This is a genomic window from Rickettsia peacockii str. Rustic (assembly GCF_000021525.1).
In the GTDB taxonomy this organism is placed as follows: domain Bacteria; phylum Pseudomonadota; class Alphaproteobacteria; order Rickettsiales; family Rickettsiaceae; genus Rickettsia; species Rickettsia rickettsii.
This window is the reverse complement of sequence record NC_012730.1, coordinates 57672-173014: the sequence shown is the minus strand read 5'-3', so window position 1 is coordinate 173014 and position 115343 is coordinate 57672. Positions and strand designations below refer to the sequence as shown.

Sequence of the window (115343 nt, the reverse complement as noted above, 5' to 3'; positions counted from 1 at the left end):
AACACGGCTTACGTTTTTTAACCCTTTTTTTACCGCATGGTACTCCTTTATGGTTAGCACCGTTGATTATAGTAATTGAACTATTTACATATTTAGCAAGACCGGTTAGTTTATCATTGCGACTTGCCGCTAATATGATGGCAGGACATGTTTTATTAAAAGTAATAGCCGGTTTTACCGTGTCATTAATGATTTACTTGAAATTTCTGCCAATCCCTATTATGGTGATACTAATTGGGTTTGAAATTTTTGTTGCAATACTTCAAGCTTATATTTTTACTATTTTATCTTGTATGTATCTTAATGATGCTATTAATTTACACTAGACTTTTTGCACAACTTGCTTCTAAAGGTAATTTGTACGTCAATCCGATGCTTGAATCCTCACGTACTTTTTTGTACTCTGCAGTTCTGTGCTTCGTGTTTCCTGCAAATTCCTCTTTATTAGCTTCGTTGTGCAAAAAGCCTATTATACAGATAATTAGATAAAATTTTTTGATTAATTAAAAGTGAGTTTTTTTATGGACATGGTTTCTTTAAAATTTATTGGTACAGGACTTATGGCTATCGGCATGTACGGTGCAGCTTTAGGCGTTAGTAATATATTTAGCTCTCTACTTAGTTCAATAGCACGAAACCCTTCGGCTACAGAAAACTTACAAAGAATGGCTCTGATCGGTGCAGGTCTTGCTGAAGCAATGGGACTTTTTTCCTTTGTAATTGCTATGTTACTTATTTTTTCTTAAAATTCATTTTTAAATAAGATGCCTCAATTTGATATTGCTACCTATTATTCACAAATTTTTTGGCTTATCGTTACTTTCGGCTTATTGTATATCTTTGTTTATAAATTTATAACTCCAAAAGCTGAAGAAATTTTTAATAATAGACAGACAAATATTCAAGATAATATTACGCAAGCCGATACATTGACCATAGAAGTAGAAAAGCTAAATAAATATTATAACGAGGAAATAGACAAAACAAATGCTGAAATAGATAGACTAAAAAAAGAAAAAATAGACTCTTTAGAATCAGAATTTTTAATTAAAAAAAAGAATCTAGAGCAAGATTTAAAAAACGCTATAAATCAAAACATTGAAGATATAAATTTAGCTGCTAAACAATTTAGAACTAATAAAAGCGCAGCAATCATAAAGCTTGCCGTTAATATTATTGAAAAAATAGCTGGCACTAAAGCAGATATGAATTTACTACAAAATATAAAAGTAAAATAATGAATTTCCTAGATGAGAGCTTCTGGCTTGCCGTTAGTTTTGTAATTTTTTTATATTTAGTTTATAGACCGGCAAAAAAAGCCATTTTAAATTCTTTAGATGCTAAGATTTTAGAAGTCCAAGAAAAAGTTCTACAAGCTGAAAAGTTAAAAGAAGATGCTGCTTTGCTCTTTAAACACACCAACGCACAAATAAAGAAATTAGAAACTTTACGCTCTCAACTGATAGAAGAAAGTAATGAAGTTACCAAGAAAATCATTCAAGAAAAAACTAAAGAAATTGAAGAATTTTTAGAGCATAAAAAATCTGATGCTATACAGTTAATGCAAAACCAAAAATCAACCGCAAGTAAAGAGCTACAAGATGAATTTTGTGATGAAGTGATAAAACTTGTATCCGAATATTTTCAATCAGTTAAGCTTTCAGAAAGCAACATTGCTAAAAATTTAATGGATAAATCTGATTTTCCTCAGGATGAGGGTAAAGCTACATAGCCACATTAACCACTAGCTAGCAATTTATTTAAAATTGCTTCATCATTAACACATACCCGTAATATTGAGCCATCAATAAAATATTCAGGATGTTCGTTTGTTATCTTATTTGTTAATTCAGGATAGACTCTAACAAATTCTTTTACACAAGTGAAGTTTTTGCTAGAGCTGTTAATCGCTCCTAAGCAAATCGCTTCAAAACATAACATTTTAGCTATTTCTATATTTTTAAGGTCAGATAAAACTCCTAGTTGTTTTGCTATAAATATCTATCACCTAAATAGACTTGCACCCCCAATTTCCTAAGATTGAGAACTTACTATTCCACTTATCTTTAGCAACATTAATATATATTTTATTTAAAACATTTTTTTGTATTTTTTGTTTAATTTCTAATGTAACTTCCTCAAAATCGCCTCTTTATAATATAAACTCCCTAGTTTCATTATTTTTTATAAATTCTGGTGCAATTTTTTTGAGATAAGTTTTTAGCCTTGTAGTGACCTAAACCTAAAGTTTGACGTACATTAAATAAGATTGTTTATAGAACTCTATAGCTTCGTATGTATTATCTAATTTTCATAAATCACTCCGATATTATTAAGAGAGCTAGCAATAAAAGAAGGATGAACTAATTCTTGATCGATTTTTAAAGCTTTCTTATAATATTTTAACGATTCTTCAAATTTACATAATATATATTCATTATAATAACCCATTTTTTGATATAAATTTGCCTTTCTACATTTATCCATTTCAATATCATCATTTAATATTTTTACTACATGGGGATAAAATATTTTAGAATTTTCCCAGTCTTCACTTGGAACATCTGTTAATATTGGAAATAAATCATCTAAGACTTCTGCTAGTCTTGTATAAATCTCTTTTTCATCTATCGCATGTTCTTTATTTTATTTATATATTGCTTTGTTATAAATTGCATTAATCTATGTAATTGTAAGCCGGCTTGTCTATTTTGATATGTTAGATTCATTATCGATAATGCTTCTAACCTTTTTATAGGTTCTTGTAGCTTTTCTTCATCTATTAAAAATAATTCTTCGAAAATCTCTATCTGATAAACTCAGGGTCTAAATCTGCAGAATATTGTAAAATATCTGCCAAGCTAAAGGTGATTTTTCTAATAATTGTAGTAATAAAACGGTTTCTATATGATCATCTTTGCTATTTTTAAAGTAATTAATGTACTCATTTACTTTAAGTAATTTATTTGCTTTTAAATATGCTACTGCTTTAGATAGCCTATAAGGTGATGCAGCATCGTTACTACCAAAGTCTTCTACTAATTTATCAATATCTTTCTTGTTTAATCTATTTTTTAGAGATTTCTTTAAATATAATATCGCTTCTTTTTTACTAAAAGACTCTACTAATATAATATTTTCTATATCATCACTTAAATTATTATTTTTAGTAGTAATTATCACTTGTGCCTTATCATTAAGTATATTAATTATACTGTTAAGATAAGGCTCTATATCTTTATGATCTTCAACATTATCAAAAATAAATAATATAGCTGAATTTAAATTAGCAATCCTCTCATGGACTAATCTTATTATGTTTTCTTCCTTTTCATCTATTACGTAAATAGTAAATTCTTTAGCAAGTTGTCTATATGCTTCAAGGACTTTGTCTGCAGAATCTACGTTAATAAAACGTACAATTTTCTTTTTCGCTTGTGTTTGTCTATCTCCATATTTTATAGCTAGAGTGGTTTTACCGGCTCCAGCGAAAGCACTAATTGTTACAAATCGTTTTTCGTTTAAAGTTTCTTCTATTTGTTGTAATATTTCATTATGGACAATCAAATTATAAGTTGATAAACTTACTTCAATTAACCTTAAAATTTGCTCTCTTAAGTCATCTACTTTAACTTTAGGTAAGTTTGTAAAGATATAATATTTGCCATATTGAGGTTCATATAGTTCTTTTATTACTTTTAACTATTGTTTTATTAAATTTGGTATTTCTTTTTTATCTATACTCAATTTGCTCAACTGTGCTAGATACCAATCACTACTGCCCTTATTATTTGTATTTGCTATATTCTACAGACAAATTTACTTCTTTTATACGATAATGACCTTTGTAAGAAAGTTCAAATGTTCCCTCAGGGGTTATGATCTCTTTTGATGGGCAACCTTGTGCGGCATTATTTTCTAAATGCTTATAAACATCTAAAAATTGTCCGGTTGCAATATTACCGCTTATAAGCTGATCGATTACCTCTAAGAAGCTTCCAAATGTCGTTGCTGTAGCATTTTTATATATTAGATTGCTTGCTAAAGGTAATAAATATCAAGCGCTTTATTAATATGCGGATTACAGACATTTACAAAATTTGGAGCTGATAAATAAGTTGTTATATTTAAAATTTTTATGTCAAAGGTAGTTTCATGGCTATACATACATCTGCGGCTAAAGATTTTCTGTAGCTAAACCCGGGCTATCGAATGTGATTGCCTTTGCTTTTGGATAATGAAAATCTCTATGAGCAAAATATAAACTCAGCTCTGCGAGCCATACACCTAAAGAATGACCTGTGAAAGATAAATTATAATTATTCTCTTCAACATATTTGGTAAATCTCCTTTGTAGCTTCATATGCGGCCGCTTGCTGGCCACTATCTGTCCACCTAAAATACTTTTAAAATGAGCTTTAAACGGTGAATTAGTTTTGAGCAAATCTAATTTTTCAAATGTAGTACCTCGATAGGTAAGTACAATTTGTTTTACTTTTTCATTTACACATGCTACTGCGTAATATCTACCTATTTCAGGCTCCAGTCTTTTAATTGTTCATTTCGGGTTTTGACCTTTTCATTATTTTCTTTTTCTACAGCAAACTCTACAATATCATTTTCCGTAGAATCCATATAAGCATGTAAACTAAATAACCCATGGACAAAGTCGGTAGGGTGGTGCTTTATAGTTTTGATTATTTAAGATCTTATATTATAGGAAAATATAGAATGGTGACCCCTACGGGACTCGAACCCGTGTTCCCACCGTGAAAGGGTGGTGTCCTAACCGCTAGACGAAGGGGCCTTAATTTTAAAGTAAGCAATATAGTTAGTCATACCGTGGCTATGACCACGGCATAACATTAAGTTAGAAGTTTTATATAACACCTTTGCAAATATTGCAAGTATAAAAATTATAGGTTTACCTTAAGCTTAACACTACCTTGATGACTTCTATAAAGTTTATTTAGATAATAATTATAATCCAACGAAATAGTAGTATTTTTGATATGTAATAGTTGAGATTATATCTTACATTTAGTAAAATAAATTAATTATTAAATGGAGATGAAAAATGAACTTAAATCAAAAAATAATAAAGCCAAAAATAGGGTTACTAGAACTAGCTAAGAGTCTTGGTAGCATATCATCAGCATGTAAAGCGATGGGCTATAGTAGAGATAGTTATTACAGATTTAAAGCACTGTATGAAACTGGTGGCGAAGAGGCATTATATGAAATTAGTCGAAGAAAGCCAATAATAGCGAATAGAGTTGATCCAGCGATAGAGAAAGCAGTAATGGATATGGCAATAGAATATCCAGCATATGGTCAGCTAAGAGTATCAAATGAGCTTAAGAAGAGCGGTATACTTGTATCGCCTGGAGGAGTGCGATCAATTTGGTTACGTAATGATTTAAACAATATCAGTAAAAGGCTTAAAGCATTAGAAGCAAAGATGGCTCAGGATGGTATTGTTCTTACTGAATCTCAATTACAAGTGCTAGAGGAGCGTCGTAATGAAAGAGAAGCTCATGGAGAAACTGAGACGCAGCATCCAGGTTATCTAGGATGTCAGGATACGTATTATGTAGGTAATTTCAAAGGTATAGGTAAGGTTTATTCTCAGGTATTTATTGATAGCTATACTAGGGTAGCTGATGCTAAACTATATACTGATAAAACAGCTTTAACTGCTGCTGATATGCTTAATGACCGCGTGTTACCATGGTACGAGACCCAAGGGATACCAATACTTCGTATTCTTACAGATCGTGGGTCAGAATATAAGGGAATATAGAGCATCATGCTTTTGAGTTGTTTCTAAGTATCGAAGGTATAGAGCATACTACAACTAAGGCATATTCTCCCCAAACAAATGGTATGTGTGAGCGTTTTAATAAAACCATGAAACAAGAATTCTTTGATACAGCTATGCGGAAAAAGATTTATACAGATCTTGATGATTTACAATTAGATCTTGATATTTGGTTAGAGCATTTCAATAATGAGCGACCACATTCAGGAAAATATTGTTATGGAAAAACTCCTATGCAAACTTTTAAGGATAGTAGAAAATTAGCTGTTGAAAAGAATAATGAAATCTTGTATCTTGAATACGTCTCTGACAGTCAAAATGTAACTGACAATCAGGTGCAAAATTTATAGTGTCTGTAAGATCAAATCTTGACTTCTACAAACCTGAAAAGCTTGATTTTATGCTGCGTCCACCGTTTGATTCATTCATAAAAGTGAAAGAAATTGAAGAATGGCGCACCCGAGAGGAGTCGAACCCCTAACCTTATGATCCGTAGTCATATACTCTATCCAATTGAGCTACGGGTGCCTAAGTTTGAAGTACTTATTTCTAAGCCTTATTTCTTGTTGCTAACATACGAAGAAGTATATATAAAAGCATAGCATTTGTCAAGAAACATAGAGTGTTCTTATGTTTCTCTGAATAATAAAATATAAAAAATTACAATTAATAGTTGAATTATCATATTATATATTGTATATAGAGGTTCATAAATTGATATGAGAAAAAAATGAATAAAATAAAATTAATCATAATTTACTTACTTTGGATTAATATGACTGCACAAGCAGACAATATATCAGAAAGTGCTAAAAAAAATTTAGCAGTAATTAACTCTTTAAATGTTGAGGAAAAGTGGTAGAAAGGTAATGTAATAAATTGTAAGTCGGGAGAAACTTTATTAGAGGAAACAGAAAAATATAATTCTCCTAAGTTAAAGCGTTTGACTCATTGTAGTTGTTTTGCGTATGCTGCTAGTGCAGCCTTGGGGCTTCCAAATCAGTCTCTACCATCCTGAAAGCGATAAAATTTTTATACCTTACTTTATCAAATAAGCAAGCTGAGTGGCTTGAAACAGACCGAATAAAGAACGGATGGCATGTTGTTAAAGCAGGAAATCGTGATGATAGTTTTATTCAAGCACAAAAATTTGCTAATCAAGGATATTTTGTTGTATCCGTATATAACAATGTTAATCCAAAAAGAGCAGGGCATATTGCCGTTGTAGTACCAAGTAGTAAGGATATAGAGAAAATAAAAAATGAAGGACCGGACACGGCTCAAGCCGGTAATATTAATTTTTCCTGTAGCTCTTTGAAAAAGGGTTTTAGGAATAAAAAAGATGCATTTAAAAACAACGAAATAAAATTTTATTATTATAAAATATAACAGATATCAGTAAGGTAACCGGACAGTTTTATTCTATGTCATTCCCGTGGGGCATTGCCTGTATGGATCGATTTCCTGTTGTCATACCGTGGCTTGACCACGGGATCCATAAATATGATAAAAAAAATACTAGTATTTTTAACTGGACCCAGCAGGTACAGGCTACGGGGTGACAATGGTGGAATCGATCTACGCAAGCAATGTCTTCCTGCAGCAGCGGGCATCCCCAGTGTTTTAAGTTATTTTTTTGGATACCGTGGTCAAACCACGGTATGACACAGTGGATTTTACTGATTCATGCAACAATGTCTTGCGGGAATGACGCCGATTTATGCAACAACGTCCCTGGTTTGCAGGAATGACATAATCAGCTTTTTTAGTTATTGGCTATTTTAGAGATTTATGCAACAGCATCTACCCATGAAATTTCTATGCTACCGACTAGATCCACTTGAGGAGTTTCGCTGTAGCTTGGTAAGTTATCATACACAAGATGAGCTAAGCCGGCTATTCGGTTTACTATCCCTGCTGTATTTTCATAAGCAAATTTTGCTGCTTCTATTCCTGTATAGTATTTTTTAATAACTCAAATGTGTTCTCCGGTGAATATGCAAGAGCTGTTCCAACACAAATCCCCATAGCAACTGTAGGATGAGCATAAAATCTCCATGCAGCCGTTGATATTGCTGCTTTTACAAATATTCGCATGATAATCTAATATATCAAGTATTGACAAAGTACTTACATTCTTTATAACATTGAAAATGTTTGTATTATGAGTATCAAACTAGATTCTTACGAACAAGATATTGAAGATAATTTTGAAAAGCAGCAAAAAATTGATGATAGAAGTGCAATAGCTTTGCTTCAAAAATTTGCAAAAGCACATCTTAGTAAAAAAAGATCTGTTACTATTAGGATTGCAGAACATGACATAGAAGCAATAAAAATTAAAGCTTCTACGCATGGTTTGCCTTATCAGACCTATCTTAATATGCTAATTCATTCAGACACTACTAAACTCTAAATATTATGACCAAGTATAGATATAATCATGAAAAGAACGTTAAGTTATTGAATGAGCGTGGTGGTATAGGCTTTGAAGAAATAATTCAGTCGATTGCTGACGGTAATTTATTAGATATTAAATTACATCATAATCAAGAGCAATATAAAGGTCAAAAAATTTTATATGTTCAAATGATTGCGCAAGTATATGCATACTTTATATAAAAGGTGATAAAGATGCTATTTTCCTTAACACTTTATTTCCTAGCAGAAAAGCAAAAAAGGAATTTTTAAAAGATAAGAAATAATATATGCGTTTTATAGAAGAATTTATAAATAAAGGATATTTCCATCAATGTACCGATTTGGATCGGTTAACTGCTATAACGAAAGAAACAAAAATAGCTGCGTATATAGGCTTTGACTGTACTGCTACATCACTCCACATCGGTAGTTTAATGCAGATAATGATTCTGCGATTGCTTCAGCAGCACGGGCATAAGCCTATTGTAATTATCGGCGGCGGTACGAGTAAAATCGGTGATCCTACTTGGAAAGACGAAGTGCGCAAAATTTTAAGCAAAGAAGATATAGCTAAAAATGCCGAAGGTATTAAAAAATCTTTGTCGAAGTTTATCAAATTCGGTGACGGTAAAAGTGATGCTATTATGCTGGATAACGCAGAGTGGTTAGATTCGTTCAATTATCTAGATTTTCTACGGGATTTCGGTAGCTATTTCTCGGTAAACCGTATGCTGACTATGGATTCGGTAAAACTAAGGCTTGAGCGTGAGCAGCATTTAAGCTTCTTAGAATTTAACTATATGTTATTGCAGGCCTATGATTTTTACTATTTAAGCAAGCATTACAATTGCAGCTTGCAGCTTGGCGGTAGTGATCAGTGGGGCAATATCGTAATGGGAGCGGATTTAATTCGTAAAATAAGCGGCAAAGAAGTATTCGGTATGACGACACCGCTACTTACGACTAGCTCCGGTGCTAAGATGGGCAAGACTGCTGCGGGAGCGGTATGGCTTAATGAAGATTTGCTAAGCCCGTATGATTATTACCAATATTGGCGTAACTGCGAAGATGCCGACATAGTTAGATTTGCCAAATTATATAGCGAGTTCACTCAAGAAGAGCTTAATAGGTTTGAGAGTTTAGCGGCAGAAGATATTAATGCAGCTAAAAAACAGCTTGCTTATGAGCTAACTAAGCTTTGTCACTCGGAGCAGGCAGCAAAATCAGCTCTAGAAACTGCAGTAAAGATATTTGAAGAAGGACAAATCGATGAGAATTTACCTACCGTTGTTTTAGAGCAGGAAGTATTACAAGCAGGTATTAGTGCATATGAATTATTTCATGAAGCAGGGCTTGCTACTTCTAAATCGGAAGCACGTAAGCTTATAAGAGGGAATGGTGCTAAGATAAATGATAGATTAGTCGCAGATGAAAATATGATAATTAACACTAATTTCTTACTCGATAAAAAAGTTATAAAGCTCTCTGCCGGTAAGAAAAGACATATATTGGTTAGGGTTTGAATATTTTTCTAGATTACCATGTTCCCTTCAGTTGCAGCATTATTGTATGGCTCAAATATATTATGTCTAATTGAAACTGTAACTTTCAATTAGACAAATTGTATATTTTCTATCTAATGGGCCCTTATAACATAAGTTAAATTCAAATTTAAACAGTAATGACTAAAATAAGGCTTGATGAATATTTGCTGCAAAAAGGTTTTGTAACAGATATTACCATAGCACGAAGTTTGATTATCCAAGGTAAAGTACATAATAAGCATGAGCAGTTAATTAAGCCTGGGATACAGGTTAATATAAATGACACCGACATTAAGGTAAAGCTACCGCAGCATAATTATGTTTCAAGAGGGGCATTAAAATTAATTGCCGCTTTGGATTATTTTAAAATTGATCCCGAAAATTTAGTTTGTATTGATATCGGTAGTAGCACCGGCGGTTTTACAGAAGTGTTACTTGAGCGTAAAGCAAAATTAATTTTTGCCGTAGATGTCGGTTATGGCGAACTTCATCCTAAATTACGCGATAATCCACACATTAAGGTGCTTGAGAAGACTAATGCACGATATTTAACCGATAAACAAATAATAACGAAGCCTGATTTAATTGTTTGCGATGCCAGCTTTATTAGTTTAACTACTATATTACCGACTGCACTAAATTTAGTTAAAGAAGATTGCATACTTATTGCTTTAATAAAACCGCAGTTTGAGGTCGAAAAGCATGAAGTAGAGCAGGGAGGAGTTATTAAAAATCCTCTCTTACATCAAAAAGTATGCGATAAAATCAAAGATTGGCTTGAGAAAGAGCATAATTTTAAAATATTCGGTATAATAGCAAGTCCAATACTAGGAGCTAAGGGGAATCAAGAGTTTTTAATATGCGGAAAAAGAAAAACGCTTATTTTTTGTAAAAGTTGAGATTATATCTTATATTTAGTAAAATAAATTAATTATTAAATGGAGATGAAAAATGAACTTAAATCAAAAAATAATAAAGCCAAAAATAGGGTTACTAGAACTAGCTAAGAGTCTTGGTAGCATATCATCAGCATGTAAAGCGATGGGCTATAGTAGAGATAGTTATTACAGATTTAAAGCACTGTATGAAACTGGTGGCGAAGAGGCATTATATGAAATTAGTCGAAGAAAGCCAATAATAGCGAATAGAGTTGATCCAGCGATAGAGAAAGCAGTAATGGATATGGCAATAGAATATCCAGCATATGGTCAGCTAAGAGTATCAAATGAGCTTAAGAAGAGCGGTATACTTGTATCGCCTGGAGGAGTGCGATCAATTTGGTTACGTAATGATTTAAACAATATCAGTAAAAGGCTTAAAGCATTAGAAGCAAAGATGGCTCAGGATGGTATTGTTCTTACTGAATCTCAATTACAAGTGCTAGAGGAGCGTCGTAATGAAAGAGAAGCTCATGGAGAAACTGAGACGCAGCATCCAGGTTATCTAGGATGTCAGGATACGTATTATGTAGGTAATTTCAAAGGTATAGGTAAGGTTTATTCTCAGGTATTTATTGATAGCTATACTAGGGTAGCTGATGCTAAACTATATACTGATAAAACAGCTTTAACTGCTGCTGATATGCTTAATGACCGCGTGTTACCATGGTACGAGACCCAAGGGATACCAATACTTCGTATTCTTACAGATCGTGGGTCAGAATATAAGGGGAATATAGAGCATCATGCTTTTGAGTTGTTTCTAAGTATCGAAGGTATAGAGCATACTACAACTAAGGCATATTCTCCCCAAACAAATGGTATGTGTGAGCGTTTTAATAAAACCATGAAACAAGAATTCTTTGATACAGCTATGCGGAAAAAGATTTATACAGATCTTGATGATTTACAATTAGATCTTGATATTTGGTTAGAGCATTTCAATAATGAGCGACCACATTCAGGAAAATATTGTTATGGAAAAACTCCTATGCAAACTTTTAAGGATAGTAAAAAATTAGCTGTTGAAAAGAATAATGAAATCTTGTATCTTGAATACGTCTCTGACAGTCAAAATGTAACTGACAATCAGGTGCAAAATTTATAGTGTCTGTAAGATCAAATCTTGACTTCTACAAATTAATCGTAACTTACAAAAAGTTAAAAAATTAGATACCGAAAAAATATATACAAGAAATTAGGGTAAATAACCGAATTACTTTGCTTGCTAAGCTCTATAAGCCGCAAAATAGTATACTACCCGGGGGTTATGATTTTGGTTTTTACGCTTATCTATCGGATATTGGAGCAAACGGCTATGCGATGTCTGAGCCGCAAATTATAGAACGTAATGAAACAAATTTTGATAGTTTTATTTATAGAGTGCGTTCCTATATTTATAATAATTTAATAGAAAAGATAAAGGGAATTTTGCAGCTGCAATATTACTTGGCAAGACAAAAGGTTTAAACAGGCAAATAATGCAGGATATGAGGCAAAACGGTATATCACACGTGCTTTGTGTTTCAGGATTGCATCTATCTTTAGTTGTGATGATTATTTTCCTTACTACAAGGTTTTTATTAAATCTTTCAAATTATTTGGCATATAATTTCAATATAAAATTAATCTCTGCTTATTGTTCGCTAATAGGAAGCTTTGGTTATTTAGAACTAAGCGGTATGCAAATAGCAGCGACTAGAGCTTTTATTACTGCTGCAATTTTTATTTACGGTATTATATTCATCGGACGCTCTTGCTTTCCCCTTCATTCACTTGCAATTGCGGCTTTTATAATATTATCGTTAAATCCCGAATATATTTTTCATCCAAGTTTCCAATTATCTTTTATCGCCGTATTATCGCTTGTTGCCGGTTATGAATTTTACTTAAAGAATTCATGGTTACTTGGAGAAAAGAAAGGCATTTTTGGAGCAGTAAAATTTTATACAGCCTCAAATATTTATTCAAGCTTCTTAGCAAGCATCATAACGGCACCTGTAGTAATTAATCAATTATTTATATTTGCTACTTACTCAGTACCAGCTAACCTCATTATCGTTCCGATAACGTCATTTTTTCTTATGCCTCTTGCTTTGTTATCTCTGCCTTTTACCATGATCGGGTTTGATAACTATATCCTAAAGCTTATGGGATTCTTTATTGATATAATAATAAAATCAGCCGCCTATTTTAATAGTTTACCGGCTGCTGTATAGTATTTCGGTTATATTACCAATTTCAGCATATTACTCTTTTTTATTCGGCTTTTTTGGCTTTGTATATGGAAAACTGCTTGGCGTTTGCTTGGTCTTGCAATCATGGCAATATCTTTTATATTTATGTCCTACTCCCCAAAGCCGGAATTAATATTTGATGCAAATCATATGGCGGTAGGCGTTAAAGATAGAGAAAATAAACTAGTAATACATGCTGATAAAATACCTGCTTTCAATAGAACTTACTGGGCTAATTGGTTTGGACAAAAAGATAGTATGGTGTTACCTTTAGAGAATAATATTTTTTAACCAACTACGGACAAAAAATTGTCATTAATAAAGATAATCATTGTGAGGAAGCCGAAATTCATATTAATCTCAATTATAAATCTAAATGCCGCGGGAGCTTAATAACGATTAATAAAGATTAAAAAAAAAGCCCTATTATACTTATCTTTTGCAATAAAAAGGAATGTACGTAAAATCTTAGTACCGGACTGTTCTTGTTCTATGTCATTCCCACTTGGCATTGTTGTGTGGATACTGAGTCGTTATTGCAAGCGACTGTAAGGAGCGTGGCAATCCAGAAAAATAATAAAAAAATGTTAAAAACTAGCATTTTTTACTGGATTGCTTCGTCAAAACTTACAGTTTTTCCTCGCAATGACGACTCAGTATCCACACAACAATGCCAAGTGGGAATGACATAAACGAGCCATATAACAAGGTCCAGTTTTTAGCTAGGATGACATCAAAGTCTTTTTAAAAACTATCCGATACTTTAGGTAAAATCAAATAATGCAAGTTACACACAAAATACTAAAAATCCCCTCAAAAGGATATAGAAAAATCTTGAGTCTCTTAAGTGAAAAAGGACAAGCAAGACTTATAGGCGGCTGCGTACGTGATGCGTTACTAGATCTCTTGCATAACAAAACTAATAAAGAGGAATTTGAAGGAGACATGGAACGCAGAATCGCAATGTACATAAACGTACGTGAGGATTCGAGTACCGGATCGACGTACAAATTACCTTTAGAAGCAAGTTATCCAAGAGATCGACTTGAGAAAGGTAGCCGCGATATAGATATAGCTACTAATTTGACACCTAGTGAAGTAACAAATATTTTATCTGGAGCTAAAATAAAAACTATTCCGACCGGTTTAAAATTCGGCACGATTACGGCTACTTTAAATAATGAAAAATTTGAGATCACGACTCTTAGGAAAGATATTGAATGTAACGGCAGACATGCCAAAGTAATATTCACCAACGATTTTGCCGAAGATGCCGCAAGACGAGATTTTACTATTAATGCTTTAAGCTATTGTCCCTTTAAGAACGAGATATATGATTATTTTGAAGGGTTTAAGGATTTGCAGCAGGAAAAGGTTGTATTTATAGGGGAAGCTCTAGATAGAATTAAAGAAGATTATTTGCGAATTCTACGCTTTTTTCGGTTTTCTAGCTATTATGCGAATCAGCTTGATGATGGCAGCTTTAAAGCATGTAAAGCTTTAAAAGACGGCTTAAAAACTTTATCACGAGAGCGAATTAAAAGCGAAATGGATAAAATTATTGTTTCAAAAAGAGCAGCACAAATTTTAAAAGCTATGTTTGAAATAGGAATATTAGAACTAATATTCTCTATCCAAAATTATGAAATAAAATTTTTTGAGCAGGCAAATGATTTTAAATTAGAATTAGTTACTCGATATGCACTCTTATTATATTGTCAAAAAGATTTAAATTTAAAGGTCTTTCTAGATTGGAAATTCTCAAAACATGAAGCAATGCAAATATTATCAATAACGAACTTTCTGAATGACGCTAAATTTAACATGAAAAAAATTTGGTTTGAAAAAAAGAATTATAAGGAATATTTATTAGCAGCTAGAATAATCGGTAAATTAAATCATTCACAAGTAAAAGAATTTATTCTTAAATATGATGCGTTATTACGTCCTAAATTCCAAGTAAACGGTAATGATTTGTTAAATATGAATATAGAAAAAAAAAGATAGGAACAAAACTAGAATATCTAAAAAATTTTTGGATAGAGCAGGATTTTAAACCTAGTAAATTAGAGTTGCTGGCGAAATTATGAGAGCTAGTACGTCAAACCGTCATTGCGAGGAAAAATTGAAAATTTTGACGAAGCAATCTCGTGCCAAAATCCTGAGATTGCCACGCTCCTTTCAGTCGCTAGCAATGACAATTTGGTATCAACGCAAGCAAACCTTCACAGAGATGACATACCTAGCATTACTATTCCTTACATTCCTCAGCCTTACTAGCTATGCTAAGCCTAAGATAGTTGTAAGTATTACGCCAATCGGCAGTATTGTTTCGATGCTTGTTAAGGATAAAGCGGATATCGAGAGCTTAGCTATTAGTAGTGACTGTCCACATCATTATAATTTAAAACCTAGTGATTTAGTAAAAGTCAAAAATTCTGATATAGCAATTTATATTAATGAACAATTTGACGGTTTTGCCGAGAAATTAATTGATAATCATAGCAAAAACATTATAAAAATCAGTGATATTAAATCTTTAACCACTATAAAAGATAATTGGCATATTTGGCTTGATCTTAATAATGCTGTGATTTTACTACAGGAATTTGCACAAATATTTAGTGAAAAATTTCCTGAACTACAAGAAGATATTAATAATAACCTTTCAACAGCACTTAAAAAATTAAATAAGCTACAAGAGATTAAAAATAATGAGCTTGCAACGATAAAAGACGTAATTTTATTAAGTGACAGTAGCGAGTATTTTTTTCTTAATACTAATATTAAAACTGCAAAATTATATAGCGAAAGTCAAAAAAGCCTCCGATATATAAGCAAGCTAGAAGATTTAATTAAAGAGTCTAATAACAAATGTCTTGTTTTAAGTAATGAACAAAATTCACGATTATACGACAAATTAAACGCTAAAATAATAATATTAAATAGCGAAAACTGGAATGTGCAGAATATAGGTTCCAACACTTTTCAGAATCAATATTTACAAATGATTTATCAAGTTAAAAAATGCATACACTAAATAGCGAAGAAAAGACAAAGAAGCTTGCAAAGCTTTTAGCACAAAGCTTAAAACCAAATGATATAGTTTTACTTAACGGTGACCTTGGAGCAGGTAAAACATTTTTTTGTCGTGAAATTATTAAATATTTTTGCGGTGAAAATACAAGCATTATAAGCCCTACTTTTAACTTACTGCAAACGTATAAAGCATCTAACTTCACTATATATCACTATGACCTGTATCGTCTTAAATCACCTGAAGAAATTTATGAACTTGGATTTGAAGAGGCATTAAACGGCAATTTTATTTTAATAGAATGGTCTGAAATTATTAAGCATTTACTTACTCCGCCTTTAATCGAAGTAAATCTAGAAGTATTAGATAATAATAAACGTTTATGTAGTATAATAACAAATCATAAAGAAAATTCACAAGAATCTTCCTTTATTTGTAATAGTTGAGATTATATCTTACATTTAGTAAAATAAATTAATTATTAAATGGAGATGAAAAATGAACTTAAATCAAAAAATAATAAAGCCAAAAATAGGGTTACTAGAACTAGCTAAGAGTCTTGGTAGCATATCATCAGCATATAAAGCGATGGGCTATAGTAGAGATAGTTATTACAGATTTAAAGCACTGTATGAAACTGGTGGCGAAGAGGCATTATATGAAATTAGTCGAAGAAAGCCAATAATAGCGAATAGAGTTGATCCAGCGATAGAGAAAGCAGTAATGGATATGGCAATAGAATATCCAGCATATGGTCAGCTAAGAGTATCAAATGAGCTTAAGAAGAGCGGTATACTTGTATCGCCTGGAGGAGTGCGATCAACTTGGTTACGTAATGATTTAAACAATATCAGTAAAAGGCTTAAAGCATTAGAAGCAAAGATGGCTCAGGATGGTATTGTTCTTACTGAATCTCAATTACAAGTGCTAGAGGAGCGTCGTAATGAAAGAGAAGCTCATGGAGAAACTGAGACGCAGCATCCAGGTTATCTAGGATGTCAGGATACGTATTATGTAGGTAATTTCAAAGGTATAGGTAAGGTTTATTCTCAGGTATTTATTGATAGCTATACTAGGGTAGCTGATGCTAAACTATATACTGATAAAACAGCTTTAACTGCTGCTGATATGCTTAATGACCGCGTGTTACCATGGTACGAGACCCAAGGGATACCAATACTTCGTATTCTTACAGATCGTGGGTCAGAATATAAGGGAATATAGAGCATCATGCTTTTGAGTTGTTTCTAAGTATCGAAGGTATAGAGCATACTACAACTAAGGCATATTCTCCCCAAACAAATGGTATGTGTGAGCGTTTTAATAAAACCATGAAACAAGAATTCTTTGATACAGCTATGCGGAAAAAGATTTATACAGATCTTGATGATTTACAATTAGATCTTGATATTTGGTTAGAGCATTTCAATAATGAGCGACCACATTCAGGAAAATATTGTTATGGAAAAACTCCTATGCAAACTTTTAAGGATAGTAGAAAATTAGCTGTTGAAAAGAATAATGAAATCTTGTATCTTGAATACGTCTCTGACAGTCAAAATTTAACTGACAATCAGGTGCAAAATTTATAGTGTCTGTAAGATCAAATCTTGACTTCTACAATATTATAACTTACTAATATTTTCCCTGCTTCTAATACTTCATTTTCAAAATCATCTTTATTGGAAAGAAGGAAATTATCTTCAAGAGGTTTATCTTTAAAATAAGGATGACTAAATGAATGATTAACCCATGTTATTTGTAAATAACCGTTTTCTTGTTGTTTTAATAACCATAAGAATTCTTCTGTATGCTTATTAATCCATAATCCTGAAACACATATAGCAATCGGAATAGGTTTATTTAGTTTGATCGATAATTCTACGAGCTTTTTAAAAAAATCTTCTTCAAAGCTTTTGGAAGAAGGACACATGTCAATTGTCAAGAACTGTCCTTTTACTTTATACATGCTACTCGTAGCACCGTAATTTTGTTGTATATAAGGTGTAGAGCTATATTTATTTAAAACTTTAATATACGGAGTTTTACTTAATTTTTTTAGAAGATTTTCTTTTTCTATTTTATTCGTAGGTAAAATTACCAGCTCTTGTAGGGCTATTTCAGTTTTAAAAGAATTCGGATCTACTAAAACGAAATATGATTTTTCATTATTTAAATAAGAACGAATAGCAATTCTTATTTTTTTATTTTCAGTAATTACAGGCAAAAATACCAGTTTATAATCAGTTATAATTACTGCTTTTTCACTTGCATAGCTTAAACTAAAAAACAATATTACAAAAATAAAACTTAAAATTCTTTTAATTTATTCGTCTCCATAACGCTCGTATAAAATTCCGCAATTTTCTCTTTTACAGCTAGAGGATCGTTCATTAAATTAACAGCACCTCTAAACTCTGCTGAATTCGGTAAACCGCTACTATACCAGCCAATATGCTTACGTGCAATAGGTACGCCCACAGATTCACCATAATAATCAAGTATTGCCTCATAATGCTCGGTTACGATATCTAGCTGCTCTGCTATAGAGGGAGCAGATTTTTCTTCACCTGTTTTAAGATAATGATCAATTTGTGAAATAAGCCAAGGTTTGCCATATGCTCCTCTACCGACCATAATACCGTCTGCACCGGATTTTTGTAGGGCTGCTTTTGCCTTAGCAAAATTAGTAATATCACCATTAGCAATAACCGGAATCTTTACCGATTCTTTAACTGATCGTATAAAATCCCAATCGGCATTACCGGAATAAAACTGGCATCTAGTTCTACCGTGAACGGTAATCATCTGAACACCTGAGCTTTCAGCAATTTTGGCTAAAGTCGGAGCGTTTTTCGTATTATCATCCCAACCCATACGCATTTTAACGGTTACCGGCAGCTTAACCGCTTCAACGGTAGCTTCAAAAATTTTAGCTGCCAGCTGCTCATCCCTCATTAGAGCCGAGCCTGAATAACCGCCTACTACTTTTTTCGCCGGACAGCCAAAATTAAGATCGATAATTTTTGCCCCCATACCCTCATTCATTTTAGCAGCTTCTGCTATCACATTCGGCTCACAGCCTGCTAGCTGTACGCAAGCACTTGTTGCATCATCACGCATAATGGCACTTTTTTTTAGTGACTGCCTAGATTCCACAATCATTGCTCTACTTGCTACCATTTCAGAAACTACAAGCCCTGCACCAAATCTTTTCACTAATCTTCTAAATTCCAAATCCGTAACACCCGACATTGGAGCTAGTATAATATTTGAAGAAAGCTCAATATTGCCGATTTTGATCATAAAAACCGTTATAAAAATAAACACTCATGATATCATAATTAAGTATTTTTGTCTAATATTACTAATTAAGAATAGACAAAAGCCGATTAATCTATTATAAGCTTAAGTTATATTGCCTTACACCCTAATAAATGAAAGAATAGTATAGACGAAGATCAACTTGGAAAAGATCAAGGAGTCTGTAAGCCGAAGAGCGGAGCGTATACTAATACGTGAGTATCCGAGGACTTACAAAGACGACGAAGCCAAATTTTCAAGTTCATCGAGTATATACGGCCACGTAGCTCAGTCGGTAGAGCAAAGGACTGAAAATCCTTGTGTCGTTGGTTCAATTCCAACCGTGGCCACCACTATTCCTTACTTTAAATCCCGTTATTTTATATCTTCAATTAAATTTCTATTGCATCTGTAAACTTATTTTTGTAATTTTAATTAACTTTAGGTTAATAAGGATAAATTATGTTTATACGTATAAAAAAATTTTTGGAATACATAAAGAATCAACACCTGAAGAATCAGATGAAATATTATATAATCAACTAATATCTTTACTAGAAAAATTAACGTGTGTAATACACGCAAAAGATGAAGATAAAAAAGAAGTTGAAAAATTAATTGATAAAATAAAAAATACTAATTTATTTAATCAATCCGATGAGGATGGTAATACAGTCTTAATTTTAGCTGCTGATGCAGGTTTAGAAGAAGGTTGTTTAAAACTTATTCCCAAGATGTCTGACGAGGCTATTAATACGATCGAGAATATACGTGGTCAGCCTGCATTAACAAAGGCTATGTGACGTGATTTAGATAATGTTTGTATAGAGCTTATTCCAAGAATGTTTGAGGAAAATATTAACTCTATTGATAAATTCGGAAGGACATTGTTAATGCTTGCATCCAAAAAAGGCATAATAGCAGTTTCTCTAGAGTTTATTAAGCTGCTGCCACCTGAGATGATTATTCGTGCTGATAATAATGGGAATATGGCTGCAAGCTACGCAGATACGGACAAAGCATTTGCCGAGGTAAAGGAATTATTGCAAGAAAAACAACAAAACTTATTAAAAAATTTAGCTTCATTTCTAAATAAAACTTTCTTATAACAATGGTTTAGATAATTTTTTTAAAATTGCATATGCTACAAAATTCTATAAAAAAGTGAAAGTAAATAAGGAACTATTAGCATCTTATTTACAAGAACAAAATAATAATCCTGAATCTATTATAATAACGATGAATAATTTTATGCAATTATTCCCATTTGCCATTGCAGGAGTATATACAACCGGAAATTCAATCGGATTCTAAACCCCCTTTTTTACATTTATCATGCTTACCAAATGAAGCAATATGTTGTATTATCTCCCACTTAGAAAATGAAAATGGGGGATAGATGTTGAGTTGTCTGGAAAAAGTAGCGCTACATAGAATTAATAAAAAGGGACAATTTTGCCTTCATCTTTAATTTTTATGATGCTTATAAATTTTGTTATACAAAAAAGTATTACTTAATATACTGTCGCTTAGTGGAGCAAATCGTCTATACTCTTCTGCTTTCAAAAATTGCTCTTTCATTTTATCAAGGATTCGCATCCTCACCTCTCAAAATAAAATTCAATTCTTGAAAGCATTTGAGTATACTTGCCTCCACCATTTAAATTCTGCTTATTTAATTACTCCCAGTTAATCAGTTAGTTAATCAGTTTTTTAAAGTAATTAATTTTAATATAACAAAAAGTAAATTTCATTACTTTTTAAAGCTCGTATGTTCAATACAAAATCATTCTTATCATAGATAAAAAATTTAACTAAGTTTAGAGATAATACAGTGCCAAGAATAATTGAACGAAATAAACCAAGCGATGCTTTTAAAAGTTGTTTATCGATTATAAGTATAATTTTCGGTATGGTAAATTGAATAAATTTCTAATTAATTTGTAGTAAGAATATTATGTGTAAAGTTTTTTAACTAAAATAAATTCTATTCTTAATTCCCTATTTATACCATTTGGATAAATTTCACGTAATAAGTCTTTGTCTTTAATAAAAAAATCTAGATATGGCTCAATAATAGCTATTTCTACTGTTTTAGTGTTCATAACGGCTTAGTTCTCATTAGTTAAACTTAAATGATTCAAGTTTGATCACCAAGAAGCTAAATACAATAAAATAATAGAGTTTAAATCACAAAAGGCTTTAATTGTAGCGGGGGAATGAATAGAACCATTAAAAAATGTAAAAAGTTCTATAGATGCTAGTGCAGAAATAGCAACAACTCTTTTAAACTCTTTAGATAGCAAAACAACAAAAAAATTGGGTATTCCACAAGTAACAAGCCTAAAACTTAATACACTAAAAACTTTATTTGATAATTATGAATATAAAAATATTCAAGAACATAAAGTACTGAAAGAAGCCTTAAGCAAATATCATGTTGCATTAAAAGCGAATAAAGAAATTAGCATTTTTATAAGCCCCAAAACTTATAGTACTCCTATTGTAAATAAAGAACCCAAAACTATTAATTTTATAAATATTTTTCTTCAACTTCAAGAGATGATCACTGCTATACATTGCAGTATAATGAATAACCATGTGGAAGTAGCAGAAAAATTATTTATAGATATATTGTCAAAAGCAAATATAGATTTAAATTTAATATATTCCCAATATGAATTTCAAATTCATAAAGCTTATACCAATACTTTATTTGAGTTAGTCAATCAGTTTATATCATGGAGTATGGAGATAAAATTATTAAAGATTTAACGCCTCATATAAGGCATTATTACAATATTACATATACGCTCTCTACCATATTAATTAATAATAATCACTTAGATGAAGCTAAAAAATTGCTTACGGCAGCACTTAGCAATATCACTATAGATGATCAAGTAAATGCCAAAGATATATAGGTTGGTGTCAGTATAACTTAGGGGTTGTTTATTATAAAACTGATCAGTTAGAACTTGCTATAAAATATTATAATAGTGCAATAGATAGGTTACCTGAAGAGGAAGAAATCATATATAATTTATGGACTCTCTATGGTTATCACTCTGATTCAAAAAATATAGAAAATTTACTAAATAAGATGCCTGAAGGTAGCCTTAAAGGTTTACTAAAATTAGATCGAGACTTAAATAATATCACCAATGAAAAATTAGAGACAATGAATTCTAAAAATTTATTACCTTACCACGTTCAAAGTTTTGCGCTTTATAAATATACTGCTAAATATAATGCTCTTTCAGATGAGAGATGAGAGAAAAATTGCACAAAAAATACGTTTAGCAAAGGATTTAAATACAATAATTTAAAAAACTGATGTCAATAATACTGATGAGTTACTTGTACTTTCGGTTGCCATTTATACAAAACAATTGGATATAGCACGTAATATATTAAATAACATTCCTAACAACGATATTGCTATTTATAAAAGTTTAAATTTATCTACTTTAGCAGCTTTTCCTGATCCAAATTCTATAATTTATAATGCACAAATACATTAAAAAAAGAAGAAATAACAGAAGTCCTTAATGCTGCCAACATCTCGCTAATGGCAGAAGATGCAAAAGAATTTGTTTCTAAAAATTCTCAAAACGTTTTACAAAATGTAGAGAAAGTTTTAGAAGATGCCCCTCAAAATGAAGAAACTTTAGAAATTGGAATAAATGCTGCTTTACTTAATAATGACATAAATAAAGCTAAGGAATATGCAAACCAATTAAGTAAGAAAAAACAAGAAGAAATTTTTACAAATGATTTTGGAGAGGTTAATGACGCAGAGGATTTAGATCAATTATTTAAGCAATATGATGCAAAAAAATTCATCAGTATTATCAGCTTTAAAAAAAACAACAGCTTCATATATTAAGTCATAAAATTACTCATTATATCACTTCATGGAATATTCCAGAGAAAGGGTATATTAAAAATACTGAAGCTACTTATATAGGTAAATATAAAGGTCAAGATTGTTATAGTATTATTGATGAAAAAATAAAGAAAGCTGTTGATTCTTTACTGCCACGCTTTGAGAAAGCTATGGAGAAAGGAATAATACATCATCCATATGGAATAAATGGAGTTAAATTTTTGAAGGAGAATGCTGTTGCAATAAAAATTAACGCCGGTAAACGTATATTAACGGATAAAATTTATGAAAACACAAGACACGAGTTATTAATAAATTTTGATTATGAGACTAACCCTAAAGAAGCTGAAGTATTTATTAACGGTCACCATTTGGAGATTTGCCCTACCGAAGGTTTATAAATTTTATCCTATCTAATTGATATTCTCTAACCTTCTTTGAACACTGAAAAGCCTCTACTTTATGCTGCGTTCGCCGTTTGATACCTTTGTAGCAATACCGAAAAATGGAGAATGGTGAGTGATAGAGGGATCGAACCTCTGACCTTTACGATGTCAACGTAACAGTTCATTTTTCTAGATATTACCCTAGCAATTTCATAAAAATAAAATGCAACACTATAGTGCTGTATCACGCCTAGTGAAAGCCTGATATTCATAGCTATATCTCTGATATGTGGAGGAATAATTTTCCTGTAGTTAACTTTGCATTACCTGTCAAATACTTATTCACATATACTAACAACTTATACTGCCAGGAGAATATATGGAGCATTAATATTATCCAACCATTATCTAATTTCAGTGATTATTCTTATATGATTTGCTATCATAGCCAAAGCATATTATAACTTTAGCTATCAATGCTCTTTAAGGTATTTATGTCAGTAAAATCTTTATTCTTTACTAGAGAAGCATTAAATAATATAAAAATCCCAACAGAAAAACAAAATATATATAGAGATACTAAAGAAAAAGGATTATTTTTAATAGTATCATACGGTGGCAGTAAGACATTTTACCTTGGTAAAAAAATTCAACAATTATACCACAAAATCAAGATAGGGCGTTTTCCAGAACTATCTATTACTGAAGCAAGAACAAGAGCATCTGAATTAAAGGGGGAGATTGCAAAAGGATATAATCCTGCCGAAGAAAGAGCCAGATTATCAAAAGAGCTTACCTTTAAGGATTTTTATGACAAATACCTTAATGAATATAGTAAAATTAATAATAAAAGATGGAAAGATTATGCCGCTTCTGTAGATAGATATGCAAAACATTTATATCCTAGAAAAATATCTACTATTCAAAAACAGATATTCAAGAGTTGTTTAATAATTTAACTAAAACTGGTAAATATGGAGCTAATAGATTTCTTGAGATATTAAGTTCTGTATTTAGCAAAGCAATAGAATGGGGATTGATTAAGGTGAATCCAGTTATTGGGATAAAGAAACATCAGGAACAATCTAGAGACCGTTATTTAACTAGAGAAGAAATACACAGTTTTTTACAGCAATAGCAGAAGAGAAAAACCAGGTAATGAAGGATTTTTTCTTAATAGCTTTGTATACATCAGTTCGTAAAGATAATTTACTTACTATGAAATGGGAGCAAGTAAGTTTTACTGACAAACAATTGTATCTTCCAGAAACTAAGCATGGTGATCCCCACCGTTTACCTTTATTAGATCAGGCAATAGAAATATTCAAAGCCAGGAAAGAGCAATCTAATAGCATTTGGGTATTTCCAAGTGAGAGTAGCAGTAGTGGTCACTGCAAGAACCAAAGAAAGCATGGAAGAGGATTTGTAAAAAAGCAGGAATAGAAAATTTAAGGATCCATGATTTAAGGAGAACAATACTAAGTTGGATGGCAATGACTGGAGCAAATCAATATGTAATAGGCCAGCTCCTAAATCATAGAGATCCAAGATCAACAGCAATTTATACTAGACTTGCCACTGATACTGCTCGAGAATATATGCAAAGAGCCATTAATGAAATGATCTCTACAGTTCAACAATAATAAACATAGTAAATTATATAGCTAGGAGGATACATATATGCCATATAAAACAATGATTGATAACTTAAAAGATAATCAAAGTTTATCTCTTAGTAATATAGGAGAAGGCGATGTTAAATCTCTAGCTCAAGCTCTAAAAGGTACTCAAATTACTAGACTTGATCTTAGTAATAATAACATAGGATGTAATGGTCTTAAGTATTTAACTCAAGTTTTGAGAGACACCCAAATTACCACACTTAATCTTACAAATAACAATATAATGGATGAAGGTGTAAAATATCTTACTGAATCTCTAAAAGAAACACAAATTACTGAACTTGATTTGAGTGAAAATAAAATTGGAAGCGATGCAGCGCAATACTTAAATAAGATGCTGAGTAATACTAAAATGAGGTCTCTTTATCTTGATATCCATTACACAGAAGATGGTGATGTTAATAAGTATATATCTCAAAGATCATATTGTGATATTAAGAATATTCATATTACTCTCCATAATAATAAAATAGGCATTAAGGGTGCTCAATATTTAAATAAAACCTTTCAAAATATTGCAATTGCTGAGCTTACACTTGATCGTCAAAACTTAGAAGCCGATGATGCTCAATATCTGGCTCAAGCTTTCAAAAATACTAAAATTAGTGAGCTTAAAATGTCTTACAATCATATTATGCAACTTAATGGTATTCAATATTTAGTTCAAGCATTGAAAGATAGTCAAATTGCCAAATTAAATGTACATGCAGAAAAAATAAGAACTACAGGTGCTCAATATTTAGCTGAATTTTTAAGAGCGGTTAAAGTTTTAGATCTTGATCTTGGTCTAAATTACATAGGAGATGAAGGTATGAAATATTTAGTACCAGTACTTAAAAATAGTGATATTATGTATATTGATCTTGCATGGAATGATATAGAAGCTGAAGGAGCTAGATATTTATCTGAAATCTTACAAAATTCTAAGATTCTTTTTATAGATTTGTGCAATAATAGTATAGGAGCTGATGGTGCTAGATATCTAGCAGATGGTTTGCCATATAGCCAAATCACTGGTATTCATCTTCATGGAAATATGATTGAATATTCAGGATATCAATATCTTATTGATGTTGTTGATAATACCAATATATCTTGGGTTAATTTACATGGTAATAATATAGAAGCAGGATTAGAAGAAGGAACCAAACTATGGCCTTATAGCATACCAAGAAATACTACTCCTGTTGAATGTAAAATACGTCATGTATTTAAAGAATTAGTATCACTAAATCCTATGAGTAATGAGTTTGAATTTATTGTACCTAGAAAAAATACATACCCTCCTGTTGATATTGCTCAATATGCTTTTTTGGTTAGAACTTTAAATGATAATCCAAATTCTAAGGTACATATTTTCGATATGATGTGTAAAAAGGATCATGGTAATGATTATGATTTTAATATAATGAACAAGATTAATGAGTTTATAGCAATAATGCCGAACAAATTTAATACATTTATTGATAGTAAATTACCGGATTTAGTAAAATCATTTGACAGTTATAACTATGTAAATCTTGTAAAGCAATTTGAAGATATGAAACTGTATGATATTGTTCAAAATCTATTATTACATAGGGTATTATATTATGTAGATGAAAACCAGGAAATTTTACATCCATATATTTACAAGATGTTAGATAAATATAGTATGCCTTTATATAATGAACAGCTTGAACCGAATAAAAAAGAAGAAATAATTGCTTATTATCAAAGTCATCAAGAAATTGATGGTGTACAGGAAATTATAGATTTGTTAGGATCAGAATCTTTTAAGTAAAATTAATAATAAACCTAATTTAAACTTACTTTATTGATAGAAAATTGAATTGGTACATTTTCATTATTTTCTATAAGGAAACGATAATATTGTTTTGCAAGATCCACAGCGTCATAACTACAGCAGGACTGAATAGCAAGTTTTAAACATTCTAGTTGTTTTAACTCTACATCATTTCTAAACATACACAACTCACCAATAATTTATTTCATTAATATTAGCAAAATTACTGCTAGTTATCAACAAATTCATGGATAGAGCTATAGATTCTATCTCCAGATATCCACAGTTTTAGATGAATTACAGTTTTTTTTATTATGGCTTAAAACTCCACTGGCAATGTAAAAATTAGGATGTTAATGTCATCACTAGAGAACTTATCTGTAATGGAAACATAATTTACTAATATGGATAATAATTGTGCTAATCAAAGATTATATTGGTCACTATCTACTTCCTTAAAATATATGGGACTGAGCTTAGATGAGTGGTTTGTTATCTTACTTGGTATAGTACCTGGGATAGTGTTACTAAATAGCGGACATGCTAAGCTTGGGGTAATATGCATTATTGGCGGTATTGTACTTTGCTATATATTTAAAAAGTTTAAGAAACTATCAGAATATTTTGTACTTAAGAGTTATTTAGTAGCTAAGAAATGGCTATATGCTCCTACTTCTTATCCTAATCTACTTGGTAAAAAGGTAGGTAAGTAATGGATCATTTATTTAAGCAAAGCTCTATTCAGCAGCTAGTTAAATATAATAAGAGCTTATTGCTTATCACATTGCTGCTTGCAGTTACAAGTCTGCTTAGAATGATGAAAACAGTTAGCACGGAAGAAAAATGGTTATTAATTCCGGCAATAGAGCCAGATCGTCGGATGATAGTATCATCCAAAAGCTATCATGAGACCTATCTTAAAGAATGGGCAGTTTTTGTAATGAAGGAATTATTTACTATTTCACCAGAAGAAGTAGAGAGGCAAATAGCAGATATGAAGGTGGTATCTAGTAATACAGAGCAGTTGGATAAGTTTTTTAAAGAACATTTAGATTTTGTTAAGGGCTCTAATATTTCATCAGTATTTTTTCCTAAAAAAGTAAAAGTCATTGAGGATGGAGTATTAATTAACGGCACATTTCGTTATTGGTTTTCCGAGAATAAGCATGTCGCAGCTGATAAAACTTATTTATTAACTTATAAGCGAGGAGCTAATCATTTGTTGTTACTTACTGGTATTAAGGAAGAAGAGGCAAATAAATAAGTAATGAAAAGTTTGAAGTCAGAATTGCAGATCTTAGTAGTTTTTGTTGGCATAATGCTTGCAAGCTTTAGTAGTAATGCTTATGGGATAAGCTATATGTTACATGCTGATTCTTTGTTAGAGCTGCAAATAGCTAAAGATGCTCCAACTAGGATTAATATCGAAGGAGAAAAGATTAATGATATCTTTATTCATCCGGAGGAAGCTGCAGAAGTAGTAGTACATGATTCAGGCTGTTTATTTATTTTGCCGCAGCAAGATCAAACTAAGCTTTACTTAACCCTAATTGGAGAAAATAGTACGATCCAAGATTTAATGCTGAATTTTACTAAAATCAAACCAACACCAATTAGACTTATTAAGTTTGATTTAGAACAAGAAGTAATAAAGTTAACTAATAACAAAGAAGAGAAGCATCATGAATGTAAAAAACAAAGATATAATAGAAAAAGAAAATAATAAACAGTATTTAAGAATAATATATCCTTTATTGCCGGTATTATTAATTTTTTGTGTAAATGTAATACTATCTGAAGTTGCTTTAGGAGAAACATTAGAAGGACAGTTAGACCGCATTGGTGGGCTCTCTACCGGTAAACTTAAAACTATCGGAATATCAGGGGCAACGATTTTATCCTCAATCTGGGCAGTAGTCAGAGGTAATTTAAGGCTTGCCAGAGCAATTGTAGCTATTGGTATTATTTTAGGATTTTATTTAGAGTGGGTCTCTGGCGGGATGAAAATCAGTTAGATAATTAAGATATTGATTAAAAGCAATGAATCAAGATTTCAATAAGCAGGAAGAATTACAAAGTAAAGTAGAGGATCATACATTATCATCTGCATTCAGCAAAAGATTATTAGGGCTTATAGAGATAATTAAAAATAGACCATTAGTGACGTTGGCTTGCATAGGCGTAATAATGGTTTTGGTGTTTTATGGATTGTCAGAAAATGAGGTCAAAACTTCCTTAGATTTACAAGAAGAGAGACAAGCAAGGGAAATATCAGGAATAGAAAAGGCCATAGATCCAAGGGCTAAATGGACTGCAGAAATATTAAATGAAGTTAAAAACATGCAGAACCATTTAGAGAAGCTAATAGAGAATAAATATTTAGAAACTAAAACTAACATTGATGATTTTAGTCAAAAGTTAGAATCATTAGAGAATCCTCGTGAAGAAACTATATTATATGATGGCAATGATTTTAACAATAATCAAAAGATAGAAGATTTATTAGATAATAACGTTGAGCAAAGCATTGCTGCTGCTCCTACTGCTCTAGTAAAAAGATTACTTGGTTATGTAAAAAGAGCTGACTTAGGAGTAAAAAAAGACGTTAAAGATTATATTACTACCGGCAGCTTTGCACGGGGGTTGCTGCTTACTGGAGTGGTGGTTGGAACTGGCACTAATAATGCAGCTTCGCCTGAGCCCATAATGATAAGGCTTGTTGATACAGCTATTTTTTCTAAAGGGTATAAAACGGAGCAAATCAAAGAAGCAATTTTAATTGGTTCTTGCACTGGGGATATTTCATCAGAGCGGGCTAAATGCCGGTTAGAAACAGTATCTTTACTAAATAGTCATGGCAAGATAATTGAAAAATCAGTAGAGGGGTGGTTAATAGGAGAGGATGGTAGACCCGGCATTAAAGGCATAGTAGTTGATAGATCATCAGATGTCGCAAGGATGGCGGTGCTTAACGGCGTACTTGGCGGGATAGCACAATTTTTTCAGAACCAGGCAACAAATAGCATATTTCCGGTGTCACCGATTACCGGGCAACAAAATGCCTTAAAAGTTCAGGATTCTCTTAAAGCTGGTGTTTATGCTGGCACCGGTAATGCTTTAGCAAAACTTGCTGATTTTGCAATTAAACGAGCAGAAAGCATGAGCCCAGTAATTGTTGTAGCTTCAGGTAGAGTAATAGATGTAGTATTCAGAAAAGGTTTTGATTTAAGAGAGGATAAAGAGGCTGCTAAAGTAGATAGATTACTACCACCAACTACTACTGATTATGCTCAAAATAGAATAAATTATAGTAATTATCAAAATTATTCTGGGAATAAAGTGACAAGTTTTACTAAGGCAAAAACTAAATTGCAAGAACGTTTTACTGCGGATAATGGAACTTATGAGATGACAGATATTGATTTGCAGTCAGAACAACAACATCTTGGTAATTTTTAATGAATAATAAAATAATTAATCTGCTTTTGTTATTAATGTTAAGCTTTAGCATTTCTGGTTGTAAATTGATGCCATATAGGAATGATTTTGATTGCCCGCTGCCCCAAGGACTAAAATGTAAATCATTATATGAAGTAAATAAAATGGCAGATCTTGATATGTTTAATCCAAATAATATGTAATAGTTGAGATTATATCTTATATTTAGTAAAATAAATTAATTATTAAATGGAGATGAAAAATGAACTTAAATCAAAAAATAATAAAGCCAAAAATAGGGTTACTAGAACTAGCTAAGAGTCTTGGTAGCATATCATCAGCATGTAAAGCGATGGGCTATAGTAGAGATAGTTATTACAGATTTAAAGCACTGTATGAAACTGGTGGCGAAGAGGCATTATATGAAATTAGTCGAAGAAAGCCAATAATAGCGAATAGAGTTGATCCAGCGATAAAGAAAGCAGTAATGGATATGGCAATAGAATATCCAGCATATGGTCAGCTAAGAGTATCAAATGAGCTTAAGAAGAGCGGTATACTTGTATCGCCTGGAGGAGTGCGATCAATTTGGTTACGTAATGATTTAAACAATATCAGTAAAAGGCTTAAAGCATTAGAAGCAAAGATGGCTCAGGATAGTATTGTTCTTACTGAATCTCAATTACAAGTGCTAGAGAAGCGTCGTAATGAAAGAGAAGCTCATGGAGAAACTGAGACGCAGCATCCAGGTTATCTAGGATGTCAGGATACGTATTATGTAGGTAATTTCAAAGGTATAGGTAAGGTTTATTCTCAGGTATTTATTGATAGCTATACTAGGGTAGCTGATGCTAAACTATATACTGATAAAACAGCTTTAACTGCTGCTGATATGCTTAATGACCGCGTGTTACCATGGTACGAGACCCAAGGGATACCAATACTTCGTATTCTTACAGATCGTGGGTCAGAATATAAGGGGAATATAGAGCATCATGCTTTTGAGTTGTTTCTAAGTATCGAAGGTATAGAGCATACTACAACTAAGGCATATTCTCCCCAAACAAATGGTATGTGTGAGCGTTTTAATAAAACCATGAAACAAGAATTCTTTGATACAGCTATGCGGAAAAAGATTTATACAGATCTTGATGATTTACAATTAGATCTTGATATTTGGTTAGAGCATTTCAATAATGAGCGACCACATTCAGGAAAATATTGTTATGGAAAAACTCCTATGCAAACTTTTAAGGATAGTAGAAAATTAGCTGTTGAAAAGAATAATGAAATCTTGTATCTTGAATACGTCTCTGACAGTCAAAATGTAACTGACAATCAGGTGCAAAATTTATAGTGTCTGTAAGATCAAATCTTGACTTCTACATAACTGAAGAAGTATTTAAAAAATTGCTAAAGCAATAAGAGATAATGTATGTCTAATATAGGTAATGTAGAAATTTTACAAATTATAGATTCTGTAGCTCGTGAGAAAGGAATATCAAAAGAAATTTTGATTTCAACGGTTGAACAAGCGGTACAAGCAGCAGGACGAAAAAAATACGGTAATGAATATAATATTAAAGCTCAGATAAATAGGAAAACCGGTGAGATAAATCTTTTAAGGATCTTAAAAATAGTAGAAGATGTAGAAGATTACTTAACGCAAATCTCACTTGAAGAAGCTTTAATAAAGAATCCGGAAGCTAAAATCGGTGATGAGATATATGAATATTTACCGCCGATTGATCATGCTAGAGTATCGGCTCAAACTGCAAAACAAGTTATAACTCAACGTGTTATAGAAGCTGAACGTGAAAAACAATATCATGACTTTAAAGATAGAAAAGGCGAAATTATAAATGGGATAGTTAAGAGAATAGAATACGGTGATATAATAGTTGACCTGAGTCGTGCTGAAGCAATAATAAAAAAAGATCAATTAATTAAGGGTGAGAATTTTAAACCTAATGATCGTATAAAAGCATATGTACAGGATGTAAGGCAAGAAACAAAAGGACCGCAGATTTTCTTGTCTAGAGTAGATAACCAGATGCTAGTTAAACTATTTAAGCTAGAAGTACCTGAAATTCTTGAATCTATTATTCAAATAAAATCAGTAGCACGTGATCCCGGTTCAAAAGCAAAAATAGCGGTATTTGCTTCGGATAGTAGTATAGATCCCGTAGGCTCATGCGTAGGTATTAGAGGTAATAGAGTAAAAGCCGTAACAAATGAATTAAACGGAGAGAAAATTGATATAGTATTATGGAGTAATGATCTTGCACAGTTTATAGTTAATGCTCTTGCACCGCTTGCACCTGGGGAAATCACAAAAATTTTGATTGATGAGGATAGGCATAAGGTAGAAGTAGTAGTTTCGCAAGAAAATCAAAGTATTGCAATAGGTAGAAGAGGGCAGAATGTTCGTTTAGCTTCTCAGCTTACAGGTTGGAATATCGATATAATGACCGAAGAGCAAGAATCCAAAAGAAGAAATGAAGAGTTCTTAACTTCTACGGCATTATTTATGGAAGCTTTAGATGTTGAAGAAGTTATAGGTCAGCTTTTATCGGTAACGGGATTTAATTCAGTAGAACAAATTGCTAGTAGTGAGATTAGTACTTTAACAAGAATTGAAGGCTTTGAGGAAGAACTTGCCGTAGAGATTAAAAATCGAGCTATTAATTACGTCGACCTTAAGAATGAAAAGATTATCAAAAAGCTAGAGGATCTAGGAGTTGAGCAAGAATTAATAGATATATTAGAATTATCGCTTGAATTAATATTACAATTTGCCGAATATGGTATAAAGACCATAGAAGATTTAGGAGAGATGAGTGTAAATGAATTTAAAAATTTAGCTCCAAATTCTAATATAACGGACGAAAATATTAAATTGCTGATTAAAACTGCTAGACAGCATGGTGCATTGAAGTATAGTTAGTGGGTTGAATGTAGGGTGTATGTCATTCCTGCGAAAGCAGGCATCCAGAATAAATAGCTTAGTAATTAGGGCGTCCTTGAAAAATAAACCTATAAAAATAAGTTTTTTTTATAAATTTTAGTGGATTCCCGCTTTCGCGGGAATGACATAAACGAGCCATGCGAGCAACGCCGCTTTTAGCTAGGAATAACATAATCAAGTAGTAGAACAGAAACACAAAGGTTTTAAATATGACGGATAACCAGGAAATCAAACCCAAAAAGTTGACACTTGGCAATTCAAAATTATCGCTTAATAAGTCTTTTGACTCTCTTACAGGAGCTCAAAGCTTTGTTAATGCTAAATCTAAAACGCTAGTAGAAGTTAGAAAAAGCTCTACCGGTAGTGCTACTACCCTTTCATTAAATAAAGAAAGGAATAGCTTAGATCAAACTGTTATTGATGCTAATAAGGAAGAATTTAACAGACGTTTATCTATTCTTAAAAAAGCTGCTGAGCAATCTCAATTAAATGACCCTTCAAAAATAAGCACTTTAAGCAAACTTGCAAGTATTAACCAGTCTGCTAACTCAAAAATAGAACCGCTAGAAACTGATAAAGAAGTTGAACAAACACAGCAAAATACCGAAGAAAATAAAGTAGAAGTTAGTGCTAAAATCGTTCAAGATGATGAAGATATACCGTCACAAATACCTAAAAAGAAAGAAGAAACTTTTGTAAAGTCTCCTTTAGTAGGAATGCGAACACGTTACGGTATAGAATCAGAGAAAGAATTAGATAAAACAGCAGATAGTAAAATAATAGCACCAAAAATTAAGCTAGAAGAGCCAAAAAAATTCAAAAAAGCCGATCTTTTCAATATGCTTAGCGACGACGAAAGTGGCAGCGGTAGAACTAGAAGTCTTGCTTCTATAAAAAGAGCTAGAGAAAAAGAAAAGCGTAAATTAGTATCACAAGCACCTGAGAAAGTATATAGAGAAGTGACGATCCCGGAAGTTATCGGAGTCGGCGATCTTGCAAATGCTATGTCTGAAAGAGTGGCTGATGTAATTAAAGAATTAATGAAACTCGGTATTCTTGCAAATGCTAGCCAAACAATAGATGCCGATACGGCAGAACTAGTTGCAACAAATTTAGGGCATACGGTAAAAAGAGTCCAAGAGTCAGATGTTGAAAATGTTTTAATTAGTGATGATAAGGTTGAGGATTTAAGAACGCGTGCTCCGGTTGTGACGGTAATGGGTCATGTCGATCATGGTAAAACCTCATTGCTTGACGCTCTTAAGTCTACAGATATTGCTGCAGGTGAGCTAGGCGGAATTACACAACATATTGGGGCTTATAGAGTAACTCTTGCAGACGGTAGAGCAATTACTTTTATTGATACTCCGGGGCATGAAGCTTTTTCGGAAATGCGGTCAAGAGGTGCTAAAGTAACGGATATAGTTATTATAGTGGTCGCAGCAGATGATGGAATCAAAACGCAAACGGTTGAGGCAATTAATCATGCGAAAGCAGCGGGCGTTCCTATAATTGTAGCTATTAATAAGATTGATAAGCCTGATATTGATATTGAGCGTGTAAAGAACGAATTATATGTCCATGAAATTATCGGCGAAGAGGCAGGTGGTGACGTTATGATTATTCCTATCTCGGCACTAAAGAAAATTAACTTAGATAAACTTGAAGAAGCAATTTTATTAATTGCAGAAATGCAGGATTTAAAGGCAAATCCTTTCGGCTCAGCTGCCGGTGTTGTAATCGAGTCAAAAATTGAACAAGGAAGAGGAACGCTAACCACTATATTAGTGCAGCGAGGTACTTTAAGAAACAGTGATATTATAATAGCTGGTACTGCTTACGGTAAAGTTAAAAAGATGACTAATGATAAGGGACTAGAAATAGTAGAAGCAACTCCGTCTGTTCCTGTAGAAATTCAGGGGTTAAATGAAGTGCCTTTTGCCGGCGATAAATTTAACATAGTACAAAATGAGAAACAAGCAAAAGATATAGCCGAATATAGAATGCGTCTTGCTAAAGAAAAAAAAATATCTATTGCACCGCGTTCAAGTTTAGAAGATTTGTTTTTAAAAGCTTCCGGTAATAGTAAAATTAAGGAATTACCTTTAATTATTAAAGGTGATGTTCAAGGGTCGGTTGAAGCTATTTCAGGTAGCTTATTAAAATTACCGAGTGATGAGATAAAGCTTCGTATACTTCATAGCGGCGTAGGTCCGATAACGGAATCCGATGTATCTCTTGCACATGCTTCTTCGGCTATTATTGTCGGCTTTAACGTTAGAGCAGGGGCAAATGCTTTAACTGCTGCAGAAAAAGAAAAAGTCGATATTCGATATTATAGTATAATATATCATTTAATTGATGATATAAAAGCCATTATGAGCGGTATGCTTGATCCGATCGTTAGAGAGCAGTATATCGGAAGCGCAGAAATTAGACAAATATTTAATATTACCAAAGTTGGCAAAATCGCCGGTAGCTATGTAACTAAAGGGATTATTAAGAAAGGAGCGGGAGTACGCTTATTACGTGATAATGTAGTCATTCATGAAGGAAAACTCAAAACTTTAAAACGCTTTAAAGATGAAGTTAAAGAAGTTAGAGAAGGATATGAGTGTGGTATAGCATTTGAAAATTACGAAGATATTAGAGAAGGAGACACAGTTGAAGTTTTTGAGCTAATTCAAGAACAAAGACAATTATAATATACTCGTTGAACTTCAAAAATTGGCTACATTATTATACAAGTACTGCGGCGTTGTTGCATGGATACTACTAAATCGTCATTGCGAGTAGTTGTAGACTGCATGGCAATCTCATGAAATAATAACAAACTCCTGAGATTGCTTCGTCAATTACTTCGTAATTTCCTCGCAATGACGAAAAGTTAGAACCACGCAACAACGTCCTGCTTTCGCAGGCATGACATTTAGTAGAATATCCCTTTTTGATAAATTAATCAATTTTAAGTAAAATATAATAAAAAGTTAATAATTATTAGCCTTTATCTTGACCTCCTCATAATTTCTATTATAATGCAATGTTGATTATTGTAATCAGAAATGAGGAAAAATTATGGCCATAACATCAATTTTTAATAAGTTACAAAATTTAATCCCAAATAATACCTCTCCAAAGTCAGCCTCCTATCTTGCTCACGATGAATTTGAGTTTATAACTTCTCCTACTAAGCAAGAAGAAAATACTGATTTTTTAGCAGCGTTAGATAATTCAATTAAGCAGTATGACGAAAAAAGTGCAAGATGTAATAAAAAAATAGTAGAAGCTCAAGCTAAATATCCTTTTTTAAATTCTAAAATAATCTTCCAAGAAGCAGTAAAAGGTCAGCCAGATACTCTAGGCATCTCTCAAATCAGATTTACAGATCTTTTAAATAAGCTTGATGGTAGTGAAAAAGTAACTAACACACCTAAAAGTAAAGGTTTTTTCAGTACATTTAGTTCATCATTAAAAACAGTTTATGATTTCGGAGTAAAGAGTTTTAATATTATAAAAAATATATCTAGTATTCTTTCTTCTAAAGTTGCTGAAACTTTTAATTTTGTGAGTAATAAAGTTTTTTCTTATTTAAATAATAACGCTGAAGAAACCTTTAATCTCTTAGATCAACTAGAAACTCTTCCTGATAATGAGTTAGTAGAAGCAATTTTAAACACGTCTGAAAATGCATTAGATGAAGTTTTTGAAAAGATAACATATAAAAAATTGGTAGAATTAATTAATAATATTTCCGATGAACAAGCACAAAAATTAGTTCATTATATTTTGCCGGAGCATTTTGAAAAATTAATGCAATTTATTCCATTAGATAAATTAAATACATATATGGATACTACCCTTTCTTTAGAAAAGCTTACCGAGCAGGAACTAAAAAAATTATCAGATGAGGATATTTCTGATGAACAGCTTGAAAATATAATTATTTTAGCAGGAGAAGAAAAGCTTGCAGAAAATTTTGATATTATTCCAAATAAAAATTTAGTAAGAATCATGAGTCATATTTCAAATGATAAGCTAGCACCAATAATTTCGCACGCCTCAGATGAAAGTCTAGTAAGAATCATTGATATTATTAACTCGGATAATCATGATTTATCGAAATCATTAGTTGGGCAAATAATAGCCTTAATACACGACAAGAAGTGTGTAAAACAAGAATCAGGTGCAGTCTCTGATAGTGATTCCGGATTCTTTGATTATGAAGATGAAATAAAAGTATCAGACAATCAAGTAGAACACTCTAATAGTGATTTTACTATGAAATTATCTTATAATTTTGGAGTCTTTAATTATGAAGATGATGTAGTATACTTATAATAAAGCTCTTATGTCATTTCGTTGATTATAGAAATCCAGTAAATGGATTCCTACTTTTAACTAGGAATGGCATAATTGATTGCGATTTTAGCATCAGGAGGGCGTATGTATAGTGGCTCGATAGAGCTATTTAATTTTACATCGCTCGACAATCTACTAGCAATATATCTACAGGTAACCCAAGCTTTAACTCGTGCAAAACGTGGCAAGGTTATTATATTCGGCAAATGCATAATTTGGTGATATATAAATTCAAGTCCGCTACCGCAACAAACTATATTCCCTTTCTCATTTATAAGCAGTTTTATAGCATACTCGAAATCTATCAATAACGGCTCTTCTATTTGTCCTGATTTATGAAAAACTTGCATATAAAGCTGTGAGCGATAAGCGTTTAAAAAGACATATATTTTATCATAATCTTTAACTTGAGTTACGGCTCTAAAATAAGCATATTCAAAATTGCTAACCGCTACTGCTTTAATATTCTCCTTGGAAAATAATATACCTTTAGCACTAGCAAGTCCTATTCTAATGCCGGTAAAGCTACCGGGTCCGTTAGTTACCGCTAAATAATCTAAATCATCATATGAACATTTAGCTGATTTCATCACGTCTTCTATCATCGGCATTAGATTTTCTGCTTGCATAGAAGGACGTAATTCTTCTATACATGCAAGGATATTCTCATTTTCGGATATTGCTACCGATGCAGTATTATTGGCTGTGTCAAATGCTAGTATTTTCATAGATTATTATTTGAATAAGTCACTATGTGTACCGGTATGTATATAGATAGTGTACCAGGAAATTTTTGAAAGGCCCTTATGTCATTCCTGCAAAAGCAGGAATCCAGGCTAAAAAAATCTTGATTTTAAAGATTTTTTTTATTATATTACTTTCTTCTTGAGTAAAGCTTTTAAGAAGCTTTACTCAACTGGATTCCCGCTTTCGCAGGAATGACATGGAATAAAATAGTAGAGGTTTGCAGAATCATATTAAATTAAGCTTTTTATACATTTCTTTATACGCAGAATATTTATTAATATTTAAACCTTTTGCTGATTCTTCTAATATTTTTATTGATTCTGCATTTAATGCTTTTTCCTGTGCTATTTTATGATATATCGCTTCTCTTACAAAATTCATAATAGTATCATTTTGCAGTGTGAACTTTAAGAAAATGATGTAATTCGTTTGGTATATCTATGCTTAGTCTAGTCATATTACATACTTATTTAAGTAATTACTTAAGTCAGTATATCATAAAATAAGAAAAATAAAAGTAAAAATATAGTCTCTAAAAATTATTTAAAGTATATTCAATAAAAGTTTGGCGTGCTTCAACCTGTCTATTATTATGAAATAAATATCTATTAAAAAAATAGTTTGTTAGAGCTAAAGCTTGCCGTTTTTCTTCTAATGTAATCTCACTATTATCTGAAAGTAAAAATCTTGGTAACATCAATAATTTATCTTTATAAGGTTTTCCTACTTCATATGATAATGCTCTAGCTGATTTAGGTGATACATAGATTAAATCAGTTGTAACATGGCTCACGCCGCACTTGGTAAGATCAAGCTTATAACCCGTCTCGGCAAGTAAAGCTAGCTCAAAATTAATATAATCACGAAAACAAAAATTCTTTGATAAATTATCTAAATAGTTAATTAGAAATAAAAAAAATTTAGAATGTTCTTCTCTTTCATGAAATAACTCTTTGATTAAAGATATAACGGAATTAAAGGCATATAATTTAGCTTTATTTGTGATAAAATAACCGGTGTAAGATTTAATGAGTTCACATTTAGCCATGCCAATATGTTCATGTAATCTTGCCTGCCAAAGAAAATCTATAATATTCCCTTCTTGATATATAAATTTACTTTTTTTAGAAAATTCTTTTACAACTCCCGAATATAAACCATGATTTTTAGTAAAAACCGTAATAATAAATGTATTTTCTTTCAAAGGTTTTTTAGCAATTATTACTCCTATATCTTTGATATTCATGGTTTTTTTTATTAAATTTTTGTCATTGCAAGGAAAATTACGGAGTAATTGACGAAGCAATCCAGTTAAAAATGCTAATTTTTAGCATTTTTTTAATTATTTTCTGGATTGCCGTGCTCCTTTCAGTCGCTCGCAATGACGGTTTGATATCCGTACAACAACCCCCTAGCTTCCTCAGAATTCCCTGTATATGATATATTCTTATACCCTAGTTTGATTGCAGTAAATAAAGCGGCGTGATCCTCTCCTACATTTACGGTAAGATCTAAAACTTTTTCCGGAAATTCTTTACTTAGAGTTTTAAACATGTAATCAATTGCTAGCATACCGTAATATTTTACGCTAGAGGCATGATTTGTTAATATCAGCTGTTCTTCTACACTAGATAAAAAATTACGTGCTTCTTCCAAATTTCTTATTTCATAAACTATACTCATTTAATTATCTCTTTTAGGTCCTTTAAATGTGAGACGGAAGATATAAAGTCATACGTTAAATTTTCAAATTTAGAGCAGATAATCTTATTAAATCCAAGTTTTACGGCTTCTTTTATTCTTGTTTCTGCTTTTGCGGTTTTTCTTATTTCACCCGATAAGCTTATTTCGCCGAAAAAGACGCTATGTTCGGGTACAGGGTTGCCGGTTGCAGCAGATATTAAGCTCGCTGTTACTGCTAAATCAGAAGCAGGATCGGCAATTTTAAGTCCCCCCGCAATGCTTAAATATACCTCATAGTTAGCAAGATTCAGTCCTATCCTACTACTAAGCACGGCAAGTATCATTGATAACCTATTAGCATCCCAGCCCACCGCAGAGCGTCTAGGAGTTACCATATTTGAGGGTACTATAAGGGCTTGTACTTCCATAAGTAACGGTCTTGAACCTTCGATTCCTGCAAAAATAGACGTACCTATAACGTTCTGTTCTCGCTGCATTAAAAATAGTTCAGACGGATTTGTTACTTCAATAAGCCCGCTGCCGTTCATCTCAAATACTCCTATTTCACCCACACCGCCAAAACGATTTTTATATGAGCGTAAAATACGGAAATGATTATTATGATCTCCCTCAAAATATAGCACGGTATCCACTAAATGTTCAAGTATCTTAGGACCTGCTAGTTGTCCGTCTTTAGTGATGTGACAGCTTAATAAAATAATTATATTGTTTTGCTTAGCATAATTAACAAGCTCATTTGCACATGTACGAATTTGCGAAACAGTGCCTGGAGGCGATGATAATTCTTTTGTGGTAATTGTTTGAATAGAATCAATCACTATTAAATCAATATTATTTTTATTAGCTTCTATACTCGCAATAATATCTTCCAAATTAGTAGCTGCTAAAATATCGGTATTATAGTTAGTTAGGTTTAGCCTTATGGCCCTTAATTTTATTTGGTCTAACGATTCTTCGCCCGTTATATATAAGCAATTCATCTTTGATGCAAAGTTACTTGCTGCTAGCTGTAGTAACAAAGTAGATTTGCCTATACCAGGGTCTCCTCCTATTAATATAGCAGAACCAAGCACTAAACCGCCGCCTAGTACTCTATTGAATTCACCTATAGGGGTAGGGATGCGTAACTGCTCGGTTACATGCCCTGAAAGCTTATCGAAGTCTTGCTTGCTACCGACTTTAACAATTGCTTGATTTGTACTTATTATCTCTTCGACAATACTACCCCATACACCGCAATCAAAGCACTGCCCTGACCATTTAGGACTAATATTTCCACAGTTAGAACATATGTAATGTTTTTTGGTCATGTTTGTTTTTTAATGTCTTGTTACGCGGTTCTATGTCATTCCCACGAAAGCGGGAATCCAGAAAAAATAAACTATTAATAAAATAAAAATATAAAAACAAGTTTTTATATTTTATATGTTTTACTGGATTCCCGCCTTCGCGGGAATGACGGTAAAGCTCAAAACCAACAGCTTACTCTTACCATATAGTTTTTCACGTATAATTTCAATATTTTCATCTAAAATATAATCATCTGTTTTAGCCATCTCAATAACTATAATAGCACCGTCTTTGAGCCAATTATTTTTTATCAGCAGTTTCATTACTTTAGGCACTATATTTTTATGATAAGGGGGGTCTATAAAGACAAGATCAAATGATTTATTAGACATCTTCCCAAACTTCGCTTCTAGAGGTAATTTAGACGTTGATCCGGTACTCGCATCCTCACGTACTAGTGTGTACGCTGCGGTGCTGTGTTCCGTGTCTCCTTTAGATCCATCTCTATAAGCTGGTTTAAAAAGATGTCTAGTAGCTTTCGGTAGATTTAAAGCATTAATATTAACGAAATTAACATTATTTTCAATGTTTAGAGATTTAGCAAATCCTTCTGCTATTTTTAATGAGGATGTATCAATATCAATTAAGGTAGCAAAACCTGCTCCTCTTGATAGTCTCTCAAAAGCAAGGCTACCGCTACCGGCAAATAAATCGAGAATGTGAGTATTTGCGTTAAATAATTTATTACCGGTAAACTCACCGGAGGTTAATATACTAAATATTGCCTCTTTGAGCTTACCGGTGGAAGGTCGATATTTGATATTTTTAGCGGTAGGTATAATTTGGTTTCTATATTTACCGGATATTATTTTTAACACTTATTTAGTTATATGCTTCTTTTATTGAGCGTGATTTTTTTTCGTCTTTTATTTTTGTGGCAAATCCTTTGCCTTGAGTGTTAGGCTTAAATTTTGCTGCGAATGTATTAGATTTTGCTTGTTGTTTTTCTACAGTTTTATCTTTCTTTTCTTTGATTTCTACTTTTGGCGTTGCTTGGTTTAAATTATTTTGTGCTTGTTTTAAAAGATCTTGTTCTTTAGCTTTATCAATATAATTATTTACATTATTTAAATTTTCTTCCCTTTCTTTAGATTTTTCTGTTTCAGCTTTTTGTCTTGCTTGTTGTTTTGCTGTTACTAATTCATCAATATTTTTAGGAGGCGGTGAGATATATTTATCTATACTACTAGTTAAGTTTTCAAATGACTTCTGAAGATTGCGTAAAGGTTTTTGAGTGAGTTTATAAGTTCCGGTAGCGACTAGCCCTCCGGCCAAAATACCTGCGCCTAGAATGACAGCTTTAGTAGTAAGGGCGGTGCCGGTGACCAATAACACAGGCATTGCTACGAAAGGTGCAGCTGCTACTGCAAGACCGGCTACTACGGCAAGTCCTACTAAAAATTTTTTACTTGCTAAAAAATTTGTTACGCGGCTAATTCCTGATGTAGTACTTTTAGCAAGTTTTGTACAAAGCTGTCCTACTCCGGTTTTCAGAAACCAACCGCTTTTCTCTCTTGCATGAATTTTATCTTGTAATTTAGCATGTTTGTTAACATTGACAGATGTTTTTTTATCGTCTTTATCTTGATGATCTAAATTCCCTTTAGCCTCACCTTTAGTATCATGCATCTTTGTAGCATCGTTGATTTTTGCTTTATCAAAATCTGCTCCTTCTTTATTAATTCCAACTAGATTTGCTGCTTTTAGATTCGCTTGTTTTAGATTTGCTTCTTTAAATATAGCCTCGGCTGCTTCCACTGCTTGCATATCGGCATTTTCCAACACTGCTTTAGTGAAATTGGCTTTAGTAAGATCGGCACGCTGCATAATTGCATTTTTAAAGTTAGCTTCCTTAGCATTAATATTTTTAGCAATAGCATCCGAAATATTTAATCCCTCGGCTTCTGCTTTTTCTAAAGTAGCATTACTTAACTTAGCAAATTGTGCAATTGCATTAGTAAGCGTAGCGTTTGTAAGATCGGCATATTCAAGATTTGCTTTATCAAGCTGTGCTTTTGTTAAATCAGCGTTCTTAAGTTTAACACGCTGCATTATAGCTTCTCTTAAGTCAGCTTCTTTTAAAGATAGTATATTTTCAAATTCAGCATAGCTAAAATAGGCATTTCTTGCAGTTATGCCTTGCATGTTACATTGCTCTTTAAATTTTGCTTCTAATGCATGTGTTTTATTCATAAAAACATTTTCAAGATTAGTAGAAACGATATTTGCTTGATCTAGAAGTGCATTATTTAAAACTACCCCCTGCATTTGAACTCTTTGCATATCTGCATAGGCAAGCGATATACCGGTAAGATTAGAATTTTTCCATTCTGAATCTTTAATAATTAACTTTTCGGCATCGGCATTAACCATCATAACCGCATTAAATTTGCTATTTGTTACCTCTACTTCAGATAAATCTACTTTAGGCATGTAAGCTCTCGACATATCACTATTTTCAATTTTGCTCTTTTTAAGATCAGCAAAAAGAAATCCTGCGTTACGAGCCGTAACATTTTGAAAAACGGCATTTTGTAAATTAGCTCCTTCAAAATTAGTAAAATCTAAATTACAATTTGAGATTTTGACATTCTCTAAGTTGGCTGAAGCAAATAATGTATTCTTCAGGTTAAGATTGGTAAGAGTTTTACCTGATAAATTAATCGCTGAAAGATCAGGAACTATATTTAAATCTTCTGAAAGATTTTTTTGCTTTCTAACAAATTCGGTAAGAGATAATTTTGTATTGGATTGTTTTGCTGCTTCAGCTAAATATAGATCAAATTCGGCAGAAGTTAATTTTATATATTCTTTCGGTATATCTCGTTCTTTGGCAGTCGAACCTATAATATATGATGGGTCTAGTGTTATTTGTATTTCTTCGTCTTTTAACTGCTCAAAAATACCATCTAAACCCTTACCGCAGAACATTCTAAGATTATCTAAAGCATATACTTCAGTTTCTAATTTGTTTACTTCATGCTGTAACTTGTTGATTTTTTCTAGTTCGTTTTGTCGGTTTCTAGCAATAGTTTCTGCACTATTCCAAAAAGCATTTAAAAGATTGGTAGCAATCCCAGGATTATCTAAATTTTGCTTTAGAGTTTCTAACTCTTCTTGCTTAGTCTTTAGTTCTTTTGATTTGATATTCCATAAAGTTTTTTCGTCTTCTCCAGCCAAAATATATTTCTTTGTCTTCGTAGCTTCATCTATAACTATTTCTTTGATATGTTCTTGTTCTAAATCTTTATCTATATATTGATTTAATCTTTCAAGATCTGAAAAAGATAGTTTTATATCTCGTATTTTATCTTTGAGATTGGGGATTTTATAGTTATCATAATCATAATCTTTATAATTAAAATCTGTATAATGAAGATTTGCTCCTCTAAAGTCGGTACCGATAAATGTACAATCATTAAATTTTACATTTGTTAAATCTGAATCACATAATATGGTATTTGTTAAGTCACAATTATTAAATACGGCATCAGTTAGTATTGTACCTTGGAAATCAGCATTGGCTAAATCTGCGTTAATTTCCATATTTTCTAAACTAGTAATGATAATGTTATCATTATCTTCAGCGAAATATTTATTTTTGATAAAATCATTTAGCGAGACACTAGGGTTATCTTTTATATAACCAAGGTAATCGTTTAGGTCTTTTTCTGCACATGTATATATATTAAGATTTGTCATATGTATTCTATATGATTAGTTAAAATGTATTAATAATAACACATTACTAATTATTTTCCAGTATTTTATTATTTATTTCTTTATAATCTCCGGGTTTTAGATTATCTATTGTAAAATTACCATATTGAATCCTAATTAATTTGTTAACTTTTAGTCCACAATACTCGAATATTCTTCTAATTTCACGATTTTTTCCTTCAAATAAAACTACTTCAAACCAACAATTAGTCTTATTTTGCTTAAGTAATTTTATCGAATGAGGGTTATAAAATATCCCGTCAATTTCTAAATTTTTATAATTGCTTTTTAGTAGAATATCATACTTCCCATACGCCCTAACATGATATACTCGCTTTAACCTACTTGAGGGGAGCTCAAACTGACGAGCTAAATCACCGCTATTAGTTAGTAATAATAAACCTTCGCTATTTAAATCCAGCCTACCTATTGAAATAACACGAGGTAAACCGGTTAGCTGTTCAAACACCGTTTTACGAGATAAAGGATCTTTATGAGTGGTAATTAAACCAACAGGTTTGTAATAAATCCAAAGCCTTGGTTTGTGTATATTATTGATTAATGTGCCTGATACTTCAATTTGATTACTAATATCAACATTTGTAGTCGGTGATAAAATTGTAATGCCGTCTACTTTTACCTGTCCTTCAACTATCAGCTTTTCAGCATCACGCCTAGAACAAACTCCTGCATTACTAATTATTTTAGCTAATCTATGCATTTTTAAATATAGTAATTTTCAATAGACCTCTTCCCAAGCGTCGTTTCTAGAGATAATTTATACGTCGATTCGGTACTCGCATCTTCACGTATTTCTATATATGCTGTGGTGCTGTGTCCCGTGTCTCCGTTAAATTCCTCTCTATCAAGTTGGTTTGGGAAGAGGTCTAATAAGAATATATAAAAATACCCTTAAAAAGCAATATTAATAATTTTACATAAATTATTAATATAATTATACTATACCGCTACATATGTTTTAACAAAATTATACGAATGTTAATTTTACTTATCAAAACTTTTTATTCTTTAAAATTCTTATCGTCTTTTTTTAGCTGATTTTCTTTTTAACAAAAATTAAGTCCTTTGCTTTAATCTAAACTTCATTAAATTATGCAAAAACTTATTGGTTCAATCCTGTTAATTTCAGGTACTTGTATAGGTAGCGGTATGATAGCACTACCCATGGTATTAGCAAAATTAGGTTATAATACCTAGTATAATATTGATGTTTGTAATTTGGTTTATAATGTATTATACTTCTTTAATTAACCTAGAGCTTAATCTTCAAGCGGGTAAAGGCTTAACACTTGGGCATTGGGAAAATATTTTTCAGGACATACTGCTCAAATCATCGGTACTGTAAGCCTTAAGCTCCTTTCATATGCTTTACTTGCAGTATTTATATACGGAGGCTCTTCAATATTACAGAAGTTATTAGCTTTAAATACAAGTATAACTTATATAGGAGCATGGTGTATTATTATTACCTCTAAAAGAAATATCTATATGGGGTATAGTCACTCCGGTAGTTTTTACTTCATTTAGTTTCCAAGTAATCTTCCATACCTTAACTAATTATTGTAACAAAAATGCTAAAGACGGCGTTTTTATTTGGAAGCTTAATTCCTGCAATAGTATATATAATTTGGACTTGTAGTATTCTTATTGTAGTACATCATAATAATCCAACATTTTATCAACAAATGATTACCAGTAATGTAGAAGTCGGAGATTTAAGGAATTAAGTAATATAGCAAAATGGCCGTTCGTACAATTATTAGTTTGGATAATTTCAACTCTTGCTATCGTTAGATCAATACTCGGAGTAGGAGTAGGGCTATGTGATTCCCTTAAAACTATGTTTATGAATTCGATACCGAATGTAGTAATGCGTAATATGACCGCTTCTATCGTTACTATATTACCAGCTTATATTGTAGCAGTAGTAGTACCTAATGCTTTTATTATAATTTTAGGATTTGCTGGTATGATTCTCGTAATTATTGCAATTTTATTACCGGTTTATCTGTTATATAAAGCAAAGATAAATAATTTATTATCTTGAATTACAAAAACAATATCTAATTATTATATGTGTAATTGTTGAAATGCTTATAATGGGCTATGAACTTGTTAATATAGTAACTAAATAATAAGGTTATTTATTATTAAATATGCTAGTAATATTGAAAAATAGGAATTTTGTAAATTAAATATTATGATAATAGGAAATAATATAGAAACAATCAAACATGTAAGAAATAACGGGCAAATATCCGTGAGGAAGAAATATGCAGGAAAACAGATACAAGTTTTAACATCAAGTGACGGTACTATAATAATAAAGCCCGGTAAGTTCATTCCTTATAATGAGATGTGGCTTTATAGGAACAATAATAATGAGGTGTTTGATAAAGCAATAGGATAGACAGAAAAAAAATAAAAGATAAACATCATCATTGCGAGGAAAGTACGAAGTAACTGACGAAGCAATCTCAGGAAAAATTCCTGAGATTGCCACGCTCACTAACGTTCGCTCGCAATGACGATTTGGTATCCACGCAATAATGACGTAAAACAATTCTGATTTAATTAGAGTTAAAAGTTCTTGTCTCCAAATTACCAAATTTAGAAAATTGACTATCATAATAAAGCGGAACATTTCCAACTGGTCCGTTACGATGTTTTGCAACAATTATATCGGCAATATTATATACTTTGTTGAGCTTATCTAACCATGCGGCATGTTTAGCATCGCCTGCTGCCGGTTCTTTTCTAGTTAAATAATATTCTTCACGATAAATAAACATTACTATATCAGCATCCTGTTCTATAGTTCCCGATTCTCGAAGATCGGATAGCATAGGTTTTTTGTCCTCACGTAGTTCTACCGCTCTTGAAAGCTGAGATAACGCAATAACCGGAATATTTAACTCTTTGGCTATTGCTTTTAAACCTTGGGTTATTTCTGAAATCTCGCTAACTCTATTTTCGGATTTACTTACTCCTCTAATTAATTGTAAATAATCAATAAATAATATACCGAGATTATGCTTGCGTTTCATTCTTCTAGCTCTTGTTCTTATAGCGGAAATAGATAGAGCAGGGGTATCATCGATAAAAAATTGTAATTCCGATAAAGTATTTGCTTCCTTGCGAAGACGGTTATATTTTTCTTCACCTAGAATCCCCGTACGAAGAGAAGTAGAATCAATTTCTGCACACATTGAAAGTAGACGTGTGGTTAGTTGTTCTGAGGACATTTCTAAAGAGAAAAAACCTACTGACTGAATTTCTTGATTATCTCTAATATTTTTAAGACGCATATTATTACAGGTATTAAGTGCAAGATTTATAGCAAATGCTGTTTTACCCATAGACGGACGTCCTGCAAGAATTATAAGATCGGAATTATGAAAGCCGCATAATTTATTATCTAGATCAATCAAACCGGTAGATATACCGATTATATGATCATTATTTTTCATAGCCCTATTAATACTAGCTAGTGATTCTGAAATAGATATACCGATTTTGGTAAAACTTTTTTCATTCAAGCCTTCGCTAGCTAAATCATAAAGTTTAGCTTCGGCATGTTCAATCTGTTCCTTTGCTTCAACTTCTAATGAAGAATTATAGGCATTATTTACTACTTCTTCACCGATATTTATTAAATTACGCTTTATTGCTAAATCATATATTATTTTACCATAATCAACCGGATTTATTACCATCATTGACATAGTTATCAATTTTGCTAAATACTCCGCTCCTTCTACTTCTTGAAATAGTGCATCTTGAGTTAACATACTACGTAAAGTAATAGGTGTAGCTGTCAGCCCTTTTTCAGTAATTTTCTCAATTGCCTTATAGATTTTTTTATGAATAGGTTCAAAAAAATGTGCATCACGTAAAAATTCCGATACGTAATTTAGTAATTCGTTATTGGTTAAAATCGCCCCAAGTAGCATTTGCTCTGCTTGAACATTTGAAGGTAAAACCCTTGGTATAGGTAAATTATCTTCGTTATCAGCTAATATATTTGTTTCGTTATTTATTTTATTACGTGCCATTGTTGTTTGTTAAATTATTATATGGTTTGAAAAAAGAAGCCCTTTATGTCATTCCCACGAGGTATTGTTGCGTGGATACCGAGTCGTCATTGCAAGCAGCCGTAGGCTGCGTGGTGATAAAAAAATTCTGTAAATCAGAATTTTTACTGGATTGCTTCGTCAATTACTTATGTAATTTCCTCGCAATGACGTTAAAACCGATCCACACAACAAAGCCCAAAACAGAACATTGTACATTATTCATTCTTTGCTTCATTTCTATGTTCAGCGATTAATTTATCTACTAAACTTTCTTCCGGTGAAAAATATTTATTAATGATATTACAGGCTTTTTTAAATGCAAGTTTTAATAGTAAAGTTGATACTTTATTGCTCATAACTATCCCAGCGTTTAATTAAATTAGTTTCGATATCGAAAAAATCTAAAACTCTAGTAATAGAATGATTCACTATATCATCTATACTTACAGGGTTATTATAAAAAGCCGGCACGGGCGGCGATATAATGCCGCCGTAACTCGCTACTTTTAACATATTTTCTAAATGTCCGATATGCAAAGGAGTTTCACGGGTCATTAAAATAAGTTTCCTTCTGTCTTTAAGTACAACACCTGCCGCTCTACTAATTAAATTATCTTCCATTGAGTGAGCAATACTTGCTAAGGTCTTCATACTACAAGGGGCTATTATCATGCCTGAAGTTTTAAAAGAGCCGCTTGAAATAGTAGCACCTAAATCTTTATCGTCATAATAATAATTAGCCAGTAGTTTAACTTTATCTATAGAATATTTAGTTTCGAGCTTTATAGTAAGAGCTGCTCCCTCTGAAATAACCAAATGAGTTTCGATATTTTGTTGCTTTAGTACTTCAAGCAAACGAATACCGTATATTGCTCCTGAAGCTCCAGAAATTGCTATAACAATTTTTGTTTCTTTATTCATCTAGGTTTCTATAATTTATCAGTTTAGTATATAATAAAAAAAATTATAAAATACATTATATATGCGAATAGCAAAAATATTATTACCGGTAGCAAAATTATTTCCGCTAGATTATTTAATACCTGAAGATTTAGAGCTAAACATAGGTGATCTTGTTGTAGTGCCTTTTAGAAATAAGGAATTAACCGGCATAGTATGGGAGCTTGTTTCAAATTCCGAGGCAAAAAAAATAAAAACTATTAGAGCGAAAGTACCGTTAAACTTAAATATTACTTCAGAAGTTTTAGAATTAATTAAATGGATGAGTAGCTACTATATGTCAGAGCTTGGGAGCATAGCCAAGTTAGTATTACCTATGGATATTGCTGAAAAACCGATTAAAGTTAAGGAGCAGAAAGTCAATAATAACTTTGTGCTACCTGATTTGTTAGAAGAGCAGAAACAAGCAGTAACAATTTTAAATGAAAGTAATAAGCCAACACTTGTTAAAGGTGTTACGGGATCAGGTAAAACAGAAATATATTTTCATCTAATAGCAGATTACTTAGCAAAAGGCAAACAAGTGCTTGTTATGTTGCCTGAAATTGCTTTAAGTACACAAATTATTAATCGTTTTATAGAGCGATTCGGTTTTGAGCCTATCATATGGAACTCAAGCGTTACCAAAGCTCACAAGAAAATGATTTTAAGAGGTATATTAAGCGATAAAGTTAAAGTAGTAATTGGGGCTAGAAGTAGTTTGTTTTTACCTTTTAAAAATCTCGGTTTAATAGTTATAGATGAGGAACATGACGATTCCTATAAACAAGATGACGGTATATTATATAATGCTAGGGATACGGCTATCGTAAGAGGTACATTTGATAAAGCACAAATTGTTTTGTGTTCGGCAACACCGTCTATTGAAACGATACATAATATAGAAATTGGTAAATATCAATTGGTTACATTGGTTAATAGATACAAAAATGTCGCTTTGCCAAATATAGAAATAATCGACATGACTAAAGAAAAGCTATCTAAGAATTCCTATTTATCCAAGCTTCTTATAGAAGCTATCAAAGGTAATTTAGATAATAAAAAGCAAGTCTTATTATTTCTTAATAGGCGTGGTTATGCTCCGCTCATGCTATGCAAAGCTTGCGGTCACAGATTGACCTGTAAATTCTGCTCTTCTTGGATGGTAGTACATAAAGCGACTAAAAAACTTGAATGTCACCATTGCGGTTATCAAAGTAAAATTTTTAGTTCTTGTCCTGAATGTCTAGAGGATGAAACATTAACTATCTGTGGTCCAGGTATAGAGAGAATAGAGGAAGAAGCAAAAGCACTTTTTCCTGAGAGTAAAATTGCGGTGATAAGTAAAGATCATGCTAAAAGCCCGGAAAAAATAGCACAGCTTCTACATCAAATGGAAAATTTAGAAATTGATATTTTAATAGGCACACAAATAATAACAAAAGGTTATCACTTTCCGAATCTTACTTTAGTTGGAGTAATAGATGCCGATCTTGGAAGCAATAATGCCGATCTTAGAGCATCTGAGCGAACTTTTCAGCTACTACATCAGGTAGGTGGTAGAGCGGGTAGAGGAGATAGTAAAGGTGTAGTATATCTACAAAGCTATTATCCTGATAATACAATTTTTAGTTATGTTAAAGCCGGTGATGAAGATAGTTTTTTTGCAAATGAACTTGAAATAAGAAAATCAGCAGATATGCCGCCATTTTCCAAAACAGCATCGGTAATTTTGTCAGGTTCCAGTGAGGCTAAAATTCTAGAAATTGCTAGGGATATGGTCCGAATTGCACCAAAAGCAAACGTGAAAATTTTAGGACCGGCAAGCTCATTAATGTCAAAGCTCGCTGGTAAATATCGTTACCGAATACTTATTATAGCCGATAAGAAATTTAATTTGCAGAAATATTTAAAATTTTGGCTAAGCCTTATAAAAATTCCTTCTTTTTGCCATCTAAAAATAGATATCGATCCTAAAAGTTTTTATTAGCTTCTATATCTTTCTCCTTGATTCTTCGACGGTGGAACATTAGATGAATGAGGAGAAGGATTGGTAAGAGATTTTTGTATTTCTTCTATAGCTTTTTTAGTATTTTGAGTAGAATTTTTATAGTATCTTTATAAAAAGCAGCTTTAGCTTTATCTCCGGTAAAAGAATATTGTATAAAATTACCAATATTTTTCCAAATAGGATTATTATCCATTTTTGTAGTTTCTTCACACCATTTACCTACCTCTTGCAGTTTTGCTTCAACTTTAGCTATAGCAGCTGGATTATGTTTATTATCATCATAAATCTGAATAATATTATTTACTTTTTCTTTAAATTCAATGTGTTTTCTACTTTGTTTCAAATGAGCTATTATATCATCATTGTTTACTAATTCTCTCAGATTATCAATTATATCAGATAGTGTAGGTGGTTCAGGTAATTTATAATGTTGATTGATTTTTTCAAATTTATCTTTGTGTGGATAATTCTTGATTAGATCATCTTCTATAAAAGAAACAAACTCTTTTTGAGGTACTCCTACTTGTTTTATTAGCCGTCCTAATGATTGTTCATAAGCTTTAATAGTAACATCAAGACGCTTCCCTGCCATAGAACCGCTTAATGCTATATAGTGGCTAAATTCCGGAATCAAAGCATCTTTAGTATCAATATTATGATCTTTAAAAAATTGCTCTATTTTCTCTTTTACGGTTAAATTGGATTGTTTTTGAGGTGTTGTTTCCGGTACTTTTGTTTGTTCCGGAGCCGGTTTTGAAAAAATAATAGGCTTTTGGGTTTCAACTTGCGGAGATGGGGTGTCAACAAATATATCAAGTGCTTGGGAATGTGTAGTTAAGTCAGTCTGTTTTTTATGTGCCTCGTTCCATGCCTTTATTTGCTCAGAAGTGGGTTTTAGAGGAACAGCCGGTTTTGTATTTTTTGGTGGGTTATTTGACATATTTTTTGATTTTTTTCCCACTCTTGTATTCTATCTTGTACTGATTTTGGAATATTATCTTGTGCCATATTAAGCTCCTATGTTTATTTACATAATTAAACAGCTTGCTTAAATTTTTTATAAATTGCAAGCAAAATTTCTTTTTGTAATGCAATATTTTTACTATAAGATAGTTAGGTTATATATTTTATATATTAGAATCCAAGTTATTAACTAAAATGAGATATGAATTTTATGTACCCCCATATTAGACTTAGAAGAAATAGAAAAGCTTTTTGGCTTAGAGAGTTAATATCCGAAAGTAATTTATCGGTTAGTGATTTAGTGTTGCCTTTATTTGTTGTTGAAGGACATAATGAAAGGCAAGAAATTAAAACTATGCCTGGTATATATCGTTTATCGATTGATCAAATAGTAGAAACGGCAAAAGAAGCAGCAGAGCTGGGTATTAATGTTATTGCATTATTTCCGAGTATTGATCAAAGTCTAAAAAGTGAAAATGCCGATGAGGCTTATAATTTAGATAATTTAATATGTAGAACTATTAGAAACATCAAAAATGCTAATATCGATATTGGTATAATATGCGATGTAGCACTTGATCCTTATACTACACATGGTCATGATGGTATTGTGCATCATGGGGAAGTTGATAATGATAGATCAGTAAGAGCTTTGTGTAATCAGGCATTAGTGCTAGCAAAAGCTGGAGTAGATATTGTTGCACCTTCCGATATGATGGATGGAAGAATCAGGGCTATAAGAGAATATCTTGACAAAGAGGGATTTATAAATGTTGGAATTCTTGCTTATGCCGCTAAATATGCTTCAAGTTTTTACGGTCCGTTTCGCGATGCTGTTAAGAGTAATAAAAAGAATTATTTAGATAAATCAAGCTATCAAATGGATGTACGTAATATTAAGGAAGCAATGCTTGAGATTGAGCATGATATAGCAGAGGGAGCCGATATGGTAATGGTGAAGCCTGGTATGCCGTTTTTGGATGTTATTCGTGAAGCGGCAAATAATTTAAATGCTAAAATTTTTGCATATCAGGTTAGTGGAGAATATGCAATGTTAAAATTTGCAGCAGAAGCAGGGGCAATGGATTGGGAGAGAGCTTTGATGGAGTCATTAATTAGTTTTAAACGTGCCGGTGCCACAGGTATATTTACCTATGCAGCTCTTGAAGTAGCTGAAATATTAAAGAACAATAAAATTAGGTACAAAACGGCTTCTGATATAAAATAAATAATATGTTTTATAATTATATCAAAATTATCAATGTAGTGTAAATCATTATAAAGAGGCGAAGATGACGCAAAATAAGAAATCAGTATTTAAAGGTTGGAATTTTTTAAAGCCTAAAGGAGGCGGAGCTAATGAGGTAGGAGAGCATGGCGGAGTATATCAAAGCTTAGACGGTAAAATTACGGCGATGATAAAAAAAGAGGTTTCAAGCTCAAAAAATATAGCCGAGTTTTTAGGATCTCAAATTTTTGAAGCTATAAGTCCTGGAAATGGAGCAAAGGTTAATTTAATTGCTCCTGATGATTTTAATAAATCTAAAGCCGTTGATTTGCAAATATATGTCAAATCTGAATTTTTTGAGAATTATAGTAGTGATATGTATGTGGACATGGATAAACATATGTCTGCTAAAACTAAACCGAGTTCTTGGTTTAGAAAGGACTGCGGTAGACCACTTTTTATGGGGGCTAGAAATAAATTATTTAGAACCTTAGAAAATGCTTTTAAGGAAATTAAGTATCAGAACTTTGAAAACATTATGCCGGCAAGTTTATTGATCGGCGATTTTGATATACATGTTGGAAATATAGGAGTTATCAGAGATCAAAAAAATCCAAAAACTTTACCTAAATTAGTAAGAATTGATTTTGCTGGTAGTTTTGATAATTTAACAAATAATATATATCCGCATTCAAGAGCCAAACATTTGCCTGGATTCGGTCCCACTAACCATTTTAGAGAATTTCCTTCTAATTTAAGAACAAAAAATCCTAATTTTGCCGATAGCTTACTTGCAGTTTCTAAAATTGATTTAAGCAAAACTATTGATAAAAGTTTTGATGCATTAACTAAATATTATAGTAATGAAGCAATTGCAGAATTTGCAAAACAAGCGATGCCAAAGCAATTTAATAATAAACAATCTAAAGAAATAACGCCTGAAGAAATTAAGGCTAGTTTAATAGATACAATGAAAAAAAGGCAAGAATCCTTAAAGGAATACGGCTTAGAAATTAAAGTAAATAGTTTAATTTCTAAAAAATATAGTTTTCCTTATTACGAAGTGAAAGAGCAAGGATTAAAAACATTAATGAAAGAGTATCCTGATTATTTTGCGAAAATTCTTAATTATGAAGAAAGAAAAAAAGGAGGACAAAAACTTAAATTAAGAAATAAAATTACTACTAATTTTGCAAGAATTTTAGAAATACTTGGTATTAGAGATAGTGCGAAAAAACATTTAATAAAGACAATAAAAAGTTTAAATGAAGATATTAAAGATGAAAGAAATTTAGCTGGTTCTTCTGATAAAATAAAGAAAGAACCAAAACAAAAATTGGTAAAGACAAATATATATGCAAACAGAGAATATGTAGATGCTCTAGAAAAATTTAAGAAAGAAGTTGGAACGGATGATACTGTTAGTGTTACTCCAAGTCAATTAGGTCTAGCTAAAAAAGCTAAACAAAAAGACCAAGATTTATTAAAATTAGATGAAGAAAATCTAAAACATATAAAGAATCTAAAAGAAAAGGTTATGAAGCCTACTCAAACTACTGCAGCTAGTGTTGTTAATAAAAAGTCTACACCGGCTAAAACGAGATAATAAATGAACCAAGCAACAAGAAGCCTACAACTAAGTAATTAATCAGTAAAAGCCCATATTGCATCGGCAGCTTAATTATCTCAATCTTTTTAGAAAAATACATGGCTTTTACTACTTTAAGATAATAAAACGCAGCAACTACGCTGGTAAAAATACCACAATAAGCTAATGCGAATTCTTCTTGATTAATTGCTTGGTAAAAAAGGTAATATTTACCGAAAAATCCTGTAAGAGGAGGGATTCCAATCATTGAAAACATAACTATGCTAATTACGGCAGCTATAGTTTTATGATACTCTGCAATTCCTTGTATAGTTTTAAAACTAGCTTTATTGACGTCTTTACCGAGCAGTATAATTAAGCAAGTAAAAAATCCTATACTCCCTACCGCATATATTAGAATATATAGTAGAGCTGCTTTATATCCTTCTTGATTATGCAGAAGAACGCCGATTAATACATAACCGATATTTAAAATAGTACTATAAGCCATTAATCTTTTTAGAGAAGTTTGACGAATGGCTCCAAAAGCTCCAAACAGCATAGATAATATAGCAATTATCTTTATTAAATTATAATTAATAGGATAGTAATTACCTATAATTAATTTGCTGATATTTAATAAAACAATAACCATACCTATTTTTGAGGCAGCGTTGAAATAAGTAACTGAAGTAATCGGTGATCCTTCATATACGTCAGGGACCCAAAAATGGAGTGGAACACTTGAGAGTTTAAAGAAAATACTACTTAAAAATAGTACAATACCGATTATTAAACCAAGATTCATTCCGGAATTATCATTTAGTTTATATAAGATATCCTCAAATTGTAGGCTTCCGCCGAATCCGTATATAAAAGAAATACCGAATAATGATAAACAACTAACTAAACTACCTAAGATAAAATATTTTAAAGCACCTTCCGATGATTTCATATCATTTAATTTGAATCCTGCAAGTGCATATGAAGTTAAAGCAGTAAGCTCCATACCGCAGAATAATAATAGAAAATTCCGTGATGAAATTGCAACAAAAATACCTACAACCGATAATAACATTAAAGTAATAAATTCAAACTTTAATTCGTCAGCAACAAGAATAGAGTAATCACGGTATATAATCATGGAGATAATAGTGAATAGTAGCACTATGCTTTTACTAATACCGATATTTATTCCGGTAGCAAATGAGTACCATACTCCTTCATAACTTGAGTACTTAAAGGTAAGAAAAATTGATAATATGCATAGTAAAATAATGATATTAGAAATAATTCTATTTTTATTTGGGATCATTATGGCAAAAAACTGCCCTAAGAGTGCTATTAAAGTCAAAGTTATTTCAGGAAGTAGCAGTAGCATATAAAACTAATATTATTTATGGAAATATAAATATTAGTAAATAAATCATTTTTTATCAACAAACTTATATATAATATTGCACTTTAATACTACCTCTAATTAAAATTATTTTCTTCGTAAAATTATATTATACAAAAAAAGCCTAAACATGATGAGATTGTACGTAGTGCATTTGAAAACCCTATAGTTGCTAAAGCCCTCTACAGCTTAGTTCTAATAATCCTTCTTTGTTCTTATTCTTTAGCAGGCTTCGTATCCTGTGCAAATATATTATTACCGGCTATTAAAATTCCTATGGCTAATATTTCATAACTATAAGTGCTAATTTTGTTGAGTGTATAATGTCTTATACATTAATAATTAATAGTTGCAATAAATAAAAAAATAAATTATTTTGGTTAATCAATTTTAAATTGCTTAAATAAAATTCTTAAACTCACACCTATAATTGTTTTAATCTAATTAGGTTTTCTAATAAAAATATGAAGCCTTCTACTTCAAAATCATTAACTGACAAGTTAAGAACCTTATATAGTTCTCACGATACTTTACCAAAGCTAATAGAAGATACGAAAAAAAGCTCAGTCTTTAGATGAATATTAAGTAAAATTACAGATATTATTTAGTGAAGACGATGAAGCAGCTAAAGCAGCATTACGCGATAAAGTTGTCGGAGAAAAGAGATCGATAGAAATAGAGAATATTTTTAAAGCCATAGATACGGAAAGATAAGAGAGCTGTTTAATAAAAATTATCAAGTTCAAGAAGAAAAAATTGATAATATAGTTAAGTCACTAAATGAAGAACATAAGTTTGAGATACTTCGCAGAAATCTACCTAATAAAAGTGAATCAGAAATAAAAAATATAATTGAGCAAGTAAACAGAATAAAAGCAGATGTCGGTAAAGTACTGTTACTCGGTAGTGCAGGAATAGGTAAAACCACGTTAATGCATTATCTATCGTATAAATGGGGAAAAGGGGAGTTATGGAGCGATTGATTATGTTTTTAGAGTTACAAGAATTATTAAATGAAAGTTAGAAAGACGGTTATAATGGATAAAACAGTGGGTATTTTGATATTAATAATTTATCTCAAAGTAAGCTTAATTGTTTTATCCATTATTGTTTATGCAGTAGTGAAAGTACCTTAAGTGTTAAGGAAATAATGGATATCCAAAATAAAGATAAGATGTTGTTATTACTTGACGGGTATGACGAAGTAGCACATCTAAATACTCGAGATGTAAAAAGTTAATAGATAAAATATTAGAATATCAAAACGTAATAATGAGTTCTAGACCTAATGTGGTTGTAGAAGAAATGCGTAAAACAGGTTTGCGCGGAAAGTAGACAATACAGGACAGGCGGGGATAGTGAGGGAATAGAGCAATATGTACATAAAAATTTTGAGTATGATAAAGAGCTAGGAGTGCAATTAAAAAGCTGTTTGGATACTCATAGCCAAATAAAAGAAATATGTGAAGTTCCTATCAATACTGCATTAATATGTTTGGTTTGGAGTGATCAAGCAATAAGGGATAAATTTCAAAAAAAACAGTAATCAAGATTTTAATATAAGTCGTTTATATAGTGAAGTAATAAACTGGCTTAATAATAGGCATATAGAAAAAAACAAAATATAAAAATAAAACTGAAGCTAATGATATAGATGAAGTTATAGAACAAGGATGATTAAAAAGCAAAGGAAGTAATTATCAATTTATTCACTTAACTATTCAAGAATTTTTAGCTGCATGTTATTTAAAAAATCAGTTAACAGATAATAAGATGCAAAAATAAGGTTGAAAACCAGTAATTTTAAATTACTAGATGCCGGGGCAAATAAAAGATTAGATGCCTATGAAATTAAGATAGATAGCCACAATAAAACACTATAGTGGAACAATACAAAAAGCAGAAATCTTTAGAGAAATGAAAGTTTAGCACAAGAAAGCCCATTATTATACGATTACTGTAATGCATTTTATTGGAATATAAAAATATCATAAATGCTTGCTGTATTGCTGAAACTAAAATATGTAATAGTTGAGATTATATCTTATATTTAGTAAAATAAATTAATTATTAAATGGAGATGAAAAATGAACTTAAATCAAAAAATAATAAAGCCAAAAATAGGGTTACTAGAACTAGCTAAGAGTCTTGGTAGCATATCATCAGCATGTAAAGCGATGGGCTATAGTAGAGATAGTTATTACAGATTTAAAGCACTGTATGAAACTGGTGGCGAAGAGGCATTATATGAAATTAGTCGAAGAAAGCCAATAATAGCGAATAGAGTTGATCCAGCGATAAAGAAAGCAGTAATGGATATGGCAATAGAATATCCAGCATATGGTCAGCTAAGAGTATCAAATGAGCTTAAGAAGAGCGGTATACTTGTATCGCCTGGAGGAGTGCGATCAATTTGGTTACGTAATGATTTAAACAATATCAGTAAAAGGCTTAAAGCATTAGAAGCAAAGATGGCTCAGGATGGTATTGTTCTTACTGAATCTCAATTACAAGTGCTAGAGGAGCGTCGTAATGAAAGAGAAGCTCATGGAGAAACTGAGACGCAGCATCCAGGTTATCTAGGATGTCAGGATACGTATTATGTAGGTAATTTCAAAGGTATAGGTAAGGTTTATTCTCAGGTATTTATTGATAGCTATACTAGGGTAGCTGATGCTAAACTATATACTGATAAAACAGCTTTAACTGCTGCTGATATGCTTAATGACCGCGTGTTACCATGGTACGAGACCCAAGGGATACCAATACTTCGTATTCTTACAGATCGTGGGTCAGAATATAAGGGGAATATAGAGCATCATGCTTTTGAGTTGTTTCTAAGTATCGAAGGTATAGAGCATACTACAACTAAGACATATTCTCCCCAAACAAATGGTATGTGTGAGCGTTTTAATAAAACCATGAAACAAGAATTCTTTGATACAGCTATGCGGAAAAAGATTTATACAGATCTTGATGATTTACAATTAGATCTTGATATTTGGTTAGAGCATTTCAATAATGAGCGACCACATTCAGGAAAATATTGTTATGGAAAAACTCCTATGCAAACTTTTAAGGATAGTAGAAAATTAGCTGTTGAAAAGAATAATGAAATCTTGTATCTTGAATACGTCTCTGACAGTCAAAATTTAACTGACAATCAGGTGCAAAATTTATAGTGTCTGTAAGATCAAATCTTGACTTCTACATCTAACATAGTTTTACCGATATCGGCAGGGGATCTAGTGATAATTACGCCGGCACTTTGTAGAGCTTCCAGCTTATCTTCGGCACTTCCTGTTCTTCCGACAATAATAGCTCCGGCATGTCCCATTCTTTTACCTGGAGGTGCTGTAATACCTGCAATAAAGCTTACTATAGGTTTCTTGATTTTTGACTGCTTGATAAACTCAGCTGCATCTTCTTCTGCATTACCGCCAATTTCACCGATCATAATAATTGCTTTTGTTTCATCATCTTTCAAAAACATCTCAATACAATCAACAAAATTAGTGCCGTTAACAGGATCGCCACCTATACCGACACACGTAGATTGTCCAAGTCCTACTGCTGTTGTCTGTGCTACTGCTTCATAAGTTAGAGTACCTGATCTTGAAACAATACCTATCGTTCCTCTTTTATGAATATGCCCAGGCATAATACCGATTTTACATTCACCCGGTGTGATAACTCCAGGGCAGTTAGGACCGATTAATCTAGTTTTAGAACCGACTAAAGCACGTTTTACTTTCATCATATCAAGCACCGGAATTCCTTCCGTTATACATACTACTACTTCAATTTCGGCATCGATTGCTTCTAATATCGAATCAGCGGCAAAGCCGGGCGGAACATATATAACGCTTGCATTTGCACCGGTTTTTGCTTTTGCTTCATGTACGGTATTATATACAGGTAAATCAAGGTGAGTATGACCGCCTTTGCCGGGTGTAACACCGCCAACCATGTTAGTGCCGTACGCTATCGCTTGTTCAGAGTGAAAAGTTCCTTGTAAACCAGTAAAACCCTGACAGATAACTTGTGTTTTTTTATTTATTAATATTGCCATGTTAAATAATGTTTATTGTTTTTATTTTACTTTGATGTCATCCCGCGACTTGATCGCGTGATCCAGTCCTTTTTTAATTTTTTTATGGATACTGTGGTCAAGACACGGTATGACACTGAACTGGTTTTTCGAGCTATACAACAAGATCAATGCCTGTATAGCTCATGACGGTTATCTACCGTATCGCTTCAACTATTTTATTTGCCGCATCTGCTAAATCATGTGCCGGTATTATTTCTAAACCGGAATTTGATAAAATTTCTTCGCCTTTTTCAACGTTTGTACCGGCTAAACGAACTACTAACGGTACTTTTATACCTATGTCTTTTGCAGCGGCAATAATCCCTTCTGCTATAATATCACAACGCATGATACCGCCGAAAATATTAACTAGAATCCCTTGTACTTCTTTATCAGATAAAATTATTTTTAAAGCTTCTTTTACACGCTCACGATCAGCTCCACCACCGACATCCAAGAAATTAGCAGGCGAAGCACCGTAAAGTTTAATAATATCCATAGTGGCCATGGCAAGACCGGCACCGTTAACCATACAACCGATATTACCGTCCATTTTTACATAGCTAAGTCCTGCATTTGCTGCTCTAGTTTCTAGAGGATCTTCTTCATCATGATCACGCATTGCCGTAATATTCGGATGCCGCAATAAGCCGTTATCGTCAAAAGTAATTTTTGCATCTAAAGCTAATAAGTGCCCGTCGCTATTTACAATTAATGGGTTGATTTCAATTTGTGCTGCATCGGTTTCAATAAAAGCATTATAGACTGATTTTACTATTTCTTTCATCTGTTTAGCTTGGTTATCCTTAAAGCCTAACTCATAAGCTATGCCTCGCATATGAAAATCTTGTAAACCGGTTGCAGGATCAACGGAAAATTTAATAATTTTTTCCGGAGTTTTTTCTGCTACTTCTTCAATATCAACTCCTCCTTCTGTAGAAGCTATAAAAGTAATACAGCTAGCCGATCTATCAAATACTATACTAAAATAATATTCTTTTAAAATATCACAACCTGATTCGATATAAAGACGGTTTACTTTTTGTCCTTGAGGTCCTGTTTGATGCGTTACTAAATTAATACCAAACATGTCATGAGCAACTTTTTTGGCTTCTTCTTTACTCTTAACAACCTTAACACCGCCTGCTTTACCTCTACCGCCGGCATGTATTTGTGCTTTAACCACATATACTTCCGTATTTAATTTATCTATGGTTTCATTAATCTTTTCGGTTTGCGTAACAACTAGCCCGGTGGAAGTAGGTACGCCGTATTTTCTTAAAATCTCTTTTGCTTGATATTCATGAATATTCATTTTAAATAATTTATTTAAATTGCTATTAATTTTTATGGATAAGATGCATTTTTAACTTCTCTTACTATGTCTTTATCAAAAGTGATAAACTTATTAGCACTATTGACTTCTCCTTCTGCAATAATCATATAATCGGCAAAGTCTGCTTTACCTTTAATATATTTCTCAGTAGCTGATATTATTATGTCTTGATGCCCAATGATAAAGCCGGAATTATCAATAAGATTAATTACTGCTTCATAAATTTCCTGGCGAGTAAATTTATTTACTTTTAGCACCCATACAAATTCAAGTAATGCATATGATGCAATAAAAATCTTATTAGTGATGTTATGTTTTAAGAAATTTTGAGCTGCTTTACCTTGTATTTCATCATCTTCAAGAAAAGTACGAGTTAAGATATTAGTGTCAATTCCTATCATTTTCGATAACCGCAATACTAATAGCTTCATCTACATCCACCGGACCGTTTTTAGCTTTATGTTTACCTTTACCAAAAAAGCTATAGATATCTTTTTTTATAGGAAGCAATTCTAATGTTTCATTTTTTTTGTAGTTAATTATTAACTCAGAGCCTGAATGTAAACCAAGTTTATTTCTTATATATTTAGGTATAACTACCTGTCCTTTCGATGAGATTACTACTCTGGCACTTTTACTCATAATATTAATATAGTAAGTTATCTGATCTTACTTTGTATATAAAACACAATTTATTATATGTCAATAAGTTTATAATGAGGTTACTCATTCAATATCCTCTTTAATACGTTATCTTTCCTAATAAAGTGATGATATAATGCAGCTAGTATATCAAAATAATTAAAGCAGTAAATAAGCAGCCTTTTTATAGATTTTTTTAAAGATTTTGGCAAATTGTAAATCTGGAGCAAAAGAATTTATAGTAAACAAACCATAAAAATCAATATGATGGTTTGATAAAATAGTTATTAGAAAGCCGCTTATCGGCATTAATAACATTAAAAGCTATAGCAAATTTATATTAATATTAGTGGCTTTTTTTAATTCGGCATATCTTCCGGTAGCAAAACATTAGCATTATAGAATTTCCATAAAAGCCTTATTATTACTAAAGATAAAACAACTATACCGGTTGCTTCATGTATCCCGTATAATTGCCCTTTTAAAGGAAGTTCTAAGAAATTATCCATTAAGACACCGACCACGAGCATTACTATAACTATAATGCTCATGATCCAGTGAAAAAGTTTTGCAATTAAGCCGTAAGAATTTTCAGTATTTGTAAGTAGCATGATAGTACTCAAACTTACTTAATGTCATTGTCGCTCTTCTGTGTCATTTTCCTGCGAAAGCAGGAATCTAAAAAACAATAAAAAATACTAAAATTATTAGTATTTTTAACTAGATCCCATGGGCAAGCCACGGGGTGACACCGAGTCACGGTATGACAGTTTCTTCTTAATTCCCAACTGCCGTATCTATAATCTTTTCTGCCTCTGTACTGCTAATTTTTTCTTTATCATTCAGAATGAGATTAGCATTCTTTAAGTCATCTCCTATATGTTCCGCTCTTCCTTTTAAAACCTTAGCTAAAAACTGCTCGGCAAGAGCGTAATATGAGATTCTATTACCGGCTTTTGCAAACCCATGACCTTCATCTTTGTAAAGTGCATAAACTACCGGTATATGCTTTGCTTGCATGCTGTTTACAATCTGTTCTGATTCTGCCTGCACGACTCTCACATCGTGAACACCTTGTGCTATAAATAAAGGCTTTTTGATATTATCAACAAAATTAATCGGTGATCTTTGTCTTAAAAATTCTTTTTCTTCTTCAGTATCCCAAGGTCCTATACGTGTTTTATATATACTTAACAATGGTGTCATATAAGGAGCTTTAGATTGCACATGAGTTAATAAATTAGACATACCGACAACGTCAATACCGCAAGCAAATACGTCAGGCGTCATGGTAAGACCTACAAGCGTTGCATAACCTCCATAGCTTCCACCCATAATACAAACTTTGTCAGAATCAACTATATTATTCTTAATAGCCCAGTTAACACCATCAATTAAATCGGTGTGCATTTTACCGGCATATTCTAAATTACCGGCGTTTAAGAAATCTTTCCCAAAACCGGTAGAACCACGGTAATTTATACTTAAAACTGCGTAACCACGATTTGCAAGCCACTGATGCTCAGGATTGTATCCCCAGCTATCACGTACCCACGGACCGCCGTGGACATTTAGAATTAGAGGTACTTTTCTATCGGGTATATTATTTTTATCGAGCTTTACATCATTTGGAAAAGTGATATAGCTAACTAAATCAAGCCCGTCACGTGACTTGATAATTATCGGTATCATCTTAGCAAGATTATATTGCTCAAGTTCTTTGCGATTAGTAAATAAAAACTCAGCTTTTTTATTTGCCCTATCATATTTATAATATTTCACCGGTGCATTATCAGCCATATAAGCAACGATCCAAGTTTTATCGTCTAGCGTCCTACTATTAATAATTAAATCACCACGATCAATAGATTGCAAATATTTAATATCATCTTCAATATCTTTATCTAATATTTTATATGAGACTCTATCATAATCTATAGATACTGCTTGCGAAGTTTGCTTTGTGGGATGAACTGTAAATAAGCCGATATCGGCTTTTGCATCTTCGGCTAATATTTCTTCACTACCTGTAGCTAGTGTTATAGCTTTAAGTACGGAGGTATTACGATTACGTCCCTCTAGCATATATAAAGTTTCACCGCTAGCATCAAAACCAAGTATGGAAGTGTTAAAAGAATCTTCCATTGATATCTTAGTAAATAACTTTGGCTCTCCGTCTTTTAATTCATAATATTCAACAGCTCCGTCTTTATCTAGTAAGCTACCAAATCTTAAATTTAAATTTTCATCAGTTACATAATCAGTAAATCTATCATTTTTATAAATCAGTTCTTTTTCTAGAGTATCTAGATTTAATTTGTAAATATCAAAATATTCAGGATTACGCTCATTTAAATATATTAATATCTCATTTGGCTTCTTATGACTTGCTCCGGCTATTTTGGCTTTAACTCCTTTTGCAGGAGTAAGTAATTTTGTCTCTTTTGTCTCTATGTTATAGCTATAAATTCGGTCATTTTCATCACCGTTAAAATCTTGGGTATATAAAATATTTTTATTATTATAAGCTTTAGCATAAGACCAAATACCGCGTCCTTTGTCATGGGTTATGGCTTCTGCTTTACTAATATCATCTGAGGGTGCTAGCCAAATGTTTAATACACCGTCTTTCGGTGCAACATATAGAATATATTGACCGTCGTGGGTTAGAGAAACCCTTGCTTTATCAGGGTTACCGAATAAAACTTTTCTGGGGATTATTTGATTGTTATCCGTTATCGTTTGAAACATAAAAATACCGACACTTATTATTAATATAGTGCCTATAATATAGATAGTGCCTATAATATAGAAAATTTTACTCATTACTAATAGTTTGTTATTTAGTTTTATAGTCTTTTGATGTCATTCCCACTTCCGCGGAAATGACATTCAGGTCATAAAATATAATGGCTACACTCTCTCAATATTGCTTAAAAACCAATCAACTTCTTTGGTATTAGCATTACGTGTAAATGTCCATTCTTCTTTTAAATCTTCGATTTTGTCAACTACATTTTTACCTTGAAATAGTAATTTAATAAATATGTTATTACCGAACATGTAAATTTCTGAATATTTTGCACTTAAAGCCGATGAGTCAAAAAAATCACCATAGGACGGTGTTATTTTTTCAAATTCTTCCAAGTATCTTTTATCTATCAGCTCAGATAATTCTTTAGCATCTTTTTTATAAGCAGCTTCTATAATCATTTGAAAAGCAGTTTTAGCATTATTTATGAATTTAACCGGATCAAAGGAGTAAAGGCGTTTATGGACTTGTTCCATTCCATCTACGACCGCAGTTATATTATGTTCTACTATTATATCTTTAAAAACTTTAATATCTTGGGCTGTTGGAATATTTTTTTCTTCTTTATTAGATTTAACTATACTGTAAGTTACGTCCTTAATAACCGGTTCGCCAAAATAAGATTTTTGCTTTGTCTGTTCCTCTTCTGAAGTAGAACCGAGAGTCGTAATTAATTTGTTGATAATGTAAAAGGCAATAACGGCAAAAATTAATAACTCTATTATTTGAGGAGACATTTTCTATTTATTTTTATTAAAAGATTATTTTTATATTTTAATATAAAAAAATAATCTTTTAAAGTTATTTAATAAAAATAAGGATTTATTTTTATTTGAGTTATACTTAAAATTTAAAAAATAACTAAAATATCTTGATTATTTTAATTATTATGATATTTATCGTTTTGTAAATGATGTTTAAACTCCATCATTGCAAAACATTTATTTATAGCCTTTAGTCCATTTATGCTAGGTGGCTGTTGTACTAAAGCTTAATTTTTAAGCGTTTGTAGTATAACGGATAATTATTGTTTTCAATGATTGCGTTTATCCCCTAGCACCTACCTATCTATTCACTTTTAATTGACGAATGCACTGGCGAGCTGGTAATTCAATTATATAATGCAAAATAGTAGCTATTGTAACCGAAGTAGCAAATTTAAGCCATAAAGGAGTTGGATAAATCCAGTAATATGCTACAAAAAATTCTGTAGTTAAAGCAGAAAGGTATAAAGCATATGAAATTTGATCTAGAAAATATGTTATTGGATTACCGAAAATAAGTTTACTTAATCCTGAATCATTAGATTTTCCAATAATTATTAAGGATGAGCCAACTGCAAGCCACCAAAGTGTTTCTGCATTAATTATAATAAAAATATAAGCAAAAACAGCAATTCCTACAAATGTAATAATATCATAAATAATATAATTAAGTTTCAAAGATTTTATATATTTTGTAATAAGAAATGTTATACAACCAAAAATAAATACACCTAAAAACATTATTAAGCTTTTACCGTAAGCAAATTGTACTCTTTCGTTACTAATATGGGTCTGCAGCCATTGAAAAGCATAAGGAGCAGAAATTATCCCATAAGATATAAATAACAAGATTATCAATAACTTAATTATTGATAATCTTTGCATCAATGATATTAAAAAAGGAAATAATTAATATGCACACATTGCCGTACTTATTGTACATGAAAGTTGATTCCAAGATACTAAATCCGTGAACCCCCATGCTTGAATAAGGAACACATTATAAAAGCATAAATAAATGTAAGGGATAAACTCTGGCAATACGTGCAAATAAAAAACTTTTATAACTAACGGCGTATAAAATCTAGTATTATATACATAACATAAAATAAAGCCGGATAACACAAAAAATATTACAACCCCAAGACTGCCAAGTCTTGCTATATTCATTCCAATTGAGTTATCTGGCCAAATTATATGTGGCGTGTTAAGAAGAATACCCATAATGCAGTATACCCGCGTAAACCTGTTAATCCTTTTATTTCTTTTAAGTTATCTATTTTGTTATGCCATATTTAAGTTATAACATTACTGATTAAAATATGGCATGATACAATAACCTAAATATTAAAACAATTTATTAATAATAATTTTTTTAATAAATTATTAGATTCTTATATTCAGAGATCTTTTAATAAGTGTGCCACTTTTATAGCATTATCAAATCCGTGATCGTAATGAAATCTTATATCAGGCGAGAATTTCATATTTATTTTATTAGTAATAAAATTTCTGATAGCATTTTTAGAATTATTTAATGCATCCATAATTTCATCTATTGTTAGTTTAGTATTAAAAGGCAAGAAATAACAATTAGCTATTTTGAGATCAGTAGTAACTATAACTTTCGTAATAGTGAGAGGACAATCAAAAAGTCTGCTATCCAGCATTTTGCCACGCCTTAGAATTTCTATTAATGCTTCATTTATAATGCTTGCTAATTTTTGTTGTCTATGAGAATGAGTTTTGGTTAATTTTTTCATGCGTTAAAAAATATATACAATTCTAAGGCATAATAGCATGCTTTTGCCAAACAACCAATACCTAAAAATTTTAGAAATTTTGTTTTAAAAAAACCGGAGAATAAAGAAATAAAGCTTCCCCAAAAAGAAAATGCCATTAAGAAAATTATAAATATCTCATATTTATAATATAGTTTTGTTAAATTTTTATGTCTTAAAATATTTTGTGTATTTTTGGAAGCATAAAAGATATTTAAAACTATTTTTCCAAAAATATAATTGATTGCATTACCGCTAAGAGAAGCACAAATAGCTACTAACAGCATTATTAAACTATTATAGCCTCCGAACATTTTCATAGAATGAAATATTAATTCATTCTGAAAACCTATAACAAGATTTGAGACAAAACTATCAACAAATAATAAACTATATGCTTTAAATTGATTCATGAATGTAATATATTGAATTTTGATTAGGGGTATTAATCGTCATTGCAAGGAAAAACTGTAAGTTTTGACGAAGCAATCTCATGCCAAAATCCTGAGATTGCCATAACCCTTACTATCTAACACCAAAATAAAGTAACTGGCAATGAAAAAGCAAATTATTTATCCTGATTTTATAGCACGAATTTTTTCTACGGCACTTGATTTATCAGTATTTGCCTTTATAGCAATCCCAATATCACAATTTTGTTCTTTTAATTTATTATGGTTGTTCTTTAATGATTATTTCCTTAGCAATAACATTAATCTTCATAATCCCAATGAAATGTTTAACTCGGTTATGAGTCAGGAATTTTATGAATATCTTAAAGCAGGAAATTTTAATAAATATATTTTGTTTAATATTTCAATTTTTGCTACTAATATATTAGTAATAGGCTCATATTTCATAACGCTTTGGTATTATAAAGGTGCAACGCTTAGTAAAATGTTTTTACGTATGAAAATCGTAGATGCCGTAACATTAAATCGTCCGACCTTAAAGCAGTTAATTAAAAGATTTTTAGGGTATATGACTTTTCCTATCGGTATTTTTTTCATACTTTTTTCTTCTAAAAAACAAGCATTACATGATAAAATAGCCGGAACCGTCGTTATTAAGTCTTAAATATACTCCTAAGTAATACTAAGTAATAGACGAAGTTTAATTTGGAAAAGAGCAAGGAGTATATAAGGCGAGGAGCGGAGCATATACACTTAATAGGTGAGTACCGCAGTTCTTATAATACGACGTAGCTCATTTTTCAAATTAAACGAGTATATTTATGAATGAAACAAATGATAATGATATAGATCAGCTAATTTATCTTTTTTCAAAATTACCCGGTCTTGGTATTAGATCGGCAAGGCGTATAGCGCTTTACCTATTGCAAGATAAAGACGTAAGGTTAAAAAGCCTGATTAATAATCTTGTAGAGATAGATAAGAAAATAGTAAAATGCGAGATTTGCGGTAATATGGATACGGAAAATATTTGCCGTATTTGTTCTTCTGAATATAGAGATAAATCAATTATTGCTATTGTCGAAACTGTGGCTGAATTATGGGCAATGGAGCGTAGCGGTAATTTTAAAGGTTTATATCATGTATTCGGTCATAATTTATCAGCAGCTAGTAGACAAAACCCTAGCATACTTCGGTTACCTGAACTACTTACAAGATGTTTTGCAGAAAATATTAAAGAAGTTATTATTGCTACTAATTCTACTTTAGAAGGTCAGACTACTGCTTATTTTATTACAGAATATTTAAAAGAGCATCCTGCTAAAATTTCTCGCCTTGCTAGCGGTATACCTATCGGAGGTGAACTTGATTATTTAGACGATGGTACCGTATCTGCCGCTATTAACCTACGCCAACCTTTTGAGTAAAAATTAATAATTTTATTAAAGTTATAGTGAATCTTGATGAAATTCTAGATGATGTTCGCCGGCGAATTTTATTACATCATTATGATTTCCTTGATGATCAAAATGTATCAGTAATTCACCTTGTTCGTTTGAATGTAATATATTTGTGAATAAACGCTGGTCACTATCAATTTTAATGTCAACTACTTTTTTACCGATAAATTTAACGCCGTTATCCCCCTGTTGTCTATATATTATATCTTTCTTTAAGGCATTTATAAATTTATCACATTGATTCGTATCTAATCTCAATGGCTTCCTGATTTTTATTATCATATTGTAAAATTTCCTCAACTTTCTTTAACGCTAAGTTGTATTTCTTAATTGCGATTAAACAAGTGATAATCTTATTAATTTTTTCTATAGCTTGTGCTTGTGCAAAATTAAGGTTGCTAACAAGAGCTTCGATATGAATTTGGTTAATATATTCTTCAGGATTGAATAAAAATTCTATTGCCTGGAAGATATTACTGAGATATGGAGTTATTTTATTTTTAGGTATTTTTTGTATAAATTGTTTAGCTAATTCATATTATTTGGTATATAAGGCTGTTGTAGATAGTAATATAACACCACTAATAGAGTTGCTAATTTCGATTCACTCATCCTTTAGGTTTTCTTCATGTACAATTTTCTCAGCAGCAGAATATTGATTGTATTTGGCAATACATTGAAAACATCGAAACTGTTCTTGACTATCTTTAGATAAATTGTCTTGGTTAATTAGATTTAATTTAGCTTCAGCAATTTCAGCTAAATTAAAACTCATTGCTGTCAAAATTTTGATATCTGTAGGAGCATTTTTGATTAAATTTTTTGTTGCTGTTGCCCTTTCGTTAAGTAAATAAATATTAAATAAGCTATAGCTTGATGAAGCGCTATCGTTTGGTCGATCCTTTAAAATGCGTAATAATTGTTCTTCGTCTAATGATAATTTTCCTGTATTATTATAGGCTACTGATAGATTATAACGGCAAAAATAGATGAATTTACTTTCCTGTTTTTGCTCATTGTTTACTAGATTCGCTGGTCGTGGTGCAAGTAATGTTATTATTTCATCATATTTTTTGGTAGCAAGCAATATTTCAGAAAAAGAGCCTAGAATAGCAAAATCTTTTATATTTGCTAATGGTTTAATAATATCAGGTTGAAATTCAGGTTTTACAAATAATAAAATTTCTGCAATAAAATTTAGATATTTTTGATACCATTCTCCTTGAGTTTTAAGTAAATTTAAAACTATAGGTGCTGATTTAAGTATATCTTTAGCTACTTCTTCCATTAATGCAATATTCTTTTCTACTACGGCTAAACGAAAAATATTTTCCTTAGCGATAAATTTATTGATAATCTTAGTGATAGGGTTAGAAGAATTGGAGCTAGGTTTGTATTCAAAAAATATTTCTACTTTAGAATTTTTATTAATTAAAGCATTATATTCACTAATCTCATAATCTTTAAATAACTCATGATTTTTAAGTTCTTCGTAACTGTATTTTTTAATACACATTCCAATAGCTTTTTTGGGGTTTTTACCTCTTTTATCTTCTTAATTGCTAAATTAGCAAATTCTGAAGCTAATTTTGAATTTTTTATTTCTTCAATAGTTCTTAAATAATTATTTTTTATATCAAAATCCTTAACTATTGCTGAGTACAATTCTATAGCTGTATTTAAGGTAATATTGGAGCTTCACGTGGTAACCATAAAATATGGTTATTTTCAGAAAAGTTAATAGAAGACTTTTTTGATTTCATATATGATGCCTAGTTATTTTTAACAATGCATCATACATTAGTTTAATTCTTAATCAAAAAATTATTAATATTTTTTAATAATTACCCACCGAATTGCTCTTTAATAATTCTATCTTCCAGCGTATGGTTTTTATTAAAGAGCAGTTTAACAGGCTTATCCTTAGTAGATTTAACGGTAACATTTGTGATATTATTAAACTCCTGAAAGTCGGCAGTAGCATTTACCGGTCGTTTATTTGTATTAAGTATTTCAAATTTAATCGTAGCAGATGAAAGCAGTAAAGCACCGTGCCATCTACGCGGTCTAAACGAGCAGATAGGGGTTAGGCATAACATGTTTGACTCAAGCGGTAAAATAGGACCGCTGGCAGATAAATTATAAGCACTACTTCCGGCAGGTGTTGCAACTAAAGCTCCGTCTGCTACTAATTCGCTCATTCTCTCTATCCCGTTTACTTCTATTCTAAATTTAGCAGCTTGATTAGTTTTACGAAATATCGATACTTCGTTAATAGCAAGTGCCGTATATATTTGACCGCTCGTATCTTCGACTTGCATAAGAAGAGGATTTAGGATAGAAACCGTACTTTCGTGTATATTTTGTAATAATTTTTTGGTATCTAAAGGATTCATTAAAAAGCCGAGGTTTCCTAAATTAACTCCGTAAAAAGGTATATTAAGATGCATATAGCGGTGAATATTATGTAGTAATTCTCCATCCCCGCCTATTACGATAATGACCTCCGCTTCCTCTATTTTACAATAATTATAGAGTTTTTTTATTTCCTCTATAATAGCTAAATGTTTGGAATTGTGGTTATAAATCAATGCTATTTTATTTATATTCATTATATGAATTTCTTTTTTAATATATAGACGCTTAACTAATAATAAGTTATAAGAATAAAATAATAAAATAAATATTAAGTTAAATTATGTCATCATTCAACATCAAAAATCATAAAAATGATCTGCTATTTGTACCGCTAGGGGGATCTAATGAAATAGGTATGAATCTTAATCTTTACCATTATCAAGGTCAATGGTTAATGATTGATTGTGGTAGCGGTTTTGCCGATGATTATTTACCCGGTGTTGATATGATAATTGCTGATAGCAGCTTTATCGAGAAATATAAAAAAGATATAGTAGGTCTGATTTTAACTCATGCTCACGAGGATCATTTAGGTGGAGTCCAATATTTATGGAATAGACTTAAATGTCCTATTTATATTACTACTTTTACAGCAAACTTTCTAAAAATTCGTTTAAATGAATATGATTTTGCTAAAAATATAAAAATTCATGAAGTAAAACCCGGTAGTAAAATAAATCTAGATCCTTTTTCCTTAGAGATGGTGCCACTGACTCACTCGGCTCCTGAAATGCAAGCAATTATGATCCGTACGGATGCAGGTAATATTTTACATACGGGGGATTGGAAATTTGATAACGATCCGATACTTGGGAAAAAAGCCGATGAGGAGCTTTTAAAATCTTACGGAGATGAAGGGGTTCTTGCACTTGTTTGTGATTCAACTAACGTATTTAATAAAGGCAGCTCAGGTTCTGAGGGGGATGTTAGAAAAAGTTTAGTAGATATTATAGCCGGTTGTCCTCAAATGGTAGTAGTTTCAACCTTTGCCTCTAATTTAGCACGGCTTGATACAATAATTCATGCTGCAGGGCTTGCGGGTAGAAAAGTAGTCTTAACCGGTAGAAGTTTGCACCGTATGATGCTTGCTGCGCAGGAAAGCGGCTATTTGAAAGATATTGCTCCTCTAATTAGTGAACGTGATGTTAGCAGATTTAGAAGAGAAGAATTATTAGTAATTGCTACCGGTTGTCAAGGTGAGCCTATGGCTGCTACCGCAAAACTGGCTAGTAATTCTCATCCGTCTATAAAGCTTGTGCCTAAGGATACAATGATTTTTTCTTCAAAAATTATTCCGGGTAATGAAAAGAAAATATTCAGGCTATTTAATATATTTGTTAAAGCCGGTGTAGAAGTTATTACCGAGCGAGACCATTTTGTACATGTTTCAGGACATCCATCGATTGACGAGCTACAAAAAATGTATTCTCTAATTAGACCGAATATTTGTATACCTGTTCACGGCGAGCCTGTACATATTCATGAACATGTTAAGCTTGCTAAGAAAAACGGCATAAAACAGGTAGTAGAGGTTGAAAATGGTAGTGTAGTACTGCTTGAACCTAATAATGCAAAAGTAATTTCAAAGGTTGAAAACGGTTATTTAGCTGTTGACGGTAATTATTTGCTGCCCGTTGAATCTCCGATTTTCAAAGCTAGAAGACGTATGCGTGAGTCGGGTATCGTGGTAGCATCAGTAGTCATTAATAAAAAAGGACTGCTTGCTGCAAACCCAATGCTGTCTATGCCCGGGCTGCTTGATCCGAAAGAGGATATGGCATTAGTTAACCTCATTAAAAACGACATTAAAGAACTTGTGACCATTCAAAATAAACAGGCTAAAAAAGCATTGTCGGATGAACAAGTAATCGAGGCAATAAAAGGAACAATCCGTAAAACCTTAAAACAAGAAATTAATAAGTCACCCGTTATAATAGTAAATCTTGAGAAAGCTGTGGAGTAGTGAAATTGTTATTGTGAGTAGGTATTGTTTTATGGCTCGAGAAATTCGCTCAATGTCATTCCCACAGAAGCGGGAATTCAGAAACACAACTTCAATATTGATACAGAAGTTACATATTTGATAAAAAAAATCATATAAAAACAAGTTTTTATATGGTTTTACTGGATTCCCGCCTTCGTGAGAATGACATAAACAAGCCAAGCAACGATACCTACAAACCTGCAAGTGACAAAGAAAAAATAAGCACATGAACAAATTTAAAAATATTGCGGTTTATGGGGGAGGGAGTTTCGGTACTAGCCTTGCTTCTTTAGCAGCACAAAACTGTAATAACGTTACTTTATTTTTACGTGATAGGCAATAGCAAAGGAAATTTTACATAACAAAACTAATGTAAAATATTTAGGGGATATTAAATTACCTGCTCATTTACGGGCTACTACAAACTTAGATATAATTAAGGATTTTGAATTAATTATTATTGCAGTGCCGTCTTACGCTTTTGATGACTCAATAAAATTATTAAAAACTCACAGCATTTCTAAAGACAATACTCTTCTAATTGCAACAAAAGGCTTTGCCCGTAATCCTACCGCATTATTTTCAGATAGGTTCAAAACTCTATTACCGCATAGCCCTACAGCGTTTTTTGTAGGTCCGAATCTAGCAAAAGAACTTGCTAAAAATTTACCTGCTTCGGCAAGTATTGCAAGTTTAGATATAGATATAGCAAATAAAATCGCTTATAACCTAAGTTCAAAAATTTTTACTACTAATGTGTCAAGCGATATTGTAACATTACAGGTAGCAGGAGCTTTAAAAAATATTTTTGCTATTAAAAGCGGGATTGATTTAGCAAGAAAGCAGGGCGAAAATGCAAGAGCAACGCTTATAGTAGCTGCCTTAAAAGAAATTGCTATTTTGTCGAAAGCGTTAGGTGGTATGCAAAAAAATTCTGATATTTTACTAGAGGGCGTAGTAGGCGATTTAGTGCTTACTTGTTATTCGTTAGGTTCACGTAATACAAAATTTGGTTATGAACTTGGAATTAGTAGCGATAAAAAGAAATTTTTACAGGAATATAAAGAGCTAGTAGAGGGAAGAGAAGCATTAAAATTAGTTTTGGATTTGATAAAAAAATATAATTTACATATGCCTATAATTTCCGAAGTAGCTTCGTGTGTTATTCCTTATGTCATTCCTGCTTTCGCAGGAATGACATAGGTATCCACGCAACAATGCCTCCGCGGGAATAACATATGAATCCACGCGAGCAATACCAATAAATATGAAAATTTCATATTAAATTAGATACCTTAAATCACATAAAGTTTTTAAAGTTTTAATTAAAAATTTATTTTGGTCTGATGAAGTAAAAATCTTTACAAAATTTAGTGAAAAAAAATAAAACCTCATATATTATAAGTAATTATATCTTTAGCTCATTACATGATAATCTTTAGTATAGTTTTTTTTAAAACCGTTTCGGTATTATTAAGTGTAGTAATAGGATTTTTAGCAGGTAAATATTCAAATGTTGAAAGAGATAGTATCTCTTCGTTACTATTCTATTTTATATCGCCTATAGTATTTTTTACGATACCTGCTAGTACAACCTTAACACTTGCGGCATTAAGCGTTACGGTTGTAACATTTGTAATTGCAACACTCTTATCGCTCTTTTCTTATTATTTTTTTGGTAAATTTTGGCAGGATCATACACGTAATATTATAGCTTTGTCTGCAGGTACGGCAAATGGCGGGTATTTTATGTTGCCTATAGCTGCAGCACTTTTTGATGATTATACATTAAGTATTTACATGATGGCTGTTATAGGAGTGAATATTTATGAATGTTCCGTCGGCTTTTATATTTGTATGAGGAGCTTTGCTAATACCACCGATAGTATATTAAAAGTAGTAAAATTACCGATTTTAAACGCTTTTTTCTTGGGATGTTTATTTAGTTTTTGCGGTTTTACTTTACCGGATTTTTTAGATGATTTTATATATAATATGAAAGGCTCTTTTTCGATACTCGGTATGGTGATGGTGGGTCTTGCTCTTTCGTCTCTACAAAAATTTGAAGTCAATATCAAATTTACTCTTGCTACTTTTACTGCTAAATTTCTATTCTATCCTTTGGGAGTAGGGTTATTTATCATGTTTGATCATTTTGTAACAAAATGGTATAACAATGATTACTATAATGCCCTAAAACTACTTTCTACGGCACCACTCGCAGCAAATACTATAGTTATAGCGAATTTACAGAAATTTTACCCTGAAAAAGTTGCAGCTACTGTGTTTTTATCTTTGCTTTTTGCAGTTATATATATGCCGACCATGGTCAGTATATTTTTAAGTGACTTAAATTAATAACATGATGACAATTGATGACAATGATTTTTTTACAATTTATTCTAAATTGGTATTAATAGGTTCATATGAAAATTAATTCAATAAAAATTGGTCCCTATATTAATTTATTACCTCTTCAATATATACCGAAACATAAAATTTCTTATTTGGAATTCGGTGATCCTAAAAATAAAAATATAATAGTATGTGCTCACGGTTTAACTAGAAATGCTCATGATTTTGATAAAATAGCTAAAGAGTTGAGTAAAAATTATAGAGTAATTGCAATAAATTATCCCGGTCGCAGTGATAGCGAAAATTTTAAAAAAGCTAATCATTATAACTATACGACTTATATTAAAGATACGTTATTTTTTTTAAAAAGGCTAAATATCAAAAATCCTATTTGGCTTGGTACTTCAATGGGCGGTATTATAGGTATGGTACTTGCCAGTAAATATAAAAATATTTTTAAAGCCTTAATATTAAATGATATAGGGGCGTTTATTGATGCTGCTCCTTTAATTAAAATTGGAGGTTATGCTAAAAAAACGATACTCTTAGATGATTTGGCTAGTGCAAAAGAACATTTAAAACTTATTTATGCACAAAGCGGTATTAAAGATGAAGAAGATTGGGATTATTTAACAAAATATAGTGTAATTTCTACATTCGGCGGAAAATATAAAATGAATTATGATCCTGCTATAACAAAAGGAATGAAAAATGCTAGTAACCAGGAAGATATTAAACTATGGTCTGTATGGAATAAAATAACATGTAGAATATTAGTAATTCATGGGATGAAATCTCAAATTTTAACAAAATCTACTCTTAAAAAGATGAAAGAAACAAAAATTTTTGATCTTTATGAAATAAAATATGCCGGTCATGCTCCTTCTCTAATGAACCATGAAGAAATTAACTATGTCAAATCTTGGTTAGAAAAGAAGTCTTAGATTGTATGACCTTGTATTGTACGAACGTTCAGGATGTCATTCCCGCGGAAGCGGGAATCCAGAAAAATAACCTTAATCTTAGTACAAAAATTACATATTTCATACAATAAACATATAAAAAAACTGTTTTTTATATGTTTTTCTGGGTTCCTGCTTTCGCATGAATGACATAGGCATCATTTAAATTAATAAATAATAATTATGAAAATTACTACTAAAGTACTAATAATAGGTTCAGGACCTGCGGGCTTAAGTGCCGCTATTTATACAGCTAGAGCTGCTTTAAAACCAATATTAATAAATGGTATGCAGCCAGGCGGGCAGCTTACAATTACCACCGGTGTTGAGAACTATCCAGGATTTGCGGAAACGGTGCAAGGACCTTGGCTTATGGAGCAGATGTCTATGCAGGCTAAAAATGTCGGTACGGAAATTGTTAGTGATTACGTAGAAAAGGTGGATTTATCAAAAAGACCTTTTAAAGTATTTACAGGAGCAGGAAATGAATATGACGCGGAGAGCATAATCATTTGTACCGGTGCGGAAGCAAAATGGCTTGGTATAGCTTCAGAGCAGAAATTTCGTGGTTTTGGTGTTTCGGCATGTGCTACTTGCGATGGTTTCTTTTTTAAGAATCAAGAAATAGTTGTAGTAGGGGGAGGAAATAGTGCAGTAGAAGAAGCTTTATACTTAACCAATCATGCTAACAAAGTCACTATAGTGCATAGAAGAGATAGTTTTAGAGCTGAGAAAATATTACAGGATCGATTATTTAAAAATTCTAAAATATCAGTAATTTGGGATCATGTAGTAGATGAGATTGTAGGTAGCAATAAACCAAAATCCGTTACTGGAGTTAAAATTCAAAATGTTCACACCAAAGAGATTAGTTTATTGAATTGTAGCGGTGTATTTATAGCTATTGGGCATGCACCGAATACGGGGCTATTTACCGGACAAATTGTAATGGATGACGATAATTATATCATCACGAAGTCAGGCACTACTAGAACTAGTGTAGAAGGTGTTTTTGCTGCTGGTGACGTTCAGGATAAAATTTATAGACAAGCAGTAACTGCTGCGGGAACAGGCTGTATGGCGGCTCTTGAGGCTGAAAAATTTCTAAATAAATAATTTAGATTTTTTAGCTGTAAATTAACATATAAGTTAATAAAAAATTGTTGCATTTAGTAAGACACTTATTATAGTCATTGTGTATTAATTTAATTAGGTACAAATATATAATGACTTGGAACAAATATACCACCACAAAAACAAAATATTGATACATATCCAGTACTTATGAAATTTTTAGTTGGATGAGGTAGTTTTAACATACAAAATTTAGAAGCATTGAAAAATACTAATTTAGAAATAGAGCTAGCAGAAGCCGCATTTTCACAAAAATTTTTAATATATTCTGCAATAAAATCTTACTTAAATCATTTTTATCCAAATAGCCAAAGTGTAAAATTTACAGAGCTAGAAATAACCAGAGTTAGATATGATCAAGTGATAAAGGCTCCTGATATTAGGTTAGCTACCGATAAGCCTACGACTACTAATATATTTAAAAATTTGACTTTGGACTCAATATGTTACATCAGAATTGGATTTTTAATGGAGATGACTCAAATGGTTGGCTGTTAGCAAGTATAAATCTTAATAAAGGCGGTTATTTAATAACTTAGAAAAAGTATTTCTCTCAGCTGTGATCTCTTTAGAGTCACAATTAATAAATCCTAAGAAAAAATATTACTCTGATATTTCATCTGAGGTTATTGAGTATGCATGGGGAAATATTAAAGGAGTTAAAGGTAATTATTTAGAGCCATTCAAGAATTTAATAGCTTTTGGCAAAGAAGAAATAAGTCCCTCTGAGTTATGGGTTAAAATAGCTGAGGCTATAAAGGTAGATAAAGTATCAAATTTATTGTGAGAAAATATTCTAGAAGACTTAAACAAGATAGGTGTATGACTTTATTATAATATAACTGAAAACTCTGCTATATTATCTGACATTGGATATAAATTTCCTCAAGAAATATTGAATCTTATATTAAACGCAATAGCTCCTGAAGATATCATTAATGATGATATCATTAATATTATAAAACATGCTAATTTGGCAAATATTTCTTATGATGTATTAGAAAGTCAAATGGGTGGTGAAGATTTTGGTATAAATAATTCATTATAAATATTTTTCTTGCTAGTATTGCCGTATAATTTTAAGATAAGTTTATAACACTTTTCTCGAGCCATGCAACAACGCCAATGTTCGCTCGCAATGACGATTTTAGTATCCACGCAGGTAAAAATATATGAACTTACTTAAAAACATTACGGGAAAGAATTATATAAACGGTGAATTTATAGAGTTCGGGAAGCAAATATCCGTTATTAATCCTGCGACCTTAAAAGAAATTGCTACAGTTCCGAATTTAGGATTATCTGAGATTAATTCAGCGATTAATAATACGGTGACTAATTTTTCTTTATGGTCACAAAGTTCATTTGAAGCGAGAATAGCGATTCTTAGAAGATGGTATAATTTAGTAATCGAAAATATTGAGGAGTTAAGTCATATATTAACCCTAGAGCAGGGTAAAGTACTTGCTGAATCAAAAAAAGAAATTTTATATGGAGCCTCTTTTATTGATTGGTATACATATGCTATACATAATATTCATTCGACTATCAAACCCGGTAATAGTAACACTCATAAAATTGTTACGCAATATGAGCCTGTAGGACCGTCTGCTGCTATAACTCCTTGGAATTTTCCAAATGCAATGATTGCTTGCAAGGTAATACCTGCTGCAATAGCTGCGGGTTGCAGCGTTATATTAAAACCGTCAAGTCTTACGCCTCTATCAGCTTTAGTACTTGCGAAATTTGCAAGCGATGCCGGTTTGCCTGCCGGAGTATTTAATGTAATTACAGGTAGTTCAGATATTATAGGTAAGGCTTTTTGTGAAGATTTTAGGCTTCGGAAATTATCATTTACCGGCGCTACAAATGTCGGTAAAATTCTATATCAAAATGCCGCAAATACTCTAAAACGTTTATCTTTGGAACTTGGCAGCAATGCTCCTTTCATTATAACGGCAGATAATAATTTAGAGAAAGTAGTAAGTGATTTAGTAATCGCTAAAACTAGAAATAGTGGACAGTCTTGTACTTCACCTAACAGAATATTTATAGAAGAATCTATATATGAAAAATTTATAGAAATTCTAAAGGCTAAATTTACTAAGCTTAAAGCTGGTGACGGATTTGATAAGGAATCGGATGTAGGTCCGTTAATTAATTCTGCTGCCATAGAAAAAATACAAAAGTTACTCGCTGATGCACAAAGTAAAGGAGCTACATTAATTTGCGGCGGTAAAACTGTTGATAATTTTATTGAGCCTACTATTATTATTGACTGTTTGGATAATATGGATATCTTTAGAATAGAAATATTCGGTCCGGTAGTTGCTTGTTATAAATTTAAAGATTTGGATGAAGTAATAGAACATGCAAATAATACCGAATACGGCTTGCAAGGATATGTATATTCAAATAATATATCCGTGGCACAAATGATAGCGTCTAAGCTTGATTTTGGTATGGTATCGATTAACGACCCGTTACCTGCAAATGCAAAAGCACCTTTTGCAGGACGTAAAGCTTCAGGTTTTGGAGTTGAAGGCTCATTTGAAGGGATATTTGAATATCTAAATATATAAATTTACAGAATTAAGCATGCCCGCATGGTTCCTTTTATGTCATTCCTGCGAGAGCAGGAATCTAGTAAAGAATATAATTCTTTGTAGCAGTATTAAGATTATTTTTTCTGGATTCCCGCGAAAGCGGGAATGACATAGAAAATATAATAATCTAAATAGTAAAAATTATGCTAGTGCTTGTAGATAATATTGAAGTACAAATTGAAAAAATTTATGAAGTATTTGATTTAATAGATAATGAAGGAGCTGATCTTTTGTTATGGGCAGTATCTGATTGTCTTGCCGAGCTATTAGCTCAATATAAAGAATCGTTAACAATTGAATATGTTGATCCTTTGATGCAACTAATTAAAAGGTTTGAAGAGCAAAATACTATAATACCCAAAATGCTTAATAATGCTTTAAGCAATATATTATTAATCCTTGAAGATGGATGTAAAGCTGAAGAATCAGAACTAATAGAAAATATAATTAATAGTTTAAATACTCTTGATATGTTAGGAGGACATGCATAGTAATCTTCCAAAAATCTCAATAGTTTTACCGGTTTATAATAGAAAGACGCTATTACCTTGTGCTATTGAGAGTTGCCTTAATCAAAGCTTTAAAGACTTTGAGCTTATTATTATTGATGATTGCTCAAAAGATAATAGCGTTATAGTAGCTAGGACATATGCAGAGCAGGATTCACGTATTAAGGTAATAGTAAATGAGACCAATAAAAGATTACCGGCAAGTCTTAATATTGCTTTTAAAGAGGCCAAGGGGGAGTATTTTACTTGGACTTCAGATGATAATCTTTTCCATGAAAATGCTTTAGAAAAAATGGTTAAGATACTTGATAATTCACCTGAGATAGGGCTTGTATATACTGATTATACTTTGATCGATGACCACGGTAAAGTAGGAATAAGACTTTATCAAGAACCTCCTGAATTTTTACCGATTAGAAATTGCGTCGGTGCATGTTTCTTATATAGAGCCGATTTAGCAAGGCAAGTAGGTGGATATAATGAAAATATGCAGTTAGTGGATGATTATGAATATTGGCTAAGGTTTGGGCTTGTTACGAAATTTGCTCATATACCGGAATCTTTATATTTCTACCGAGTACATGATCAAAGCTTAACAATAGAGCGTAAAGTAGAAGCAAAACAGGCAAAAAGAGTTTTAAAAGCATTATTTAAAGATCAATATATTATTCCTGCTGAGATTAAACCTATAAATGATTTATATAATTGGTTTATTGAAGATAGAAATTTAAGCTCTTATTTTAGGTTATTTAAAATAATTATTTGTAGTCCGATAATTACTATTTCGTATATTATTAAAAATCTAAGAAGAATAAGGTGATATTTTAATGCTTTAATGTCATTCCCGCAAAAGCGGGAATGACATAGTAGAGCCATAGCACAACATCCTTAAAATAAATGCAAAATCAAGATTTCATACATACATTAAATCCAGAGCAGCAAAAAGCAGTTCTTCACACTGAAGGACCGCTTTTATTGCTTGCAGGTGCAGGGACAGGTAAAACAAAGGTACTTACCTCAAGAATAGCTAATATTATTCACCAAAATTTGGCCTCACCTCAAAATATTCTAGCCGTTACTTTTACTAATAAAGCTGCTAAAGAAATGGCTGAAAGAGTTAATAGTCTAATTAATTGCTATGGTCTTAATATAGGCACTTTCCACTCAATGGCAGCTAGGATATTACGTGACCAGATTGAGCATTTAAATCTTGGTTTAAATAATAGATTTACTATTATTAGTCATGATGATCAATTAAAACTAGTGAAAGATATAGTAAAGCTAAAAGATATTGATACTAAAAAATATGCTCCTAAATTAATACATATCATAATTTCTAGATGGAAAGATCAAGGATTATTACCAACTAAACTATCAGTATCAGATACTAATTTACCGTTGCAGAGGATTGCAAAACTTGTATACGAAGAATATCAGAAAAATTTACTTATTTCTAATGTTTTAGATTTTGGAGATTTGCTACTTTATAATAATGAGCTTTTTATTAAAAACTCTGAAATACTAAGATATTACCAAGAAAAATATCGATATATTTTAATTGATGAATATCAAGACACTAACGTTGTCCAGTATTTATGGGCAAGAATGCTCGCAAGTTTATATAAAAATATTTGCTGTGTAGGGGATGATGATCAATCTATTTATGGTTGGCGAGGAGCAGAAGTCGGGAATATATTACGTTTTGAAAAAGATTTTGCAGGTGCAACAATTATTAAATTAGAGCAGAATTATAGATCAACTTTGCCAATACTTGCTGCTGCTTCCAATGTTATCAATAATAATAAAAACCGTCACGGTAAAACGTTATGGACGGATAGGGAAAACGGTGAAAAGATAAAAATTATCTCTTGTTGGAGTGATAAAGAAGAAGCAAGATATATAGCCGGTGAAATAGATAAGTTAGTGCGAGAAAACCGTTATAATGCCGGCAATATTGCAATATTAGTACGAGCCGGATTTCAAACAAGAAGTTTTGAGGAAGCGTTTATAAATAGTGCTATGCCTTATAAAATTATAGGCGGTTTGCGGTTCTATGAACGTATGGAAATAAGAGATGTGCTTGCTTATATCCGTATATCTTTGAATCAAAATGACAATTTAGCACTTGAGCGTATTATAAATGTGCCGAAAAGGGCAATAGGTGCAGCTAGCTTAAATAAAATTAGAGGTTATGCACTTGAGCGAAATATTTCTAATTTCGCAGCCATTAAAGAAATGCTAGAAATAGATGAGATTAAAGCAAAATCATATGAAACTCTAAAAGATTTGGTTACTAAAATCGATAATTGGTACGAGAGATTTAGTATAGATGCTCCAATAAACGTAGTTAAAGCAATACTTGATGATTCCGGTTATCTTGAAATGCTTCAAGAAGAAAAAACCGAAGAAGCATTCGGTAGAATCGAAAATATTAACGAAATGCTTAGAGCTATTGCTGAATTTAACGATGTTCATGATTTTATCGAACATTCAAGCTTAGTTATGGAAAATGAAGTGCTTGAAACCAATTACGGTGGCTCGGTTACTATAATGACCCTGCACGCAGCTAAAGGGCTTGAGTTTGACGTGGTATTTTTACCGGGCTGGGAAGAGGGGGTATTTCCGTCTCAAAGATCTCTAGACGAAGATGGCGAAAAAGGCTTAGAAGAAGAACGCCGCATTGCTTATGTCGGTATTACGAGAGCCAAAAAAGACCTCTACATTACTCATGCTGAAAGCAGAAAAATATTTTATGAAATAGTCCGTTCTTACCCTTCAAGGTTCATAACTGAAATCCCTGATGAAATTACGATCAGGACCTCTTCTATAAAAAAATACAATTCTTTTTATAAGTTTTAATTAATTTTCATTCATAAATTTTAAATTGGTTTGCCATAGATTTAAGTGAGTCTCAAGTAGAGCAGATGAACGACGAAAAACGTAATGGCTTAAGCGAAGATGAAGTGATGGATATTAAAAAACCATTAGAAAAAGCGATGTTAGAATTAGCTAACCAAAAAATATCTAAAGAACAATATAGAGAGAAATTAATAGATAAAACATTAGATAACCTTAAAGAAAATGTTTCAGCAACAACATTAGGTAACTACAGAAAATTTCTTACTAAAAATACTACCCCTAAACTTGATAAACAAGAGCAAATTAATGATCCAAAACAAGTAGAAGCATTAACACAAGCAGCATTAAAGATAGCTGAATTTTTAAAAATTACTTTTCAAACAAATGAAAAAGAAGCAAAAGCTTTATCGTCTATTAATGAGTTAGGAGTAAATGAGCCTAATATAATTAAAACTTTATTACCAGCGATAAGTAAACTACCGTCTGAAAAAATGATAGAGCAAGGTAAAGAAATTATCAAGAATTTTGCCCCATTACTTGAGAGCAGCAATTCTGCACTTGTTAACGGTACTAAAAGAGTATTAGCAGAGTTAAATCCTGGATATTTAAGGAACACACGGATGGGGGGAGAAAGTATAGCATTAGAATTACAAAGAGTAACCAAACCTTAAGCTATGGCAAAGAATAGTAGCAGTTTTTACCGGTACGGATTATGCTCAAAAAAATATAGATAAAGCATTTGCTAACTTTGAAAAAAGTAATAGTTTACATATAGAAACGAAAAATTTGTCGGAAGAACTACAAAGAGAAAAACAAGCACCAAATATTGTAAAGCAAAATAAAACAATACCCCAAGGCTATAAGTCTTCTATATCAACCCCTATATCTCATGTTGAAAACCTTAATAAAAGTAGAGAGAGTGGGCAACAGTCAGGGCATAGTAAGTAGTGATTTATATGATAATATAGTTGCGAATTTTTAAAAAGTTTGATAATTTAGTTCATTATATCAAATAACTTAATAATGAGTATTATATGGCAGAGATTATAACTAATATAGATGATACTATTAAAAAAAACGATGAAGTGACTGAGATATTGGCTGCAGTAAAAGATAAAATAGTTGATATAAAAAACGTAGATAGGAGATTAGATACTTTGAATAAAAATATTGTTACTCCCGATCCTATTCAACAATATTTACAATCTGAAGAATATATCACTAGTACGCTTGAAGTACTTGCAAGTAAAATTATTAGTGAAGTTGTAGAAAATAAAGATATACAAAAATTAGTAGATAACTTGCATATCAATTTAGGACAAGATATAAAACTAATACCTAGTGTAGCAGATAAGCTAAAGTTTGATGTCGCAAGGGCTGAAGCAGCACTTAAGGGTTTTGTACTTCCTCTAAATACAGGAGGACCTTTTGATGAATTATCATTGATGGGTATAGAAGATGAAGAAGCAATCTTTGCCAATCCTATAAGAGCAACTAAAGAAGCATTAATATGTAATAGTTGAGATTATATCTTATATTTAGTAAAATAAATTAATTATTAAATGGAGATGAAAAATGAACTTAAATCAAAAAATAATAAAGCCAAAAATAGGGTTACTAGAACTAGCTAAGAGTCTTGGTAGCATATCATCAGCATGTAAAGCGATGGGCTATAGTAGAGATAGTTATTACAGATTTAAAGCACTGTATGAAACTGGTGGCGAAGAGGCATTATATGAAATTAGTCGAAGAAAGCCAATAATAGCGAATAGAGTTGATCCAGCGATAGAGAAAGCAGTAATGGATATGGCAATAGAATATCCAGCATATGGTCAGCTAAGAGTATCAAATGAGCTTAAGAAGAGCGGTATACTTGTATCGCCTGGAGGAGTGCGATCAATTTGGTTACGTAATGATTTAAACAATATCAGTAAAAGGCTTAAAGCATTAGAAGCAAAGATGGCTCAGGATGGTATTGTTCTTACTGAATCTCAATTACAAGTGCTAGAGGAGCGTCGTAATGAAAGAGAAGCTCATGGAGAAACTGAGACGCAGCATCCAGGTTATCTAGGATGTCAGGATACGTATTATGTAGGTAATTTCAAAGGTATAGGTAAGGTTTATTCTCAGGTATTTATTGATAGCTATACTAGGGTAGCTGATGCTAAACTATATACTGATAAAACAGCTTTAACTGCTGCTGATATGCTTAATGACCGCGTGTTACCATGGTACGAGACCCAAGGGATACCAATACTTCGTATTCTTACAGATCGTGGGTCAGAATATAAGGGGAATATAGAGCATCATGCTTTTGAGTTGTTTCTAAGTATCGAAGGTATAGAGCATACTACAACTAAGGCATATTCTCCCCAAACAAATGGTATGTGCGAGCGTTTTAATAAAACCATGAAACAAGAATTCTTTGATACAGCTATGCGGAAAAAGATTTATACAGATCTTGATGATTTACAATTAGATCTTGATATTTGGTTAGAGCATTTCAATAATGAGCGACCACATTCAGGAAAATATTGTTATGGAAAAACTCCTATGCAAACTTTTAAGGATAGTAAAAAATTAGCTGTTGAAAAGAATAATGAAATCTTGTATCTTGAATACGTCTCTGACAGTCAAAATGTAACTGACAATCAGGTGCAAAATTTATAGTGTCTGTAAGATCAAATCTTGACTTCTACAACTAATCCTGAATTTAAAAATTTAATTCCTGTTACGGGTGAGCCTATTATAGTTCAACCGCAACAAATTAATAATTTTAATTTAGCGGAACTCAGAAAAATCAATCCAATAGCATTTGATAAAACCATATTTGAAGATTCAATAAAACTAAGAAGTTCTAATATAAAAGCTCCGCAAATTACTCCTAATCCTTCTACTAAAAATCAAGAAGCAGTAAGAAGAAAGGGTTAAATTTTAATATAACTTCATCATTGTGAGGAGGCGTTGTTACATTGCTTCTATGTCATTCCCGCGAAAGCGGGAATCTAGATTTTTTATTGTCACCCCGTGGCGTGACCACGGGGTCTTGTATCACCTGAGTCCTAAGATACCGCGATCAAGTTGCAGTATGACATTAAAGGTTACTAGATTGCTGCTTTCGCAGAAATGACATCAGAACATAAAGATTTAGGTGAGATGCTTAAATACGCCTCTTTCCATAATTCATTATAAAGAATAGGATCGATATTACCGCCTGAGATTAGTACTAGTAATTTTTGAGGTTTGGATTGTGTTTTTAAAAAATTTACCACTGAAACCATGTTTATACTACTTGACGGCTCGCATATTACTTTAAGTAAATGAGTAAGCCACGCCGTCCAGTAATATATTTCATATTCTTCTGCTAAATAAAAATCATCAAGTTTTTTCAGATATTCAAATGTACGAGCTGATATACTCAAGGTTTTAAGACCGTCCGCAATAGTATTCGGAGCATAGTTAAATCTATATGTTTTATTATCTTTAACAGATAAATAAGCATCATTGGCATTTAAAGGTTCTGAACCTATTAACAAGCTTGTCGGTGATATTAATTCCTTGGCAAGATATGCGCCGGAAATTAAACCGCCGCCGCCGCAAGAGGCAAAAATAGCATCAGGACTAAAACCTAGCTGCTGTAATGCTTCATAGCATAACGTGCCTGCTCCTGCTATTGTAGAATCACTATCGGAAGGATGCATATAGTAAAATCCTTGCTTTTCATCTTCTTTTGCTTTTTCTTCCGCTTCTTGTCGAGTATATGTATATATAACTTCACCGCCGTAATAAAGAGCTGCTTGCTGTTTTACTTTTGAAGTATTTAACGGTAAATAAATCCTTGTTTTAATACCGAATAATTTACTCGCATAAGCAAGACCGATTCCATGGTTACCCGTACTATAACCGACTATTTTATCAGGTAATTTTCCTTGCTCTTTTAATTCTAATAAATGATTTAACACGCCTCTAACTTTAAATGCACCGGTTTTTTGTAATGATTCAACCTTAAAAAAAATCTCATGACCGAGCATCTCATTTAAGCTTTCAGAGTGAACGATCGGAGTTAAATGTAGATATTGTTTTATTCTATTATGTGCGGCTGCTACATTTTGAGGAGGTTGTAGTAATAAATTCATAAATATAATTAATAATGGTAGCTTGAAATCAGGTTGATACTATATTATATAGTTAATAATTAGAAATTTTAAAAGGTTTTAATTGATGCATAAAAAATCCCTTCCGTTAATGGCACTGAGAGATATGGTAGTATTCCCGGGAGTAATTGCTCCTATTTTTGTGGGTAGGCCAAAATCGTTGCAAGCACTCTCTCATACTACCATTTCCGAGGAAGATAATAGTAAATATATTTTAGTAACTTTACAGAAAAAATTTGATCAAGAAAACCCTAGTACACACGAACTTTATAACACAGCTATACTTGCCAAGATTATCCAAATAGTGAAGCTACCTAATAATACGGCAAAAATCTTAATAGAAGCAGTAGCAAGAGTAAAGCTAAGCAATATCAAAGGCGACGAAGCTTTTGAAGCAAATTACGAAATTATTCCAGATGAAGAAATATTTGACGTTAATAACATGCGTTCACTCGTTGATAATGCAGTACAACTATTTAGTAAATATGCGATTAATGATAAGAAAGTTAATGCAGAAATTATTGAAACTATCAATAAAGAAATAAGTAATAGCACTAATTTCATAGATATTATAAATATATTAGCCTCACATTTGATAACTTCACTTGAGGCAAAGCAGCATTTATTAGAAGAAACTAGTCCTTTTAAGCGTATCACTACGGTTATTAGTACGCTTACTGCCAATATAGTAAATTCAGAAACCGAGCAGGCATTGCAGCAAAGAGTAAGAAAGCAAATCGAAAAAACGCAGCGTGATTATTATCTGCACGAACAAATGAAAGCTATTCAAAAAGAGCTTGATGAAGATAAATCAGAACTTGCCGATATTGAGAAAAAAATTAAAAGTTTAAAATTATCAAAAGAAGCAAAAGAAAAAGCTGAGGCTGAACTTAAGAAACTCCGTACTATGAACCAAATGTCAGCGGAGTCGGGAGTAACGCGTAACTATCTTGAGACATTGCTTAGCCTGCCTTGGGGTAAGTATGATAATAGCAAAATAGATATTAACCAAGCAGAGAAAATTTTAAATCGTGACCATTTTGGACTCGAAAAAGTTAAAGAACGAATTATAGAATATTTAGCGGTATTACAGCGTTCAAGTAAAATTAGAGGACCTATATTATGTTTAATAGGTCCGCCAGGGGTCGGTAAAACTTCACTTGTAAAATCTATTGCCGAAGGAATGGGCAGAAAATATACTAAACTTACGCTCGGCGGTGTTAGAGACGAAGCAGAAATCAGAGGGCATAGAAAAACTTACCTTGGATCAATGCCCGGTAAAATTTTAGGTCAACTTAAGAAAGTTAAGACTAGTAATCCTGTAATGCTGCTTGATGAAATCGATAAAATGAGTTCTGATTTTAGAGGTGATCCGGCATCCGCTTTGCTTGAGGTATTAGACCCTGAGCAGAATAGTCACTTTGTTGATCATTATCTAGAAGTAGAATATGATCTATCAAATGTAATATTTATTGCTACTGCTAACTCTCATGATTTACCTAGAGCTTTAAGTGATAGAATGGAAAAAATATATATTTCCGGTTATGTAGAGGAAACAAAGCTCCAAATTGCCAGAAATTATTTAGTTCCAAAACAATTTAAAATGCATAAAATCAAAAAAGATGAAATTACTATATCCGAGACGGCAATTTTGGATTTAATTAGATATTATACCAAGGAATCAGGTGTAAGAGCTTTAGAGCGTGAAATAGGGGCATTAACTAGAAAAGCATTAAAGCAGATTTTAGCAGATAAAAGTGTTAAGCATATCGCCATAGATAGTAATCATCTTGAAGAATTTTTAGGAGCTAAGAAATATAATTTCGGGCTTGCCGAGAAAGAAGATCAAATAGGAAGTACTACGGGACTTGCTTACACTGAAGTAGGCGGAGAGCTTTTAACTATAGAGGCTTTAGCATTTCCAGGGAAAGGTGAAATAAAGACCACCGGAAAACTCGGTGATGTTATGAAAGAATCGGCAATGGCTGCCTATAGTTGTTTTAGAAGCAGAGCAACAAATTTTGGATTAAAGTACGACAATTATAAAGATTTTGATATTCACATTCACGTACCGGCCGGAGCTATTCCAAAAGATGGACCGTCTGCTGGCTGTGCTTTGTTTACGACTATTGTTTCGTTGATGACTAAAATACCCGTACATCGTACTGTAGCAATGACCGGTGAAATTACTTTAAGAGGCAATGTTTTACCTATAGGTGGTCTTAAAGAGAAGTTACTTGCTGCAAGTAGGGGAGGTATTAAAACCGTGTTGATTCCTGAAGAAAATGTCAAAGATTTGCAAGATATACCGCCGAATATAAAAGAAAGCCTAGAAATTATATCTGTATCAAATATTGATCAAGTACTTAAGCATGCTTTGGTAGGAACACCGATAAATAAATAGAGATTTGTTAATAGTCAAAATATCATATATTAAATTAATGCAAGCTATAGTAAAGTAATTCTTTTTGACTTTTCAATCAAAATGCGATTTTTCTGGCTTAATTCCTGACTATCTTGAGCTCACCTATTATTAGCTACTCAAAGCGGTGTATCTGAGGTAGTAAAATCCATGCCTACAATAAAAGACAAAACAGCTTAGTTTATCTTTCTGCTTTCCAACTTTCATTGAGAAATTCCTTTAACTTAATTCTAAATACATAATTAAATTTCTACACTACCAAGTAACAATATTTTTTTGGTACAGCGTCGTTCAGAAAGCTTGATACAAGTGAATTTTCTGACATGTGCCTTTGCTCACGTACTTTTTGTACGTTCCGCAGGCTCAGTCGTCAATTCATCTTGTCTAAAGCTTTCTGAATCTAGCTCTATCTGCTTCTATTTTATTATTGTAAAAAAGTTGCTACAAATTATTAATTAAATGTATTAATATTAATGAAAGAATCAAAAATATTAAGAAAATTTTTAGCAACGGCATCATTATGCGGAACATTATTCACTAGCTCTAATACTGCAGGAGCAACAATTCCTAATCTCGGTAGCGTAAGCTTGAGTCCCGGTGCCGGTCTTGTAGGAGGAGTATTTAATAACGGCAATATTTATTCAAAGGGCTTGGAATTAAAATATCGGCAGATAAAACAAATGCTGTTATTGGCGGGATAAATACATTAATTAATAGCACTACCTGCTTTTGGTGGGGTTGAGGTAAGTCAAAATGTATCAATAGGTGCTTTTAGTGCAACAGTAGGTCTTACTCCTAATTTCACTCCTCTTAAATTTATTAATAATAATGTTACGTCAATTGTTACCGGAGTCGGTAATCAAACATTTAGTAATATAGATTTCGCCGGTAAGAATTCTACTTGACAAATTAATAACGGTTTAAATATTACAACTCAGATAGATAATACGGTAGCTGGCAATAACGGTACAATAACATTTGTAGGTACGGGTACTATATCAAATCACATAGGTCTAACTAACTCTCTTGCCGGAATAAATGTAGGAAACGGGGAAGCACAGATTTATATGTCCGGAGCAGGTAATATTACAATTAATGCTGCAAATATAAATCTTACAACAATAACTCTATACTTACTCTTTTTGACGGTAATATAACAACGTTAACAGGTAATATAAATAATACTACCGGCGTTGACGGTCAAGGGATACTAAATCTAGCTTATGATCTTGGTAGTAGTAACATAATAACATGCGATATAGGTAATATAGGCTCATTAGCCGCAGTAAATGTTTTACTTGGGTCGGCAACACTTAATTCTACAATATTAAAAGCTACTAATATTAATTTACAAAGTAATACGCCCGTACTTAATTTAGATGACGACATAACGGTTACGGGTAATATAGACGGTGCTAAAGGAGTAAACGGAAATTTTATAGGGAATGCTATACTTAACGGAAATATAAATAATTTCAATATACTTCAGTGTAATGGAGGTAACGGTAAGATTCTTGATTTACAAGGTAATACTACGGTAAATAGTATTGTTTTTGCAGATAGTGTTTTAGCTGCGGGAACTATAAGTGTTAACAGTCTATTAGATGTAGGAGGTATTACTTTTAATAATAGTAATGCTAGCGGCGGTACTTTAATAATAAATACCGAAAATACAATCAATGTTGCATTATTAAACGCTATAAAAGCAAAAATACAAATAAATGCTAATTTAACAATCAATGATCCAAGTGCCGGAGATATGGGTGATATTAGAATAGCGGATAATACGACATATACAATAGATGCAGCAAATGGGAATGTAAATTTGCTAAAATAATAATTTAAACAAATCTGGCAATGATGAATATGGAATAGTGAGAATAGGAGCAATCACAAAATACCTAACCATAGCAAATAACGGTGGACCTTATACTATAGAATACTCATCGCCTTAAGAATTTCATAGTAGACTGAGCAGGTGATGTCGTAGTCGATAATACGGTATTTACGCAGTTACTTAGTATGAATAGCAGGTAACATTTAACCAAGCTTTAGACCTAGGAGCGGGTGGTAACATATTATTTAGAGCAGATGGTGAGTTAATAGTAAATGGTGTGACCAGTTCAGTTACGACCTCTGCAAATAACCAAGGCACACTGACAATACAAAGCGGTAATGTTAACGGTACGATTGGAACTAACGGCAGCAGCTTAAAACTCGTAAATATTGGAGCAACCCCCATTACGTTCTCAGCTAATGTATTTCCGTAGCTTTAAATAAGAATGGCTCTATCTTAGCTTTAGCAGATGGGGTTACGCTAACCGGTAGCGTAGGAGCAAATGGAGCAGTACTTAGCACCGGCGGTGTAGGCGGTACATTGAATTTTATAGGTGACGGTAATGTAACTCAAAATATAGGTACGGATGCTGCAAATAGCCCTGCTAATGCTAATATAAATATCCCTAACTTTACTTAATTCAGTAATATCCATTGCGGCAATTAATTTTTGTGCTTCTGCGGTATTTTCTTTCTGTATAGTTCTTATTAATTCTTGATTTGAGGATTGAAACCATCTAAACATAATTATTTTCTTATTAAATTCTATAAATTTTGTTAAAAATGAGCTTATAGATAGAATCATAATAAGAAGTTTTAAGAATACAATAGAAATTTAACTAAAAGTGCGCACAAATGAGTTGAGGTTACTTTAAGGCATATACAAAGTTAGTTTTTTATAATATTTAAAATTCGGAATTTAAAAGAGTTTAATATAACAATTAAAACAAAAGGCGAATAAAAGGAGCATATGAATTTTTTAGAAAACGACAGGAAATCCCGAAACCTGAAAGGGGTTGGCGAGAGTGACGGGACTCGAACCCGCGACCTTCTGCGTGACAGGCAGATGCTCTAACCAACTGAGCTACACCCCCTTATATACTCTTCTGCTTTTAAGAATTGCTCTTTCATTTTATCAAGGATTGCATCTTCATCTATTAAGTATAGGCTGCGGGTGCTCACCTCTCAAAATAAAATTCAATTCTTGAAATCATTTGAGTATACGTAAAAGATAACAATGTATATAACAATTCTTCTATTTCTGCAAGAGTAAAATATCGTATTTTATCAAAAAATATACAGAATCTAACATCTAGCTTATTCCTAATATTATAATTACTAGATATCTCTATTAATCCAAATTAGTCACTACTAGTTGAAGCCTTGAAAATTATTATACTTTTTAAGGCCTTTGTTAAAAAAGAAAAACCTAGTAGTTACATTTATTTTAATAAAATCTTACTTTATTAATAATTATTAGAGGTTTTATATGACTAAACCATATGTCATTAAATTAACTACTCCTTTTGAGCGTATTAAACTTTATAATTCTATACCCGATATTGCTCTTAGAAGTGCTATTATTATGCAGGCAATAATAGATGCAACTAATACTTCTACCAAGAAAGAGGCAACAAAAGCAGAATATAACGCTAAAAAATGGCTTGTTGAAAATAATGAAAATTTTAATGCTACCTGCTTAGAAATTGGCATTGAGCCTAATTATGTAAGAAAGACTGCTAAAAAACTAATTAAATCGCAACAAAATAAGGATAAGCGTCCTAAACTCTACGGCTAAAGTTTAAATAAATTAATTTGTAATAAAACTTGAAATTACTCTAAATATAAATTAATTGTATAGGTGTTACTTAGTAACGCCTATATATTAATTATTTCAGATTATAAAGGTTATTTATGATTATTTCAGTTTCAGGTCAACATATTTCTATCGGTAATAATTTACAAGAATATTCAAAAGAGAGGGCTACGCAAGTCGTTAAAAAATATTTTACCGATATAATAAATATAGATATACATTTTTCAAAAGAAGGAATTAACTTTAAATGTGATATTATAGTAAAATATGGCTCCGGTAAACATAATATAGTCAAAAGTAATGATAGTTGTAGCGATATATATGTAGCTTTTGATAAAGCTATGTCAAAACTAGAAAAACAGCTTAGAAAATATAAATCAAAATTCAAAAATCATCATGCGGGTAAAGTAAAAATATCAGAAATTGCTTACGCAGGTACCAAATATATTATTAATCCGCAATCTGATAGTGAAACCTCTAACGCCGAAGATAATGATAATCCGGCAATTATCGCTGAAAAGCCTGTAGAAATATTAAAATTATCAGTAAAAGAAGCGGTAATGCAAATGGATTTAGAAGATTTACCTGCAGTAGTATTTAAAAATATAAATAATGATCGTATCAATATAGTTTATTATCGTAAAGACGGTAATATTTCTTGGGTAGATTATAATTAATGCTCATTATCCCTTACAAAGGAGTTACGCCAAGAATCGATAAAAGTGCATATATTGCCGAAAGCAGCTCTTTAATAGGAGATGTTGAAATAGGTAGTAATTCAAGCATTTGGTTTAATACGGTTCTTAGAGGCGACGTTGAATCGATAAAAATAGGAAATAATACTAACGTACAAGACGGTAGTGTAATTCATGCTTCAAGGTTTAACGGACCGGTAGAAATAGGAGATAATATAACTATCGGTCATCTCTCTCTTATTCATGCCTGTACAATACATAATAATGCTTTTATCGGTATGAGTGCTACGATAATGGATTATGCAGTAATAGAAGAATATGCTTTTATTGCTGCAAGCAGTCTTATCCTGCCAAAGAAGATAATTAAATCTCAAGAATTATGGATGGGATCCCCTGCAAAATTTGTTAGATATTTAACCGATCAAGATTTAGAATATATGCAAGATAATGTAAGACATTATGTAGAACTTGCAAATGTTTATAAGATACTCGTTTAATTTGAAAAATTGGCGTCGTCTATCTACTTTTTACGTATCAAGAGTATATAAGGAATCCTTAAATGCCTTAACCGTATTTTTAAGTAAAAACGCAATAGTCATCGGTCCGATGCCGCCTGGGATGGGAGTAATATATTGTACTTTAGACTGAACATTTTCAAAATCAACATCACCGATAATTTTATTGCTGCTAATTCTATTAATGCCTACATCAATTACTATAGATTCAGGATTAAAATATTCTGCAGTTAATTTTAAAGGTGAGCCTATTGCAGCAACAACAATATCGGCTTTAGAAGTAATAGAGCGTAAATTGTGTGTCTTAGAATGACAAATAGTAACGCTGCAATTTTCTTTTAACAGTAAAGCACTTAAAGGTTTGCCTACTATATTTGAGCGTCCAATAATTACAACGTTTTTACCGGTTAAATTAGGTTCGTATTTTTTTATAGCTGCAAGACAACCAAGAGCAGTGCAGGGAATAAAGCCTTGACTAATTCCGCTATGTAAGTAACCGACATTTAAAGGGTGGAAACCATCGATATCTTTAGAAGGTGATACTGCCGATAAAATTTTATTTTTATCTATGGAGCTTGGCAAAGGAAGCTGAACTATAATTCCTGAAATCTCGTTATCAAGGTTTAACTCATTGATTTTTGATATTAAATCATTAGTATGAATAGTAGCAGATAGATTTATTAATACAGTATAAATTCCTATTTTATGTGCATTTTTTATTTTGTTTCTTACATAAATAATGCTTGCCGGATTATCGCCTACTAGGACTATAGCAAGCTTCGGTGAAGCGTTGGTGTGGCTTGTAAGTTCTTGAATTTCTAGCTTTAAGTCTGCTAGTATCTCATTGGCTAATGCTTTACCGTCAATTATATTATTCACTCTTATTTTTGTCTCCGTTCAGTTTTAACGTCATTGCAAGGAAATTACGTAAGTAATTTGTAGAAGTCAAGATTTGATCTTACAGACACTATAAATTTTGCACCTGATTGTCAGTTACATTTTGACTGTCAGAGACGTATTCAAGATACAAGATTTCATTATTCTTTTCAACAGCTAATTTTTTACTATCCTTAAAAGTTTGCATAGGAGTTTTTCCATAACAATATTTTCCTGAATGTGGTCGCTCATTATTGAAATGCTCTAACCAAATATCAAGATCTAATTGTAAATCATCAAGATCTGTATAAATCTTTTTCCGCATAGCTGTATCAAAGAATTCTTGTTTCATGGTTTTATTAAAACGCTCACACATACCATTTGTTTGGGGAGAATATGCCTTAGTTGTAGTATGCTCTATACCTTCGATACTTAGAAACAACTCAAAAGCATGATGCTCTATATTCCCCTTATATTCTGACCCACGATCTGTAAGAATACGAAGTATTGGTATCCCTTGGGTCTCGTACCATGGTAACACGCGGTCATTAAGCATATCAGCAGCAGTTAAAGCTGTTTTATCAGTATATAGTTTAGCATCAGCTACCCTAGTATAGCTATCAATAAATACCTGAGAATAAACCTTACCTATACCTTTGAAATTACCTACATAATACGTATCCTGACATCCTAGATAACCTGGATGCTGCGTCTCAGTTTCTCCATGAGCTTCTCTTTCATTACGACGCTCCTCTAGCACTTGTAATTGAGATTCAGTAAGAACAATACCATCCTGAGCCATCTTTGCTTCTAATGCTTTAAGCCTTTTACTGATATTGTTTAAATCATTACGTAACCAAATTGATCGCACTCCTCCAGGCGATACAAGTATACCGCTCTTCTTAAGCTCATTTGATACTCTTAGCTGACCATATGCTGGATATTCTATTGCCATATCCATTACTGCTTTCTCTATCGCTGGATCAACTCTATTCGCTATTATTGGCTTTCTTCGACTAATTTCATATAATGCCTCTTCGCCACCAGTTTCATACAGTGCTTTAAATCTGTAATAACTATCTCTACTATAGCCCATCGCTTTACATGCTGATGATATGCTACCAAGACTCTTAGCTAGTTCTAGTAACCCTATTTTTGGCTTTATTATTTTTTGATTTAAGTTCATTTTTCATCTCCATTTAATAATTAATTTATTTTACTAAATGTAAGATATAATCTCAACTATTACAAGTAATTGACGAAGCAATCTCAGGAGTTTGTTATTGTTTCATGAGATTGTCACGTTCTCTACGGTTGCTCGCAATGACGATCTCTTTATTTAGTCACGCTCTTACTTCTTTTCCCCGTATTTTTGGTAGTAGAATACTCAAAATGTAGAGCCTTGCCGTCAAATACTCTACTATAAGCATGATGAAGACTGCTTGCCGCTTCAGCAAAACCCGTAAGAATCAGCTTAAGCTTACCAACATAATGAGCAATATCGCCAATGGCGTAAATACCTTCTATATTAGTTTGATAATAGGAAGAGTCTACTTCAATATGGTGAAGCTTAACATTTAAACCCCAATTTGCTAAGCTACCTAAATCTTGTTTTAACCCAAAAAAAGGTAGTAATATATTGGCATCCAATTTGCGAGTATTATTTTGTAAATCTTTAACTATAACCGATTGAAGTTCACTATTATTACCATCTAAAGCATTTAATTGATAACCGGTTATTAACTCGATTTTATCGGTTTCTGCAATATGCCTTAATTGCCTTACGCTTTCAGGAGCTGCCGTAAATTTATCCCGCCTATGTACTAAATATATTTTATTTGCAATATCTGAAAGAGAAATAGCCCAGTCAACAGCCGAATCCCCGCCGCCTGCTATAACTATATTTTTACCCGCAAATTTGCTTTTATCATTGATGAAATAAAAAACTGACTTGCTTTCAAAATCTTCAATATTCGCAAGGGGCGGTTTGTTTGGACCGAATGAACCTGCTCCTGCTGCAATAATAATAACTTTGCTTTTAATAAGAGTGTTTTTTGAGGTTTTAATTTCAAAAAAATCATCTTGTTTATTTAGCTCTATAGCTTGCTGATTTAAATGATATATAGGGTTAAAAGGAGCTGCTTGAAGTGCTAACTGTTTTATTAGCTCTTCTGCTGCAATTTTAGGATATGCCGGTATATCGTAAATAGGCTTTTCAGGATATAGGGTAATACACTGACCGCCGATAACTTCTTGTGCATCAATAACATGACACTTCATACCAAGCATTCCTGCTTGAAAAACTGCAAATAATCCAACCGGACCGGCACCTATTATTACAACATCAGTATTATACATACTTTTTATATTTAAATTTTAAAAAGGATTTTATTGGATATTGAGAAAATAATCAATGGTTATGTGAGTATATTTATAGAAATCCAACACTTTCGCAGGGGGATTTTTAAAAACTGTCGGATATTATACTAGACGAGATGCATTTAAAGGTTGTGCTGCATTCCACTTTTCTTCTACGGGTTCTAATATATCCGCTTTTATCTCGGTTTTGTTTTGTAGCATACCGAATAATGAGATTTTTTTAGTATCTATAGGTAATATTTGTGCTACTTCCCTATCGCTTTTGGTAATTATAATAGATTCTTTATCTGTTTGTAATTTTCCTATATAAAGAATCTATTTATAGCTAATTTGGGTTATATTCATTATATTTTAATGTAAAAAATAAAATTTAAAGAAAAACCAAAACAAATTCTGTGGGGCACATATCATCAATTCATATTTAAATATAACCATTTCTTAAACTAGCCTTGTAAAATCGTTAAACTTTGTAAAAGATTAATAATAGAAATTAATTATTTTTATAATAAATTATGAAAATTAAGATTCTACGAAATATTATCGGTTTTATTATCTTAACTATAAGTACGGGCAATAGTTTTGCCTCCTCCGCTAATGCTTTTTTCCTTGTTAGTGCGATGGTTTTACCGTCTTGTATAGTTCGGCTACTCCTTTAGCTTTCGGTACGTATGTCGATGCTCTGCAAACAAATACAATTATAATCAAAGTGTACTTTAGGTACTAATTATACTGTTTCATTAAATGCCGGTACTGCACCTGCTGCTACAACTAGTACCCGTAAAATGACTGGTCTTGTTAACACTAATAGTTATTTACCTTATAATCTTTACTCCCATGCAGGGAGAACGCAGAATTGGGGAAAATCAATCAAGTGACTGGGGAATGGGAACAGGACTAGATCAAACGCTCACAATATACGGCAAAATACCTCAAGGAGCAAATGTTCCTTCCGATACTTATAATGATACAATTACAATAATCGTGGCATATTGATATAAATATTTTTTAAGATTTCTACCTATCCTATCTATATTCTTGACTTTTAATTCTTTTGCCAGTGCCACTATCGTACCTGTCAATATATAGTAATAGAATAGCAACTATGACGGTGCAAAATAATGATTATGCACCTAAAAAGTTTCAATTAATTCGTTTAAAGCGTACATATACAGATGGTATAGAAGAATATAAAGAAACTAAAGATTTAGTGGCAACTCCGATAACATTTACCTTACATGATGGTAAAATACAATTGATACGGGTAGCTTTAAAAAACACACAGAATTATTCTACTAAAACAAAAGACTATAGAATTTTTATAAAAGAATTACCTCGTAGAGTGAAGTTAGAGAATAGTGTTACCTCCACCGTAGATCTTGTTGTTCAGCATAGTATAGCTATAACAATATCAGGTTAAAAATCTTTAAAACTAAATAAATTAAAGCAATGTGCTTTTTAAATACAATAATATCGGTTTTTATAGATATTATTTTTTTATACCGGTGAGTTTTGCAGGTGGAGTTATCTCTGAATTTCTTGGTGATATTTCGCCTTGAATCGCAGCGGATACAAACGTACATGAGGATCAGGAGTTAGGGTTATTGCCCCAATTACCTCTAGCAGTAGAATTTGAGAATAGCGCTAATGAAATTGCGGATGAGAGTGAATTGATGGTTTCATTAGAAGTTAATTATACCGAAACCGATATATTGCCGACTATAGTGCAAAACGCTCAAGGTCATTATTTAATTCCTCTTGAAGATATAGAACATTTTGATGTTCAAGAAGATTATCTTAAGCAGGGTTTAGTGAATTATCATGATACTGCATATATTAATTTAGATTTGCTTGAGGGTACTAAATATGATTTAAACTTTGAGAATTTAGATTGAAATATTACTTTTCCAGCAGAAAAATTCAACCTCAATCATTTGATGCTTCAGGTGGTCCTATGAAGAACGTCGATACTAAACTTATTAGTGGGGTATATTTAAACTATGATGTGACTCTTAGTCCAAATGATGATATTAATTATTTAGCCGGAGTAGAGGAACTCAATTATTTCACTGAACACGGTGTATAGTTATAGTTTCTTATTTCAAACTGAAGCCGTTAAATCAAATTTTTCTAAAATCACAAATACCACAAAAAACCAAAATAAATTTACACGTTTAGACACAAATTGGACATATGAGAATGTGGATAAGATGACTAATTGGTGGGTAGGGGATAATAGCATAACTAAAGTGTCTTCTTGGTCTAATTCAACTAGATTTGCCGGTATTCAGTATACTACTAATTTTGCAGTTAGACCGAATTTAGTTACCTATTCGTTACTGGATTTTAGAGGGAAATCAGAACTTCCAAGCAGTATAGAGATATTTTCAAATAGTATACCTATATATAATGCTAAAGCTCATATGGGGGATTTTGATATAACCAATATTCCGGTTATCACCGGTATAGGTGATTTAATAGTTAAAACGCAAGATATAACCGGTAAAGTTTAGACAATTACTATTCCTTATTACGCATCACCGAGCTTATTACGTCCCGGGCTTTCACATTTCTCTTACGAAGCAGGTTTTCAAAGACAAGATTTTACTATATATAGCAGTGCTTATAAATATTTAGTTCTAAATACTGATTATATGCTTGGTATGAATGATTATTTAACAAGCGGCGGACATTTTGAATTTTTAAAAAATAATGGAGCAGTAGGGGTAATAATTTAAAAATCGGAAATTTATTCTAGGCATTTCAGCTGCAAATAATATCAAAAATTTCGGTCGCTGTCAAAGAATTAATTGCGGCTATACTTATGAATCGGAATATTTTGATATTAATAGTAATTTAGATTGGAATAATAGTAATTATCAGGACGTATATAACGATCCCGATAAAATTTTCTCAAGTTTAAATTATCAGATTTCAGCTAGTTGCGGTAATACCGATTTTGGTAATATAAGTGTTAATTTTTTGTCTTTTGTCGTAAATAACACAATGCAAAAAGGTAAACGCTCAAATATATTATCATCAACTTATCAAAGAAATATTACTAAAAAAGGTTTCTTAAGTTTTACTATAGGTACCGATTTAAACAGTAAACGTAAAAATAATTTTGCCTATATACCATTTAACTTAAATTTAGATTCCAATAAAAGCATTTCATTGACCGATTTATATCAAAATAAATATCATACAAAGCAACTTGGTGTTTCCTCGCCGATTACTTCAAATATGGGATGGGGATATAATGCTAACCTGATCAAAGCTAAAGCTACAAATTACAATGTACAAGTTAACCGTAACGGTAAAAATAATGATATTGGAGTTTATCTGCAGAAAAATGATACCGAAATAATGAAACAGTTTAATATCAAAGGAGGAATTTTCTCTATTGATAAAAGCTATTATAAGACAAGACCGATTAACGGAGGTCTTGCTTTGATTAAAGTAAATAGTTTAAAGAATGTCGGGGTTTATAATAATAGCGGGTGATACCGATGATAAAGGTAAAATGCTTGTACCTAACTTAACACCGTATGTTCCTTCCGAAATAAGACTAGACGATGAAAATCTACCTCTTAATACAGAGTTTGAAGAAATTGCTTTGAAAGTTGTTCCAAGAACAAAATCAGCGGTATTATTAGACTTTAATATTAAAATAATTAAAAGCATTGAAATGACAGTATTTGATAGTACGTGAGTATTGAAGGTTTAGATGAAGAAATATTTGTAGGCTATGACGGTAAGATATATATTAAAGATCTTGAAGTATTAAACGGTTCTATTTGTGACGAGAATGCGGAGAATAATAAATGCTGTCATTTTAGCGTACCGGTTAATAGAGATTTAAATGACCCTGTAATTGATTTAGGCGAAGCAATATGCAAATGAAGACTTTATTGTTACTCCTGTGTGGACTAAAAACGTTCCGTTGTCATACCGTGGCTTGACCACCACGGTATGACAAATTCTTTTTAAGCAATGTCAAGAAATCAATAATAATATTATTAATCAACATGATTATGTCAGGAAATGCTATGGCGTTACTTGCAACATGTAATCCGTCAGTTCCAACCGTAAATTTCGGTAGTTTTAATGTCGGTACCATTAGCACAACTTCCGTTACTGCTTCAGTTACTTGTGGTGTTTTATTATCACTACTTGTTAGCTATACCGTAACTTTTAGTACAGGAGCTGCTAATATTTATAACCCAAGAAATATGATTAATGGGGTACGTAAGCTGAATTATAATTTGTATAAAGATGCTGGTTTTACTCAAATCCTCGGTAACGGTACTAGTAGTACTGTAACATTTACCAATAGCTATACACTAGGTCTTGAACCGGTCACAAAAAACTATACCGTATATGCACGTCTGCCGTCACAACCTCTTGCTGCTGCCGGCACGTTTCAAGACACTATTACCGTAACTCAGCCATGGCTATATAATAAAAAATCTTTAAAATCAAAATGCTTCAGCCTAGGTTCTAACTTTGTTGCTTGCATGGATTGACTCCTAGGGTGCTAGACATTGCTGTCCAGTATTATGAAGCTGTATTTTTATTATAATATCAAAAACAATTTAAGTTTTATATTACTATAACTACATTTAGTATTTTGTAGTTACTTAATATTTTTAACTTAAATAAAGGTCGAATTTATGAAAAATGAAGAACAACACAATCCACCAACTCCAAAACATGGTCGAATAATATTCCCGCTTTACACAATGGGAAAAGTTTGTGTAGATAAGAAGCTAATAGATGAAGAGTGGAAACTTAACGAATTTGAAACAGGGAAAGGGAGTGATGAGCGTTTTGGAAATGATGTCGCAGGGGAACCGCTACCGCTAGATGGGCATATTCTTAATGGTGGGCGTACAGATGATACAGATTGGGTAAATGCTACTAATGAAGAAATAAGAGCGGAATTAAAAGATCCAACGTTTAACTGGATAAACTATACCATTAGAAGGTGAGAAAAAACTTACAATAGCATGGGATTATACTGTATCACATAAAACTTGCGGTTATATAGTGCAAATGACAAAAGCAGAGTTTACCTTTGAAAATAGACTGAAACACGATGATTTAGAAGAAATTTATAGTGAACTTTCTGATCAATTTCCTTACTGGGATCATACATTAGTTCCTTCTAAAATGATTGAAGTAACTTTTCCAGATAGAGAGCCAGGATATTATGTTGTAGAAGTTGATTGGATAGTAGCCGACACACCACGTTTGTTGCATCGTTTATTGTTGAATATAAGGATGAGGTTACACCGATAGGTCTCTTAATACGAATGATAGAGAATGTATTTAACGTTATTCCCGTATAGATAAGGTCTTGTTGCATGGATCGGCTTTCCTTCTGTTACGCTGTGACTTGATCGTGAGATGACAGAGATGGAATCGATCCTTAAACTTATGTCTACGCGAAAATGCAACCGGGAACCACGCAACGTTGCCTTACTTCCGCAGGATAAGGCTGTTTGTGCCTTAAGAAGGTATAATATTTGTACAAACTATTCTATATAGTAATCAAGAGTGATTTGTGTCAAGTCAAAAATCTAAAAAAAAATAAATATTTATATTGAATAAATTATTATTCTCGTGTCTACTTAAGTGAAGATTCTATACACTGAATATGGTGTCATTTTTTCAAAATAAGCATTATAAATCCTACAACCCCATTAGTACCTATAATGAACACGTTTAAAAAAAATAAATTTCAAATCACTATAAACAACAACCATAACAATTTACTTACTCCTTTCGGTAAAGCTATTCTGCGAGATCGATATCTTATGAAAGGTGAGGATTTTCAAGATTTATTTGCAAGAGTTTCTAGTTATTATGCCGAAAATAAACAGCATGCTCAGAAGTTATATGAATATATGAGTAAAATGTGGTTTATGCCAGCAACACCAATCTTAAGTAACGGCGGAACGGATAGGGGACTTCCTATTTCATGCTTCTTGAATGAGACCGATGATAGCTTAGACGATATAGTAAATTTATGGACAGAAAATGTTTGGCTTGCTGCACGCGGTGGCGGGATTGGCAGTTATTGGGGTAATGTTCGTGCTATTAATGAAGGGATTCGTGATAAAGGTCATTCATCTGGTATTATACCGTTTATTAAAGTAATGGATTCTATGACTCTTGCTATTTCGCAAGGTTCTATTAGACGAGGTTCATCGGCTGTATATTTGCCTATTAATCACCCTGAAATTGAAGAATTTATCGATATAAGACGTCCGACAGGCGGGGATGTTAACCGTAAAGCTCTTAATATTCATCACGGTATAGCTATAACCGATGAATTTATGAAAGCAGTTGAAAACAATACGGATTTTGACCTTGTTAGTCCTGCTACCAAAAAAGTCGTAAATAAAGTTAGAGCAAGAGATTTATGGGTTAAGTTATTAACTACTAGAATAGAAACAGGTGAGCCTTACTTGTTATTTATCGATAGTGTTAATAAATCTATCCCTGAGCATCATAAAAAATTAGGGCTTCAAGTTAAAATGTCTAATCTTTGTAGCGAAATTACATTGCCGACGGGAATTGACCATCTAGGAAAGTCAAGAACTGCTGTTTGCTGCCTTTCCTCTTTAAATTTAGAGTATTACGAAGAGTGGAAAGACGATAAAGAATTTATCCATTCTATTATGTTGTTCCTTGATAATGTTTTAGAAGACTTTATTAATAAAGCACCGGATACTATGGCAAGAGCTAAATATTCGGCTTTACGTGAGCGAAGCGTTGGACTTGGCGTAATGGGCTTCCACTCATTTTTGCAAATGAAAAAAGTACCGATAGAATCGGTTATGGCAAAAGTTTGGAATAAAAAAATATTTGAATATATATCTGCTGAAACTGATAAAGCCTCAATAGAAATCGGTAAAGAAAAAGGAGCATGTCCTGATGCTCTAGATGCAGGAAGTAATGAACGATTTAGCAATAAAACCGCAATAGCACCTACCGCCTCAATTTCGGTAATAGCAGGTAATGCCTCACCCGGAATAGAGCCGTTTGCCGCTAATAGCTTTGTACAAAAGACTTTAACCGGTTCTTTTAACGTGCGTAACAAACATTTAGAAAAGTTATTAGAGGAGAAAGGATTTAATAATGATCAAGTTTGGTCTTCGATTGCAACACATGAAGGATCAGTACAACATTTAACATTTTTATCCGAAGAAGAAAAACAGGTTTTCAAAACCGCTTACGAAATTGATCAGAATTGGCTAATTGAACTGGCAAGCGATCGTACTCCTTACATTACGCAAGCACAATCTTTAAACATCTTTTTACCGGGGAATGTTAGTAAGAAATATTTAAATAATATTCATTTTAAAGCCTGGACAAAAGGAGTAAAAAGTTTATATTACTGTCGATCGACATCAATACAGCGAGCCGATAAGGTCTCGCATGACGTATTAAAGGCCGATTTTAAAGATTTAGAGGAACAAAACGATAAGTTAGCAGAAGCCGGTAACTACGAAGAATGCTTAGCTTGTCAGTAAGTATAACTATGCAAAGATATTTAGACCCAACAAATGATGTAGCATTTAAAAAATTGTTTACGGATAAAACAAGGTGACTAGGCTTTCTCAATATATTATGAGGTTACCTGAAGAGTTAAGGATTATCAACCTTGAGTATATTTCAAACGAACAAGCGCCGGATTTAGGACAGAATAAAAGGAGTATAGTAGACGTACAAGTTCGAGATAACTCCGGCAATATTTATATTGTTGAGATGCAAAACGGCTATGCCGATGCTTCTTTAGCAAGAGTACCATTTTACAGTTGTATAGCATTTTCTTCGCAATTAAAAAGAGGAAAAGAATATGTTGATCTAGCTCCTGTAGTAATGGTAGTAATTATTTCTGGATTTCAGGCATTGCCCGAGGAAAAAGAATGTATTAGCTATCATCAAACTATTAATGTCGGCAACGGTAAGCATCAACTTAAATGCTTGCGTATTTGTTGAATTAGACAAATTTACCAAAGAAGCAGATGAGTTAGAAAGCTTAGAAAATGATTGGTTATATATGATGGCTAAATTCGATAGAGCAAAAGAACCCCCGCAACATACAAAAGATGAAAATAGCATTATCAGTTTATAAAACTATTGAATAATTTAACTGGAGCGAAGCAGAATATGATAATTATATTAAAGCGATGCTTGCTACTCCAACAGAAGAGTTAAATCAAAAAAGTAAATATAATGAGGGGAAAGCTGAGGGTATTGAAATTGGAGAAACTAGAAGAAATACAGAAATAGCAAAAGAAATGTTAGCGGATAATGAGCCGATAGAGAAAATAATTAAATATACTAAGCTTTCAAAAGAAGAAATAGAAAAATTAAAAGAAGAAAAATTATGTCACTACTTGATGCAAGTCCAATTTATAAACCGTTTTCATATCCATGGGCATATGAAGCTTGGCACACTCAACAAAAAATTCATTGGCTACCGGAAGAAGTACCGCTTGCCGACGATGTTAAAGATTGGAAATATAACTTAACTCCAGGGGAAAAACATCTATTAACGCAAATATTTCGTTTTTTTACACAGGCAGATATTGAAGTGAATAATTGCTATATGAAGCATTATTCACGAGTATTTAAACCGACTGAAATATTAATGATGTTATCAGCATTTTCTAATATGGAAACGGTACATATCGCGGCATATTCACATTTACTTGATACGGTAGGTATGCCGGAAGTAGAATATTCAGCATTTCTTAAATATAAGGAAATGAAAGACAAGTATGATTATATGCAGCAATTCGGAGTGGATGCCAAAGAAGATATAGCAACTACACTCGCAGTATTTGGAGCTTTTACTGAAGGATTACAGCTATTTGCTTCTTTTGCGATCATGCTTAATTTCCCTCGTTTTAATAAAATGAAAGGTATGGGACAGATTATTGCTTGGTCAGTGCGTGATGAAACACTTCATACTAACTCAATTATTACTCTGTTTAAGACTTTTGTAAGAGAAAACCCTGAAGTTTGGACAGAAACTTTACGTAAACGTATTTACGAAGCTTGTACGACTATTGTGCATTTTGAAGATGCCTTTATTGAACTTGCTTTTGAAGTTGGCGGTATTGAGGGATTAACGGCATATGAAGTAAGACAATATATTCGTTATATTGCCGACCGTCGTTTAATGCAGCTAGGACTCAAAGATGTATATTTGGTAAATCATAACCCCCTTCCTTGGCTTGATGAAATGCTAAACGGAGTCGAACATACGAACTTTTTTGAAAATAGAACAACTGAATATTCAAAAGCAGCGACTACCGGTTCATGGGAAGAAGTATTCACTGAGATGGACGCCACAGCGGAGGCTAAATAATATACTCAGATAGCACTTATGCTGAACATGTTGTGTCGAAGTATAAATATTAACAACAACAATAACAAAAAATTAAAAATACCTGATCTTTATTTTTAAAAATTTTTTAAAATAGATTTAGAATATTTAAACATTGCGAGTGATTTTATGGCTGTTATAAATAATAAAAACTATCAAAAAGTTGTAGAACAAGTTTTATCTTCTTCTAATGCTAATAAAGTACTAAAGAGTGCAATTCAGGACTTATCATCTTCAAAGAGTATAAGCTTAAGAACGATATTACTCGGAGCAAGATTTATTTTAACTAATCCTGTAAATACTTATAATCTTGTTAAGCTTGCTAACTCTTCTAAGATATATCTTGATCCGGAATTTCAAAAATCACTTCTTAAACAATCTCCAATATGGGAATTTTTAAAAAAACATTCGGATGATTTGCCTAAAATAGGTCAAATCTTAGCAAATGCGGGCTTTAGAGAATTTCAAGATAAGAGTGCTTTAGATGAAAAGGGACTCGAAATACTAAAAGAATGTTTTAAAAATGAACAAGTACTTAAAAACCTTCAAGAAATTGCAGTTGAAGTAAAGCAAGAGCTACCGGACTGGAATAAAGTGACTTCTAGAACTTTAGATATGCTGGTTACCGATAAAAACTTCCAAAAATTCTTTAACGAAAAGAGTGAAGATATTACGAAATACATACGTACAGGAGCAACTGAAATACTTCCAAGCGATTATATAAAAACTTTTGATGATATATTACAAAAACCCGAAAAGAAAAATTTATTAAAAATATTTAATGAACAGCCTGATTTTAAGCAAGAACTGGCTAAAAATATAAACAATCCTAATACTCTAAAAAGATTTAATAAGTTATCTCCTGAAAAACAAATAATTATTGAAAATTTCTTAGAAGAAGCAAAAGAACAAGCTAAACCTTTCTTAAAAGAACATTTTGAAACCTACAAAATTGATCTTAAAATTTTAGATATTATTCCTACTTTATTAAATAAAATGCCTGAGACAAAAGAGATTTTTGATACTCTTAATGCTCCAAATCAAGGTGTAATGATATCTCTTGAGAAATCCTTAGAAAGGGTAGCTGGTGATGATAAATTAAAAAGTTTTTTTGCTAATAATAAAACAATCTTACCAAATATTGCTTTAGGTATTATTGAAAATACTCCTAGCGTACAAAGCGTAACAAAAGAATATAATTTTGATAAACAAATGCTTAGTATTGTAGGCGAAGTTATGTCAAAACCGGAAGTTGCTCATGAGATTATTGCAGACTTAAATAAAGGCGATTATATGAGTTTAACCGGTAATATAATCTCCGCCCTTAATGATCCTTCATTTAAATTAAAAGATATATTAGTAGAGCAAAGTAAAGGAGGTCTATTTGATAATTTAATTACAGGAGTTTTAGAACAAGATGCAAAAAATAGCCAAACTATAAAACAACAACTTATAAATTATGGTCTGGAAGCGAGTGATGTTACAAAGCTAACGAGCATAATGCCTATATTACTTGATCAATCTGAATCATTAAAAAAGGTTTTTCGAGATTTTATTCAAGGTGATTATACGGGAATGGCAAAAGAGTTAATAGCTTTAACTAAAGACAATCCTGAAATTAAAAAATATTTAAACAATAATAGAGAAATAAGTATTTTAGATAAAACTTTAGTAGAAATACCAGGTATAAATAACCTTGATAAGAAAGAATTATATAATGTACTTCCATCAATGTTAAACCATCCTAATGAATTAGTTAAAGTTATAGAAGAGGTTGAAAAAAGTAATTATCGTGAGGCTGCTAGTGCTATATATAATCTAGCTCAAAAAACAAATTATTTGGAAGGGCAATTGCCGAATATTATAAAAGCAGGTTTTAGCTATGCTACTGAAAAACTAAAAGACGTATTTAGTCCATCACAAGATTTTAAAGATAAAACTATAGATGCAATTACTCTTAGAAATAATTTACATAAAATACAAAATGGAAAATTCAGCTTAGAGGGAGCTATATTAGTAGGTGATTTATCTAATCTCGACTTCTCAGGCGTATCATTAAAAAATGCAGATTTAACTAAAGTCACTTCTTTAAAAGATTGTAATTTTAAAAATATTAATTTAGCAGAGGCTAAATTACCTGATAATTTAATGCTACTTACTGATACTTACAATCTTGATAAGGCTATCCCTCCTTTAGTACCTAAACTAATTAAAGAACAACAAGCAAAATTAATTGATAAGGCAATTGATAAATTATTTTTACAAATACAAGCTGAAGGAAAAAGAAATGTACTTAGTAAAAAAAATTTTGCTCAACAAGTAAAAAGATTATATGAAGAAAATCAAACGATTAAAGACTATATTATAGAAAAACTAAATTCACTACCTATGAATATGGTTACTAACCTAGCTACTCCTAGAACAAATCAATATAAACATATTACAAATCATGTAAATTCTCCATTACAAATATTGAACCCTTTATATGAAAATATTGCAAATAAATAAAATATTAAGAGTAATTTATTGGCAAATATTTTAAGCGCGAAAATATCACAAAAACTTTTTGATAAAGGTGATAATAGAGGTGAAGATTTTTACATGATAAATCAGATGCTAAAACCTATCATTTCTGAATATTCTAAAGAAAATCCTGATAATATAAATAATTTTTTAGAGCCAAAAAATCTAGAAAAGTTAGCAAGCAATATTGCCTCTACTTTATATTCTAAATCTAAATATACTGGGGTAGGCACTATTACCGGTGGAATTTATTTACCAAAAGAAATCTTCAATGAACAGTTAAAAGATAACTTTAAAAATGAGTTCGAAAATATTAATAAATTAAATGTTTTAAAAGAAGCAAAAAATATAGTTTCAAATTTAGATAGTAAAGTGCATGTAGTAGATAATCACGATAAATCACATACTTACGCATCATTACCTACAAAAAGTAAACAAATACACAGATAACTCCATAAATCTTAGATCAAATTGATTTAATTACCATATTATGTAATATAAATAGTGCTTAATTTATTTCTTTGAATCAATTTTAAGATAATTTAATGTTTATGTAATTAAATATATTTCATTATTTTTACGGCAGTTACAAATTCCATTAAAGATATTAAATTAAAGAATTTTAATAAAACTGTTAAAAGGACATTATCTTCTACTGATGCAGAAAGGCATTGACAAGGTTTATTTATGACCTTGCATCTCCAAAGAAAAAATATTACCAGTTAGTATAGGAGCATTATTAAAAGGTGCGAAGTTTGCCTTCACTAATCCCGTAAATAGTTATAATCTTGTTAAACTTGCAAGCTCCTCTGATATATATCTTGATTCAAAGTTTCAAAAATCTGTTCTTGAAAAATCCGAAATATAGGATTTTCTAAAAAAGCATTCCGATGATTTACCAAAAATAGGACAAATCTTAGCAAAAGCAGGTTTTAGAGAATTTCAAGATAAGAGTGCTTTAGATGAAAAGGGACTCGAAATACTAAAAGAATGTTTTAAAAATGATGCTGTACTTAAAAGCTTTCAAGAAATTGCACTTGAGATAAAGCAAGAAGTACCGGACTATGAATAAAGTAACTTCTAAAACATTAGGAATGTTATCCACGGATAAAAATTGCTGAAAATTTTTTAATGAAAAAGGTAACGATATTGCGAATTACATAACTGAAATACTTCCAAGCGACTATATAAAAGCTTTTGATGATATATTACAAAAACCTCAAAGTAAATGACACATATGCAAAAGTTATAAAAATATTTAATAAACATCCTGAGTTTAAACAAGAGCTGGCTGAAAATATAAACAATCCTAATGCTCTAAAAAGGTTTAATAAATTATCTCCTGAAAAATAAATAATTATAGAAGGTTTCTTAATAGAAACTAAAGAACAAGCTAAACCTTTCTTAAAAGAATATTTTGAAAGCTATAAAGTTGATGTAGATACTATTCCTACTTTATTAAATAAAATGCCTGAAACAACAGAGATTTTTGATACTCTGAATGCAAATCAAGGAGTAATAGTGGCTCGTGAGAAATCTTTAGAAAAGGTAGCGGGTGACGATAAATTAAAAAGTTTTTTTGCTGATAATAAAACAGTCTTACCAGATATTGCCGCAGCTATTATTGAAAATACTCCGAATATACAAAGCATAACGCAAGAATATAATTTCGATAAACAAATGCTTAGTATAGTAGGTGAAGTTATGTCAAAACCGGAAATTGCACATGCTATTATTACAGATATAAATAAAGGCGATGATATGACCGTAACAAGCCGTGTAATTACTGCTTTTAACGAACCTTCATTTAAGTTAGTAGAGCAAAGTAAAGAGGGTTTATTCGATAATTTAATTAAAGGCATTTTAGAGCAAGATGAAAAAAATAGCCACACTATAAACAGCAGCTTGAAAATTATGGACTAGAAACAAAAGATACTACAAAACTTACGAATGTAATGCCTATATTACTTGATAATCCTGCATAATTAAAAAAGGTTTTTGATGGATTTGTTAAAGGTGATTATACGGGAATAGCTAAAGAATTGGTAATGTTAACTAAAGATAATCCCGAGATCAAAAAATATTTAAACGATAATAAGGAAATATTTACAGGTATATTAGATAAAACTTTAAAAGATGTACCCGGTATAAATAAGCTCGATAAGAAAGAATTATATAGTATACTAACACCTATGCTCAATCAACTGAATAAGCTGATTCCAATCTTAGAAAATATTGAAAATAAAAAATATATTAATGTTGCTACTAGTATAGGTAGTTTAGTTTGGAAAGAAGGACAAGCACTGAATATTATTAAACAAATACTAAATGTTGTTAAAGCAGGAGTTGGTTATTTTAATCAAAAATCTGATAAGAAACCAGAATTAGAAAATAAAGTTCCGGCTGATGTATTAAAAGAAGCACAAAGTATCGTCTCAAATTTAAATAGTAAGATTAATATTGTAGGACCTAAGACAAATACACTTTCCATTACTCCTATTTCCAATAATAAAAAGAAAGAAGCAATACGTAGATAAGCTATATAGTTTTAAAAGGGTTTTTTAAAGTTTGAGTAAATTCTTCTTGGTTAGCATATTCCAATGTGATTTTATCTTGTATCTGATTTTTAAACCAAGTAACTTGTCTTTTAGCATACTGACGGGTTCGTATTTGAGCTGCATTTAAAGCCTCATCTAAAGTGAGATTGCCGTTTAAATAAGCTAAAATTTCTTTTATCCCTACAGCTTTCAAATTCGTATAATCTTTAGGAGCAAATTGCTTTTTTATTAAAGCTATTTCGTCAATTGCCCCTTCTTTAAATATCTTATCTAAACGCTCATCACATGTTTTATATAAAAACTTTCGCTCAGGATTTAAGAAAATAATTTTGAAATTAAAATCAGATAAGATTTGTTCTTTTGGCAAAGTTTGAAAAGAAAAAATAGATTTACCGGTTTGCATGAATACTTCATAAGCTCTAATTAAACGCTGAGTATCATTTTGGTTTATTTTAGAAGCAGCAAGCGGGTCAAACTTCTCTA

Annotated in this window: 117 protein-coding genes, 4 tRNA genes and 17 pseudogenes (2 of these 138 cut by a window edge); 90 read left to right on the top strand and 48 right to left on the bottom strand. The window is 31.9% G+C overall.

The window, feature by feature from the left end; translation table 11 throughout:
- A protein-coding gene (locus RPR_RS01075) for a F0F1 ATP synthase subunit A (RefSeq protein WP_012736439.1) crosses the window boundary here: on the top strand, positions 1-326 show its 3' portion. Its footprint begins 403 nt before the window's first position; only the last 326 of its 729 coding nucleotides appear in the window; its start codon lies off the left edge, out of view; it ends in the stop codon at positions 324-326.
- Here the strand turns inward: RPR_RS01075 and RPR_RS01070 are convergent.
- Positions 321-500: pseudogene (locus RPR_RS01070) on the bottom strand (palindromic element RPE1 domain-containing protein); the annotation flags it as partial. The gene RPR_RS01075 and the pseudogene RPR_RS01070 overlap by 6 nt on opposite strands.
- Before the next feature lie 21 nt (positions 501-521).
- On the opposite strand from RPR_RS01070, the gene RPR_RS01065 reads away from it, so the two are divergent.
- The 3 genes from RPR_RS01065 to RPR_RS01055 are packed head-to-tail and all read left to right on the top strand — an operon-like array spanning position 522 to position 1732.
- Positions 522-746, top strand: coding sequence for a F0F1 ATP synthase subunit C (locus RPR_RS01065; RefSeq protein WP_010976714.1), 225 nt, complete (start codon positions 522-524; stop codon positions 744-746).
- Positions 747-764: 18 nt separating this feature from the next.
- Entirely contained in the window at positions 765-1238 is a 474-nt protein-coding gene (locus RPR_RS01060) for a F0F1 ATP synthase subunit B' (protein WP_010976713.1), read from the top strand.
- A complete protein-coding gene (locus RPR_RS01055) occupies positions 1238-1732 on the top strand; it encodes a F0F1 ATP synthase subunit B (protein ID WP_012736438.1) in 495 nt (164 codons plus the stop codon). The genes RPR_RS01060 and RPR_RS01055 overlap by 1 nt, the downstream gene beginning before the upstream one ends.
- A 5-nt stretch (positions 1733-1737) precedes the next feature.
- On the opposite strand, the gene RPR_RS01050 is transcribed toward RPR_RS01055, so the two are convergent.
- From RPR_RS01050 to RPR_RS01020, 5 genes are all read right to left on the bottom strand, one after another.
- Positions 1738-1941: a hypothetical protein gene (locus RPR_RS01050; protein WP_085065596.1), complete on the bottom strand. Its 204-nt coding sequence runs from the start codon at positions 1939-1941 to the stop codon at positions 1738-1740.
- Between the two features lie 363 nt (positions 1942-2304).
- Complete coding sequence (locus RPR_RS01045) at positions 2305-2487, bottom strand: tetratricopeptide repeat protein (protein ID WP_010976710.1); 183 nt, start codon at positions 2485-2487, stop codon at positions 2305-2307.
- Positions 2488-2826: 339 nt separating this feature from the next.
- Entirely contained in the window at positions 2827-3567 is a 741-nt protein-coding gene (locus RPR_RS01035; RefSeq protein ID WP_085065595.1) for an NB-ARC domain-containing protein, read from the bottom strand.
- 610 nt (positions 3568-4177) lie between these two features.
- The gene (locus tag RPR_RS09855) at positions 4178-4363 is read right to left on the bottom strand and encodes a lipase family protein (protein WP_410526303.1); all 186 of its coding nucleotides are present in this window, start codon (positions 4361-4363) and stop codon (positions 4178-4180) included.
- 369 nt (positions 4364-4732) lie between these two features.
- Positions 4733-4807 (bottom strand) — tRNA-Glu (locus RPR_RS01020).
- A gap of 270 nt (positions 4808-5077) precedes the next feature.
- Between RPR_RS01020 and RPR_RS01015 the strand changes: the two are divergent.
- Positions 5078-6171: pseudogene (locus tag RPR_RS01015) on the top strand (IS481-like element ISRpe1 family transposase).
- Positions 6172-6272: 101 nt separating this feature from the next.
- On the opposite strand, the gene RPR_RS01010 reads toward RPR_RS01015, so the two are convergent.
- Positions 6273-6349: transfer RNA gene (locus RPR_RS01010), tRNA-Arg, on the bottom strand.
- A 202-nt stretch (positions 6350-6551) separates the two neighbouring features.
- On the opposite strand from RPR_RS01010, the gene RPR_RS09415 reads away from it, so the two are divergent.
- A complete protein-coding gene (locus tag RPR_RS09415) occupies positions 6552-6683 on the top strand; it encodes a hypothetical protein (protein ID WP_016830838.1) in 132 nt (43 codons plus the stop codon).
- 927 nt (positions 6684-7610) lie between these two features.
- Here the strand turns inward: RPR_RS09415 and RPR_RS00995 are convergent.
- Positions 7611-7918: pseudogene (locus RPR_RS00995) on the bottom strand (hypothetical protein).
- Between the two features lie 67 nt (positions 7919-7985).
- Between RPR_RS00995 and RPR_RS00990 the strand changes: the two are divergent.
- The 12 genes and pseudogenes from RPR_RS00990 (at position 7986) to RPR_RS00935 (ending at position 17590) form a co-directional block, all read left to right on the top strand.
- A complete protein-coding gene (locus RPR_RS00990) occupies positions 7986-8237 on the top strand; it encodes a CopG family antitoxin (RefSeq protein ID WP_085065594.1) in 252 nt (83 codons plus the stop codon).
- 5 nt (positions 8238-8242) lie between these two features.
- Positions 8243-8526: pseudogene (locus RPR_RS00985) on the top strand (hypothetical protein).
- A 3-nt stretch (positions 8527-8529) separates the two neighbouring features.
- Positions 8530-9765 (top strand): tyrosine--tRNA ligase, encoded by a 1236-nt coding sequence (gene tyrS / locus RPR_RS00980; RefSeq protein WP_012736437.1) that lies wholly within the window; start codon positions 8530-8532, stop codon positions 9763-9765.
- Positions 9766-9923: 158 nt separating this feature from the next.
- Complete coding sequence (locus RPR_RS00975; RefSeq protein WP_012736436.1) at positions 9924-10685, top strand: TlyA family RNA methyltransferase; 762 nt, start codon at positions 9924-9926, stop codon at positions 10683-10685.
- A 52-nt stretch (positions 10686-10737) separates the two neighbouring features.
- A complete protein-coding gene (locus RPR_RS00970; RefSeq protein ID WP_012736375.1) occupies positions 10738-11832 on the top strand; it encodes an IS481-like element ISRpe1 family transposase in 1095 nt (364 codons plus the stop codon).
- A gap of 113 nt (positions 11833-11945) precedes the next feature.
- Positions 11946-12194, top strand: coding sequence for a hypothetical protein (locus RPR_RS00965; RefSeq protein ID WP_085065593.1), 249 nt, complete (start codon positions 11946-11948; stop codon positions 12192-12194).
- A 20-nt stretch (positions 12195-12214) separates the two neighbouring features.
- Positions 12215-12943 carry a ComEC/Rec2 family competence protein gene (locus RPR_RS00960; protein ID WP_266105317.1) on the top strand — a complete coding sequence of 243 codons (729 nt, stop codon included), beginning with the start codon at positions 12215-12217 and terminating at the stop codon, positions 12941-12943.
- A 102-nt stretch (positions 12944-13045) separates the two neighbouring features.
- Entirely contained in the window at positions 13046-13252 is a 207-nt protein-coding gene (locus RPR_RS00955; RefSeq protein ID WP_014362268.1) for a hypothetical protein, read from the top strand.
- Positions 13253-13741: 489 nt separating this feature from the next.
- Positions 13742-15051: pseudogene (locus RPR_RS00950) on the top strand (palindromic element RPE1 domain-containing protein).
- Entirely contained in the window at positions 15048-16001 is a 954-nt protein-coding gene (locus RPR_RS00945; protein ID WP_012736433.1) for a metal ABC transporter solute-binding protein, Zn/Mn family, read from the top strand. Before RPR_RS00950 ends, RPR_RS00945 begins: the two are co-directional and overlap by 4 nt.
- Positions 15989-16444 carry a tRNA (adenosine(37)-N6)-threonylcarbamoyltransferase complex ATPase subunit type 1 TsaE gene (gene tsaE / locus RPR_RS00940; RefSeq protein WP_012736432.1) on the top strand — a complete coding sequence of 152 codons (456 nt, stop codon included), beginning with the start codon at positions 15989-15991 and terminating at the stop codon, positions 16442-16444. The genes RPR_RS00945 and tsaE overlap by 13 nt, the downstream gene beginning before the upstream one ends.
- 52 nt (positions 16445-16496) lie before the next feature.
- Positions 16497-17590: pseudogene (locus RPR_RS00935) on the top strand (IS481-like element ISRpe1 family transposase).
- A gap of 29 nt (positions 17591-17619) precedes the next feature.
- On the opposite strand, the pseudogene RPR_RS00930 reads toward RPR_RS00935, so the two are convergent.
- Positions 17620-18324, bottom strand: a pseudogene (locus RPR_RS00930) (hypothetical protein); the annotation flags it as partial.
- On the bottom strand, positions 18309-19304 hold the full coding sequence (dusB, locus tag RPR_RS00925) for a tRNA dihydrouridine synthase DusB (RefSeq protein WP_085065592.1): 996 nt from the start codon (positions 19302-19304) through the stop codon (positions 18309-18311). The pseudogene RPR_RS00930 and the gene dusB, both read right to left, overlap by 16 nt.
- Before the next feature lie 274 nt (positions 19305-19578).
- On the opposite strand from dusB, the gene RPR_RS00915 reads away from it, so the two are divergent.
- The 4 genes from RPR_RS00915 (at position 19579) to RPR_RS08450 (ending at position 20615) form a co-directional block, all read left to right on the top strand.
- Positions 19579-19654, top strand: a tRNA-Phe gene (locus RPR_RS00915).
- Complete coding sequence (locus RPR_RS08845) at positions 19628-20104, top strand: hypothetical protein (protein ID WP_012736429.1); 477 nt, start codon at positions 19628-19630, stop codon at positions 20102-20104. Before RPR_RS00915 ends, RPR_RS08845 begins: the two co-directional genes overlap by 27 nt.
- 39 nt (positions 20105-20143) lie before the next feature.
- Positions 20144-20410: a hypothetical protein gene (locus RPR_RS00905; protein WP_012736428.1), complete on the top strand. Its 267-nt coding sequence runs from the start codon at positions 20144-20146 to the stop codon at positions 20408-20410.
- Between the two features lie 55 nt (positions 20411-20465).
- On the top strand, positions 20466-20615 hold the full coding sequence (locus RPR_RS08450) for a hypothetical protein (protein ID WP_187145795.1): 150 nt from the start codon (positions 20466-20468) through the stop codon (positions 20613-20615).
- A 641-nt stretch (positions 20616-21256) separates the two neighbouring features.
- On the opposite strand, the gene RPR_RS08445 is transcribed toward RPR_RS08450, so the two are convergent.
- On the bottom strand, positions 21257-21406 hold the full coding sequence (locus RPR_RS08445; protein ID WP_014273092.1) for a hypothetical protein: 150 nt from the start codon (positions 21404-21406) through the stop codon (positions 21257-21259).
- Between the two features lie 214 nt (positions 21407-21620).
- Between RPR_RS08445 and RPR_RS08755 the strand changes: the two genes are divergently transcribed.
- The 18 genes and pseudogenes from RPR_RS08755 to RPR_RS00820 all read left to right on the top strand — a co-directional run bounded on the left by RPR_RS08755 (position 21621) and on the right by RPR_RS00820 (position 37788).
- A complete protein-coding gene (locus RPR_RS08755; protein WP_085065591.1) occupies positions 21621-22076 on the top strand; it encodes a hypothetical protein in 456 nt (151 codons plus the stop codon).
- A 145-nt stretch (positions 22077-22221) separates the two neighbouring features.
- Positions 22222-22281: pseudogene (locus tag RPR_RS09850) on the top strand (hypothetical protein); the annotation flags it as partial.
- A 123-nt stretch (positions 22282-22404) separates the two neighbouring features.
- A complete protein-coding gene (locus tag RPR_RS08835; RefSeq protein ID WP_228368867.1) occupies positions 22405-22575 on the top strand; it encodes a hypothetical protein in 171 nt (56 codons plus the stop codon).
- A 118-nt stretch (positions 22576-22693) separates the two neighbouring features.
- Positions 22694-22825: a hypothetical protein gene (locus RPR_RS09405; protein WP_016830817.1), complete on the top strand. Its 132-nt coding sequence runs from the start codon at positions 22694-22696 to the stop codon at positions 22823-22825.
- A gap of 47 nt (positions 22826-22872) precedes the next feature.
- Complete coding sequence (locus tag RPR_RS08435; RefSeq protein WP_085065590.1) at positions 22873-23190, top strand: hypothetical protein; 318 nt, start codon at positions 22873-22875, stop codon at positions 23188-23190.
- A 221-nt stretch (positions 23191-23411) separates the two neighbouring features.
- Positions 23412-23591, top strand: coding sequence for a hypothetical protein (locus RPR_RS00885; protein WP_228368866.1), 180 nt, complete (start codon positions 23412-23414; stop codon positions 23589-23591).
- A 479-nt stretch (positions 23592-24070) separates the two neighbouring features.
- Positions 24071-25219, top strand: a pseudogene (locus RPR_RS00880) (tyrosine-type recombinase/integrase).
- A 37-nt stretch (positions 25220-25256) separates the two neighbouring features.
- Positions 25257-27041: a hypothetical protein gene (locus RPR_RS00875; protein WP_012736427.1), complete on the top strand. Its 1785-nt coding sequence runs from the start codon at positions 25257-25259 to the stop codon at positions 27039-27041.
- Between the two features lie 407 nt (positions 27042-27448).
- The gene (locus tag RPR_RS00870; RefSeq protein ID WP_012736426.1) at positions 27449-27757 is read left to right on the top strand and encodes a hypothetical protein; all 309 of its coding nucleotides are present in this window, start codon (positions 27449-27451) and stop codon (positions 27755-27757) included.
- On the top strand, positions 27757-28308 hold the full coding sequence (locus tag RPR_RS00865; protein WP_012736425.1) for a TraE/TraK family type IV conjugative transfer system protein: 552 nt from the start codon (positions 27757-27759) through the stop codon (positions 28306-28308). Before RPR_RS00870 ends, RPR_RS00865 begins: the two co-directional genes overlap by 1 nt.
- A 3-nt stretch (positions 28309-28311) precedes the next feature.
- Positions 28312-28767, top strand: a complete 456-nt coding sequence (locus RPR_RS00860) for a hypothetical protein (protein ID WP_012736424.1) — start codon at positions 28312-28314, stop codon at positions 28765-28767.
- The gene (locus RPR_RS00855; RefSeq protein WP_012736423.1) at positions 28727-29059 is read left to right on the top strand and encodes a hypothetical protein; all 333 of its coding nucleotides are present in this window, start codon (positions 28727-28729) and stop codon (positions 29057-29059) included. The genes RPR_RS00860 and RPR_RS00855 overlap by 41 nt, the downstream gene beginning before the upstream one ends.
- Before the next feature lie 25 nt (positions 29060-29084).
- On the top strand, positions 29085-30503 hold the full coding sequence (locus tag RPR_RS00850; protein ID WP_012736422.1) for a TraB/VirB10 family protein: 1419 nt from the start codon (positions 29085-29087) through the stop codon (positions 30501-30503).
- Entirely contained in the window at positions 30503-30685 is a 183-nt protein-coding gene (locus tag RPR_RS09665; RefSeq protein ID WP_085065589.1) for a conjugal transfer protein TraV, read from the top strand. Before RPR_RS00850 ends, RPR_RS09665 begins: the two co-directional genes overlap by 1 nt.
- A 59-nt stretch (positions 30686-30744) precedes the next feature.
- A complete protein-coding gene (locus RPR_RS00840; protein WP_012736421.1) occupies positions 30745-31839 on the top strand; it encodes an IS481-like element ISRpe1 family transposase in 1095 nt (364 codons plus the stop codon).
- A gap of 78 nt (positions 31840-31917) precedes the next feature.
- A complete protein-coding gene (gene nusA / locus RPR_RS00835; protein ID WP_012736420.1) occupies positions 31918-33429 on the top strand; it encodes a transcription termination factor NusA in 1512 nt (503 codons plus the stop codon).
- Between the two features lie 230 nt (positions 33430-33659).
- Positions 33660-36155, top strand: a complete 2496-nt coding sequence (gene infB / locus RPR_RS00830) for a translation initiation factor IF-2 (RefSeq protein ID WP_012736419.1) — start codon at positions 33660-33662, stop codon at positions 36153-36155.
- 370 nt (positions 36156-36525) lie between these two features.
- Positions 36526-37788: a hypothetical protein gene (locus tag RPR_RS00820; RefSeq protein ID WP_012736418.1), complete on the top strand. Its 1263-nt coding sequence runs from the start codon at positions 36526-36528 to the stop codon at positions 37786-37788.
- A 56-nt stretch (positions 37789-37844) separates the two neighbouring features.
- On the opposite strand, the gene tsaB is transcribed toward RPR_RS00820, so the two are convergent.
- From tsaB to RPR_RS00785, 8 genes are all read right to left on the bottom strand, one after another.
- Positions 37845-38537 (bottom strand): tRNA (adenosine(37)-N6)-threonylcarbamoyltransferase complex dimerization subunit type 1 TsaB, encoded by a 693-nt coding sequence (gene tsaB / locus RPR_RS00815; protein WP_012736417.1) that lies wholly within the window; start codon positions 38535-38537, stop codon positions 37845-37847.
- A gap of 244 nt (positions 38538-38781) precedes the next feature.
- The gene (locus RPR_RS08430; RefSeq protein WP_014120887.1) at positions 38782-38937 is read right to left on the bottom strand and encodes a hypothetical protein; all 156 of its coding nucleotides are present in this window, start codon (positions 38935-38937) and stop codon (positions 38782-38784) included.
- 151 nt (positions 38938-39088) lie between these two features.
- Positions 39089-39802: a DNA repair protein RecO gene (gene recO / locus RPR_RS00810; RefSeq protein WP_012736416.1), complete on the bottom strand. Its 714-nt coding sequence runs from the start codon at positions 39800-39802 to the stop codon at positions 39089-39091.
- A 122-nt stretch (positions 39803-39924) separates the two neighbouring features.
- The gene (locus RPR_RS00805) at positions 39925-40239 is read right to left on the bottom strand and encodes a hypothetical protein (RefSeq protein WP_004998178.1); all 315 of its coding nucleotides are present in this window, start codon (positions 40237-40239) and stop codon (positions 39925-39927) included.
- Positions 40236-41570: a DNA repair protein RadA gene (gene radA, locus RPR_RS00800; protein ID WP_012736415.1), complete on the bottom strand. Its 1335-nt coding sequence runs from the start codon at positions 41568-41570 to the stop codon at positions 40236-40238. The genes RPR_RS00805 and radA overlap by 4 nt, the downstream gene beginning before the upstream one ends.
- A 120-nt stretch (positions 41571-41690) precedes the next feature.
- Positions 41691-42428 carry an RsmD family RNA methyltransferase gene (locus RPR_RS00795; RefSeq protein ID WP_012736414.1) on the bottom strand — a complete coding sequence of 246 codons (738 nt, stop codon included), beginning with the start codon at positions 42426-42428 and terminating at the stop codon, positions 41691-41693.
- A gap of 4 nt (positions 42429-42432) precedes the next feature.
- Complete coding sequence (locus RPR_RS00790; protein WP_012736413.1) at positions 42433-45312, bottom strand: pentapeptide repeat-containing protein; 2880 nt, start codon at positions 45310-45312, stop codon at positions 42433-42435.
- Between the two features lie 46 nt (positions 45313-45358).
- Positions 45359-46051: a pseudouridine synthase gene (locus tag RPR_RS00785; RefSeq protein ID WP_012736412.1), complete on the bottom strand. Its 693-nt coding sequence runs from the start codon at positions 46049-46051 to the stop codon at positions 45359-45361.
- A gap of 392 nt (positions 46052-46443) precedes the next feature.
- Between RPR_RS00785 and RPR_RS09630 the strand changes: the two genes are divergently transcribed.
- The 4 genes from RPR_RS09630 to RPR_RS00755 all read left to right on the top strand — a co-directional run bounded on the left by RPR_RS09630 (position 46444) and on the right by RPR_RS00755 (position 47761).
- Entirely contained in the window at positions 46444-46548 is a 105-nt protein-coding gene (locus tag RPR_RS09630; RefSeq protein WP_012150982.1) for an aromatic amino acid transport family protein, read from the top strand.
- A gap of 99 nt (positions 46549-46647) precedes the next feature.
- Entirely contained in the window at positions 46648-46878 is a 231-nt protein-coding gene (locus RPR_RS08425) for a to amino acid permease (RefSeq protein WP_014362372.1), read from the top strand.
- A gap of 205 nt (positions 46879-47083) precedes the next feature.
- Positions 47084-47398, top strand: coding sequence for an aromatic amino acid transport family protein (locus RPR_RS00760; protein WP_085065588.1), 315 nt, complete (start codon positions 47084-47086; stop codon positions 47396-47398).
- Positions 47399-47551: 153 nt separating this feature from the next.
- Complete coding sequence (locus tag RPR_RS00755) at positions 47552-47761, top strand: hypothetical protein (protein WP_012736411.1); 210 nt, start codon at positions 47552-47554, stop codon at positions 47759-47761.
- Positions 47762-47921: 160 nt separating this feature from the next.
- Here the strand turns inward: RPR_RS00755 and RPR_RS00750 are convergent, their stop codons facing one another.
- The 3 genes from RPR_RS00750 to RPR_RS00740 all read right to left on the bottom strand — a co-directional run bounded on the left by RPR_RS00750 (position 47922) and on the right by RPR_RS00740 (position 50348).
- Positions 47922-49406, bottom strand: a complete 1485-nt coding sequence (locus RPR_RS00750; RefSeq protein ID WP_012736410.1) for a replicative DNA helicase — start codon at positions 49404-49406, stop codon at positions 47922-47924.
- Positions 49407-49642: 236 nt separating this feature from the next.
- Positions 49643-49783, bottom strand: a complete 141-nt coding sequence (locus RPR_RS08420; RefSeq protein ID WP_014364812.1) for a hypothetical protein — start codon at positions 49781-49783, stop codon at positions 49643-49645.
- On the bottom strand, positions 49773-50348 hold the full coding sequence (locus RPR_RS00740; RefSeq protein WP_012736409.1) for a UbiX family flavin prenyltransferase: 576 nt from the start codon (positions 50346-50348) through the stop codon (positions 49773-49775). Before RPR_RS00740 ends, RPR_RS08420 begins: the two co-directional genes overlap by 11 nt.
- Before the next feature lie 61 nt (positions 50349-50409).
- Here RPR_RS00740 and RPR_RS00735 point away from each other — a divergent pair, with 61 nt between their 5' ends.
- Positions 50410-52356: a primosomal protein N' gene (locus tag RPR_RS00735; RefSeq protein WP_012736408.1), complete on the top strand. Its 1947-nt coding sequence runs from the start codon at positions 50410-50412 to the stop codon at positions 52354-52356.
- Positions 52357-52441: 85 nt separating this feature from the next.
- On the opposite strand, the gene RPR_RS08825 is transcribed toward RPR_RS00735, so the two are convergent.
- Positions 52442-53317 carry a hypothetical protein gene (locus RPR_RS08825; RefSeq protein ID WP_228368865.1) on the bottom strand — a complete coding sequence of 292 codons (876 nt, stop codon included), beginning with the start codon at positions 53315-53317 and terminating at the stop codon, positions 52442-52444.
- A gap of 234 nt (positions 53318-53551) precedes the next feature.
- Here RPR_RS08825 and hemB point away from each other — a divergent pair, with 234 nt between their 5' ends.
- Entirely contained in the window at positions 53552-54568 is a 1017-nt protein-coding gene (gene hemB, locus RPR_RS00720; RefSeq protein WP_012736406.1) for a porphobilinogen synthase, read from the top strand.
- Positions 54569-54632: 64 nt separating this feature from the next.
- Positions 54633-56174 (top strand): hypothetical protein, encoded by a 1542-nt coding sequence (locus RPR_RS00715; RefSeq protein ID WP_012736405.1) that lies wholly within the window; start codon positions 54633-54635, stop codon positions 56172-56174.
- Here the strand turns inward: RPR_RS00715 and nuoN are convergent.
- The gene (nuoN, locus tag RPR_RS00710; RefSeq protein ID WP_012736404.1) at positions 56161-57537 is read right to left on the bottom strand and encodes an NADH-quinone oxidoreductase subunit NuoN; all 1377 of its coding nucleotides are present in this window, start codon (positions 57535-57537) and stop codon (positions 56161-56163) included. The genes RPR_RS00715 and nuoN overlap by 14 nt on opposite strands.
- A 2105-nt stretch (positions 57538-59642) precedes the next feature.
- Here nuoN and RPR_RS00690 point away from each other — a divergent pair.
- Entirely contained in the window at positions 59643-60737 is a 1095-nt protein-coding gene (locus RPR_RS00690) for an IS481-like element ISRpe1 family transposase (protein ID WP_012736403.1), read from the top strand.
- Between the two features lie 11 nt (positions 60738-60748).
- Here the strand turns inward: RPR_RS00690 and sucD are convergent, their stop codons facing one another.
- The 12 genes and pseudogenes from sucD to RPR_RS00630 form a co-directional block, all read right to left on the bottom strand.
- Positions 60749-61627, bottom strand: coding sequence for a succinate--CoA ligase subunit alpha (sucD, locus tag RPR_RS00685; RefSeq protein ID WP_012736402.1), 879 nt, complete (start codon positions 61625-61627; stop codon positions 60749-60751).
- 175 nt (positions 61628-61802) lie between these two features.
- Positions 61803-62963, bottom strand: a complete 1161-nt coding sequence (gene sucC, locus RPR_RS00680) for an ADP-forming succinate--CoA ligase subunit beta (protein WP_012736401.1) — start codon at positions 62961-62963, stop codon at positions 61803-61805.
- A 32-nt stretch (positions 62964-62995) separates the two neighbouring features.
- Positions 62996-63385 carry a PIN domain-containing protein gene (locus tag RPR_RS00675; protein WP_012736400.1) on the bottom strand — a complete coding sequence of 130 codons (390 nt, stop codon included), beginning with the start codon at positions 63383-63385 and terminating at the stop codon, positions 62996-62998.
- The gene (locus RPR_RS00670; protein ID WP_012736399.1) at positions 63372-63626 is read right to left on the bottom strand and encodes an AbrB/MazE/SpoVT family DNA-binding domain-containing protein; all 255 of its coding nucleotides are present in this window, start codon (positions 63624-63626) and stop codon (positions 63372-63374) included. The genes RPR_RS00675 and RPR_RS00670 overlap by 14 nt, the downstream gene beginning before the upstream one ends.
- 159 nt (positions 63627-63785) lie before the next feature.
- On the bottom strand, positions 63786-63944 hold the full coding sequence (locus RPR_RS09660; RefSeq protein WP_012150794.1) for a hypothetical protein: 159 nt from the start codon (positions 63942-63944) through the stop codon (positions 63786-63788).
- 41 nt (positions 63945-63985) lie between these two features.
- The gene (locus RPR_RS00660; protein WP_014362974.1) at positions 63986-64237 is read right to left on the bottom strand and encodes a cytochrome b; all 252 of its coding nucleotides are present in this window, start codon (positions 64235-64237) and stop codon (positions 63986-63988) included.
- Between the two features lie 166 nt (positions 64238-64403).
- Positions 64404-66452, bottom strand: a complete 2049-nt coding sequence (locus RPR_RS00655; protein ID WP_012736398.1) for a S9 family peptidase — start codon at positions 66450-66452, stop codon at positions 64404-64406.
- An 87-nt stretch (positions 66453-66539) separates the two neighbouring features.
- On the bottom strand, positions 66540-67175 hold the full coding sequence (locus tag RPR_RS00650; protein WP_012736397.1) for a Tim44 domain-containing protein: 636 nt from the start codon (positions 67173-67175) through the stop codon (positions 66540-66542).
- Positions 67176-67502: 327 nt separating this feature from the next.
- Positions 67503-68051 (bottom strand): hypothetical protein, encoded by a 549-nt coding sequence (locus RPR_RS00645; protein WP_146603356.1) that lies wholly within the window; start codon positions 68049-68051, stop codon positions 67503-67505.
- 151 nt (positions 68052-68202) lie between these two features.
- Positions 68203-68426, bottom strand: a pseudogene (locus RPR_RS09655) (hypothetical protein).
- A 176-nt stretch (positions 68427-68602) separates the two neighbouring features.
- Positions 68603-68965, bottom strand: coding sequence for a 30S ribosome-binding factor RbfA (rbfA, locus tag RPR_RS00635; RefSeq protein WP_012736396.1), 363 nt, complete (start codon positions 68963-68965; stop codon positions 68603-68605).
- Complete coding sequence (locus RPR_RS00630; protein WP_012736395.1) at positions 68962-69396, bottom strand: YqaA family protein; 435 nt, start codon at positions 69394-69396, stop codon at positions 68962-68964. Before RPR_RS00630 ends, rbfA begins: the two co-directional genes overlap by 4 nt.
- A 142-nt stretch (positions 69397-69538) precedes the next feature.
- Here RPR_RS00630 and RPR_RS00625 point away from each other — a divergent pair, with 142 nt between their 5' ends.
- Together RPR_RS00625 and recR are read left to right on the top strand one after the other, a co-directional pair.
- Complete coding sequence (locus RPR_RS00625; protein ID WP_004995736.1) at positions 69539-70060, top strand: RDD family protein; 522 nt, start codon at positions 69539-69541, stop codon at positions 70058-70060.
- 157 nt (positions 70061-70217) lie between these two features.
- Positions 70218-70823, top strand: coding sequence for a recombination mediator RecR (recR, locus tag RPR_RS00620; RefSeq protein WP_012736394.1), 606 nt, complete (start codon positions 70218-70220; stop codon positions 70821-70823).
- A gap of 21 nt (positions 70824-70844) precedes the next feature.
- Here the strand turns inward: recR and RPR_RS00615 are convergent, their stop codons facing one another.
- The 3 genes from RPR_RS00615 to RPR_RS00600 form a co-directional block, all read right to left on the bottom strand.
- Complete coding sequence (locus tag RPR_RS00615) at positions 70845-71138, bottom strand: hypothetical protein (protein WP_085065586.1); 294 nt, start codon at positions 71136-71138, stop codon at positions 70845-70847.
- Positions 71139-71460: 322 nt separating this feature from the next.
- On the bottom strand, positions 71461-72372 hold the full coding sequence (locus RPR_RS08820; protein ID WP_228368864.1) for a hypothetical protein: 912 nt from the start codon (positions 72370-72372) through the stop codon (positions 71461-71463).
- Positions 72373-72700: 328 nt separating this feature from the next.
- Entirely contained in the window at positions 72701-73468 is a 768-nt protein-coding gene (locus RPR_RS00600) for an NAD kinase (protein WP_012736393.1), read from the bottom strand.
- Between the two features lie 86 nt (positions 73469-73554).
- On the opposite strand from RPR_RS00600, the gene RPR_RS00595 reads away from it, so the two are divergent.
- The 17 genes and pseudogenes from RPR_RS00595 to RPR_RS00525 form a co-directional block, all read left to right on the top strand.
- The gene (locus RPR_RS00595) at positions 73555-75237 is read left to right on the top strand and encodes a ribonuclease J (RefSeq protein WP_010977243.1); all 1683 of its coding nucleotides are present in this window, start codon (positions 73555-73557) and stop codon (positions 75235-75237) included.
- 247 nt (positions 75238-75484) lie between these two features.
- Positions 75485-76461, top strand: a pseudogene (locus RPR_RS00590) (NAD(P)H-dependent glycerol-3-phosphate dehydrogenase).
- A 225-nt stretch (positions 76462-76686) separates the two neighbouring features.
- Complete coding sequence (locus tag RPR_RS00585; RefSeq protein WP_012736392.1) at positions 76687-77616, top strand: AEC family transporter; 930 nt, start codon at positions 76687-76689, stop codon at positions 77614-77616.
- A gap of 68 nt (positions 77617-77684) precedes the next feature.
- The gene (locus tag RPR_RS00580; protein WP_012736391.1) at positions 77685-78557 is read left to right on the top strand and encodes an alpha/beta fold hydrolase; all 873 of its coding nucleotides are present in this window, start codon (positions 77685-77687) and stop codon (positions 78555-78557) included.
- A 201-nt stretch (positions 78558-78758) separates the two neighbouring features.
- Positions 78759-79691, top strand: coding sequence for a thioredoxin-disulfide reductase (gene trxB, locus RPR_RS00575; RefSeq protein WP_012736390.1), 933 nt, complete (start codon positions 78759-78761; stop codon positions 79689-79691).
- A gap of 219 nt (positions 79692-79910) precedes the next feature.
- A complete protein-coding gene (locus RPR_RS00570) occupies positions 79911-80207 on the top strand; it encodes a hypothetical protein (RefSeq protein ID WP_012736389.1) in 297 nt (98 codons plus the stop codon).
- Between the two features lie 61 nt (positions 80208-80268).
- Positions 80269-80496: a hypothetical protein gene (locus RPR_RS00565; RefSeq protein ID WP_012736388.1), complete on the top strand. Its 228-nt coding sequence runs from the start codon at positions 80269-80271 to the stop codon at positions 80494-80496.
- Between the two features lie 108 nt (positions 80497-80604).
- Positions 80605-80757: a hypothetical protein gene (locus tag RPR_RS08815; RefSeq protein ID WP_012736387.1), complete on the top strand. Its 153-nt coding sequence runs from the start codon at positions 80605-80607 to the stop codon at positions 80755-80757.
- Between the two features lie 124 nt (positions 80758-80881).
- Positions 80882-82291 carry an NAD-dependent succinate-semialdehyde dehydrogenase gene (locus RPR_RS00560; protein ID WP_012736386.1) on the top strand — a complete coding sequence of 470 codons (1410 nt, stop codon included), beginning with the start codon at positions 80882-80884 and terminating at the stop codon, positions 82289-82291.
- Between the two features lie 167 nt (positions 82292-82458).
- Positions 82459-82806 carry a hypothetical protein gene (locus RPR_RS00555; RefSeq protein WP_012736385.1) on the top strand — a complete coding sequence of 116 codons (348 nt, stop codon included), beginning with the start codon at positions 82459-82461 and terminating at the stop codon, positions 82804-82806.
- Positions 82799-83644 carry a glycosyltransferase gene (locus RPR_RS00550; protein ID WP_012736384.1) on the top strand — a complete coding sequence of 282 codons (846 nt, stop codon included), beginning with the start codon at positions 82799-82801 and terminating at the stop codon, positions 83642-83644. The genes RPR_RS00555 and RPR_RS00550 overlap by 8 nt, the downstream gene beginning before the upstream one ends.
- Before the next feature lie 77 nt (positions 83645-83721).
- On the top strand, positions 83722-85683 hold the full coding sequence (gene pcrA / locus RPR_RS00545) for a DNA helicase PcrA (protein WP_012736383.1): 1962 nt from the start codon (positions 83722-83724) through the stop codon (positions 85681-85683).
- A gap of 65 nt (positions 85684-85748) precedes the next feature.
- A complete protein-coding gene (locus RPR_RS00540) occupies positions 85749-86354 on the top strand; it encodes a hypothetical protein (RefSeq protein ID WP_012736382.1) in 606 nt (201 codons plus the stop codon).
- A 115-nt stretch (positions 86355-86469) separates the two neighbouring features.
- Positions 86470-86631: a hypothetical protein gene (locus RPR_RS07880; RefSeq protein WP_012736381.1), complete on the top strand. Its 162-nt coding sequence runs from the start codon at positions 86470-86472 to the stop codon at positions 86629-86631.
- 86 nt (positions 86632-86717) lie between these two features.
- Positions 86718-87203 (top strand): annotated as a pseudogene (locus tag RPR_RS00535) (hypothetical protein); the annotation flags it as partial.
- A 55-nt stretch (positions 87204-87258) separates the two neighbouring features.
- The gene (locus RPR_RS00530) at positions 87259-88353 is read left to right on the top strand and encodes an IS481-like element ISRpe1 family transposase (RefSeq protein ID WP_012736375.1); all 1095 of its coding nucleotides are present in this window, start codon (positions 87259-87261) and stop codon (positions 88351-88353) included.
- Between the two features lie 21 nt (positions 88354-88374).
- Positions 88375-88614 (top strand): annotated as a pseudogene (locus tag RPR_RS00525) (hypothetical protein); the annotation flags it as partial.
- Between the two features lie 173 nt (positions 88615-88787).
- Here the strand turns inward: RPR_RS00525 and RPR_RS00520 are convergent.
- Complete coding sequence (locus tag RPR_RS00520; protein ID WP_012150822.1) at positions 88788-89819, bottom strand: serine/threonine dehydratase; 1032 nt, start codon at positions 89817-89819, stop codon at positions 88788-88790.
- An 85-nt stretch (positions 89820-89904) separates the two neighbouring features.
- On the opposite strand from RPR_RS00520, the gene lon reads away from it, so the two are divergent.
- Complete coding sequence (lon, locus tag RPR_RS00515; protein ID WP_012736380.1) at positions 89905-92241, top strand: endopeptidase La; 2337 nt, start codon at positions 89905-89907, stop codon at positions 92239-92241.
- Between the two features lie 491 nt (positions 92242-92732).
- Positions 92733-92960, top strand: coding sequence for a hypothetical protein (locus RPR_RS00505; protein WP_041472339.1), 228 nt, complete (start codon positions 92733-92735; stop codon positions 92958-92960).
- A 520-nt stretch (positions 92961-93480) separates the two neighbouring features.
- On the opposite strand, the gene RPR_RS00495 is transcribed toward RPR_RS00505, so the two are convergent.
- Entirely contained in the window at positions 93481-93738 is a 258-nt protein-coding gene (locus RPR_RS00495; protein WP_187145794.1) for a hypothetical protein, read from the bottom strand.
- 635 nt (positions 93739-94373) lie between these two features.
- On the opposite strand from RPR_RS00495, the gene RPR_RS08810 reads away from it, so the two are divergent.
- Positions 94374-94529, top strand: coding sequence for a hypothetical protein (locus tag RPR_RS08810; RefSeq protein ID WP_228368863.1), 156 nt, complete (start codon positions 94374-94376; stop codon positions 94527-94529).
- Between the two features lie 47 nt (positions 94530-94576).
- On the opposite strand, the gene RPR_RS08415 is transcribed toward RPR_RS08810, so the two are convergent.
- Both RPR_RS08415 and RPR_RS00475 read right to left on the bottom strand, forming a co-directional pair.
- Positions 94577-94840, bottom strand: a complete 264-nt coding sequence (locus RPR_RS08415; RefSeq protein ID WP_187145820.1) for a hypothetical protein — start codon at positions 94838-94840, stop codon at positions 94577-94579.
- A 272-nt stretch (positions 94841-95112) separates the two neighbouring features.
- A tRNA-Asp gene (locus RPR_RS00475) sits at positions 95113-95189 on the bottom strand.
- 395 nt (positions 95190-95584) lie between these two features.
- On the opposite strand from RPR_RS00475, the gene RPR_RS00470 reads away from it, so the two are divergent.
- The 3 genes from RPR_RS00470 (at position 95585) to RPR_RS00460 (ending at position 97103) form a co-directional block, all read left to right on the top strand.
- The gene (locus tag RPR_RS00470) at positions 95585-95893 is read left to right on the top strand and encodes a hypothetical protein (protein ID WP_012736379.1); all 309 of its coding nucleotides are present in this window, start codon (positions 95585-95587) and stop codon (positions 95891-95893) included.
- Positions 95894-96009: 116 nt separating this feature from the next.
- The gene (gene hpf / locus RPR_RS00465; protein WP_012736378.1) at positions 96010-96588 is read left to right on the top strand and encodes a ribosome hibernation-promoting factor, HPF/YfiA family; all 579 of its coding nucleotides are present in this window, start codon (positions 96010-96012) and stop codon (positions 96586-96588) included.
- Positions 96588-97103 (top strand): gamma carbonic anhydrase family protein, encoded by a 516-nt coding sequence (locus tag RPR_RS00460; RefSeq protein WP_012736377.1) that lies wholly within the window; start codon positions 96588-96590, stop codon positions 97101-97103. The genes hpf and RPR_RS00460 overlap by 1 nt, the downstream gene beginning before the upstream one ends.
- Positions 97104-97133: 30 nt before the next feature.
- Here the strand turns inward: RPR_RS00460 and folD are convergent, their stop codons facing one another.
- From folD to RPR_RS08805, 4 genes and pseudogenes are all read right to left on the bottom strand, one after another.
- Entirely contained in the window at positions 97134-98000 is an 867-nt protein-coding gene (gene folD / locus RPR_RS00455; protein WP_012736376.1) for a bifunctional methylenetetrahydrofolate dehydrogenase/methenyltetrahydrofolate cyclohydrolase FolD, read from the bottom strand.
- 88 nt (positions 98001-98088) lie between these two features.
- The gene (locus tag RPR_RS00450) at positions 98089-99183 is read right to left on the bottom strand and encodes an IS481-like element ISRpe1 family transposase (protein WP_012736375.1); all 1095 of its coding nucleotides are present in this window, start codon (positions 99181-99183) and stop codon (positions 98089-98091) included.
- Positions 99184-99348: 165 nt separating this feature from the next.
- Positions 99349-100355, bottom strand: a pseudogene (locus tag RPR_RS00445) (NAD(P)/FAD-dependent oxidoreductase).
- A 123-nt stretch (positions 100356-100478) separates the two neighbouring features.
- The gene (locus tag RPR_RS08805; RefSeq protein ID WP_228368902.1) at positions 100479-100691 is read right to left on the bottom strand and encodes a type II toxin-antitoxin system Phd/YefM family antitoxin; all 213 of its coding nucleotides are present in this window, start codon (positions 100689-100691) and stop codon (positions 100479-100481) included.
- 401 nt (positions 100692-101092) lie between these two features.
- On the opposite strand from RPR_RS08805, the pseudogene RPR_RS09845 reads away from it, so the two are divergent.
- The 17 genes and pseudogenes from RPR_RS09845 to RPR_RS08785 form a co-directional block, all read left to right on the top strand.
- Positions 101093-101369: pseudogene (locus RPR_RS09845) on the top strand (spore coat U domain-containing protein); the annotation flags it as partial.
- 109 nt (positions 101370-101478) lie between these two features.
- Positions 101479-101793: a fimbria/pilus periplasmic chaperone gene (locus RPR_RS00425; protein ID WP_012736373.1), complete on the top strand. Its 315-nt coding sequence runs from the start codon at positions 101479-101481 to the stop codon at positions 101791-101793.
- 184 nt (positions 101794-101977) lie between these two features.
- Positions 101978-102268 carry a hypothetical protein gene (locus RPR_RS00420; protein WP_228368862.1) on the top strand — a complete coding sequence of 97 codons (291 nt, stop codon included), beginning with the start codon at positions 101978-101980 and terminating at the stop codon, positions 102266-102268.
- A gap of 59 nt (positions 102269-102327) precedes the next feature.
- Positions 102328-102459: a hypothetical protein gene (locus RPR_RS00415; RefSeq protein ID WP_012150834.1), complete on the top strand. Its 132-nt coding sequence runs from the start codon at positions 102328-102330 to the stop codon at positions 102457-102459.
- 124 nt (positions 102460-102583) lie between these two features.
- Positions 102584-102886: a hypothetical protein gene (locus RPR_RS00410; RefSeq protein WP_187145808.1), complete on the top strand. Its 303-nt coding sequence runs from the start codon at positions 102584-102586 to the stop codon at positions 102884-102886.
- Between the two features lie 493 nt (positions 102887-103379).
- Positions 103380-103877, top strand: coding sequence for a hypothetical protein (locus RPR_RS08795; protein ID WP_228368861.1), 498 nt, complete (start codon positions 103380-103382; stop codon positions 103875-103877).
- The gene (locus tag RPR_RS00390) at positions 103849-104085 is read left to right on the top strand and encodes a fimbria/pilus outer membrane usher protein (RefSeq protein ID WP_085065582.1); all 237 of its coding nucleotides are present in this window, start codon (positions 103849-103851) and stop codon (positions 104083-104085) included. The genes RPR_RS08795 and RPR_RS00390 overlap by 29 nt, the downstream gene beginning before the upstream one ends.
- Positions 104082-104276, top strand: a complete 195-nt coding sequence (locus tag RPR_RS00385) for a hypothetical protein (protein WP_085065581.1) — start codon at positions 104082-104084, stop codon at positions 104274-104276. Before RPR_RS00390 ends, RPR_RS00385 begins: the two co-directional genes overlap by 4 nt.
- A gap of 125 nt (positions 104277-104401) precedes the next feature.
- Positions 104402-104899, top strand: a complete 498-nt coding sequence (locus tag RPR_RS00380; protein WP_187145793.1) for a spore coat U domain-containing protein — start codon at positions 104402-104404, stop codon at positions 104897-104899.
- Between the two features lie 147 nt (positions 104900-105046).
- A complete protein-coding gene (locus RPR_RS00375; protein WP_012736371.1) occupies positions 105047-105364 on the top strand; it encodes a hypothetical protein in 318 nt (105 codons plus the stop codon).
- A gap of 55 nt (positions 105365-105419) precedes the next feature.
- Positions 105420-105674, top strand: a complete 255-nt coding sequence (locus RPR_RS00370) for a chitin-binding protein (protein WP_343230981.1) — start codon at positions 105420-105422, stop codon at positions 105672-105674.
- Positions 105675-106090: 416 nt separating this feature from the next.
- Positions 106091-107914 (top strand): ribonucleoside-diphosphate reductase subunit alpha, encoded by a 1824-nt coding sequence (locus tag RPR_RS00365; RefSeq protein ID WP_012736369.1) that lies wholly within the window; start codon positions 106091-106093, stop codon positions 107912-107914.
- 73 nt (positions 107915-107987) lie between these two features.
- Positions 107988-108383 carry a PD-(D/E)XK nuclease family transposase gene (locus RPR_RS08410; RefSeq protein ID WP_187145792.1) on the top strand — a complete coding sequence of 132 codons (396 nt, stop codon included), beginning with the start codon at positions 107988-107990 and terminating at the stop codon, positions 108381-108383.
- Positions 108337-108519: a hypothetical protein gene (locus RPR_RS08790; RefSeq protein WP_228368860.1), complete on the top strand. Its 183-nt coding sequence runs from the start codon at positions 108337-108339 to the stop codon at positions 108517-108519. Before RPR_RS08410 ends, RPR_RS08790 begins: the two co-directional genes overlap by 47 nt.
- A 255-nt stretch (positions 108520-108774) precedes the next feature.
- Positions 108775-109761 (top strand): ribonucleotide-diphosphate reductase subunit beta, encoded by a 987-nt coding sequence (locus RPR_RS00355; RefSeq protein WP_004995690.1) that lies wholly within the window; start codon positions 108775-108777, stop codon positions 109759-109761.
- Between the two features lie 147 nt (positions 109762-109908).
- Positions 109909-112752 (top strand): annotated as a pseudogene (locus RPR_RS00350) (pentapeptide repeat-containing protein).
- A 147-nt stretch (positions 112753-112899) separates the two neighbouring features.
- Positions 112900-114668 (top strand): annotated as a pseudogene (locus RPR_RS08785) (hypothetical protein); the annotation flags it as partial.
- Between the two features lie 172 nt (positions 114669-114840).
- Here RPR_RS08785 and miaA read toward each other — a convergent pair.
- Positions 114841-115343, bottom strand: partial view of a tRNA (adenosine(37)-N6)-dimethylallyltransferase MiaA gene (gene miaA / locus RPR_RS00330; protein WP_085065578.1) — the 3' portion only. Its footprint extends 589 nt past the window's final position; 503 of the gene's 1092 nt are visible here — the last part of the coding sequence; its start codon lies beyond the right edge, outside the window; it ends in the stop codon at positions 114841-114843.

Coding starts and splice junctions, on each gene's coding strand:
- RPR_RS01065 (WP_010976714.1), top strand. CDS start 522: ATGGACATGGTTTCTTTAAAATTTATTGGTACAGGACTTATGGCTATC.
- RPR_RS01060 (WP_010976713.1), top strand. CDS start 765: ATGCCTCAATTTGATATTGCTACCTATTATTCACAAATTTTTTGGCTT.
- RPR_RS01055 (WP_012736438.1), top strand. CDS start 1,238: ATGAATTTCCTAGATGAGAGCTTCTGGCTTGCCGTTAGTTTTGTAATT.
- RPR_RS01050 (WP_085065596.1), bottom strand. CDS start 1,941: ATGTTATGTTTTGAAGCGATTTGCTTAGGAGCGATTAACAGCTCTAGC.
- RPR_RS01045 (WP_010976710.1), bottom strand. CDS start 2,487: ATGGATAAATGTAGAAAGGCAAATTTATATCAAAAAATGGGTTATTAT.
- RPR_RS09855 (WP_410526303.1), bottom strand. CDS start 4,363: ATGAAGCTACAAAGGAGATTTACCAAATATGTTGAAGAGAATAATTAT.
- RPR_RS09415 (WP_016830838.1), top strand. CDS start 6,552: ATGAATAAAATAAAATTAATCATAATTTACTTACTTTGGATTAATATG.
- RPR_RS00990 (WP_085065594.1), top strand. CDS start 7,986: ATGAGTATCAAACTAGATTCTTACGAACAAGATATTGAAGATAATTTT.
- tyrS (WP_012736437.1), top strand. CDS start 8,530: ATGCGTTTTATAGAAGAATTTATAAATAAAGGATATTTCCATCAATGT.
- RPR_RS00975 (WP_012736436.1), top strand. CDS start 9,924: ATGACTAAAATAAGGCTTGATGAATATTTGCTGCAAAAAGGTTTTGTA.
- RPR_RS00970 (WP_012736375.1), top strand. CDS start 10,738: ATGAACTTAAATCAAAAAATAATAAAGCCAAAAATAGGGTTACTAGAA.
- RPR_RS00960 (WP_266105317.1), top strand. CDS start 12,215: ATGAGGCAAAACGGTATATCACACGTGCTTTGTGTTTCAGGATTGCAT.
- RPR_RS00955 (WP_014362268.1), top strand. CDS start 13,046: ATGGCAATATCTTTTATATTTATGTCCTACTCCCCAAAGCCGGAATTA.
- RPR_RS00945 (WP_012736433.1), top strand. CDS start 15,048: ATGAGAGCTAGTACGTCAAACCGTCATTGCGAGGAAAAATTGAAAATT.
- tsaE (WP_012736432.1), top strand. CDS start 15,989: ATGCATACACTAAATAGCGAAGAAAAGACAAAGAAGCTTGCAAAGCTT.
- dusB (WP_085065592.1), bottom strand. CDS start 19,304: ATGATCAAAATCGGCAATATTGAGCTTTCTTCAAATATTATACTAGCT.
- RPR_RS00905 (WP_012736428.1), top strand. CDS start 20,144: ATGTTTGAGGAAAATATTAACTCTATTGATAAATTCGGAAGGACATTG.
- RPR_RS08445 (WP_014273092.1), bottom strand. CDS start 21,406: ATGAACACTAAAACAGTAGAAATAGCTATTATTGAGCCATATCTAGAT.
- RPR_RS08835 (WP_228368867.1), top strand. CDS start 22,405: ATGCCTGAAGGTAGCCTTAAAGGTTTACTAAAATTAGATCGAGACTTA.
- RPR_RS08435 (WP_085065590.1), top strand. CDS start 22,873: ATGGCAGAAGATGCAAAAGAATTTGTTTCTAAAAATTCTCAAAACGTT.
- RPR_RS00875 (WP_012736427.1), top strand. CDS start 25,257: ATGCCATATAAAACAATGATTGATAACTTAAAAGATAATCAAAGTTTA.
- RPR_RS00870 (WP_012736426.1), top strand. CDS start 27,449: ATGGATAATAATTGTGCTAATCAAAGATTATATTGGTCACTATCTACT.
- RPR_RS00865 (WP_012736425.1), top strand. CDS start 27,757: ATGGATCATTTATTTAAGCAAAGCTCTATTCAGCAGCTAGTTAAATAT.
- RPR_RS00860 (WP_012736424.1), top strand. CDS start 28,312: ATGAAAAGTTTGAAGTCAGAATTGCAGATCTTAGTAGTTTTTGTTGGC.
- RPR_RS00855 (WP_012736423.1), top strand. CDS start 28,727: ATGAATGTAAAAAACAAAGATATAATAGAAAAAGAAAATAATAAACAG.
- RPR_RS00850 (WP_012736422.1), top strand. CDS start 29,085: ATGAATCAAGATTTCAATAAGCAGGAAGAATTACAAAGTAAAGTAGAG.
- RPR_RS09665 (WP_085065589.1), top strand. CDS start 30,503: ATGAATAATAAAATAATTAATCTGCTTTTGTTATTAATGTTAAGCTTT.
- RPR_RS00840 (WP_012736421.1), top strand. CDS start 30,745: ATGAACTTAAATCAAAAAATAATAAAGCCAAAAATAGGGTTACTAGAA.
- nusA (WP_012736420.1), top strand. CDS start 31,918: ATGTCTAATATAGGTAATGTAGAAATTTTACAAATTATAGATTCTGTA.
- infB (WP_012736419.1), top strand. CDS start 33,660: ATGACGGATAACCAGGAAATCAAACCCAAAAAGTTGACACTTGGCAAT.
- RPR_RS00820 (WP_012736418.1), top strand. CDS start 36,526: ATGGCCATAACATCAATTTTTAATAAGTTACAAAATTTAATCCCAAAT.
- tsaB (WP_012736417.1), bottom strand. CDS start 38,537: ATGAAAATACTAGCATTTGACACAGCCAATAATACTGCATCGGTAGCA.
- RPR_RS08430 (WP_014120887.1), bottom strand. CDS start 38,937: ATGAATTTTGTAAGAGAAGCGATATATCATAAAATAGCACAGGAAAAA.
- recO (WP_012736416.1), bottom strand. CDS start 39,802: ATGAATATCAAAGATATAGGAGTAATAATTGCTAAAAAACCTTTGAAA.
- RPR_RS00805 (WP_004998178.1), bottom strand. CDS start 40,239: ATGAGTATAGTTTATGAAATAAGAAATTTGGAAGAAGCACGTAATTTT.
- radA (WP_012736415.1), bottom strand. CDS start 41,570: ATGACCAAAAAACATTACATATGTTCTAACTGTGGAAATATTAGTCCT.
- RPR_RS00790 (WP_012736413.1), bottom strand. CDS start 45,312: ATGACAAATCTTAATATATATACATGTGCAGAAAAAGACCTAAACGAT.
- RPR_RS00785 (WP_012736412.1), bottom strand. CDS start 46,051: ATGCATAGATTAGCTAAAATAATTAGTAATGCAGGAGTTTGTTCTAGG.
- RPR_RS09630 (WP_012150982.1), top strand. CDS start 46,444: ATGCAAAAACTTATTGGTTCAATCCTGTTAATTTCAGGTACTTGTATA.
- RPR_RS00755 (WP_012736411.1), top strand. CDS start 47,552: ATGATAATAGGAAATAATATAGAAACAATCAAACATGTAAGAAATAAC.
- RPR_RS00750 (WP_012736410.1), bottom strand. CDS start 49,406: ATGGCACGTAATAAAATAAATAACGAAACAAATATATTAGCTGATAAC.
- RPR_RS08420 (WP_014364812.1), bottom strand. CDS start 49,783: ATGAGCAATAAAGTATCAACTTTACTATTAAAACTTGCATTTAAAAAA.
- RPR_RS00740 (WP_012736409.1), bottom strand. CDS start 50,348: ATGAATAAAGAAACAAAAATTGTTATAGCAATTTCTGGAGCTTCAGGA.
- RPR_RS00735 (WP_012736408.1), top strand. CDS start 50,410: ATGCGAATAGCAAAAATATTATTACCGGTAGCAAAATTATTTCCGCTA.
- RPR_RS08825 (WP_228368865.1), bottom strand. CDS start 53,317: ATGTCAAATAACCCACCAAAAAATACAAAACCGGCTGTTCCTCTAAAA.
- hemB (WP_012736406.1), top strand. CDS start 53,552: ATGTACCCCCATATTAGACTTAGAAGAAATAGAAAAGCTTTTTGGCTT.
- RPR_RS00715 (WP_012736405.1), top strand. CDS start 54,633: ATGACGCAAAATAAGAAATCAGTATTTAAAGGTTGGAATTTTTTAAAG.
- nuoN (WP_012736404.1), bottom strand. CDS start 57,537: ATGCTACTGCTACTTCCTGAAATAACTTTGACTTTAATAGCACTCTTA.
- RPR_RS00690 (WP_012736403.1), top strand. CDS start 59,643: ATGAACTTAAATCAAAAAATAATAAAGCCAAAAATAGGGTTACTAGAA.
- sucD (WP_012736402.1), bottom strand. CDS start 61,627: ATGGCAATATTAATAAATAAAAAAACACAAGTTATCTGTCAGGGTTTT.
- sucC (WP_012736401.1), bottom strand. CDS start 62,963: ATGAATATTCATGAATATCAAGCAAAAGAGATTTTAAGAAAATACGGC.
- RPR_RS00675 (WP_012736400.1), bottom strand. CDS start 63,385: ATGATAGGAATTGACACTAATATCTTAACTCGTACTTTTCTTGAAGAT.
- RPR_RS00670 (WP_012736399.1), bottom strand. CDS start 63,626: ATGAGTAAAAGTGCCAGAGTAGTAATCTCATCGAAAGGACAGGTAGTT.
- RPR_RS09660 (WP_012150794.1), bottom strand. CDS start 63,944: ATGTTATTAATGCCGATAAGCGGCTTTCTAATAACTATTTTATCAAAC.
- RPR_RS00660 (WP_014362974.1), bottom strand. CDS start 64,237: ATGCTACTTACAAATACTGAAAATTCTTACGGCTTAATTGCAAAACTT.
- RPR_RS00655 (WP_012736398.1), bottom strand. CDS start 66,452: ATGAGTAAAATTTTCTATATTATAGGCACTATCTATATTATAGGCACT.
- RPR_RS00650 (WP_012736397.1), bottom strand. CDS start 67,175: ATGTCTCCTCAAATAATAGAGTTATTAATTTTTGCCGTTATTGCCTTT.
- rbfA (WP_012736396.1), bottom strand. CDS start 68,965: ATGAAAAAATTAACCAAAACTCATTCTCATAGACAACAAAAATTAGCA.
- RPR_RS00630 (WP_012736395.1), bottom strand. CDS start 69,396: ATGAATCAATTTAAAGCATATAGTTTATTATTTGTTGATAGTTTTGTC.
- RPR_RS00625 (WP_004995736.1), top strand. CDS start 69,539: ATGAAAAAGCAAATTATTTATCCTGATTTTATAGCACGAATTTTTTCT.
- recR (WP_012736394.1), top strand. CDS start 70,218: ATGAATGAAACAAATGATAATGATATAGATCAGCTAATTTATCTTTTT.
- RPR_RS00615 (WP_085065586.1), bottom strand. CDS start 71,138: ATGATAATAAAAATCAGGAAGCCATTGAGATTAGATACGAATCAATGT.
- RPR_RS08820 (WP_228368864.1), bottom strand. CDS start 72,372: ATGTGTATTAAAAAATACAGTTACGAAGAACTTAAAAATCATGAGTTA.
- RPR_RS00600 (WP_012736393.1), bottom strand. CDS start 73,468: ATGAATATAAATAAAATAGCATTGATTTATAACCACAATTCCAAACAT.
- RPR_RS00595 (WP_010977243.1), top strand. CDS start 73,555: ATGTCATCATTCAACATCAAAAATCATAAAAATGATCTGCTATTTGTA.
- RPR_RS00585 (WP_012736392.1), top strand. CDS start 76,687: ATGATAATCTTTAGTATAGTTTTTTTTAAAACCGTTTCGGTATTATTA.
- RPR_RS00580 (WP_012736391.1), top strand. CDS start 77,685: ATGAAAATTAATTCAATAAAAATTGGTCCCTATATTAATTTATTACCT.
- trxB (WP_012736390.1), top strand. CDS start 78,759: ATGAAAATTACTACTAAAGTACTAATAATAGGTTCAGGACCTGCGGGC.
- RPR_RS00560 (WP_012736386.1), top strand. CDS start 80,882: ATGAACTTACTTAAAAACATTACGGGAAAGAATTATATAAACGGTGAA.
- RPR_RS00555 (WP_012736385.1), top strand. CDS start 82,459: ATGCTAGTGCTTGTAGATAATATTGAAGTACAAATTGAAAAAATTTAT.
- RPR_RS00550 (WP_012736384.1), top strand. CDS start 82,799: ATGCATAGTAATCTTCCAAAAATCTCAATAGTTTTACCGGTTTATAAT.
- pcrA (WP_012736383.1), top strand. CDS start 83,722: ATGCAAAATCAAGATTTCATACATACATTAAATCCAGAGCAGCAAAAA.
- RPR_RS00540 (WP_012736382.1), top strand. CDS start 85,749: ATGAACGACGAAAAACGTAATGGCTTAAGCGAAGATGAAGTGATGGAT.
- RPR_RS00530 (WP_012736375.1), top strand. CDS start 87,259: ATGAACTTAAATCAAAAAATAATAAAGCCAAAAATAGGGTTACTAGAA.
- RPR_RS00520 (WP_012150822.1), bottom strand. CDS start 89,819: ATGAATTTATTACTACAACCTCCTCAAAATGTAGCAGCCGCACATAAT.
- lon (WP_012736380.1), top strand. CDS start 89,905: ATGCATAAAAAATCCCTTCCGTTAATGGCACTGAGAGATATGGTAGTA.
- RPR_RS00505 (WP_041472339.1), top strand. CDS start 92,733: ATGAAAGAATCAAAAATATTAAGAAAATTTTTAGCAACGGCATCATTA.
- RPR_RS08415 (WP_187145820.1), bottom strand. CDS start 94,840: ATGTTTAGATGGTTTCAATCCTCAAATCAAGAATTAATAAGAACTATA.
- RPR_RS00470 (WP_012736379.1), top strand. CDS start 95,585: ATGACTAAACCATATGTCATTAAATTAACTACTCCTTTTGAGCGTATT.
- hpf (WP_012736378.1), top strand. CDS start 96,010: ATGATTATTTCAGTTTCAGGTCAACATATTTCTATCGGTAATAATTTA.
- RPR_RS00460 (WP_012736377.1), top strand. CDS start 96,588: ATGCTCATTATCCCTTACAAAGGAGTTACGCCAAGAATCGATAAAAGT.
- RPR_RS00450 (WP_012736375.1), bottom strand. CDS start 99,183: ATGAACTTAAATCAAAAAATAATAAAGCCAAAAATAGGGTTACTAGAA.
- RPR_RS00425 (WP_012736373.1), top strand. CDS start 101,479: ATGACGGTGCAAAATAATGATTATGCACCTAAAAAGTTTCAATTAATT.
- RPR_RS00415 (WP_012150834.1), top strand. CDS start 102,328: ATGAAGAACGTCGATACTAAACTTATTAGTGGGGTATATTTAAACTAT.
- RPR_RS00410 (WP_187145808.1), top strand. CDS start 102,584: ATGACTAATTGGTGGGTAGGGGATAATAGCATAACTAAAGTGTCTTCT.
- RPR_RS08795 (WP_228368861.1), top strand. CDS start 103,380: ATGCAAAAAGGTAAACGCTCAAATATATTATCATCAACTTATCAAAGA.
- RPR_RS00390 (WP_085065582.1), top strand. CDS start 103,849: ATGTCGGGGTTTATAATAATAGCGGGTGATACCGATGATAAAGGTAAA.
- RPR_RS00380 (WP_187145793.1), top strand. CDS start 104,402: ATGATTATGTCAGGAAATGCTATGGCGTTACTTGCAACATGTAATCCG.
- RPR_RS00375 (WP_012736371.1), top strand. CDS start 105,047: ATGAAAAATGAAGAACAACACAATCCACCAACTCCAAAACATGGTCGA.
- RPR_RS00365 (WP_012736369.1), top strand. CDS start 106,091: ATGAACACGTTTAAAAAAAATAAATTTCAAATCACTATAAACAACAAC.
- RPR_RS08790 (WP_228368860.1), top strand. CDS start 108,337: ATGTCGGCAACGGTAAGCATCAACTTAAATGCTTGCGTATTTGTTGAA.
- RPR_RS00355 (WP_004995690.1), top strand. CDS start 108,775: ATGTCACTACTTGATGCAAGTCCAATTTATAAACCGTTTTCATATCCA.